This window comes from Pedobacter rhodius (assembly GCF_027213645.1).
GTDB classification, from domain to species: Bacteria; Bacteroidota; Bacteroidia; order Sphingobacteriales; family Sphingobacteriaceae; genus Pedobacter; species Pedobacter rhodius.
In genome coordinates this window covers 1-113,625 of the sequence record NZ_JAPWGL010000007.1, presented here as the reverse complement: position 1 = coordinate 113,625, position 113,625 = coordinate 1, and the positions used below count along the sequence as shown (strand labels likewise).

Annotated in this window: 127 protein-coding genes and 1 rRNA gene (1 of these 128 only partly in view); 39 read left to right on the top strand and 89 right to left on the bottom strand. The window is 37.2% G+C overall.

Features of this window, described 5'->3' with window-relative positions; translation table 11 throughout:
• The 3 genes from O0931_RS19940 to O0931_RS19930 all read left to right on the top strand — a co-directional run.
• On the top strand, positions 1-601 hold the 3' portion of the coding sequence (locus tag O0931_RS19940) for a TPM domain-containing protein (protein WP_269417232.1). 179 nt of this gene lie to the left of the window's left edge; 601 of the gene's 780 nt are visible here — the last part of the coding sequence; its start codon lies beyond the left edge, outside the window; its stop codon occupies positions 599-601.
• 318 nt (positions 602-919) lie between these two features.
• Entirely contained in the window at positions 920-1,306 is a 387-nt protein-coding gene (locus O0931_RS19935) for a hypothetical protein (protein WP_269417231.1), read from the top strand.
• A 36-nt stretch (positions 1,307-1,342) separates the two neighbouring features.
• Positions 1,343-1,888, top strand: coding sequence for an NUDIX hydrolase (locus O0931_RS19930; protein WP_269417230.1), 546 nt, complete (start codon positions 1,343-1,345; stop codon positions 1,886-1,888).
• Between the two features lie 122 nt (positions 1,889-2,010).
• Here the strand turns inward: O0931_RS19930 and dnaA are convergent, their stop codons facing one another.
• From dnaA to O0931_RS19915, 3 genes are all read right to left on the bottom strand, one after another.
• A complete protein-coding gene (gene dnaA, locus O0931_RS19925) occupies positions 2,011-3,441 on the bottom strand; it encodes a chromosomal replication initiator protein DnaA (protein ID WP_056088409.1) in 1,431 nt (476 codons plus the stop codon).
• 444 nt (positions 3,442-3,885) lie between these two features.
• Positions 3,886-5,433 carry an acyl-CoA mutase large subunit family protein gene (locus O0931_RS19920; RefSeq protein ID WP_269417229.1) on the bottom strand — a complete coding sequence of 516 codons (1,548 nt, stop codon included), beginning with the start codon at positions 5,431-5,433 and terminating at the stop codon, positions 3,886-3,888.
• Between the two features lie 153 nt (positions 5,434-5,586).
• On the bottom strand, positions 5,587-6,117 hold the full coding sequence (locus O0931_RS19915; RefSeq protein WP_269417228.1) for a DUF7935 family protein: 531 nt from the start codon (positions 6,115-6,117) through the stop codon (positions 5,587-5,589).
• A 91-nt stretch (positions 6,118-6,208) separates the two neighbouring features.
• Between O0931_RS19915 and O0931_RS19910 the strand changes: the two genes are divergently transcribed.
• Positions 6,209-6,562, top strand: coding sequence for a HesB/IscA family protein (locus O0931_RS19910; RefSeq protein WP_269417227.1), 354 nt, complete (start codon positions 6,209-6,211; stop codon positions 6,560-6,562).
• 152 nt (positions 6,563-6,714) lie between these two features.
• Positions 6,715-7,947, top strand: a complete 1,233-nt coding sequence (locus tag O0931_RS19905; RefSeq protein WP_269417226.1) for an ABC transporter permease — start codon at positions 6,715-6,717, stop codon at positions 7,945-7,947.
• 177 nt (positions 7,948-8,124) lie between these two features.
• On the opposite strand, the gene O0931_RS19900 is transcribed toward O0931_RS19905, so the two are convergent.
• From O0931_RS19900 to O0931_RS19880, 5 genes are all read right to left on the bottom strand, one after another.
• Positions 8,125-8,796, bottom strand: coding sequence for a tyrosine-protein phosphatase (locus O0931_RS19900; protein ID WP_269417225.1), 672 nt, complete (start codon positions 8,794-8,796; stop codon positions 8,125-8,127).
• An 86-nt stretch (positions 8,797-8,882) separates the two neighbouring features.
• A complete protein-coding gene (locus O0931_RS19895) occupies positions 8,883-9,437 on the bottom strand; it encodes a hypothetical protein (protein ID WP_269417224.1) in 555 nt (184 codons plus the stop codon).
• Positions 9,438-10,460: a UDP-glucose 4-epimerase GalE gene (galE, locus tag O0931_RS19890; protein WP_269417223.1), complete on the bottom strand. Its 1,023-nt coding sequence runs from the start codon at positions 10,458-10,460 to the stop codon at positions 9,438-9,440.
• Between the two features lie 3 nt (positions 10,461-10,463).
• A complete protein-coding gene (locus O0931_RS19885; protein WP_269417222.1) occupies positions 10,464-11,453 on the bottom strand; it encodes a UDP-glucuronic acid decarboxylase family protein in 990 nt (329 codons plus the stop codon).
• A 1-nt stretch (position 11,454) separates the two neighbouring features.
• The gene (locus tag O0931_RS19880; RefSeq protein ID WP_269417221.1) at positions 11,455-12,765 is read right to left on the bottom strand and encodes a UDP-glucose dehydrogenase family protein; all 1,311 of its coding nucleotides are present in this window, start codon (positions 12,763-12,765) and stop codon (positions 11,455-11,457) included.
• A gap of 65 nt (positions 12,766-12,830) precedes the next feature.
• On the opposite strand from O0931_RS19880, the gene O0931_RS19875 reads away from it, so the two are divergent.
• Positions 12,831-14,066 (top strand): 3-deoxy-D-manno-octulosonic acid transferase, encoded by a 1,236-nt coding sequence (locus tag O0931_RS19875; protein ID WP_269417220.1) that lies wholly within the window; start codon positions 12,831-12,833, stop codon positions 14,064-14,066.
• A 2-nt stretch (positions 14,067-14,068) separates the two neighbouring features.
• Here the strand turns inward: O0931_RS19875 and hemH are convergent, their stop codons facing one another.
• The 7 genes from hemH to O0931_RS19840 form a co-directional block, all read right to left on the bottom strand.
• Complete coding sequence (gene hemH, locus O0931_RS19870) at positions 14,069-15,079, bottom strand: ferrochelatase (RefSeq protein ID WP_269417219.1); 1,011 nt, start codon at positions 15,077-15,079, stop codon at positions 14,069-14,071.
• Positions 15,080-15,265: 186 nt separating this feature from the next.
• Positions 15,266-15,940, bottom strand: a complete 675-nt coding sequence (locus O0931_RS19865) for a fatty acid desaturase (protein ID WP_269417218.1) — start codon at positions 15,938-15,940, stop codon at positions 15,266-15,268.
• Positions 15,941-15,994: 54 nt separating this feature from the next.
• On the bottom strand, positions 15,995-16,843 hold the full coding sequence (locus O0931_RS19860; protein WP_269417217.1) for a 4-hydroxy-3-methylbut-2-enyl diphosphate reductase: 849 nt from the start codon (positions 16,841-16,843) through the stop codon (positions 15,995-15,997).
• Positions 16,844-16,873: 30 nt separating this feature from the next.
• Positions 16,874-17,530 (bottom strand): carotenoid biosynthesis protein, encoded by a 657-nt coding sequence (locus O0931_RS19855; protein ID WP_269417216.1) that lies wholly within the window; start codon positions 17,528-17,530, stop codon positions 16,874-16,876.
• The gene (locus tag O0931_RS19850; protein ID WP_269417215.1) at positions 17,500-18,597 is read right to left on the bottom strand and encodes a glycosyltransferase family 2 protein; all 1,098 of its coding nucleotides are present in this window, start codon (positions 18,595-18,597) and stop codon (positions 17,500-17,502) included. Before O0931_RS19850 ends, O0931_RS19855 begins: the two co-directional genes overlap by 31 nt.
• Positions 18,594-19,217 carry a 1-acyl-sn-glycerol-3-phosphate acyltransferase gene (locus O0931_RS19845; RefSeq protein ID WP_269417214.1) on the bottom strand — a complete coding sequence of 208 codons (624 nt, stop codon included), beginning with the start codon at positions 19,215-19,217 and terminating at the stop codon, positions 18,594-18,596. Before O0931_RS19845 ends, O0931_RS19850 begins: the two co-directional genes overlap by 4 nt.
• 175 nt (positions 19,218-19,392) lie before the next feature.
• Complete coding sequence (locus O0931_RS19840) at positions 19,393-19,902, bottom strand: phosphoribosyltransferase family protein (RefSeq protein WP_269417237.1); 510 nt, start codon at positions 19,900-19,902, stop codon at positions 19,393-19,395.
• A 175-nt stretch (positions 19,903-20,077) separates the two neighbouring features.
• Here O0931_RS19840 and O0931_RS19835 point away from each other — a divergent pair, with 175 nt between their 5' ends.
• Complete coding sequence (locus O0931_RS19835; protein ID WP_269417213.1) at positions 20,078-20,785, top strand: head GIN domain-containing protein; 708 nt, start codon at positions 20,078-20,080, stop codon at positions 20,783-20,785.
• Between the two features lie 128 nt (positions 20,786-20,913).
• On the opposite strand, the gene O0931_RS19830 is transcribed toward O0931_RS19835, so the two are convergent.
• From O0931_RS19830 to O0931_RS19820, 3 genes are all read right to left on the bottom strand, one after another.
• Positions 20,914-21,327: a hypothetical protein gene (locus O0931_RS19830; RefSeq protein WP_269417212.1), complete on the bottom strand. Its 414-nt coding sequence runs from the start codon at positions 21,325-21,327 to the stop codon at positions 20,914-20,916.
• 67 nt (positions 21,328-21,394) lie between these two features.
• Positions 21,395-22,807 (bottom strand): 23S rRNA (uracil(1939)-C(5))-methyltransferase RlmD, encoded by a 1,413-nt coding sequence (rlmD, locus tag O0931_RS19825; RefSeq protein WP_269417211.1) that lies wholly within the window; start codon positions 22,805-22,807, stop codon positions 21,395-21,397.
• Between the two features lie 146 nt (positions 22,808-22,953).
• Positions 22,954-23,064, bottom strand: coding sequence for a hypothetical protein (locus tag O0931_RS19820; RefSeq protein WP_025145553.1), 111 nt, complete (start codon positions 23,062-23,064; stop codon positions 22,954-22,956).
• Between the two features lie 200 nt (positions 23,065-23,264).
• On the opposite strand from O0931_RS19820, the gene O0931_RS19815 reads away from it, so the two are divergent.
• The 3 genes from O0931_RS19815 to crtD are packed head-to-tail and all read left to right on the top strand — an operon-like array spanning position 23,265 to position 26,977.
• A complete protein-coding gene (locus O0931_RS19815) occupies positions 23,265-23,723 on the top strand; it encodes a DoxX family protein (RefSeq protein ID WP_269417210.1) in 459 nt (152 codons plus the stop codon).
• Positions 23,724-23,781: 58 nt separating this feature from the next.
• On the top strand, positions 23,782-25,485 hold the full coding sequence (locus O0931_RS19810; RefSeq protein ID WP_269417209.1) for a M28 family peptidase: 1,704 nt from the start codon (positions 23,782-23,784) through the stop codon (positions 25,483-25,485).
• Positions 25,486-25,498: 13 nt separating this feature from the next.
• The gene (crtD, locus tag O0931_RS19805; protein ID WP_269417208.1) at positions 25,499-26,977 is read left to right on the top strand and encodes a 1-hydroxycarotenoid 3,4-desaturase CrtD; all 1,479 of its coding nucleotides are present in this window, start codon (positions 25,499-25,501) and stop codon (positions 26,975-26,977) included.
• Between the two features lie 115 nt (positions 26,978-27,092).
• On the opposite strand, the gene O0931_RS19800 is transcribed toward crtD, so the two are convergent.
• From O0931_RS19800 to O0931_RS19780, 5 genes are all read right to left on the bottom strand, one after another.
• Positions 27,093-27,599, bottom strand: a complete 507-nt coding sequence (locus O0931_RS19800; RefSeq protein ID WP_269417207.1) for a shikimate kinase — start codon at positions 27,597-27,599, stop codon at positions 27,093-27,095.
• 128 nt (positions 27,600-27,727) lie between these two features.
• Positions 27,728-28,171, bottom strand: coding sequence for a DinB family protein (locus tag O0931_RS19795; RefSeq protein WP_269417206.1), 444 nt, complete (start codon positions 28,169-28,171; stop codon positions 27,728-27,730).
• A gap of 1 nt (position 28,172) precedes the next feature.
• Positions 28,173-29,228 carry an ABC transporter permease gene (locus O0931_RS19790; RefSeq protein WP_269417205.1) on the bottom strand — a complete coding sequence of 352 codons (1,056 nt, stop codon included), beginning with the start codon at positions 29,226-29,228 and terminating at the stop codon, positions 28,173-28,175.
• A gap of 4 nt (positions 29,229-29,232) precedes the next feature.
• Entirely contained in the window at positions 29,233-30,384 is a 1,152-nt protein-coding gene (locus O0931_RS19785; RefSeq protein WP_269417204.1) for a BT_3928 family protein, read from the bottom strand.
• Positions 30,385-30,936, bottom strand: a complete 552-nt coding sequence (locus O0931_RS19780) for a DUF1599 domain-containing protein (RefSeq protein ID WP_269417203.1) — start codon at positions 30,934-30,936, stop codon at positions 30,385-30,387.
• Positions 30,937-31,028: 92 nt separating this feature from the next.
• On the opposite strand from O0931_RS19780, the gene folP reads away from it, so the two are divergent.
• Both folP and cdaA read left to right on the top strand, forming a co-directional pair.
• On the top strand, positions 31,029-31,883 hold the full coding sequence (folP, locus tag O0931_RS19775; protein WP_269417202.1) for a dihydropteroate synthase: 855 nt from the start codon (positions 31,029-31,031) through the stop codon (positions 31,881-31,883).
• Between the two features lie 488 nt (positions 31,884-32,371).
• The gene (gene cdaA / locus O0931_RS19770) at positions 32,372-33,163 is read left to right on the top strand and encodes a diadenylate cyclase CdaA (protein ID WP_269417201.1); all 792 of its coding nucleotides are present in this window, start codon (positions 32,372-32,374) and stop codon (positions 33,161-33,163) included.
• A 90-nt stretch (positions 33,164-33,253) separates the two neighbouring features.
• Here cdaA and O0931_RS19765 read toward each other — a convergent pair whose 3' ends face one another.
• The 7 genes from O0931_RS19765 to recJ all read right to left on the bottom strand — a co-directional run bounded on the left by O0931_RS19765 (position 33,254) and on the right by recJ (position 39,116).
• A complete protein-coding gene (locus O0931_RS19765; protein WP_269417200.1) occupies positions 33,254-33,664 on the bottom strand; it encodes a BrxA/BrxB family bacilliredoxin in 411 nt (136 codons plus the stop codon).
• 100 nt (positions 33,665-33,764) lie between these two features.
• Positions 33,765-34,229, bottom strand: coding sequence for a CCC motif membrane protein (locus tag O0931_RS19760; RefSeq protein ID WP_269417199.1), 465 nt, complete (start codon positions 34,227-34,229; stop codon positions 33,765-33,767).
• A 10-nt stretch (positions 34,230-34,239) separates the two neighbouring features.
• Positions 34,240-34,566, bottom strand: coding sequence for a DUF2752 domain-containing protein (locus tag O0931_RS19755; RefSeq protein WP_269417198.1), 327 nt, complete (start codon positions 34,564-34,566; stop codon positions 34,240-34,242).
• Positions 34,544-34,975 (bottom strand): YkvA family protein, encoded by a 432-nt coding sequence (locus tag O0931_RS19750; RefSeq protein WP_269417197.1) that lies wholly within the window; start codon positions 34,973-34,975, stop codon positions 34,544-34,546. The genes O0931_RS19755 and O0931_RS19750 overlap by 23 nt, the downstream gene beginning before the upstream one ends.
• A 37-nt stretch (positions 34,976-35,012) precedes the next feature.
• Entirely contained in the window at positions 35,013-36,533 is a 1,521-nt protein-coding gene (locus O0931_RS19745; protein WP_269417196.1) for a GH3 auxin-responsive promoter family protein, read from the bottom strand.
• 8 nt (positions 36,534-36,541) lie between these two features.
• The gene (gene lptB / locus O0931_RS19740) at positions 36,542-37,282 is read right to left on the bottom strand and encodes an LPS export ABC transporter ATP-binding protein (protein ID WP_269417195.1); all 741 of its coding nucleotides are present in this window, start codon (positions 37,280-37,282) and stop codon (positions 36,542-36,544) included.
• A gap of 133 nt (positions 37,283-37,415) precedes the next feature.
• Positions 37,416-39,116 (bottom strand): single-stranded-DNA-specific exonuclease RecJ, encoded by a 1,701-nt coding sequence (gene recJ, locus O0931_RS19735; RefSeq protein WP_269417194.1) that lies wholly within the window; start codon positions 39,114-39,116, stop codon positions 37,416-37,418.
• A gap of 124 nt (positions 39,117-39,240) precedes the next feature.
• On the opposite strand from recJ, the gene O0931_RS19730 reads away from it, so the two are divergent.
• Positions 39,241-40,005, top strand: a complete 765-nt coding sequence (locus O0931_RS19730; RefSeq protein WP_269417193.1) for an MBL fold metallo-hydrolase — start codon at positions 39,241-39,243, stop codon at positions 40,003-40,005.
• 238 nt (positions 40,006-40,243) lie between these two features.
• On the opposite strand, the gene O0931_RS19725 is transcribed toward O0931_RS19730, so the two are convergent.
• Together O0931_RS19725 and O0931_RS19720 are read right to left on the bottom strand one after the other, a co-directional pair.
• Positions 40,244-40,828, bottom strand: coding sequence for a YceI family protein (locus tag O0931_RS19725; protein WP_269417192.1), 585 nt, complete (start codon positions 40,826-40,828; stop codon positions 40,244-40,246).
• Positions 40,829-40,950: 122 nt separating this feature from the next.
• Positions 40,951-42,051 (bottom strand): serine hydrolase domain-containing protein, encoded by a 1,101-nt coding sequence (locus tag O0931_RS19720; RefSeq protein ID WP_269417191.1) that lies wholly within the window; start codon positions 42,049-42,051, stop codon positions 40,951-40,953.
• Positions 42,052-42,194: 143 nt separating this feature from the next.
• On the opposite strand from O0931_RS19720, the gene O0931_RS19715 reads away from it, so the two are divergent.
• Positions 42,195-42,557 carry a VOC family protein gene (locus O0931_RS19715; RefSeq protein ID WP_269417190.1) on the top strand — a complete coding sequence of 121 codons (363 nt, stop codon included), beginning with the start codon at positions 42,195-42,197 and terminating at the stop codon, positions 42,555-42,557.
• Positions 42,558-42,915: 358 nt separating this feature from the next.
• Here the strand turns inward: O0931_RS19715 and gcvP are convergent, their stop codons facing one another.
• The gene (gene gcvP, locus O0931_RS19710) at positions 42,916-45,792 is read right to left on the bottom strand and encodes an aminomethyl-transferring glycine dehydrogenase (protein WP_269417189.1); all 2,877 of its coding nucleotides are present in this window, start codon (positions 45,790-45,792) and stop codon (positions 42,916-42,918) included.
• Between the two features lie 307 nt (positions 45,793-46,099).
• Between gcvP and O0931_RS19705 the strand changes: the two genes are divergently transcribed.
• A complete protein-coding gene (locus O0931_RS19705) occupies positions 46,100-46,459 on the top strand; it encodes a DUF1304 domain-containing protein (protein ID WP_269417188.1) in 360 nt (119 codons plus the stop codon).
• Positions 46,460-46,781: 322 nt separating this feature from the next.
• Here O0931_RS19705 and O0931_RS19700 read toward each other — a convergent pair whose 3' ends face one another.
• Positions 46,782-47,969 (bottom strand): class I SAM-dependent methyltransferase, encoded by a 1,188-nt coding sequence (locus O0931_RS19700; protein WP_269417187.1) that lies wholly within the window; start codon positions 47,967-47,969, stop codon positions 46,782-46,784.
• A 287-nt stretch (positions 47,970-48,256) separates the two neighbouring features.
• On the opposite strand from O0931_RS19700, the gene O0931_RS19695 reads away from it, so the two are divergent.
• Both O0931_RS19695 and O0931_RS19690 read left to right on the top strand, forming a co-directional pair.
• On the top strand, positions 48,257-49,993 hold the full coding sequence (locus O0931_RS19695) for a GMC family oxidoreductase (protein ID WP_269417186.1): 1,737 nt from the start codon (positions 48,257-48,259) through the stop codon (positions 49,991-49,993).
• A 1-nt stretch (position 49,994) separates the two neighbouring features.
• Positions 49,995-50,627: a gluconate 2-dehydrogenase subunit 3 family protein gene (locus O0931_RS19690; protein ID WP_269417185.1), complete on the top strand. Its 633-nt coding sequence runs from the start codon at positions 49,995-49,997 to the stop codon at positions 50,625-50,627.
• A 104-nt stretch (positions 50,628-50,731) separates the two neighbouring features.
• On the opposite strand, the gene O0931_RS19685 is transcribed toward O0931_RS19690, so the two are convergent.
• The 33 genes from O0931_RS19685 to O0931_RS19525 form a co-directional block, all read right to left on the bottom strand.
• On the bottom strand, positions 50,732-53,692 hold the full coding sequence (locus O0931_RS19685; RefSeq protein ID WP_269417184.1) for a glycoside hydrolase domain-containing protein: 2,961 nt from the start codon (positions 53,690-53,692) through the stop codon (positions 50,732-50,734).
• A gap of 293 nt (positions 53,693-53,985) precedes the next feature.
• Positions 53,986-54,519, bottom strand: a complete 534-nt coding sequence (gene rplQ, locus O0931_RS19680; RefSeq protein WP_269417183.1) for a 50S ribosomal protein L17 — start codon at positions 54,517-54,519, stop codon at positions 53,986-53,988.
• Positions 54,520-54,625: 106 nt separating this feature from the next.
• On the bottom strand, positions 54,626-55,618 hold the full coding sequence (locus tag O0931_RS19675) for a DNA-directed RNA polymerase subunit alpha (protein ID WP_056097531.1): 993 nt from the start codon (positions 55,616-55,618) through the stop codon (positions 54,626-54,628).
• 85 nt (positions 55,619-55,703) lie between these two features.
• Positions 55,704-56,312: a 30S ribosomal protein S4 gene (rpsD, locus tag O0931_RS19670; protein WP_025145206.1), complete on the bottom strand. Its 609-nt coding sequence runs from the start codon at positions 56,310-56,312 to the stop codon at positions 55,704-55,706.
• Between the two features lie 61 nt (positions 56,313-56,373).
• Positions 56,374-56,763, bottom strand: coding sequence for a 30S ribosomal protein S11 (rpsK, locus tag O0931_RS19665; protein ID WP_025145207.1), 390 nt, complete (start codon positions 56,761-56,763; stop codon positions 56,374-56,376).
• An 87-nt stretch (positions 56,764-56,850) separates the two neighbouring features.
• Positions 56,851-57,228 carry a 30S ribosomal protein S13 gene (gene rpsM / locus O0931_RS19660; RefSeq protein WP_269417182.1) on the bottom strand — a complete coding sequence of 126 codons (378 nt, stop codon included), beginning with the start codon at positions 57,226-57,228 and terminating at the stop codon, positions 56,851-56,853.
• A 69-nt stretch (positions 57,229-57,297) separates the two neighbouring features.
• Positions 57,298-57,414, bottom strand: a complete 117-nt coding sequence (gene rpmJ / locus O0931_RS19655; RefSeq protein WP_010599887.1) for a 50S ribosomal protein L36 — start codon at positions 57,412-57,414, stop codon at positions 57,298-57,300.
• A gap of 1 nt (position 57,415) precedes the next feature.
• Complete coding sequence (gene infA, locus O0931_RS19650; RefSeq protein ID WP_010599888.1) at positions 57,416-57,634, bottom strand: translation initiation factor IF-1; 219 nt, start codon at positions 57,632-57,634, stop codon at positions 57,416-57,418.
• Between the two features lie 63 nt (positions 57,635-57,697).
• Positions 57,698-58,492: a type I methionyl aminopeptidase gene (gene map, locus O0931_RS19645; protein ID WP_269417181.1), complete on the bottom strand. Its 795-nt coding sequence runs from the start codon at positions 58,490-58,492 to the stop codon at positions 57,698-57,700.
• 95 nt (positions 58,493-58,587) lie between these two features.
• A complete protein-coding gene (gene secY, locus O0931_RS19640) occupies positions 58,588-59,934 on the bottom strand; it encodes a preprotein translocase subunit SecY (RefSeq protein ID WP_269417180.1) in 1,347 nt (448 codons plus the stop codon).
• 7 nt (positions 59,935-59,941) lie between these two features.
• On the bottom strand, positions 59,942-60,388 hold the full coding sequence (gene rplO, locus O0931_RS19635) for a 50S ribosomal protein L15 (RefSeq protein ID WP_056097665.1): 447 nt from the start codon (positions 60,386-60,388) through the stop codon (positions 59,942-59,944).
• 104 nt (positions 60,389-60,492) lie between these two features.
• Positions 60,493-60,672 (bottom strand): 50S ribosomal protein L30, encoded by a 180-nt coding sequence (gene rpmD / locus O0931_RS19630; RefSeq protein WP_010599892.1) that lies wholly within the window; start codon positions 60,670-60,672, stop codon positions 60,493-60,495.
• A gap of 4 nt (positions 60,673-60,676) precedes the next feature.
• Positions 60,677-61,195, bottom strand: a complete 519-nt coding sequence (gene rpsE, locus O0931_RS19625; RefSeq protein WP_010599893.1) for a 30S ribosomal protein S5 — start codon at positions 61,193-61,195, stop codon at positions 60,677-60,679.
• A 17-nt stretch (positions 61,196-61,212) separates the two neighbouring features.
• Positions 61,213-61,566, bottom strand: coding sequence for a 50S ribosomal protein L18 (gene rplR / locus O0931_RS19620; RefSeq protein ID WP_269417179.1), 354 nt, complete (start codon positions 61,564-61,566; stop codon positions 61,213-61,215).
• A 5-nt stretch (positions 61,567-61,571) separates the two neighbouring features.
• Positions 61,572-62,129, bottom strand: coding sequence for a 50S ribosomal protein L6 (gene rplF / locus O0931_RS19615; protein WP_269417178.1), 558 nt, complete (start codon positions 62,127-62,129; stop codon positions 61,572-61,574).
• A 19-nt stretch (positions 62,130-62,148) separates the two neighbouring features.
• Positions 62,149-62,547 (bottom strand): 30S ribosomal protein S8, encoded by a 399-nt coding sequence (gene rpsH, locus O0931_RS19610; RefSeq protein WP_056869756.1) that lies wholly within the window; start codon positions 62,545-62,547, stop codon positions 62,149-62,151.
• 151 nt (positions 62,548-62,698) lie between these two features.
• Positions 62,699-62,968 carry a 30S ribosomal protein S14 gene (gene rpsN / locus O0931_RS19605; RefSeq protein ID WP_025145214.1) on the bottom strand — a complete coding sequence of 90 codons (270 nt, stop codon included), beginning with the start codon at positions 62,966-62,968 and terminating at the stop codon, positions 62,699-62,701.
• The gene (gene rplE, locus O0931_RS19600; RefSeq protein ID WP_056097523.1) at positions 62,968-63,534 is read right to left on the bottom strand and encodes a 50S ribosomal protein L5; all 567 of its coding nucleotides are present in this window, start codon (positions 63,532-63,534) and stop codon (positions 62,968-62,970) included. Before rplE ends, rpsN begins: the two co-directional genes overlap by 1 nt.
• The gene (gene rplX, locus O0931_RS19595; protein WP_056097522.1) at positions 63,534-63,878 is read right to left on the bottom strand and encodes a 50S ribosomal protein L24; all 345 of its coding nucleotides are present in this window, start codon (positions 63,876-63,878) and stop codon (positions 63,534-63,536) included. The genes rplE and rplX overlap by 1 nt, the downstream gene beginning before the upstream one ends.
• 1 nt (position 63,879) lies before the next feature.
• Positions 63,880-64,248 (bottom strand): 50S ribosomal protein L14, encoded by a 369-nt coding sequence (rplN, locus tag O0931_RS19590; RefSeq protein ID WP_010599900.1) that lies wholly within the window; start codon positions 64,246-64,248, stop codon positions 63,880-63,882.
• Between the two features lies 1 nt (position 64,249).
• A complete protein-coding gene (rpsQ, locus tag O0931_RS19585; RefSeq protein WP_010599901.1) occupies positions 64,250-64,504 on the bottom strand; it encodes a 30S ribosomal protein S17 in 255 nt (84 codons plus the stop codon).
• A 13-nt stretch (positions 64,505-64,517) separates the two neighbouring features.
• Entirely contained in the window at positions 64,518-64,730 is a 213-nt protein-coding gene (gene rpmC, locus O0931_RS19580; RefSeq protein WP_056097521.1) for a 50S ribosomal protein L29, read from the bottom strand.
• Positions 64,731-64,804: 74 nt separating this feature from the next.
• A complete protein-coding gene (rplP, locus tag O0931_RS19575) occupies positions 64,805-65,227 on the bottom strand; it encodes a 50S ribosomal protein L16 (RefSeq protein ID WP_010599903.1) in 423 nt (140 codons plus the stop codon).
• Between the two features lie 40 nt (positions 65,228-65,267).
• On the bottom strand, positions 65,268-66,113 hold the full coding sequence (gene rpsC / locus O0931_RS19570) for a 30S ribosomal protein S3 (RefSeq protein WP_269417177.1): 846 nt from the start codon (positions 66,111-66,113) through the stop codon (positions 65,268-65,270).
• Positions 66,114-66,122: 9 nt separating this feature from the next.
• A complete protein-coding gene (gene rplV / locus O0931_RS19565; RefSeq protein ID WP_029282697.1) occupies positions 66,123-66,485 on the bottom strand; it encodes a 50S ribosomal protein L22 in 363 nt (120 codons plus the stop codon).
• Between the two features lie 7 nt (positions 66,486-66,492).
• Positions 66,493-66,759: a 30S ribosomal protein S19 gene (gene rpsS, locus O0931_RS19560; RefSeq protein ID WP_010599906.1), complete on the bottom strand. Its 267-nt coding sequence runs from the start codon at positions 66,757-66,759 to the stop codon at positions 66,493-66,495.
• The gene (rplB, locus tag O0931_RS19555; RefSeq protein WP_269417176.1) at positions 66,759-67,583 is read right to left on the bottom strand and encodes a 50S ribosomal protein L2; all 825 of its coding nucleotides are present in this window, start codon (positions 67,581-67,583) and stop codon (positions 66,759-66,761) included. The genes rpsS and rplB overlap by 1 nt, the downstream gene beginning before the upstream one ends.
• Positions 67,584-67,603: 20 nt before the next feature.
• Complete coding sequence (gene rplW / locus O0931_RS19550; protein WP_056097517.1) at positions 67,604-67,894, bottom strand: 50S ribosomal protein L23; 291 nt, start codon at positions 67,892-67,894, stop codon at positions 67,604-67,606.
• 1 nt (position 67,895) lies between these two features.
• A complete protein-coding gene (gene rplD, locus O0931_RS19545; protein ID WP_056097516.1) occupies positions 67,896-68,525 on the bottom strand; it encodes a 50S ribosomal protein L4 in 630 nt (209 codons plus the stop codon).
• 4 nt (positions 68,526-68,529) lie between these two features.
• Positions 68,530-69,147, bottom strand: coding sequence for a 50S ribosomal protein L3 (gene rplC, locus O0931_RS19540; protein ID WP_123206957.1), 618 nt, complete (start codon positions 69,145-69,147; stop codon positions 68,530-68,532).
• Positions 69,148-69,407: 260 nt separating this feature from the next.
• On the bottom strand, positions 69,408-69,803 hold the full coding sequence (locus tag O0931_RS19535; RefSeq protein WP_269417175.1) for a DUF1634 domain-containing protein: 396 nt from the start codon (positions 69,801-69,803) through the stop codon (positions 69,408-69,410).
• A complete protein-coding gene (locus O0931_RS19530) occupies positions 69,803-70,636 on the bottom strand; it encodes a sulfite exporter TauE/SafE family protein (RefSeq protein ID WP_269417174.1) in 834 nt (277 codons plus the stop codon). Before O0931_RS19530 ends, O0931_RS19535 begins: the two co-directional genes overlap by 1 nt.
• Before the next feature lie 195 nt (positions 70,637-70,831).
• Positions 70,832-72,088, bottom strand: a complete 1,257-nt coding sequence (locus O0931_RS19525; RefSeq protein ID WP_269417173.1) for a prephenate dehydrogenase — start codon at positions 72,086-72,088, stop codon at positions 70,832-70,834.
• A gap of 84 nt (positions 72,089-72,172) precedes the next feature.
• Here O0931_RS19525 and O0931_RS19520 point away from each other — a divergent pair, with 84 nt between their 5' ends.
• The gene (locus O0931_RS19520; RefSeq protein ID WP_269417172.1) at positions 72,173-72,784 is read left to right on the top strand and encodes a hypothetical protein; all 612 of its coding nucleotides are present in this window, start codon (positions 72,173-72,175) and stop codon (positions 72,782-72,784) included.
• Between the two features lie 79 nt (positions 72,785-72,863).
• Here O0931_RS19520 and O0931_RS19515 read toward each other — a convergent pair whose 3' ends face one another.
• Complete coding sequence (locus tag O0931_RS19515; protein WP_269417171.1) at positions 72,864-74,207, bottom strand: deoxyguanosinetriphosphate triphosphohydrolase; 1,344 nt, start codon at positions 74,205-74,207, stop codon at positions 72,864-72,866.
• A 112-nt stretch (positions 74,208-74,319) separates the two neighbouring features.
• On the opposite strand from O0931_RS19515, the gene O0931_RS19510 reads away from it, so the two are divergent.
• On the top strand, positions 74,320-74,688 hold the full coding sequence (locus tag O0931_RS19510; RefSeq protein ID WP_269417170.1) for a hypothetical protein: 369 nt from the start codon (positions 74,320-74,322) through the stop codon (positions 74,686-74,688).
• Positions 74,689-74,761: 73 nt separating this feature from the next.
• Here O0931_RS19510 and O0931_RS19505 read toward each other — a convergent pair whose 3' ends face one another.
• Positions 74,762-75,022 (bottom strand): hypothetical protein, encoded by a 261-nt coding sequence (locus tag O0931_RS19505; RefSeq protein WP_269417169.1) that lies wholly within the window; start codon positions 75,020-75,022, stop codon positions 74,762-74,764.
• Between the two features lie 255 nt (positions 75,023-75,277).
• Between O0931_RS19505 and O0931_RS19500 the strand changes: the two genes are divergently transcribed.
• Together O0931_RS19500 and O0931_RS19495 are read left to right on the top strand one after the other, a co-directional pair.
• Entirely contained in the window at positions 75,278-75,937 is a 660-nt protein-coding gene (locus O0931_RS19500) for a response regulator transcription factor (RefSeq protein WP_269417168.1), read from the top strand.
• Positions 75,938-76,113: 176 nt separating this feature from the next.
• The gene (locus O0931_RS19495; protein WP_269417167.1) at positions 76,114-76,284 is read left to right on the top strand and encodes a hypothetical protein; all 171 of its coding nucleotides are present in this window, start codon (positions 76,114-76,116) and stop codon (positions 76,282-76,284) included.
• Positions 76,285-76,299: 15 nt separating this feature from the next.
• Here the strand turns inward: O0931_RS19495 and O0931_RS19490 are convergent, their stop codons facing one another.
• From O0931_RS19490 to O0931_RS19420, 15 genes are all read right to left on the bottom strand, one after another.
• Positions 76,300-76,536, bottom strand: a complete 237-nt coding sequence (locus O0931_RS19490; RefSeq protein WP_269417166.1) for a hypothetical protein — start codon at positions 76,534-76,536, stop codon at positions 76,300-76,302.
• Between the two features lie 111 nt (positions 76,537-76,647).
• Positions 76,648-78,024 (bottom strand): DUF418 domain-containing protein, encoded by a 1,377-nt coding sequence (locus O0931_RS19485; protein WP_269417165.1) that lies wholly within the window; start codon positions 78,022-78,024, stop codon positions 76,648-76,650.
• Positions 78,025-78,158: 134 nt separating this feature from the next.
• Entirely contained in the window at positions 78,159-78,464 is a 306-nt protein-coding gene (gene rpsJ, locus O0931_RS19480) for a 30S ribosomal protein S10 (RefSeq protein ID WP_008244591.1), read from the bottom strand.
• Between the two features lie 133 nt (positions 78,465-78,597).
• Positions 78,598-80,712 (bottom strand): elongation factor G, encoded by a 2,115-nt coding sequence (gene fusA, locus O0931_RS19475; RefSeq protein ID WP_269417164.1) that lies wholly within the window; start codon positions 80,710-80,712, stop codon positions 78,598-78,600.
• Between the two features lie 108 nt (positions 80,713-80,820).
• Positions 80,821-81,288 carry a 30S ribosomal protein S7 gene (gene rpsG / locus O0931_RS19470; RefSeq protein ID WP_269417163.1) on the bottom strand — a complete coding sequence of 156 codons (468 nt, stop codon included), beginning with the start codon at positions 81,286-81,288 and terminating at the stop codon, positions 80,821-80,823.
• Positions 81,289-81,305: 17 nt separating this feature from the next.
• Positions 81,306-81,719, bottom strand: coding sequence for a 30S ribosomal protein S12 (gene rpsL, locus O0931_RS19465; RefSeq protein WP_008244597.1), 414 nt, complete (start codon positions 81,717-81,719; stop codon positions 81,306-81,308).
• Positions 81,720-82,154: 435 nt separating this feature from the next.
• Positions 82,155-82,514: a helix-turn-helix domain-containing protein gene (locus O0931_RS19460; RefSeq protein WP_269417162.1), complete on the bottom strand. Its 360-nt coding sequence runs from the start codon at positions 82,512-82,514 to the stop codon at positions 82,155-82,157.
• On the bottom strand, positions 82,498-82,659 hold the full coding sequence (locus tag O0931_RS19455) for a type II toxin-antitoxin system HigB family toxin (protein ID WP_269417161.1): 162 nt from the start codon (positions 82,657-82,659) through the stop codon (positions 82,498-82,500). The genes O0931_RS19460 and O0931_RS19455 overlap by 17 nt, the downstream gene beginning before the upstream one ends.
• Positions 82,660-82,668: 9 nt before the next feature.
• Entirely contained in the window at positions 82,669-83,121 is a 453-nt protein-coding gene (locus O0931_RS19450; protein WP_269417160.1) for a hypothetical protein, read from the bottom strand.
• A gap of 97 nt (positions 83,122-83,218) precedes the next feature.
• Entirely contained in the window at positions 83,219-83,611 is a 393-nt protein-coding gene (locus tag O0931_RS19445; RefSeq protein WP_269417159.1) for a hypothetical protein, read from the bottom strand.
• Between the two features lie 64 nt (positions 83,612-83,675).
• Positions 83,676-83,897: a VF530 family protein gene (locus O0931_RS19440; protein WP_269417158.1), complete on the bottom strand. Its 222-nt coding sequence runs from the start codon at positions 83,895-83,897 to the stop codon at positions 83,676-83,678.
• 26 nt (positions 83,898-83,923) lie between these two features.
• A complete protein-coding gene (locus O0931_RS19435) occupies positions 83,924-84,532 on the bottom strand; it encodes a class I SAM-dependent DNA methyltransferase (RefSeq protein WP_269417157.1) in 609 nt (202 codons plus the stop codon).
• Positions 84,533-84,613: 81 nt separating this feature from the next.
• On the bottom strand, positions 84,614-86,611 hold the full coding sequence (locus O0931_RS19430) for a M1 family metallopeptidase (protein WP_269417156.1): 1,998 nt from the start codon (positions 86,609-86,611) through the stop codon (positions 84,614-84,616).
• 112 nt (positions 86,612-86,723) lie between these two features.
• A complete protein-coding gene (locus O0931_RS19425; protein ID WP_269417155.1) occupies positions 86,724-87,467 on the bottom strand; it encodes a hypothetical protein in 744 nt (247 codons plus the stop codon).
• A gap of 68 nt (positions 87,468-87,535) precedes the next feature.
• Positions 87,536-87,883 (bottom strand): Spx/MgsR family RNA polymerase-binding regulatory protein, encoded by a 348-nt coding sequence (locus tag O0931_RS19420; RefSeq protein WP_269417154.1) that lies wholly within the window; start codon positions 87,881-87,883, stop codon positions 87,536-87,538.
• A gap of 212 nt (positions 87,884-88,095) precedes the next feature.
• Here O0931_RS19420 and O0931_RS19415 point away from each other — a divergent pair, with 212 nt between their 5' ends.
• From O0931_RS19415 to ytxJ, 5 genes are all read left to right on the top strand, one after another.
• Entirely contained in the window at positions 88,096-89,601 is a 1,506-nt protein-coding gene (locus tag O0931_RS19415; protein ID WP_269417153.1) for a sensor histidine kinase, read from the top strand.
• A gap of 218 nt (positions 89,602-89,819) precedes the next feature.
• Positions 89,820-90,494, top strand: a complete 675-nt coding sequence (locus O0931_RS19410; protein WP_269417152.1) for a LytR/AlgR family response regulator transcription factor — start codon at positions 89,820-89,822, stop codon at positions 90,492-90,494.
• Positions 90,495-90,558: 64 nt separating this feature from the next.
• Positions 90,559-91,050 carry a 6,7-dimethyl-8-ribityllumazine synthase gene (gene ribH, locus O0931_RS19405; protein ID WP_269417151.1) on the top strand — a complete coding sequence of 164 codons (492 nt, stop codon included), beginning with the start codon at positions 90,559-90,561 and terminating at the stop codon, positions 91,048-91,050.
• 50 nt (positions 91,051-91,100) lie between these two features.
• Positions 91,101-91,223: a hypothetical protein gene (locus O0931_RS19400; protein ID WP_262708864.1), complete on the top strand. Its 123-nt coding sequence runs from the start codon at positions 91,101-91,103 to the stop codon at positions 91,221-91,223.
• A 78-nt stretch (positions 91,224-91,301) separates the two neighbouring features.
• Entirely contained in the window at positions 91,302-91,634 is a 333-nt protein-coding gene (gene ytxJ / locus O0931_RS19395; RefSeq protein ID WP_269417150.1) for a bacillithiol system redox-active protein YtxJ, read from the top strand.
• A gap of 177 nt (positions 91,635-91,811) precedes the next feature.
• Here ytxJ and O0931_RS19390 read toward each other — a convergent pair whose 3' ends face one another.
• Complete coding sequence (locus tag O0931_RS19390) at positions 91,812-93,320, bottom strand: malate:quinone oxidoreductase (RefSeq protein WP_269417149.1); 1,509 nt, start codon at positions 93,318-93,320, stop codon at positions 91,812-91,814.
• A gap of 222 nt (positions 93,321-93,542) precedes the next feature.
• Here O0931_RS19390 and O0931_RS19385 point away from each other — a divergent pair, with 222 nt between their 5' ends.
• From O0931_RS19385 to O0931_RS19365, 5 genes are all read left to right on the top strand, one after another.
• Positions 93,543-93,974, top strand: coding sequence for a GNAT family N-acetyltransferase (locus O0931_RS19385; RefSeq protein WP_269417148.1), 432 nt, complete (start codon positions 93,543-93,545; stop codon positions 93,972-93,974).
• A complete protein-coding gene (locus tag O0931_RS19380; protein WP_269417147.1) occupies positions 93,971-94,324 on the top strand; it encodes a nuclear transport factor 2 family protein in 354 nt (117 codons plus the stop codon). Before O0931_RS19385 ends, O0931_RS19380 begins: the two co-directional genes overlap by 4 nt.
• 142 nt (positions 94,325-94,466) lie before the next feature.
• Positions 94,467-95,360 (top strand): lipoyl synthase, encoded by an 894-nt coding sequence (gene lipA, locus O0931_RS19375; RefSeq protein WP_269417146.1) that lies wholly within the window; start codon positions 94,467-94,469, stop codon positions 95,358-95,360.
• 176 nt (positions 95,361-95,536) lie between these two features.
• Positions 95,537-96,088, top strand: a complete 552-nt coding sequence (locus tag O0931_RS19370; protein ID WP_269417145.1) for an RNA polymerase sigma factor — start codon at positions 95,537-95,539, stop codon at positions 96,086-96,088.
• Positions 96,089-96,090: 2 nt separating this feature from the next.
• Entirely contained in the window at positions 96,091-96,948 is an 858-nt protein-coding gene (locus O0931_RS19365; RefSeq protein ID WP_269417144.1) for an anti-sigma factor, read from the top strand.
• Between the two features lie 247 nt (positions 96,949-97,195).
• Here O0931_RS19365 and O0931_RS19360 read toward each other — a convergent pair whose 3' ends face one another.
• The gene (locus tag O0931_RS19360) at positions 97,196-98,686 is read right to left on the bottom strand and encodes an NAD(P)H-hydrate dehydratase (RefSeq protein WP_269417143.1); all 1,491 of its coding nucleotides are present in this window, start codon (positions 98,684-98,686) and stop codon (positions 97,196-97,198) included.
• Between the two features lie 565 nt (positions 98,687-99,251).
• Between O0931_RS19360 and yiaA the strand changes: the two genes are divergently transcribed.
• The 8 genes from yiaA (at position 99,252) to O0931_RS19320 (ending at position 108,822) form a co-directional block, all read left to right on the top strand.
• A complete protein-coding gene (yiaA, locus tag O0931_RS19355; RefSeq protein ID WP_269417142.1) occupies positions 99,252-99,659 on the top strand; it encodes an inner membrane protein YiaA in 408 nt (135 codons plus the stop codon).
• A 278-nt stretch (positions 99,660-99,937) separates the two neighbouring features.
• Positions 99,938-101,254, top strand: a complete 1,317-nt coding sequence (eat, locus tag O0931_RS19350; RefSeq protein WP_269417141.1) for an ethanolamine permease — start codon at positions 99,938-99,940, stop codon at positions 101,252-101,254.
• Positions 101,251-102,612 (top strand): glutamine synthetase family protein, encoded by a 1,362-nt coding sequence (locus tag O0931_RS19345; RefSeq protein ID WP_269417140.1) that lies wholly within the window; start codon positions 101,251-101,253, stop codon positions 102,610-102,612. Before eat ends, O0931_RS19345 begins: the two co-directional genes overlap by 4 nt.
• A gap of 266 nt (positions 102,613-102,878) precedes the next feature.
• Positions 102,879-104,027 carry an iron-containing alcohol dehydrogenase gene (locus O0931_RS19340; protein WP_269417139.1) on the top strand — a complete coding sequence of 383 codons (1,149 nt, stop codon included), beginning with the start codon at positions 102,879-102,881 and terminating at the stop codon, positions 104,025-104,027.
• Between the two features lie 124 nt (positions 104,028-104,151).
• A complete protein-coding gene (locus O0931_RS19335; protein ID WP_269417138.1) occupies positions 104,152-104,880 on the top strand; it encodes a gamma-glutamyl-gamma-aminobutyrate hydrolase family protein in 729 nt (242 codons plus the stop codon).
• A gap of 66 nt (positions 104,881-104,946) precedes the next feature.
• Positions 104,947-106,311 carry an aldehyde dehydrogenase family protein gene (locus O0931_RS19330; protein WP_269417137.1) on the top strand — a complete coding sequence of 455 codons (1,365 nt, stop codon included), beginning with the start codon at positions 104,947-104,949 and terminating at the stop codon, positions 106,309-106,311.
• Positions 106,312-106,402: 91 nt separating this feature from the next.
• Positions 106,403-108,352: a beta-N-acetylhexosaminidase gene (locus O0931_RS19325; RefSeq protein ID WP_269417136.1), complete on the top strand. Its 1,950-nt coding sequence runs from the start codon at positions 106,403-106,405 to the stop codon at positions 108,350-108,352.
• The gene (locus tag O0931_RS19320; RefSeq protein ID WP_269417135.1) at positions 108,352-108,822 is read left to right on the top strand and encodes a CYTH domain-containing protein; all 471 of its coding nucleotides are present in this window, start codon (positions 108,352-108,354) and stop codon (positions 108,820-108,822) included. Before O0931_RS19325 ends, O0931_RS19320 begins: the two co-directional genes overlap by 1 nt.
• 208 nt (positions 108,823-109,030) lie before the next feature.
• Here O0931_RS19320 and uvrA read toward each other — a convergent pair whose 3' ends face one another.
• The 3 genes from uvrA to rrf all read right to left on the bottom strand — a co-directional run.
• Entirely contained in the window at positions 109,031-111,874 is a 2,844-nt protein-coding gene (gene uvrA / locus O0931_RS19315) for an excinuclease ABC subunit UvrA (protein WP_269417134.1), read from the bottom strand.
• Positions 111,875-111,984: 110 nt separating this feature from the next.
• A complete protein-coding gene (locus O0931_RS19310) occupies positions 111,985-112,959 on the bottom strand; it encodes a hypothetical protein (RefSeq protein WP_269417133.1) in 975 nt (324 codons plus the stop codon).
• 591 nt (positions 112,960-113,550) lie between these two features.
• Positions 113,551-113,625: ribosomal RNA gene (gene rrf, locus O0931_RS20195) — 5S ribosomal RNA — on the bottom strand; the annotation flags it as partial.

The following is a 113,625-nucleotide window of genomic DNA, read 5'->3' as shown; positions in this document are numbered from 1 at the left end:
AGCAATTGCGATTGTAAAATCTGTAGGCGATTATGATGTTAATGAATATGCAGTTGAGCTGGGCAGAAAATGGGGTGTAGGCCAAAGTGGAAAAAACAACGGGATAATGATTGTGGTAGCCGTTGGTGATAGAAAAATTTCCATTCAAACCGGATATGGTGTTGAAGGGGCATTACCAGATATTTACGCAAAACGAATTATCGATAATGATATCAAACCTAATTTTAAAGCGGGTGATTATTATGCAGGCTTAGATGCCGGCACAACTTCCATTATAAAATATACTAAAGGCGAATATAAAAATGATAATCCTCGTGTTTCGGCAAAAAAAGGTGGTTCTGTGAGTGTCCTGGTAATTATTATAATCATCATCGTAGTTATCATAATTATGCGAAAAGGCGGTGGCGGTGGTAACGGCGAAATCATTGGAAGTCGTGGTGCATCGAATGCACTGTTTTGGGCCATGTTATTAGGCGGAAGTGGTCGCGGAGGAAGCGGTGGCAGTAGCTGGGGCGGCGGCGGTTCTTCAGGTGGCGGAGGTGGATTTGGTGGTTTCGGAGGCGGAAGCTTTGGCGGCGGCGGTTCGAGCGGTAGTTGGTAAACCAGGACCAGGATTTTAGGATAAGGCAGGGTTTTCGTTGCTAATAATAGTTGCTAAAATAGTTTTATTGATAATTGTTAAAGTGGTTAATTGTCAATGACCAATTGTTTAATTGCTTCATTGTTAAAATGGCTAACTGTTTAATTGATTGTTAATTGGCTAAGTTATAATTGCCAAAATAGCTTATTTTAATTGATTACCAATTTGTTGGCCAATGGGTCTTTGCTCTTTACCTTACCCCCTTTACTCTTTAATATTGCCCTTGTTCATTATGCCTCAATTTTATAACATTTCAACTTTTAAACATTACAAACCATAATGTACAGAAGAGATTTAATAACTGCAGAAATAGAAAAACTTGCGCAGGTTTTAGCCAGAATAATGGGCTTAAAATTAGAAGGTAAATTAAAAGACGCACAGCAGCTTTTCCAGGAAACCATGGAGGTAAGCTTTGCGCTTCCTTTAGAAATTCTGGAAAACGAAGATGCCGATGCATTTGAGTGCTGGTTAAATGAAAATGATTTACCTTCCGAAAAACTGGATTCACTCAGCGAGTTTTTGTATTATGAGTTGGGTGTAAGCACCGAACGCAATAAAATAATTGCACCCAAACTTAACCTGATTTATAATGCACTTGCTGATAAACATAAAATTGTTCATCTGGTTAATATGCACCGCCAGAAATTAATACAACAATATCTCTAATTTTCAATTATCAGTTCATAATTAACAATATTTAGCATGATTATAGAAAAGTGGCGAAGACTCGCCTCTAAATACCTGGTGCGGGAGAAATGGGCAACTTTACGTGTAGATGAGGTAGAATTACCTGGCGGAATAATTAAAGATGACTATTATGTTTTAGAATATCCAAACTGGGTTAATGCGATTGCCTTAACGGAAGAAGGCAAAATTATAATGGTTCGTCAGTATCGGCATGCTGCAGATATCGTTTCTTTAGAAGTTCCCGGTGGTGTAATCGACGGTTATGAAGAACCTGAATTTGCGATTAAGCGCGAACTCTTGGAGGAAACCGGCTACAGTTTTAAGACCTGTAAACTTGTCGCGGAGCTTTACCCTAACCCGGCAACAGCTAATAATGTTACATATACTTATGTATTAACAGGGGGAACAAAAACTCACGAACAACATTTAGATGATCACGAAATTCTGAATGTAGAAGAATATACCATCGATGAAGTGAAACAATTTATAAAGGATAATAAAATAGCCCAGGCTTTACACGTTGCGGCTTTGCATTATGGATTGGCAGATTTAGAAAAGTAATAAGACGCAGAAACAGGTGTAATAATTAACAAAAGAGAAAGCCTCAGATATTTTATCTGAGGCTTTCTCTTTATATATAAACTAAGCGGGAGATCTAAGGATTAAATTTCTGCTAAAATCTCTTAACTCATTTTTAATTTTTTCTGAATATCGTGAACGTAGGCTTTAAACTTCTTATCTGTATCAATTAAATCTTCTACCGTTTGACAAGCATAAATTACTGTACTGTGATCGCGGCCACCAAAGAAAGCACCAATTGTTTTCAAAGATGATTTTGTATGGCTTTTTGATAAGTACATCGAAATCTGACGGGCTTGTACTATTTCACGTTTACGCGTTTGTGATTTAACCATATCAACAGGGACTTCGAAATACTCGCAAACCAATTTCTGAATGTATTCCATCGAAATCTCCTTTGAAGTATTTTTGATGAAATTTTTAAGCATTTGCTTAGCCAGATTTAAATCGATTTCCTTTTTGTTCAATGTAGCCTGAGCCAATAAAGAAACCATTGCACCTTCAAGTTCACGAACATTATTATCGATATTATGCGCAACGTATTCTACAACTTCACCTGGTAATTCAATACCATCGGCATACATTTTCTTTCTTAAAATGGCAATACGTGTTTCTAAATCAGGAATCTGCAAATCGGCAGAAAGGCCCCATTTAAAACGGCTTAATAAACGTTCTTCCAAGCCTGCTAAATCTTTCGGTGCTTTATCAGATGTTAAAATAACCTGTTTGCCTGATTGATGTAAGTGGTTAAAAATATGGAAGAAGATATCCTGCGTTTTTTCTTTACCGGCAAAGTTGTGCACATCATCCATAATGATAACATCCATTGCCTGATAAAAATTAACAAAATCATTAATTGTATTATTCTTTAATGAGTCAACAAATTGCTGACAGAATTTTTCACAACTTACATAGATAACCAGTTTATCAGGCATACTACGCTTAATCTCGTTACCAATTGCCTGTGCAAGGTGGGTTTTACCCAAACCTACGCCACCGTAAATCATCAATGGATTAAATGATGTACCGCCCGGTTTTGCCGCCACAGCATAACCTGCAGAACGGGCCAAACGATTGCAATCTCCTTCAATATAATTTTCGAAAGTATAATTAGAGTTTAGTTGCGGATCTACGTTTAATTTTTTTAGTCCCGGGATAATGAATGGATTTTTAATATCCTTATTTATGGAAACCGGAATTGGCATAGATTGAACTTTAGCTTCAGCGCCATTTCCGTTTGAAGGCATATTCGTGGTATAAGGACTTCCGCTGTTAGATGATTTATCCACAACGATGTTGTATTCCAACCGGCCATCCTCTCCCAGTTGTTTTTTAACCGTTTTACGTAATAAGCCTACATAGTGTTCTTCAAGCCATTCGTAAAAGAACAAACTTGGTACCTGTATGGTTAAAACCTTACCTTCCAATTTAAGGGCTGTTATTGGCTCGAACCAAGTTTTAAAACTTTGATTCGGGATATTATCCTTAATAATTTGAAGACAGTTCTTCCACACTTCTGTACAAGTTTTTTCCATTGCGATTTCTATAATTTATTGGTTTACAGTGCCGATTCGAGTTTAGAGGATGGTTCGTTTCGGGACTACGAATATTGACAAAATTATCAACATTTGAAACAAAAATTTTAATTATTTTGTAACGTATTCATAAGCAGACCCCTACCATATTTAACCTGAATTTTTAATGTGGATAACTATTTATTAACATTGGTTTTTCACAACAATATTGATTTATGGCCTGTTTAGCCCCCTATTTCAAATCTGACACGCAAAATAAAATTTAAACCAGGCTTCTTTTTGATGAGGTAATTTGCGCTAATTTATTCGCCTACAGGTGAACCGCCTGACGTTAAAGCCTTTAGAAAAAACAAGCAGGCAGCATTGCCTCATTTTTAATTTAACGAACAATAATCATTAGAATATTTACACTTTTAAGGTTTATTATTTATAAACTTAATACGACTAATACTCACCGAAAATATGCCTTAATTCATCTGCAATTTCACCAAGTGTTGCATATTTTTCTACCGCGTTAATAATTAATGGCATTAAATTCGCATCCGTTTTCGCAGCGGATGCAATAGCATCTAAAGCTTGTTTTACTGCAATATTATTTCTTTCTGCTTTTAATTTAGTTAGCTTTTCTGTTTGAAGCTTTCTTATTGAATCATCAATATTAAAAACCTCAGTTATACCTTCTTCTGTTTGCGTAAATTTATTCACCCCGACTGAAATCCTGCTTCCATCTTCTATTTCATTTTGATATTGATAAGCCGAAGATGCGATTTCCTGCTGCATATAATCACTTTCTATTGCATTAACAGAACCACCCATTGCATCTATCTTATCAATATAAGCCCAGGCTGCAAGCTCTATTTCATCTGTAAGGTTTTCTACAAAAAAAGACCCAGCCAAAGGATCAACGGTATCCGTAACGCCACTTTCAAAACCAATAATCTGCTGGGTACGTAAGGCGATTTTTGCCGCAGCTTCTGTTGGCAGGGAAAGTGCTTCATCATAACCGTTTGTATGTAAAGATTGTGTTCCACCTAAAACCGCAGCCATTGCCTGGTTGGTAACCCTGATTACATTGTTTAAAGGTTGCTGGGCAGTTAATGTCGAACCACCGGTCTGGGTATGGAAACGGAGCATCTGGGCTTTTTCATCCGTAGCGCCAAGTTCCTTCGTAATTTTTGCCCACATTCTCCTCGCCGCCCTGAACTTCGCAATCTCTTCGAAAAAATTATTATGGCAATTGAAAAAAAAGGATAATCGTTTAGCGAAAATATTAATGTCTAAACCCTTATCTATCGCTGCTTTCAGATACGTTTTTCCATTAGCCAGTGTAAAGGCTAATTCCTGCACAGCGGTCGAACCTGCTTCGCGAATGTGATATCCTGAAATAGATATTGTATTCCACTTCGGCACTTCTTTACTGCAAAATTCGAAGATATCGGTAATTAACCGCATGGATTGTTTTGGTGGATAAATATAGGTCCCCCTTGCAGCATACTCTTTTAATATGTCATTTTGTATAGTCCCTGAAATCTGCTTTAAATCAGCTCCCTGCTTTTTAGCTAATGCAATGTACATCGCCAATAAAATAGATGCAGTCGCGTTAATTGTCATGGATGTGGTAATATTTTTCAACTCAATTCCATCGAAAAGAATTTCAATATCCCTTAGGGAATCAATTGCAACCCCAACCTTTCCAACTTCCCCATCTGCCATTTCATGGTCTGAATCGTAACCAATTTGTGTAGGCAAATCAAAAGCAACAGATAAACCCGTTGTTCCCTGACTTAATAAGTAGTGATAACGCTTGTTTGATTCTTCCGCGGTCGAAAAACCAGCATATTGCCTCATTGTCCACAGGCGACCGCGATACATATCTTTTTGAATCCCCCTGGTAAATGGAAATTCCCCTGGCTTTTCTTCCATCGGCTTTGCAGCGGTATAAACTTCTTTTATCTCAATGCCCGATGTGGTGGTATATTTTTTTTCGCTCATAATTGTTAGTTCAATGGTTCATTAGTCAATAGTTTATTGGTTCGCCAGTCATTGGCTTTCTATTGATTAACCGTTGAAATTGGTTATTTGATTAACTGCACCACACCTCAACTTTCCAGCAACCAATTCAAATAGTTAACTGATTAACCTAAATCAAAAAAGCTGCTGTATATCCTGTTTAATCAACTCTATCGTTAAATCATAGGGATTTTCATCAATACTTGCCATATGCTGCAAAATTGCCTTACTTAATTCAATTCCATTTGCATCAGCGGGTATGCCTTGTACCGCATTATTAATCATTGCAATGGTATCATCTTTTAATTTTCTTACAACATTCCATGTTCTGCTATCCACATAAAGCTGCTGTGTAATGTTATGTTGATATTCTGAACGTACTTCATTTAAAATGCCGGCCTGTAATGTCCCGATGCCTATTCCTTGCTGATGAAGACGGACCAAAAGGTTTGCCGGATTAATTCTGTCAACAAAAATGATCAACCGTTCGTGCGCCTGTAACCTTAATGGTAAGATATGCGCTTTGGTTTCTTTATTTATTTCGATGGTTTTTAAATTAAAAAATCGTTGAATATCATGCTTTAAAACGTAATAAATTGCAATTAACGCGATAAAAACACCTGAGCTTAATATTACTATATCAGTAATTATTTGTTGTACATTCATATATATTGTTTAACTACGGTAATATTAGAACCTGATAAAAGCAAAAATGTGCATTATTATTTATATTTGTAACAGATAAAATTTAAATAACATGAGCACAACAGTTGATACAGCATTTGCACCGGTTACTTTTTCTGAAGGTGCAGCAAAAGAGTTATATAAATTAAAAGATCAACAGGAAATTGGCGATGATTACGGCTTACGTGTTGGTGTTGAAGGTGGTGGTTGCGCCGGTATGAATTATATTTTAGGTTTCGATCAAAGAAAAGAGGGCGACCAGGAATTCCTTATTGATGGAATTAAAGTTTTCATGAACAAAGCGCATCAAATGTATTTAATGGGTATGATGATAGATTGGCAGGATGGGCTAAATTCACGTGGTTTCACCTTTATTAATCCAAATGCAACCAGTACCTGCGGTTGCGGAACAAGTTTTTCGGCATAAAGAAAATAATATTGTAACATATTGTACAGTCCCTTTGTCTAAACATCGGGACTTTTTTATTTTTACACCTAAAGGTTTGGGGCAAAAGGTATATAGCTTAGGCTTTCATGCCAATCTTGATACTAGATACTTAATACTCGATACTATACTAAATGAATTACAGGGAAAATATCAGGCTGGCATTACAATCTATTAAAAGCAATCGCTTGCGCACCATGTTAACGGCATTAATTATCGCCATTGGCTTAAGTGCTTTGGTTGGTATTTTAACCACACTCGATGCGGTAAAAACAAGCATGACCGAAGCATTTAGCAGCATGGGTGCAAATTCATTTACCATTCGTAATCGCGGCACCGGAATCAGAATTGGCGGACAAGGAAAAAGGCCTAAACCTTTTAAAGCCATCAGATATGAAGATGCGGTTCGATTTAAAGACAGTTTAAACACACCTGCAACCGTAGCCGTCAGTGTTTTTGCCAGCGGTGGTTCTACCATAAAAAATGGCAGTTTAAAAACTAATCCAAATATAAACGTTCAGGGAATCGATGAAAACGGACTTGCATCTCAAGGCTTAAGCTTATCTGAAGGCAGAAATTTCAGTATTTCTGAGGTAGAAATGGGCAGCAATGTTTGTATTGTCGGGAGTGAAGTTGTAGATAAACTTTTTAAAAATGAAGACCCGATTGATAAGCTTATCAACGTAGGTAATAACCGGTTTAAAATTGTCGGTATTTTAGTATCGAAAGGTTCCAGTATGGGATTTAGTGGCGACAGAGCGGTTTATGTTCCTTTATTAAAAGCGAAACAAATCAATGCCAATGCAAATCCATCTTATACAATAACCGTAATGGTTCCGACAAATGACATGCAGGAAAATGTTATCGGCGAATCGACAGCTTTATTCAGAAACATAAGAAAAGTTAAAATTAGTGAACCGAATAACTTTGAGATTACAAAAAGTGACGCCGTAGCGCAAACGCTTTTCGAAAATTTAGCTTTTGTTGCCATTGGTGGTGTTGCAATCGGCATTATTACATTGATTGGTGCCTCTATAGGCCTTATGAATATCATGCTGGTATCTGTTACGGAAAGAACCAGAGAAATCGGAATCAGAAAGGCAATCGGTGCAAATCCGAAAGTTATCCGCCGTCAGTTTTTAATCGAGGCCGTGGTAATTTGTTTAATGGGTGGCAGCTTAGGTATATTTCTTGGAATTGTTATTGGCAATTTAATATCGCTCGCTATGGGCGGTTCATTTATCATTCCATGGCTATTTATATTTGGAGGCTTTGTAATATGCGTAGGTGTCGGGATTTTATCAGGCTACTACCCTGCTAAAAAGGCATCTAAATTAGATCCTGTTGAGGCATTGAGGTACGAATAATGTTTAATTGCTCAATTGTTGTTTAATTGCTCAATTGTTTAAACTGGTTAACTGCTGCTCCGCGGTTAGCGCCCCGCCAATCTCAAATTTCAGAAAATCATCAGTATATTGTTTGGTCAGGCTGTTGGGTCATCAAAACCCAGGCGTATTGTCAATTTTCTTTTAAGGATCATGAGTTTATAGCAAAGCATTGTTTAACTGATGCATGCTTAAAAGTGTTTGCATAGCGGTCGTGTTCAAACTTTCTTCCAGGGCTGCTGCATGTTTTAAATGATGCATATCACTGCCAATAAAATCAATCAAATGATTTTCGACCATTTCTTCAGCAATTTTGCCGGCACCTTTGCCGTAGTAACCTGTTAGTGCAATGGAATTAAGTTGAAGCAAACAACCTGTTTCCCTTATTTGATGGTAGTTTTCTATCGAACCATAATAATAAGGATATCTTTCAGGGTGTGCCAAAACAGGTTTATAACCGGCATCCTGAATCAGTTTAATAAAATCGGTCAGGTTTTGAGGTGCATTTATATAAGAAAGTTCAAATAACAGGTAATTATGACCAAAAGTTAAAACTTCCTTTTGCCTGATTTTTCGTTCCAATGTTTCATCCAGATAATATTCTGCTGCTGCCTCCACCGTTAAATCCAATTGATTTTCCTGTAGGCCTTTTCTTAAAACATCAAGCCCGCGATTAATTGTATCGGGTGTATTCTGGAAATAATCGGCCATGATGTGGGGCGTTGCAATCAATTTTTTAAAACCTAATGCTTTAAATTTTTTGGCAAGGAGCAAGGAATCATCAAGCGTTTGCGCACCATCGTCAATTCCCGGAATAATATGTGAATGCATATCTGTCCCGACGTTTGAAAAATTAAATTCTGGCTTTATTTTTTTCTTTTTAAAAAATCCGAACATATAAAACAGCCCTGAATAGGTTAGATTTCTTTAGGCAAATCTGACGACTCAGCTACATTAGCTAATTTAGAAGAATATATTTTAGAAAGCAATTGATTTGTAGCATCTGACAAGTCGAACTGTAAATCTTCGTGCAACTTAGCCAACTTATTAAGTGTTACCTGGACGGTCTTGATGTAAAAAGTTGCAAATAAAAAACCAAAATCTTTATATCCAAAAAGGGATCTTTTATAATCTAGCGGAATGGAACTTAAAATGAAAATCTTTAGCTCTATCTCTCCAAATGCATCTTTAGTTACTTTATAAAAATGGTTTACACCTGAAATCATTTTCCGAACTTTGGCAAGTGCTTCCTTAACGCTGAGTTTTTTTAGCTCGGGAATCTGCGCTTCAATATCAGATTTTATTTTTTCTTTCCGGGATTCCAAATCACTTTCATCTTCTAACAGCTTATAATGAAGATGTTCTGTTAAAACTTTATCCTTAGCAATTAAGCGAAGCAATAACTTATCTTTTTCTTTAACAGGTAAATCTGTAATGGCGTTTTTTAAGTCTTTATGCTCCGCAAGCTTCATTTAAAACGGATTAGCTTTGATGTATTTCTCCCATTCCCAGGCCGAACGCATCATTTCATTAACATCAAGTTCGGTTTGCCAACCAAGCAATGCTTTAGATTTGGTTACGTCACCATAAATTTTCTCAATATCGCCTTCTCTTCTCGGGCCAATCTGGTAATTTAATTTTTCACCGGTAGAACTTTCAAAAGCTTTGATGATTTCTAAAACTGAAGAGCCTTTTCCCGTTCCGATATTAAAAACTTCGTAGTTTGTTTCAGCTTTAGCACCTTCCATTCTTTTAACAGCAGCAACGTGTGCTTTAGCCAAATCTACGACATGAATATAATCGCGGATTGCACTGCCGTCGGGTGTATCGTAATTATCGCCATAAACGGTAATCGGGCCCCGTTTACCAATTGCCGATTGCGTAATAAAAGGGACTAAATTAGCCGGGACACCATTAGGCAATTCACCGATTAATGCCGTTTTATGTGCGCCAACCGGATTGAAATAACGCAAGGCGATAACGTTTAAATCAGGCGTGACTGCAGCTGTTTCTACTAAAATTTCTTCAGCAATTTGCTTTGTATTTCCATAAGGAGATTCTGCCTGCTTAACTTTTTCAGATTCGGTTACCGGTAAATTATCTGGCTGACCGTAAACCGTACAAGAAGAAGAGAACACAAAATTGATTTTCCTGTTAAAGGCAGTTAAAAGATTAATTAAGCTAAAGAAATTATTCTTATAATATTTCAGAGGCTTCTGAACAGATTCGCCAACAGCTTTAAAAGCTGCAAAATGAATGATACCAGTGATATCATTGTATTTTGCAGCAAATTCATTAACCTTTCCGGTATCGCATAAATCGAACTGATGAAATTCGGGCTTGATGCCGATGATGGCTTCAATCTGATCTAAAATTTTAATACTTGAGTTGGATAAATCATCAACAATTACAACTTCATAACCTGCATTGTGTAGTTCAACAACAGTATGAGAACCAATGTATCCGGTTCCTCCGGTTACTAAAATTTTAGACATTTTTTAACGATTGTATTTATGGAAATCTTTGTGTTCTATTTTTGCCAGGGCTTCTTCAGGCAGCGATTTAAAGTAATCGTACGTAATTTTTAAACCTTCAGCACGACCAACTTTTGGCTCCCATTGTAACAAAGCTTTCGCTTTGGTAATATCCGGCCTGCGCTGTTTCGGGTCATCCTGCGGAAGTTCTTTGTAAACTATCTTTTGTGATGTTCCGGTTAGCTTAATAATCTCCTCGCAGAATTGTTTAATGGTGATTTCATCAGGATTACCAATGTTTACAGGTTGAGCATAATCGCTCATCAGTAAACGATAAATACCTTCGATTAAATCGTCAACATAACAAAACGAGCGGGTTTGACTACCATCACCAAAAACAGTTAAGTCTTCACCACGTAATGCCTGACCGATGAATGCTGGCAAAACGCGTCCGTCGTTCAGTCGCATTCTTGGTCCGTAAGTATTGAAAATACGTACAATTCTGGTTTCTACACCATGAAAAGTATGGTAAGCCATGGTTATGGCTTCCTGAAAACGTTTTGCTTCGTCATAAACGCCTCTAGGTCCAACCGGGTTTACATTACCCCAATATTCTTCAGGTTGAGGATTTACACTTGGGTCGCCATAAACTTCGGAAGTAGATGCGATTAACATCCTTGCGCCTTTTGCCCTTGCTAATCCTAACAAATTATGTGTACCTAATGAACCAACCTTTAAAGTCTGGATAGGAATTTTTAAATAATCTATCGGACTCGCAGGTGATGCAAAGTGCAGAATATAATCAAGTTGCCCGGGAATATGAACAAATTTAGAAACATCATGGTTATAAAATTCGAAGTTCTCTAAATGAAACAAGTGTTCAATGTTGGTTAAATCGCCTGTTATCAGGTTATCCATACCAATTACATGGTAACCTTCCTTTATGAAACGATCGCATAGGTGCGAGCCTAAAAAGCCGGCTGCCCCGGTTATTAAAATTCTCTTACTGCTCATGTTAATCTACCAGTTTACGGCCAATACTGTTATAATAATACCCTAAATCAATCATTTTATCAAGGTCGTATAAGTTTCTACCGTCAAAAATAACTTTGTTTTTAAGGGTTGATTCTATCTTATCGAAATCAGGATTTCTAAATACCGACCATTCTGTTGCAATTAATAAGGCGTCTGCATTTTCTAAAGCATCGTATTGGTTTTCAGCGTACTTAACCTTATCACCGATTACACCTTTTACATTTGGCATTCCTTCCGGATCGAAAACAGTTACCGTTGCACCGGCCTTAACCAAAGCATCGATAATGTATAATGCAGGTGCCTCACGAATATCATCTGTTTCCGGTTTAAAAGCCAATCCCCAAAGCGCAAAATGTTTACCGGCGATATCGTTTTTGTAATATTTTAAAACCTTATCAACCAAAATGGTTTTCTGGCGTTCGTTCACTTCCATTACCGATTTAAGGATTTGGAAATCATAGGTATTTTCATCTGCCGCCTTAACCAAAGCCTGAACATCTTTAGGGAAACAAGAACCACCATAACCGATTCCGGGAAATAAGAACCGTTTGCCGATACGGTCATCTGAACCAATTCCTCTTCTTACTGCATCTACGTCAGCCCCTACCAATTCGCAAAGATTCGCAACTTCGTTCATAAAGGTAATTTTGGTTGCTAAAAATGAATTGGCGGCGTATTTTGTTAATTCAGATGAACGTTCATCCATAAACAAAATCGGGTTTCCCTGGCGAACATAAGGACCATAAAGCTCGGTCATTAATTTTTTAGCCCGCTCGCTTTTTGTACCTAATACAACACGGTCGGGTTTCATGAAATCTTCTACAGCAACGCCTTCGCGTAAAAATTCAGGGTTAGAAACCACATCAACCTCAATGGCTGTATTTTCTGTAAATACTGCTCTAACTTTATCAGCTGTACCAACCGGAACAGTAGATTTGTTAACAATAATTTTATATTCTTTGATGATTTTAGAAATATCTTTTGCTGCCCCTAATATATAAGAAAGATCAGCCGCACCATCTCCTCCCGGAGGCGTTGGTAATGCCATGAAGATGATCTGGGCCTCTTCAATTGCTTCTGCTAGATTAGTCGTAAAATGCAACCTGCCCTGCTCAATGTTTCTATGGAAAAGCAAATCTAAACCTGGCTCATAAATAGGAACCTGGCCTTCCTGCATTTTTTTAACTTTGGCTTCATTAATGTCTACACAGATTACATTATTTCCGGTCTCTGCTAAACACGTTCCGGTAACTAAACCTACGTATCCGGTACCAACTACGGCTATTTTCATATATTTAATAAGGGATTTTAAATATTTTCGTTTTATCTTGCCACGAAGATAATAAAATCCAGTCAATGCTTTTACTATATACAACAGGAATTAAAATTTATAGCTCAATTATTTGGATTTTCTCCTTTTTTAATCAAAAAGCCGCACTGTTTATTTCTGGCAGGAAACAGATTTTCAAACAGATAGCGGAAAAAGTTAATCCAAATAACGAAAATATATGGTTTCATTTCGCCTCATTAGGTGAATTTGAACAAGGCAGACCGGTTATCGAAAAATTAAAGGAATTACGTCCCAAAAAAAAAATTATTATAACATTTTTCTCTCCTTCGGGATATGAAATAAGGAAAAATTACGCTTTAGCTGACGGCGTTTTTTATTTGCCGATCGATAGCAGGAAAAATGCAAAACGATTTATTGAAATTGTGAAACCTGAGCTGACAATTTTTACGAAATACGAATTTTGGTATTATTATTTTAAGGAACTCGACAGAAATAAAATTCCATTATTTGTGATTTCAGGAATTTTCAGGAAAGAACAGGTCTTCTTTAAAAGCTATGGCGGTTTTTACCGGAATATTTTAAAATGTGTTACACATTTTTTTGTTCAAAATCCGGAAAGCAGATCGTTACTTCAATCTATTGGCTTAAATAATGTAACTATTAGTGGCGATACCAGATTCGACAGGGTTTTCGAAAATGCTGAAAGCCCCAAACGATTACCAGAAATAGAACTTTTTTGTGGTGATTCACCAATTTTAATCTGCGGCAGTACCTGGCCAGATGATGAGAAATTACTCGCTGAATTGCCGGTTAAATATCCAGACTGGAAATTTATTATTGCACCCCATGAAGTTCATGAAAGTCATATACAAAGCATTGAGAACCGGTTTTCAGTTAATAGTTTACGGTTTTCAATTTGGAGTACTCAATTAAAAGCCAGCGGTTCTGAAATATTGAATCTAAAATCTAAAATCTTAATTATTGACAACATCGGTATGCTTTCTTCATTATATCAATATGGAAAAATAGCCTACATCGGTGGGGGCTTTGGTGCCGGAATTCATAATACGCTGGAAGCAGCAGCATTTGGGTTAGCGGTAATTTTCGGTCCGAAGTTTAACAAATTCCAGGAAGCAAAAGATTTGATTGAGATTGGAGCGGCTAAAAGCATATCAAATGCCACTGAATTAATCAATGCTTTTGAATATTTCAAAGACAATGAGCAATCGTCAGCTGCTGCAAAAAAATACGTAGAAGATAAAAAAGGTGCGACGGATGTGATTTTGAAAGATATAAAATAAATCTACTCAATCATCCCCGCCAAAGCCTCAATAAATACGGGGCTATCATTTAAACTTTCTACCAATTGAACATGTTCGCCTCCTAAAGCTCTGAATTCTTCATGATATTCTACGGTAATCTCATAAAGAGTTTCGAGACAATCGGCAACAAAAGCCGGACTAAAAACCAATAGTCTTTTTTTACCTTCGGCAGCTAGCTTCTTCAAAATATCAGTCGTGTAGGGCTGAACCCAAGGTTCTTTCCCGAGGCGGGATTGAAAACAAACGGTATAATTTTCTTTAGAAATATTCAGCTCTTTGGCAATTAATCTTGCCGTATCATGCCCTTGTGCAGAATAGCAGAATTTGTTGGTATCATTCAGCGTTTGGCAGCAATCAGAACTTTTTAAACAATAGCTTCCCGTATGGTCGCATTTTAAAAGTTGTCGTTCCGGTAAACCATGAAAACTGAATAAAATATGATCATAAGTTTCCGGATTATGCTTTCTTGCATTTTCGGCAAAAACCTTTATCATTAATTCGTTATCATGAAAAGAGTTTACAAATGAAATTGGTGGAACAGTTGGCCATTTACTCACCAATTCCATAACCAATTGCATAACGGAACCTGTACTCGCCGATGCATATTGCGGAAACATAGGCATCACCTGGATACTTTCTACCAAACCTGCCTTTAGGTTAGCCAAAGCAGATGCAATAGACGGACTTTGATAACGCATTGCCAGTTCGACATGGTAATCATCCCCCAACCTTTCCTGAAGCATTCCCGCCTGTAATTTACTGTAATATAAGAGTGGTGAACCATTTTCACCCCATATTTCTTTATATAATTTCGCTGTTTTAGGGCTTCTGAATGGTACGATAATACCTTTAACCAGTAAAGTTCTGTTAAAAGCAGGAATATCAATTACCCGCTCATCCATTAAAAACTGATCTAAATATTTCTTAACATCAGATACGGCAGGACTGTCAGGTGTTCCCAAATTAACCAGTAAAATTCCCTTTTTGCTCATTTAAATAAAGAATATGTCTTGTGTCGCAAATATCGCTTTTTTAGTATTAAGTAGCTAATATCGAGTATCAAGATTTGGTAAAAAGTACGTCTTTTTTAAGGAATAGTTACACGTAAAAAATCGATCGTATTTTTTAAGTATCCGTTACTAAAACCAATCTGTTAATCTGTGGCTAAAATCATGCAGCTATTCTTTTATTTTATACAATTGCCACCAGGGCATGCCCGGTTTTTGATGATGCTCTAAATGATAACCAAAAAAATAGCAGGTAATAAAAGCGAAGAAATGATTTTTTCGTAAAGTAGACGCATGATATTCGTTATCATGTTCACCTTTATGAGGCTGGTAAGTGCCAAAATAAAACAGTTGAAACGTGCTAAGCAATGATGGTAAAACCCAAAATATTAATAAGTTTTTTTCGTCAATCCAGATTTTCAAAATGTTAAAGGCAAGGGCCATAATTATCAGCTGAATAAACGTTACATAATTCATCATAAAACTAAAATACCATTTCCAGAAGCCGTGTGGTGCAAAATCAGGGTCTTCTTCCGTATGCACATGATTGTGATGTTTGTGATGTTTATTGTAAAGTTTATTATAGAAAAAGCCCGCGTACAAAAACACAGACAGGTATCCGAAAAAATCATTCAATTTTTTATCAGATGAAATCGTTCCATGCATAGCATCGTGAGCAGTTATAAATAAACCGGTATACAAATGCATCTGGATAAAAACCATCAGGTAAACAAAAGGATTTGTCCATTCAAAATTCCAGCGGAGCAAGAAAAAGATAGACGTAAACCAACAGATAATTACGGTTGAGGCAACAAGTACTCCAATATGTGATTGGTTGATTTTCAATTGGCTTTTTCTTATTAACAGTTTTAACAGAAAATTGATTTGCCGATGGAAGGATTAATATTGTTCTAAGGCTGATTTTACTTTTTCCATCAACCACATTGGTGTAGAGGTTGCACCGCAAATACCAACTTTATCATTTTCGTTAAACCAGCTTTTATCTAATTCATCCACATTCGAAATGAAGTAGGAATTATCATTATATTTCTTACATACGTCATAAAGCACTTTTCCGTTTGACGATTTTTTGCCCGAAACAAAAATGATTTTATTGTAGTGGCTTACAAAATTTTCAAGTTCTTCGTAACGGTTAGATACTTGTCTGCAAATCGTGTCGTTTGCTTTAACTTCATAGCCGCGAGATAATAATTCATCTTTAATGCCATAAAATTTATCGACGCTTTTTGTTGTCTGGCTGTATAAGGTAAATTTAGACGGCAATTCTACATTATCAAGCTCCGCTAAATCCTGAAAAACAATTGCCTCACCGTTAGTCTGACCCTGTAACCCAATCACTTCAGCATGACCGTGTTTTCCAAAAATCAGGATTTGCTCATCATCGTCATGTGAGTTTTTAATCCGGTTTTGAAGTTTTAAAACCACCGGACATGAAGCATCGATGAGTGTTAAGTTGTTTTCTAAGGCAAGTTGGTAGGTTGATGGCGCTTCACCATGTGCACGGATTAAAACCTTCTCATTTTTTAGTGTTTTAAGCACTTCATGATCTATGATTTTAAGCCCCATGTTGGTCAGACGCTCAACTTCCTCATCATTATGAACAATATCGCCAAGACAGTATAAATAACCTTCGCTATCTAAAATATCTTCGGCCATTTCAATTGCGTAAACTACGCCGAAGCAAAATCCCGATGATTTATCTATGGTGACTTGTAAATTATAACTCATTGCAATACAAAATTAAGCAAAAATTTCCTATCATCTTGTCATGTACAAGACAACAAAAAATATAAGTTGCGAAACAAACATTGTTGTGCCGATATACTTTTGTTGTTTCAGCCCAAGAGCATAATAAAATTTTAATAAAATTACCGAAACGATAAACCAGGCTACGTAATTTTGAAGGGGAATTTCGTGCCAGTCCCAGTGCCAGTAATCGAATTTCATGGCCACAGGCTCCAAGAAGAAATCGAATGTAATTAAACACACACCACCGATTAATGATGCTAAAATACCGTTCCGGATTTTCAGGCTTTTAATCATCTGGCCAGTACTGAAAATCAGGATAACCCAATTCACACCCATTAATATCGGAACGGCAGCAATTTTAAATCCGAGTGTTGTGCCATAATAATAACTGCCGAATATTTTACCGGTTTTAACGCCCAGAACTTCAACCAGAAAACCGCATAGAAAAACGCCGCAAACGAAAAGCAATAGCCTTTTAATATCAGCATTATAAGAAAATAAAATAACAGCAAACATTAAAAGCAGGTGAAAAGGAACCAACCGGATAAAATATGGCTGAGCGGCAGGAATCAGAAATCCGAGTAAGCCAACCAAATGAAAAACAATAATAATGGCTACCGCCAGTTTTTTAATTCTTAAATCGGCTTGATCAATCTGCCCTTCCATGAACCTCTTTTTAATAAATGATTAGAAATTGATTTAACTGAAATTAACAAAAACAATAACATTTGTAAAGGATGCAAAATTAAATTTAAAACCACATTTTGTCCTGATAAAAAGGCTATCATTATCCTGCTTAACACAATTAAAGTAATCGGTAAAGCTAGCAGATGTAAATCGTAATTTATGAATAATAAAATCGGCCAGCTCATTACCAAAAGCTGGTAAATTAATAATATTAAGATGTTATTACCAAAACCTGCAAGTAAATTTTTACTAAACCCATTTATACCCTCACCAAGATTTTTATACATCCTGCAGTGAATTAAACCGTTAGCCAATAATGCTTCAACTTTAAATCCTGTCTGCTTAACCAGTTTCATTATCTCAATATCTTCTACAACCCGGTTTTTAACACATTTATGCCATTGATTTTCACGATAATTTGTCGCATCGAAAAACATACACTGCCCGCTGGCCGCAGAAAAAGCAGGGTTTTTAGAAAATCTAACCAACCGCAAAGGCAGTAAATTCAATAAAATGAAATGCATTAATGGCACCGTTATCTTCTCTCCAAAGCTTAACATTACCTGGTTAGTAAAAATGCTGAGCAAGCTTAATCCATTATTTTCTACACGAAATATAAGACTGTTAATCAGGCCTCTTTTTATTAACTCATCCGCATCAACAAACAGGAAATACTTACCTGTTGCAACTTCAGCCAGCTGATGACAGGCATAATTTTTACCTAACCACCCTTTGGGCAGTTCTTTTCCTTTAACAATTTTAAATTGCTTATTTTCTTCAGAAAAACGGGATACAAGCCCGAAAGTATTGTCGTTACTATCATCATCTAAAACAATAACTTCATAATTAGCATAATCTTGTTCCTTTATCGATTGAAGTAATTGAAGTATATTTTCGGCTTCATTTCTTGCGGGGATAAGGATTGAAACTTTATCTTGAAAATGCTTAATCGTTCTGGGCAGCTTTGGGTTGGATAAAAAGTTAAAAACCGTAACCGAAAACCTGATGATAAGAAAGATTAATGCTGCGTAAATAAAAATCGTCATTCGGTAATTTGTGTTTGTTTAACAACAGAATTATCGTAATGTTTATTGTACGCACTTTTTAATAATTGAAGACTAATGTATTCTTCATTTTCCCAGTTTTGGAGATAAGTATAAGCTGACGCCTTTCGCTTTGAAAAAAAATCGATAAAAGTAGCAGCAAAAACAACGTTTATCTTTTTCTGACTTGAATTGATCATTTGCATTACACCCTTTTCAAAAGTTACACTCTTCAGGTGATTAGAGTATAACTTGCCTTGAGGAAAAACCAAAATCAGGTTATCAGGATTATCCAACAGTTTTCCGGCATAGTTCAAGGTGTCTAAAACATCTTTTCCCGAGTGTTCGGCAGCGAAAGCACCAAGATATTTTAGAAAACTTACTTTACTATAGTTCTCTGCATTTACCAAAACATGAAACTGCTTTTTAAAAACTTTTTTATTGATGTAGAAAATCAAAAAGCCATCCCACCAGCTGAAGTGGTTCGCCAATACCAAAACTGATGAATCTTTTTTGAGTTCTATATTATCATAATTAAACGCAGCGAAATCTTTATTAATGATAAATTGAATGTACCAGGAGAAAAATTTATGAATAATTGTATTTTTTCGTGGATAGTACATGCAGGAAAGTTGCAAAAAAATAGGATTAATTGCAAATGTGTATGCATACTTTTAACATCCGGCGATAAAATTGCTTTCCCATACATACTTATTACGAACGAGAAAAATTACCAAGTATAAATTATCCTCGTTTGTAAACAAGATTAATGACACGCAAATTCGTAATGTGCTGAAATCAACTCAGGTAAACCCTGTCTTCTTCGCCTTCTACATCCATCACCACATCAACATGTTCTTTTAAAATAGTGGCGAGTTCCAATCCGACAAAATCGGTCGCTATCGGGAAAATTTTATGACTTCTATCGACCAGTACAACCGTACGGATTTTTTTATGCGGTGTATTTAAGAAAACCCCCAGGCCATAAGCCAGTGTCTTGCCACTGTTTAAAACATCATCAACCAGAATTATCACTTTATTCTTCCACTGGCTTTCATTTAAATCAGTTGTGGCAATCAGTTTACTACTCTGTTTTTCCAGGTCGATACGCAACAGCGTTAGTTTAAATTCTGATATTTTTTTCAAAACCTTTTCCAAACGAACAGCCAACTTGTAACCTCTATCCCAAATTCCGGCAAGCACAATTTCTTTCTCGTTTAGGTTATCTTCTAAAATCTGATAAGCTATACGATCTATCTTTTGTTGTATTTGTTTTTTATTGAGGATAAGTAATTGTGGTGTCGCCATTTTGAAAAAAGGTTTGAATACAAAAAGAACGATTTTAAGCATAAGATTCAAACGATTTGAAAAATAATTTGAATTCACTGCAACGTTTTTGCCGGTTCTGCGTCTAATATTTAACCGAATAATGAAAATCTAAATCAAACATTCATTTCAAAAACAAAGTCCTAAATAAAATCAGATGAAAAACTTCTTAAAAACAACGGCAACATTATTATTTATGGTTGCGGGCAGTTATATCGCGAAAGCGCAGGAATCAAAAAATGTATCTGTAAAAAACTTTAACAGCATCACTGTCAGCAGCGGTATCGATCTGTATTTAACTCAGGGTGGTAGCGAAAGTTTAACGCTGAAAGCAAGTTCAGATTTATTAGAGAATGTTGTTGTAGAGCAAAAAGGCAGTAATTTAACCATAAAAATGAAAGAGGGTATACACTGGGGCTCGATGTTTAAAAACCAATCGATTAAAGCTTATGTAAATTTTAAAACATTGGCCGCACTAACCGCTTCGGGCGGCAGCGATGTTTTCGCGCAGGGGCAAATTAAAGCCGGTAAGTTTGCCTTACGTTCTTCCGGCGGTTCTGATGTAAAATTAAACCTGGTTTGTACAGATCTTGAATTGCAAACAAGTGGCGGCAGCGATGTCACATTAACCGGAAAAGCAGAAAATATGATTTTACAAACAAGCGGTGGCAGTGATGTCGATGCTTATGATTTTATTGTTGAATATGCAAAGGTAAGTGCTTCTGGCGGTTCTGATGCAAATATAAATGTTACTAAAGGCTTGGAGGCGGGTGCTTCAGGCGGAAGCGACGTTCACTACAAAGGCAACGCTTCCTTAAAGAAAACATCGTCATCTAAAAGTGGCGATGTCACCAAAGTGAATTAGTTAGTTTTAGGTTTAGTTAATTTCACTATCGCTTGTTTTACGGATGTAAAGCAAGCGATTTTTTTAAAATGATTTCACAGATTATAAGATTACACAGATAATGGGTTTTCGCTTTAGTCTTTATCCTTTCAGCTTTTACCTTTCTTGTAAGGATAGTAAATAAAATTTGCACCCTCGGGAACAATAACGAAAACGCACATAAAATTTTCCGGCTTCTTGTAAACTTTTAAAAATTGTTCTTTTTTCTCATTATTAATAATTCCTTTTTCTACAAATTCTTCTAGAGTTGAAGCTTGAATGGTCCAATCGGTATTCAACTCTTCTTTATTTAAAATGATTTCGCCTAATTTAACCTCGTGCTGGTGCGCAACAAAAATAGGGTAAGAAGAAATGCCTTCTACCATAATTTCGATGGCTACTTCTTTTATTGCATCTGCATAAAATTCTAAGTCCTTTTCTAAACTCACCAGCGGACTTTCTTTTTTCTTTTGTGGTGCTCCACTATCTTCAGGCGTTGTGCCTAATAACTCTTCTCTATCCATATTATTTCATCGAAAGGTTGAATGTTGAAACAGTATAAATTTCCATCACACATCTTCCACGTACGTTCTATGCTTTTAATCTTAACAAAACGACGTTTTCTACATGTTGCGTATGCGGAAACATGTCTACAGGCCTAATGCGAACAACATCATATTTATCTTTTAACAATTCCAAATCTCTGGCCTGCGTTGCAGCATTACAGCTCACGTAAACGATTTTTTCGGCTTCCATTTCAAGTAATCGCTGCACGACATCTGCGTGCATACCTGCTCTGGGGGGGTCGGTAATTACAACATCAGGTTTACCATGATTACTGATAAATTCTGCAGTCAGTATATCTTTCATATCACCTGCATAAAAGATGGTATTTTCTATTCCATTTAATTCTGAATTAAATTTGGCATCTTCAATCGCTGTCGGCACATACTCTACCCCAACAACCTGCTTTACCTCTTTGGCAATGAAATTTGCAATGGTTCCGGCGCCGGTGTATAAATCGTAAACCAGCTCATTACCCTTAAAACCAGCGAATTCTTTTGTTATTTTATATAATTCAAATGCCTGTTCTGAGTTGGTTTGATAAAAAGATTTTACACCAATTTTAAAGCGGATACCATCCATTTCTTCGAAAATGTGATCGCGACCGGCAAAAGTATTAACGTCCTGGTCGAATATGGTATCGTTTTTCTTCTGATTGACGATATAGAGCAACGATGTAATTTGAGGAAACTCCGACTTAAGAAAGTTCATTAACCCATCAATTTGATCTTGCTCAGGATAGGCGAAAACAACTGCAACCATAATTTCACCCGTACTGGAAGTTCTGATGATTAGATTACGTAAAACACCTTCATGATTCCTTAAATCGTAAAATGAGATTTCATTTTCCAAAGCATATTTGCGAACAGCATTTCTGATTTGGTTTGATGGGTCATCCTGTAAATAACAGTGTTCGATATCTAAAATTTTATCAAAGCGCAATGGAACATGAAATCCAAGGGCATTCATATCAAAATCTTCATCGCGTTCTACATCGGTTTTTTCTAACCAGCGTTTATTCGAAAAAGTAAATTCAAGCTTGTTGCGGTAATATTTATTTTTTGCCGAGCCGAGGATTGGTTTGGTGAAAGAAGTATCTATTTTGCCAAGACGCTGCAATGCAGCTTCGACATTTTTTTGTTTAAACTTCAACTGAGATTCGTAACCCATGTGCTGCCATTTACAGCCGCCGCAAGTACCAAAATGCTGGCAAAATGGTTCAGTTCGCAAAGCAGATTTTTCATGCAATTGCTCTATTATTGCTTCAGCAAAGTTTTTTTTCTTTTTTGTCAGACGAACATCCACAACATCGCCAGGAACGGCTTTGTCAATAAAAATAACCAGCTCATCTGCTTTGCCCACACCTTTTCCTTCTTCTGCAATATCAATTACATGTACATTCGGAATTATAGTTACCGTACCCGGTTTTCTTCTACTCATTATGCCGCAAAGATAGAAAAAAGAGGTTAAAGGTTGAGGATGGAAAGATGGAAGGTAAAAAATTCGAGATGCTTACGGAAAAAATTATGTAATAGGATTTAATTCGAACTTAAAATTGTTCGTCAGGAAATATTCAATTCCAAAAATTATTTTCCGAAAAATTTAAATGCTGCGCCCCAAAAGCCATCTAACCAATTAAATTTAAGGTCAAATTTTTCATCTACTTGTACAGAAAACTCTAATATTTCTTTGCTCATGATAAAAAACCAATCTATTTAAGCAATAATACAAAATTCAGACCAAAAACCCAAACGGTTTAAGTTATATTTAAGTTAAGTTTAAATAAATTTACAAAAACCGGCAGCTGCTTATAAAGCAAATATTTTAAATCACTATTTGATATGTGTATCTAATTGATTAACTTAATACATCATTTCACATAAAAAGGAGGTTCATCATGAACGTTATCCGTAGAATTGAACATTGGGGAGATGTTCATCAAACAAAATGGCTTGACTTTTTGCGCATTATTTTAGGCCTGGTTATTTTTGGTAAAGGTGTTTCATTTATCAGTGACACCACTACCCTTCAAAATTTAATCACGGACAATAATGTTTTTGGCTTTTCAGGTGTACTGATTAGTGTGGCAATTCACCTGGTTGCCTTTGCGCACCTGGTTGGCGGAATATTAATAACGCTGGGTTTGGTAACTCGTTTTGCCGTGGTTATTCAAATACCGATACTGATGTTTGCTGTATTTTTTGTAAACCTGACCAAAGGGTTTTCAATGCCAAATTCTGAACTCTGGCTTTCTGTTTTAGTATTGTTATTGCTCATTTTATTTTGGGTAATCGGCTCCGGACCGCTATCTGTTGATGAAGGTTTGAAAAACAAGAAAGGCAGGCGTTACGATTAAGGTGAAATCATAACAATAAAAAGTATTCTTAGTATCTTTCAGCTTTTATAGCTGATTAATGAAAACGAAGATATTATTAGGCCTGCTTCTAGCGGGATTTTCAAGTTACGCCCAAAATACAACAGCACAATATTTCAACCTTACAAGAGCCGGTTTCAAAGAAAACAATGCTTATGAAACCACTGCTTTTGTAGAAAAATATTTCCGCGTACCAGGGAACACAGGGTTCAATGCAAGCATTCGCCGTGTGGAAAGTATTTTAAAGAAAGCAGGCTTTGTAGAACAGAAACAAAATGAGTTTGAAGCACCGCTAACCTACCGCATTGAAAAACGGGCAATGAAAAATAAAACCTGGGAACCCGTTAATGCAAATATAGATATTGTAGGAGAAGCTCAGCCCTTAATTTCTTTCAAAACAAATCGCAACATGATTCCGATAAACTGCGCCTCTACCCCTGCTGAAGGTGTAACGGCAGAGGTTGTGTATGTCGAAAAAGTTATACCTGCTGAACTGGAAAAAATGGATTTGAAAGGCAAAATCTTATTTTCAGAAAATAATCCTTCAAGATTACTTGCTTCTGCAGTTAAGGTCGGTGCAGTAGGCGTTCTGGGCTATTCCATGCCAAAATATAGTCAACCGGAAGTACATCAAACTTCTATTCAATTTGGCAGTATGCGTGCCAATAGTGATGTATGGACGCTACTTCTTTCTTACGCCGCAAAAGAAAAACTTAAAGCTGCCTGTAAAAAAGGACCAATTAAATTAAAGGTTAATATCGAAACCAAAATTTATCAATCTGAAGAACTAACGGTTGTTGCTAATGTTAAAGGAAGTGAAAAAGCAGACGAAAGGTTTGTTTTCAGTGCACACGTGCAGGAACCCGGTGCAAATGATAATGCCAGTGGTGTTGGAACTCTAGCAGAAATGGCTCGATTAACTGCTGAACTTTACCAGGCTAAAAAAATTAACCCAAAACGTACACTGACATTTTTATGGGGTGATGAAATCGTATCGACCAGACGATACATAACCGAGGATACGACCCGTGCAAAAGGAATTTTATGGGGAATGAGTTTGGACATGGTTGGCGAGGATACCAGGAAAACCGGCGGTTCATTTTTAATCGAAAAAATGCCTGACCCTTCTGCCATCTGGACCCGTGGAACGGATAAACACACAGAATGGGGTGCCGGCGATGTCAAGGAAAAAGACCTTTTCCCTCATTATTTCAACGATTTTATCTTCGATATCTGTAAAACCCAGGGTAAATTTGCCAACTGGACGGTGAATTACAATCCATTTGAAGGCGGAAGCGACCACACACCTTTTCTTCAGGCAAAAATTCCAGGACTATTGATGTGGCATTTCACAGATGTTTTTTACCATACAGATAACGACAGGATTGATAAGGTTTCGCCAACGGAAATGAAAAATGTTGGCATTAGCGCTTTAACAGCCGCCTACTCCTTAGTTTCCGCTGATGAAAACATGGCGAGTGCAACTGTTGCCCAGGTTAAAACTGATGCGCTAACCAGATTAAAAACAGAGTTCGATTTAAGTAAAAAGGCCATTGCCGAAGGAAAATCTGCGGCTGATGAAAAACATATTATCGAAACCTGGAGTAAATGGTATATTGATGCTTTGGCTACTATAAATAAAATGCCGGTGAAAGCGGAAACTACAAGAGTTGGTTCATCAATTAAAGTTGCAACGCTGGAAATTGAGAAACAAACCAAGGCTTACCTGGCAGCATTAAAGTAATTCAAATATTTATATGCCTAAAGCGATAATTATCGGAGCCGGAATTGCGGGAATTGCCTCGGCAATACGAATGGCAATAAAAGGCCATGAAGTTGATGTGTTTGAAGCCAGTTCGAAACCAGGCGGTAAACTGGCAGAAATAACAATGAATGGCTTTCGTTTTGATGCCGGCCCGAGTCTCTTTACCATGCCACAATATGTAGACGAACTTTTCAAGCTTGCCGGTAAAGACCCCAAGAATTACTTTGATTACATCAAACTGAAAGAAGTTTGCCGCTATTTCTATGAAGATGGCTTAAGGTTAACTGCCAGCTCCGATCTTGATAAATTTGCAATGGAAATAGCAAAAAAAACGGCGTCGACTACTAACGAGGTTGAGCGTTATCTAAAAAAAAGTAAAACCATTTACGAGGTTACGCACCGTGTATTTTTAGAGCGGAGTTTACATAAGCTTAAAAGTTACCTGCACTGGGATACGCTAAAATCAATATTTCGTTTTGGCCAGATAGATGCATTCAGGACACAAGCCAGCGCAAATAAATCTTTTTTTAAGGATGAGCGGGTCGCGCAGCTTTTTAATCGATATGCGACTTATAATGGCTCTGACCCTTACCAGGCGCCCGCAACATTGAATGTTATTCCACATTTTGAGTACCATTACGGAGCTTTCCTACCAAAAAATGGAATGTATGGCATTATAAAAGCTTTAATTAAGTTAGCTGAAGAGTTAGGTGTTAAATTTCATTACAATCAAAAAGTTGAAGAAATATTATATTCTGACGAGCATAAACCTAAAATAAGGGGGATAAAGGTTAATGAAAAAATTTATAAATCGGATGCGGTTATTTCCAACCTCGACATTTGGTTTACCTATAAAAGGCTACTTAAAAATATACCACCACCTAAAAAACTCTTAAACCAGGAACGCAGCAGTTCAGCACTAATTTTTTATTGGGGCATGGATGGAAACTATAGTGATTTGGGCCTGCATAATATTTTTTTCACGGAAGATTACCAAAAGGAATTTAATGCCATCTGGAAAGACAAAACCATTAGTAATGATCCAACGGTTTACATCAACATCAGTGCAAAACACGTCAGAGGTGATGCACCTTCAGATAGTGAAAACTGGTTTGTTATGATTAACGTACCGGCAAATAATGGTCAAAACTGGGATTTATTAATCAAAGAGGCTAAAGCAAATATTGTTGAGAAGATAAGCCGGATTTTAAACAGAAATATTGAAAAAGACATTATCTGCGAACAAATTTTAGATCCGAGAAGCATTGAAAGCAGAACAGGCTCTTATCAGGGTTCGCTTTATGGAAACAGTTCTAACAATCAGTTTGCCGCTTTTTTGAGGCATTCTAACTTTAGCTCAAAAATAGCAGGATTATATTTCTGCGGTGGAAGTGTACATCCTGGAGGCGGTATTCCATTAGCATTACTATCCGCAAAAATTATTGACCAGGATTTTAAGTTTAATACCTAGATAATGTGTAATAGCCTGTGCTTTCGCTTTTTTCCCTTCGGGATGATTACAGATTATTCGATTACACTGATTTTTATTTTTGTCTCTTGCGCTATCGTTCTTAACCTTTGGTTTTTCAGCTTTGAGCTTTTTTTATTGCTTCTTCCAATTTTTCGGCATCTAAATCGAAAGCATTGATAATAATTTTCGATTTTCTGTAAAATGGATTTCTTTCTTCAAGTTTCATACTGATAAACTCCAGCAATTGGTTATCATCTAAATCTTTAATAAGTGGCCGTTTCTGTCGATTATGCAACCTTGAAACCAATTGGGCAGGTTCCATTTCCAGGTAAATGGTTTCACCGTGTTCATTCATCCACTCCATATTATCAAAAAAACATGGCAAGCCACCACCGGTTGCGACAACACAATTTTCGGGATAATTATAGGTTTTAAGCATTTCGCTCTCGTAATCTCTGAAACCTTTTTCACCAAAAGCTTCAAAAAATTCGGCAATGGTTTTGCCCGATTTGTTTACAATCTCTACATCTAAATCTATCACAGGGTAATCTAACCGATGGGCTAATTGCTTTGCCTTTGTGCTTTTACCGCAGCCCATATATCCGACCAGGAAAATTTTCATTTGTATATATTTTTTTAAAGGTAATGAAGCGATTATGATTTTTCAAAGGCGTCTATTTGCAGCTTGCGGAAATTAACAAACTGCGTTTTATAAATGCATTGTACGATATCTGAAAAGCCGTAACGGTTTCATAAGAGATTTGTACGTTTAAAAATAATGTAATCCGTTACGGGAGGTTCAATCCCACTATTTTTAAGCAAGGTAATTATTTGCCCCCGATGATAAGTAGAATGATTAAGCATATGTAAAAACATTTCGCCAACGGTATTTTTAAATTCCTCACCTTTTGAGTTTTTGTACACAAGAACTTCGTCAAAGTTTTTTGTTGCCAGGCAAGCATGGATAAGTTTGAAATTATTTAAGGAGATACGGTTAAAATTTTCCTTTTTATGTTCCTGCCAAACATCATAAATGACCGCCTCACCTGAGATACGTTTTGCCCAAATATGCTGCGCATTTAATACATGACTAAATAATCGTTCTGCTTCTGGCATATGTAAATCAGAACTGACGAATGCTTCCATCACCTTTTTATCGGCGAGTTCTGTATAGGTAATAAATTCATCTACCATATTAAGCTAATTTCACCCTCGGGTCAACGTATGCATAAAGAATATCGACCAGAATATTAATTACAACGAATACAAAGGCAATAAATAAAATAGAGCCCATTACGACGGGAAAATCCGACATTTCGAGGGCGGTAACCGTTGTCCTGCCCAAACCATTATAGCCAAATATATATTCAACAAAAAATGACCCGGCCAATAAAGAAGCAAACCAACCAGAAATAGCAGTTATTACCGGATTCATTGCATTTTTCAGAGCATGTTTATAAATAATCGCGTTTCTACCCAGTCCTTTTGCCCGGGCAGTACGGATATAATCCTGTGCTAAAACATCAAGCATCGCACTTCGGGTTAACTGAACAATAATGGCCAACGGCCTTAATCCCAAAGTTATCATGGGCAGCCACAAATTTCTAAGCGTCAATATTTCGCCCTTGAAAGGGTCGTAGCTGTATAAACTTCCACTCATTCTTAATCCGGTGTAATTGCTCAAAACAAAGCCGAACAGCCATGCAATAATAATTCCTGCAAAGAAAGATGGTGCTGAGATACCCAGAATTGCAAATGCATTTGCAGATTTATCAATCCATGAATCTTTGTAAACCGCAGAGAGTACACCTAAAAATACACCGATGATGGTTGCAAAAATCATAGCCGTTAGCGCCAGGATAAATGTATTCGGAACGGTTTCAGAAAGTATGGCAGTTACATCTCTTTTGGTTTGATACGAACTTCGAAGATATGGCCATTTTAGTACTAGTGCTTTTTTATCGAAGTTAATCAGCTTCGCAAAATGATATTTCTTTTGAGCGATGCTATCATTATCGACCAGGCTAACTGGCGATAAATCATTTACATATAAAATGAATTGAACCGGCTTCGATTTGTCTAAACCAAATTCTTTTCTAACCGCTTCCAGCGATTGAACATCAGCACGCTGCCCCATCGTCATTCTGGCCGGGTCGCCGGGTAAAATATTAAACAATACAAAAACAACAAGTACCACACCGGCCATAACCAGTAATCCGTACAAGAGTTTTTTTATGGTATAGGCTAACATTTATTTATTTATTGAAATATTTACTGCTTAACTGCTCGAAAGTGGGCACATTGTGAAAATGCCATTTATTAATAACAACGCCGTTTTTTAAAAGTAAAATGCCCGGGTTAGCACGAACCATACTTTTTAGAGGTACAGCATCGGCATAAAAAACCTCTGAAAACAAATTGTTTTTCTTAATAAATCGCGCTGCATCAGCTGCAGAATTCGAAGTAAGTAAAACCGTGCGGATATTAAATTGCTGTGTTGCGTTCATTGCCAGCGCATTTAAATCGCCAATGGCTTTTGCGTTTGTATCGTTTAAACTATAGGCAACAAAAACCAAACTGTAATAAGGATTTTCGATTAGCTCTTTTGTATAATCCGTTCCCGAAGCATCGGTTATGATGAGATCTTTAATTTTCGGATCATAGCCTTTTTTAACCAATGTTTTGGTTGGTTCGCCAACAATTTCCCAATTATTATCTTTCCAGATTTCTGTTTTGAGGTAATCCTTATCACTCATATCTTTTTCGGCTTTCGTCGCTTTATTTTTAAGGTGATACATGATTTGAAATTCATCTGGTTTTTCGCCCGGTGGGATAACCATTAAGGAAGGGATATGCGCACCAACTTTATATGGGAGAAAATCAATAACAGGTAAAAAATTATACGTGTATAAACCGAATAATAGAGAAATTATCACCACAACTACAGTCAAATTTCTTTGTGTAGAAGCCTTTTTAAAGGCAGGCTGAATTAAATCTTTTTTCAGAAAAATATAGACGATTAGCACCAATAGAATCAAGTCTTTACTAAACGATTGCCAAGGCGTTAATGGAATTGCATCACCAAAACAACCGCAACTGGTTACCACTTTAAAAAATGCAGAAACGAATGTTAACAGGGTAAAGAAGATAATCAACAAAAGTAATCCCCAAGCGACTTTTTTTCCCAAAAAACCAAATAAGAGTAAAGCCCCTAAAACAATTTCCAGTGTACAAAGCAAAATGGCAATTCCTGTTGCTATCGGACTTAAAAAATCCATATGAAAAACTTCAAAATACTCCTGAAGTTTGTAGCCAAAACCTAATGGATCATTTGCTTTTATTAATCCTGAAAAGATAAATAATACACCTACAAAAATTCTCGAAAAGGTTAAAGCTATGTTTTTCATCTATTTTACGCCAAGTTTAATCAATGCAAATACAGAATAGTTTAACATATCCTGGTAATTTGCGTGTACACCTTCTGAAGCTAATGTTTGTCCTTCATTATCTTCAATCTGTTTAACACGGAAAATTTTCATCAAAATTAGATCTGTTAACGAACTGATGCGCATATCTCTCCAGGCTTCGCCGTAATCGTGATTTTTCGCAAACATTAGGTCTTTAGTTTCCTGAACTTTTGCTTCAAACAAATCCTGAACAATTTCAAAAGGCATTTCTGTCGGGTCATTTTCTGTCAACTCCAACTGCATCATGGCAATAACGCAATAATTAATAATGCCGATATATTCAGAAGTTATGCCCTCGCCCACTAAACTAACTTTTTTCTCTTCTAGAGTACGGATGCGCTGGGCTTTAATAAAAATCTGGTCGGTAATAGAACTTGGCCTCAAAATGCGCCATGCGGTGCCGTAATCTTTAGTTTTTTTAAGGAATAAGGATCTGCAAACTGCAATCACATCATCAAATTCGGTAGTGGTATTTGTTTGTGCCAAAGCCAATAATTATTTAGTTTTAATGTATTTTTGTTTAGAAAAAACGAAAGCTAAAGATACATTTTTAAAGCGAAACCCAAATCCCGAAAGGGTTTAATATGGCAGAAAAAAACTTTTTTGAAGCAAAACAAAGCCTGAATATAAAAGGAAAAGTCTTTGATTTGAGTACTCCAAAAGTGATGGGAATATTAAACATTACACCGGATTCTTTTTACAGTAACAGCCGAACAAGTTCTGTTGATGAAGCACTACGCAAAACAGAGCAGTTTTTAAATGAGGGTGCATCTTTTATCGATATCGGCGGCTATTCTTCAAGACCCGGTGCAAAAGACATTTCGGAAGATGAAGAGCTTTTTAGGTTAGTACCTATAATTCAGGCTTTGAATAAAAACCTTCCAGAGGCAATAATTTCCATAGACACATTCAGGGCAAAAGTTGCTGAAGAAACAATCCGAGCCGGAGCGCATCTAATTAATGATATCGCTGCGGGCGACATGGACGATAAAATGTTTGAAACCGTTGCCAGGTTACAGGTACCCTACATTTTCATGCACATGCAGGGCACACCGCAAAACATGCAGCAAAACCCCGTTTATAACAATGTTTTGCTCGATGTTATTGATTACCTCGCAAAGAAAATTTCAATTTTAAAGGCACTAAAAGTTCATGATTTAATACTTGATCCGGGTTTTGGGTTCGGAAAAGCAATTGAACACAATTACGAATTATTGGGTCAGTTACAGGATTTTAAAATTTTCAATCTTCCTGTCTTGGTTGGCTTTTCCAGGAAGGGGATGATTCATAAAGTTTTAAAGAACACGGCCGCCGAAGCCCTAAACGGTACAACCGTGCTTAACACAATTGCGTTGCAAAAAGGTGCAAAAATTTTGAGGGTTCATGATGTTAAGGAAGCGGTTGAGTGTTTGAAGCTGGTTGAAAGGCTAATTGGTTAATTACCGAATTGTTTAATCAATTAATATGTTAGCTAAGAATTAATTTGTTAAATTCATATTAAATATTCCTATGTCTAATTACATCCAATGATTAAAACTTAAATTTAATTATGATGCATGTTTATTCATTTGATCGGCGCTTTAGATCTCGAATACGTCACCAACGAAGAATATGTTTTTAGACAGAGGCTTGATGAACGAACAAATAAGCTTTGCGTAATTCAATGCTCAAAAACAAATAGATATTTCAATGCCGCTCACATGCACGATTAACCTATTTTACAATTTGAACGATTAGCCTGTTTGCAACTTCGTACAATTATTAGCCCTTGAAAACAGTTAACCATTTTTTCAATTTAAACGATTAACCTGTTTGCTACTTCGTGCAATTATTGTCCCTTTAAAACAGTTAACCAATTTTACAATTTAAACGATTAACCATTTCAGACAATTTAAACAATTAACCATTATTTGCTATCTTGTCCCTAATGAAAGGATTAGACTTCGATTTTGTAAAATTCACGGTAACCGATGTTGTAGATATTGTGCTGGTTGCACTTCTGATTTATTACGTTTATACACTCATTCGCAATACATTAGCCGTAAATCTTTTGGTTGGTATGCTGATTATTGCGGTGTTTTACAAAGTTGTAGACATTCTGCACATGAAGCTGCTGACGACAATCATAGAAAAATTTATGAGTGTTGGCATCATTGCACTAATCGTTATTTTTCATCCCGAAATCAGGCGATTTCTTTTACTTATCGGAAAAAACGCTTTTTTACAGAAAAACAAAGCGTGGTGGGGTTATTTATTCGGCCGTAAAGAAATCGAGCGCAATAACTTAACCCGTATAAAACCAATTATTGATGCCTGCAAAACCATGAAGAAAACCCGAACCGGGGCATTAATGGTTTTTGTAAAGTTTTATGATGAACAATTCTTCGCCAATAGTTGCGAAGTTGTTGATGCCAAAATATCTAAGCGATTACTCGAAAGCATATTTCAAAAGAATAGCCCGCTGCATGATGGCGCAGTTGTTATTTCAGAAAATAAGATTAAAAGTGCCAGCTGCATTTTACCGTTAACCGATAATGACCAGCTGCCATCGCAATTTGGTTTGAGGCATAGGGCCGGTATTGGCGTTTCGGAAACAACTGATGCCGTTGCGGTAATCATTTCAGAAGAAACAGGTGAAATATCTTATGCAAAACAAGGCAGGGTAAGGATGAATGTTTCGTTCGGAGAACTTGAAAAGTTACTTAATAAAGATTTTTAGTTAGCACAGATTAAAAAGATCTTTAAATGATTACACCGATTCACAAAGTAAATATCAGTGCAATCATTTAAATCTGTGGAATCTTTTTTCTTAACAGTATTGCTCAAAAGCGCCGATTAAGTTATCAGCAATCATTTGTGCCGGACGGCCTTCAATCTGATGGCGTTCAATCATGTGAACCAATTTACCATCTTTAAATAAAGCCATTGCTGGTGATGATGGCGGAAAAGGCATCATATAGTTTCTGGCCTGGTCTACAGCTTCTTTTTCCATTCCGGCAAAAACGGTAACCAATTTATCAGGGTGTTTTTCGTGTGCTGCTGCTGCTCTCGCTGCAGGGCGGGCATTTGCAGCCGCACAACCACATACTGAGTTTACCACAACCAAAACTGTTCCTTCGCCTTTAATCGCTTGGTCAACATCTTGTGCATTTTTTAATTCTTCAAAACCTACGTTGGTTAATTCCTTACGCATTGGTTCTACTAAATATTCTGGATACATTATCGTTAGTTTTTTATTTACAATTTCAGAGTACAAAAATAAGAAAATCGAACAGCATGAACCCCTCGGTTTATATTTTTAAGGTAAAATTAGCAGCGTCCTATTTCATTCCTTTAAGGAAGTTATCATACATTTCAGGATTCGTGATTGCACCAACGATAACAAGCACAAAAAATACGATTGTTAAAATACTCAGAATTGTAGCAACCATCCCACAAATCTTCCCTGCTTTAGCATTTTTATAGGATGACTCAGTATAAAATGCTGGATTTAATTTGTATTTATTTACATCACCTGCACCAAGTACCCAAGCTATAATACCAAATATCAAACCGAATATTCCATAAAAACAACATGCAGGAATAGCGATAATGCCTAAAACCAATGCAGCAGTTGCATTTGGTAAATTTTGTTGCCCCATTCCGTTTCCAAACTGGCCAAATGGCGGTGGCTGCTGAAATGGTGGAGGTGTTACAGGGGGCGTTTGTAGAGGTTCGACTGCCGGAATATCATTTTTTATCGGTTCAATCGGATTTTCTTGGGGCGTTCCTTGTTCGTCAGACATAAATTATGTTTTAGTTTATAAGTAGATGGTTGTATATTTTGTAAATGTAATTGATTAAGATAATTACTGCAATACCTGTAAACACCAATTTAATTACCTGAGCTCCAAACTTAAAATCTACTTTAAGATGAATAACTGTGAAAATAATTAAAATAATAAGTGGAATTGTGGCTGGATAAAATCTAAAGGATTCGGGTAAATTACCTTTTAATAATGCTAAAACGGAACGCTGCAAACCGCAGCCCGGGCAATCAATGCCAAAATGAGCCTTGAAAGGGCAGCTTAAAAAATGTCGATTTAACCAATCGAAAACACTAGATTTCTGTTGCGTCAGCATCTTCTATATAATTGATTTGAGCATCCTTCCAGATTTTATATTTCTCCAAATCTTTCAATACTTGTTTATAGACCAGATTCAGCACAAAAACATCATCGATAAAACCCAGTACAGGTACAAAATCAGGAACAACATCAATGGGAGACAGAAAATAAATTAAGCCACCAAGAATGGCAATAATGGAGCGTTTCGGAATTTCGGTATAATCGCCGTTAACGTAATCTTTGGCAATGGCAAAAAGCAAAACCATTTTGGCCCAAACGCCTTCCAGCTGACCTTTATTTGTAACTGCTTTACCTAAAGCTTCCTTAATGGTATCGCTTGCTTTAGTTTTATCATTAAGTATAACGGATGCCTTGCTTTCTGATTTTTTAAAGAAATCTAATATCTTTTGCCTGTTCAACTTCATTTTTCTCAGCGATTTTATTATTTAAACAACAAAATACCTACGCTCTGGATTTTAATAAATCCAAAATATCATCCAGGTATTTTCTTTCATTGGCCAAACGAGGAACTTTGTGTTGCCCACCCAGCTTATCTTTAGCTTTTAACCAGTCGTAAAATGTATTTTCCGGCACATTATGAACTTTCGGGCGACATAAGGCCATATCCTTAAAGCGCTTTGCATCATAATCAGAATTTATTTCCCGTAAAGTATTGTCCATTACATCGATAAATCTTTCAAAATCATCAGGCTGCTTGTCAAACTCGATAATCCATTCGTGCCCTCCGGCCTTTTCGCCCTTAAAGTATATTGGCCCGGCCGTATAATCTTTAATCTCGGCACCCGTTGCGCAGCATGCTTTTGTTAACGCCTGTTCTGCGTTATCGATAATAACTTCTTCGCCGAAGGCGTTTATGAAGTGTTTTGTACGTCCGGTAATTTTAATCCGGTAAGGCGATAAAGAGGTAAACTGAATGGTATCGCCAATCATATACCGCCATAAACCACCATTGGTGGAAATGACGATAGCGTAATTTTTATTTAATTCTACTTCGCCAAGCAATAACGCTTTCGGATTTTCTTCCCCAATGTTTTCCATTGGAATAAACTCATAAAAAATACCATAATCGAGCATTAAAAGCATTTCTTCTGAATTATCCTGATCCTGAATACCAAAAAACCCTTCGGATGCATTATATGTTTCCAAATAATACATATCTGCTGATGGGATGAGCTGTTTAAACTGCTCGCGATAAGGGGTGAAATTTACAGCGCCGTGAACATAAAGCTCCAGATTTGGCCAAACTTCAAGTAAGTTTTTCTTGCCTGTTAATTCAAGAACTTTTTTAGCCAGAACAATTGTCCAGGTTGGCACACCAGAAATACTGGTTACATTTTCCTGAATAGTTGCTTCGGCCATCCTATCCATTTTAATTTCATAATTATCCATCAGGGCAATGGACATATCAGGCGTTCGGTAATATTCGGCCCAGATGGGTAAATTTTTAATCAGTACGGCCGATAAATCGCCGTAAAAACAATCTTCGTTCAGTTGATTAACCTGATGACTTCCACCTAAAACCAACCCTTTTCCGGTAAACATCTGATTATCGGGCCGGTTATTACAATAAATGGAAAGCATATCTTTCCCGCCTTTAAAATGGCACTCTTCTAAAGATTCTTCAGAAACCGGGATGAATTTACTTCTATCGCTGGTGGTTCCCGATGATTTTGCAAACCACTTTATATCAGATGGCCAGAGAATATTTTGCTCGCCATTGAGCATGCGCTCGATGTATGGCTTAAGCGTATCATAGTTTTGAATCGGAACCCGTTCCTGATACTGCTGGGTTGTTAAAATAGTTTTGTAATCATATTTCTTTCCCCACTCTGTATTTTCAGCACTACCTATCAGGTTGTGAAACCATTCTTCCTGAACATCGTATGGATATTTCATAAAAAGCTCAATCTGATGGATTCGCTTTTTCATTAACCAGGTGAAAATTGAATTTACAATTGCCATATCCTGATTTAAACTTCAAAGGTTTTACGCTTCAACACAAAATTGGCTCCCAAATATACTTTTCGAACCATTTCATTTTCTGCTAAAACTTCCGGCACACCTTGTTCTAATATTTTCCCTTCAAATAATAAATAGGCTCTATCCGTGATCGACAGGGTTTCCTGAACATTATGGTCGGTAATCAGAATGCCGATGTTTTTATGCTTTAATTTTGCCACAATACTTTGAATTTCTTCAACTGCGATCGGATCTACTCCGGCAAAAGGTTCATCGAGCAAAATAAAATTGGGGTTTGCGGCCAAAGCACGGGCAATTTCGGTTCTACGACGTTCGCCACCAGATAATAAATCGCCACGGTTTTTACGAACCTTATGTAAACTGAACTCATTGATTAACTCTTCGAGCTTTTCTTTTTGTTCTTCCTTACTCATTTTGCTCATTTCCAAAATGGCAAGAATATTTTCTTCAACGGTTAGTTTTCTGAATACCGATGCCTCTTGTGCCAGGTAGCCGATTCCTTTTTGTGCCCTACGATACATCGGGTCTTCGGTAATGTCTTCTTCTTCCAGAAATATTCTGCCTTCGTTTGGTTTAATCAAACCAACAATCATGTAAAAGGATGTTGTTTTACCCGCACCGTTTGGACCAAGCAAGCCGACGATTTCCCCTTGACTTACATTGAAAGAAACATCATTAACAACAGTGCGTTGCTTATATTTTTTAACCAGATTTTCGGCCCTTAATATCATTCGTATTTACCATTTTTAATTTACGATTTACGATTACTGCAAACCTAAACTCATATTTCTCACATTACGTCATTCTGAATTTATTTCAGCATCTTTTTTACAGACGCTGAATCGGTTCAGCATGACGAGCTGTTTAATTAACTTTTATTCCTTTAATATTTAACTGCAAACGCTTCTTATCCCTCCAAACGTTTTCTTCTATCGTATAACAAACAGAAAAAGGCACTTTTGGTTGTAAAAGATTTTGATATTCGGCCAGGCCAAAACCAATGCCTTCAAAAATAGCTGAATTTTGTTGCTTTATATTAATTTTTAAATGATTGCCACCCACTGCCATTGCATGTTGAGCCAGATAAACATTATGAGTAACAAATATCGGGGCCATATTTTCAGGTCCGAAGGGACCCATCTGCGCTAATACCCGATAGAATTTACCGTCAATCTGGGCAAGTTCAACCTCGGCATCGATCTTTATCATTGGTGTTAACAACTCTTCTGTAATTGTTGCGGAAACAATTTCTTCGAATTTATCGGCAAAAGCATCAATATTATCTTGTTGCATGGTTAATCCCGCAGCAAATTTATGTCCGCCATATTGATCTAACAAATGTGCACAGCCGCTTAAAGCTTCATATAAATCGAAACCGGCAACCGAACGACAAGAGCCGGCCACATGCCCGTTAGATTTTGTTAAAACAATTGTAGGACGATAGTATTTTTCTGTTAAACGGGAAGCGACAATTCCGATAACACCCTTATGCCAGTTTTCGTTAAAAACCACAGTTGTTTTTCTGTTGATTAAAATTTCGCTGTCGCCGATTAATGCCAACGCTTCGCGGGTAATATCCTGGTCATAAGTTTTACGTTCGGTATTTTTTAAGTTAATGAGCTCACTTTGCTCTAAAGAATTACCATCAGCTTGGCAAAGCAACATCGCTACTGCATGTTTTGCATGGTCGATTCTGCCTGCGGCATTAATTCGGGGACCTAAAGTAAACACCACATCGGTAATGGTATAATTTTCAGTTTTACCCGAAACTTCCATCAAAGCACGTAAGCCTTCGCAAGGATTTGTATTTAGCTTACGAATGCCATAATAAGCCAGAATTCTGTTTTCACCAACCACCGGAACAATGTCTGCTGCAATGCTTACCATCACTAAGTCGAGGTATTTCAGATAGCTTTCTTTTGGTAAATTATGCTTTTGAGCATAGGCCTGAGCCAGTTTAAAACCAATTCCGCAGCCCGCGAGTTCTTTGAAAGGATATTCGCAATCGGTACGTTTTGGATCCAGTACCGCAATGGCTTTTGGAAGCTCATCGCCCGGTAAATGGTGATCACAGATAATGAAATCGATGCCGAGCGCATTTGCATAATTTATTTTATCAACCGATTTTATGCCACAATCTAATGCAATAATTAACGAAAATCCGTTCTCACTGGCGTAGTCGATACCCGCAGTGGAAATGCCGTACCCTTCTAAATACCTGTCGGGAATATAGTATTCAATGTTTGGGGTATGCTGAGAAAAGAAACTATAAGCTAATGCAACTGAGGTAGTTCCATCGACATCATAATCACCATAAATAAGAATTTTTTCGTGTGTGGTAAGTGCTCTTTCGATTCTTTCGATGGCCACATCCATATCTTTCATGAGGAAAGGATTATGAAGATGTTCTAAATCGGGCCTGAAAAAATCTTTTGCCTCATCAAAGCTGCAGATATTTCTTTGCACCAAAATTTGTGCGAGCGAGCGATCTATATTTAGTTCTTCAGCAATTTTATTTATCGTATCATCATTACAATCTGATGCTTTTACCCATCTTTTTTCCATTTATTTCTATTTCCGAACAGTAAATATACATTTTAATTAAATACTCTAATACAATTGGCATACTTACAAAAACGTTTAAACAAATAGATTGTTAACTTTGCACAAACATTAAAACGCTGATATTTTGCAAATCCACACTCTATTTGAAGGCACTTATTCTGTTGATGCATCAAAAAAATTTGTTCCATTCGATGCTGCCGTTCATAATTTTAAAGACCGGCCAGCTTCTTTATTTATCAACGTTCAGCCTTTTTTGGTTGAACTGAAAAATGATTTGATTTTATTTGATACCGGCCTGGGTTTCAGTGATGACCATGGCGAACTGATTCTACATAAAAACATTAGAAATGCCGGTTTCGACCCTACTGATGTGACGAAGGTCTTAATGTCGCATTTGCATTATGACCATTCAGGCGGTATGGTTCATAAACTGGGCGACAAAACCGAATTAAGCTTCCCTGATGCTGAATATGTAATTAACCGTGGAGAATGGGAAACGGCTTTCAGCAGTACATCTTCCTCTTACCATACTGATATTTTTGAATACCTGCAGCGTAATGCACAATTAAAATTTGTGGAGGGAGACGGTAATTTAGATGAAACGATTGCCTTTGAATTTACTGGTGCACATTGCCCTAATCACCAGGTTTTTCTTTTAACCGAAGACAATCAAAAAGTATTTTTTGGTGGTGATGTTTTACCCGAGCCGGAAGAACTGGTTAAAAATTTTATTGCTAAATACGATTTCGACGGCCGCAAAGCAATGGAGTTGCGAAAGGTCTTTGGCAAACGTGCTGCTGATGAAAACTGGGAATGTTTATTTTATCATGGTAAAAGTGCCGCAACCGGTTTTGTAGATGTGATTGAAGGCGGGTTTAGGATTAGGTAAAGGAAGGTTTAGGGGTTAAAGGCAGAAGGCTTAGGGTTAACGCCAAAATGAAAATTATTACCACCTAAGACACTTAGGAAAAAGATTTCAAATAATAAAATTTCGAATGAGCTTTAATTCGATCCGAATCTTAGGTGTCTAAGGTGGTGAAGAAAATTATTGCTATGACCCAAAAAAAGGCCTCGACAAATTGCCGAGACCTTTAAAATGATTTAACCTTTTCTTTTAAAGAAAGGTTTTATTTTTTAGCTACTAATTTCACAGCTAATTCAAAGTTATCATCAATTGCTTTGTCGCCAATGCTATCGAAGAAAGATTTTGAACCGTAACGGATATCATATTTAGTTCTGTCTACAGTGATTTTACCCGCTAATGCAGAAACAGTACCATCTGCATTTACAGCTACAGTTGCAGGAAAACTTAATGGTTTAGAAATACCTTTGATGGTTAAATTACCTGTTACGGTTACATTAGCGCCTGAACCTGTAACTTTCGTAATTACGAAAGTTGAAGTAGGGAATTTAGCCACACCAAAAAAATCATCTGCTTTTAAATGTCCTTCTAATTTAGCGCTACCATCAGCATCTTTAATAGAATTCATATCGATTGTGAAAGTACCACCGGTTACTTTTTTACCATCAACATTTAAAGTTCCTGACTGTAAAGCGATTGTTCCGTTATGAGAACCTGTTACTTTTTTGCCAATCCAGGTAATAGTCGATTTTGCTGCATCTACAGTGTAAGTTACTGGTTTAATAGTTGTAAAAGCTGACAATGCAACCACTGCAACTAGTAAAAAGATTGAAGAGATTTTTAATTTCATTTTCTGGTTTTTTAATTTTATGATACAAAGATATGATTAAGGCCGAACCTTTGTTGTTGACCTATGTTAAGATTTTCAAAAATAGCAGATTTATTTAAAATCATTCTATTGACTAACAAACATCAGATAGGTTTAATTAAGCTTATTGATTTTTTCCCAGAAACTTCAAGTGTTAGTGCAGCAATATCCATGGTTATTTGCGTCGGAGAATTACAATCACAATTCGTCAATCCAATAACATAAATGTCTTCATCCGGAATATAAACACCCATTGTCTTAAACCCAAATATGCTTCCTCCATGCGCTCTTACCGGCGTACCATTAATTTCTTTAATATGCCATCCATAACCATAATTAAAAACCTCATCATTATTTAATTTATATTTGGTGAATGCCTTTTTTAAAGTTTTAGAACCAACAATTAAATTTTTGTTTAATGCATTTTGCCATTTAAGCATATTATCGGCTGTAGACATTAATGAACCCGATGAGAAAGGAATACTAAAACTAATCGACGTTTTATTTACATATTTCTCCATTTTCTTCTGATATCCGTAGGCCCTGTTCTTTACCAAAGTTACATCAGAAGCATAATGGGAATCTTTCATTCCGGCTTTTTCGAAAATATTTTGGTTAATATATTCTTCATATGTTTTTCCTGAAACCAGTTCGATGATATGACCTAAAATGACATAGCCGGAATTATTGTATTCAAATTTATCACCAGGTGGAAAATCAACAGGTTCATTTTTAAAAAAATCGATCATTTGTTTAGGTGATAAATTTTGTTGCGAAATCTGTTGCAATGATTTCATTTTAGTAAAATCCTTAATACCCGAAGTATGTGTTAATAAATGGTGGATTGTAATTTTATCTCCGGAAGGATAATCAGGTATGTATTTATAAATAGGAGCATTCAAATTTACCATATTCTTTTCTGCTAATTGCAGGATAGCTATAGCAGTAAATTGCTTTGTCATAGAACCTAACTGGAAGATATTATCGGTCTTCATGTTTACATCCAGTTCCAGATTTGCTTTGCCAAAAGCTTTACAATAAATTGGCTTTCCGTGTTTCGCCACCATAAAAACCCCGCCGGGTTCATCCTTATCTTTAAATAAATTGGTAAGTATGCTATCAATTCGGGCATCGAGATTTTGTGCATGGGTGAAACCAGATGTACCAATAACTATCAGAAATATTGCAAGAATTTTTTTTATCATATATTTCTTTTATTTAAAACATTTGACGTAGACATTTTATTTTAGGTTACATAAGATTAAGTTTTAGCGAATCTTTTTTAATGACAAGAAATCATTAAAACTGAATCAGCTTTAATGATTATCTTAGTAAAGAATTTTATAATATGAAACATAACGCAAAATCAATTCGTCCTTTTATAGGAGCTAAAGACTTTGAAACATCCAGGAATTTCTATAATGATTTAGGCTTTGAGGAAGTAAATCTGGGCGATAACATGTCGGTTTTTAAAACCGGAAATATGGCTTTTTATTTGCAAAAAGCTTATGTTAGAGACTGGATTGATAACACCATGATTTTTATGGAGGTTGATGATGTTAGTCGTTTTTACAACGAACTTTTGGAATTAGATTTACCAGGCAAATATAAAAACGTTAAGTTAACACCCATTCGAAATGAAGATTGGGGCAGAGAATGTTTTCTTCATGATCCATCAGGAATATTGTGGCATTTTGGTGAGTTTAAATAGAAAAACTTCCGCCTTTGTTTAAGCAACTAAATACTTTAAAAATGCAGCAACTTTGAATATACTGTCATGCTGAGGAACGAAGCATCTGTTTCATTGATTGCAGATGGTTCGTTCCTCAGCATGACAGAGTTTTAAAAAAATGAATGAATGGTGGGACTGCTATTTCGATGAAATACTAAATACTCATTTCAAAAAAACTGTAAGCTTTATGAAAATGAATTCATAAAACTTACAGATGATTGGTTTGTGAGGACACAAACCAAGGCGTTGTATAGTTAAAAAGCCACTTCGCAATGACGATCGGGCTTAACTTAGGCGATGGAAAGGAAAAACCATCATCCCGATCCCATTTTACATCTTAAGGCACTATTTCTTCCAGGTAACTTTCAACCGGCGGACAAGCACATATTAATGAGCGGTCACCGTGACTGTCGTTAACACGTCCAACTGATGGCCAGAACTTGCGTTCTAAAACATAAGGAAGCGGAAATGCAGCGGTTTGACGGCTGTAAGCATGTTCCCATTCATTAGCCGTAATTACGGCAACAGTATGTGGTGCATTTTTAAGTGGATTATCAACTTTATCTAAAGTACCATTTTCAACTTCACTAATTTCTTCTTTAATCGCGATTAGCGCCTCACAGAACCGGTCTAACTCATGTTTAGGCTCCGATTCGGTAGGCTCAACCATTAAAGTTCCGGCAACCGGGAATGAAACCGTTGGTGCATGGAAACCATAATCCATTAAACGTTTTGCGATATCAGTTACCTCAATTCCGAAGGCTTTGAACGAACGGCAATCTAAAATCATTTCGTGTGCACAACGACCTTGAGCGCCTGAATAAAGTACAGGATAATGTTGCTCCAATCGAGCTTTCATGTAGTTCGCGTTTAAAATTGCATATTTTGTCGCATTGGTTAATCCATCAGCACCCATCATGGCGATGTAAGCGTGAGAGATAATCAGAATTGATGCTGAACCCCAAGGTGCAGATGACACCGCAGAAATTGATTTCCCTTTATCAATATCAACCACAGCATGCCCAGGAAGGTAAGGAACCAGGTGTTTTGCTACACCGATTGGACCCATACCAGGACCGCCACCACCGTGAGGGATGCAGAAAGTTTTATGCAAATTTAAATGACAAACGTCGGCACCAATATTAGCCGGGCTTGTTAAACCAACCTGTGCATTCATGTTCGCACCATCCATATAAACCTGTCCGCCGTTAGCATGAATAGTTTCACAGATTTCAATAATGCTTTCTTCGAATACACCATGAGTTGATGGATAAGTGACCATCAAACACGATAAGTTTTCTTTATATAATTCTGCTTTCGCTTTTAAATCTTCAACATCGATGTTACCGTTTTCTAATGATTTTACCACAACGATTTTCATATCAGCCATTGCTGCAGATGCAGGGTTTGTACCATGGGCTGATGCAGGAATTAAGGCTACGTTACGGTGGAAATCACCCCTGTCGTGGTGATAAGCACGGATAACCATCAAACCGGCATATTCACCCTGAGCACCGGCATTTGGCTGTAAACTCATTGCTGCGAAACCGGTAATTTCGCTTAGCCACTTATCCAATTCGTTGAAAATCGAATAGTAACCCAATACCTGGTCGGCCGGAGCGAATGGATGAATACGACCGAAGTGAGACCAGGTAACCGGGATCATTTCTGCCGTAGCGTTTAATTTCATGGTACAGCTACCCAAAGCAATCATCGAGTGACAAAGTGATAAATCTTTTGCCTCTAAAGATTTGATGTAACGCAACATTTCATGTTCTGAATGGTGCGAGTTGAAAACCGGATGTTTCAAATATGCTGAAGTACGTTGCAATGCCGAAGGAATAACGGTTTCCACATCTTCGATAACTTCAACCTGATCAGCAGCAACAGCCTTTACCTTTGCAAAAATTCTGGCAATTAACCTAATATCTTCGAAAGTTGTGGTTTCATCAATCGAAATTGTGGCTACATTACCTACATAATTTAAATTGATTTCGTTATCTAAACAACCTGAATGAATACCACCTTTTAAATCGCCCAAATCGAAGCGAATGGTATCAAAATAAGCAGAATTTAACTGCTCGTAACCTAAGTTTTTTAAGGTTGAGGCCAAACTTACGGCCAAACCATGTGTACGTTCTGCGATTGCTTTTAAACCTTTCGGACCGTGATAAGCAGCATAGAAACCTGCCATAATCGCCAATAACGCCTGTGCAGTACAAATGTTTGAAGTTGCTTTATCTCTACGGATGTGCTGCTCGCGGGTTTGCAAAGCCATACGTAAAGCGTAATCGCCATGGCTATCGATGGTTACACCGATTATACGACCCGGGATTGAACGTTTATACTCGTCTTTAGTTGCGAAAAAAGCGGCATGTGGCCCACCGAAACCCATCGGAATACCGAAACGTTGCGTGGTACCTAAAACGATATCAGCGCCCCATTCGCCCGGAGGCGTTAACAAGGTTAAGCTTAAAATATCTGCCGCAACGGTTAATTTAATATTTTGATTATGCAGTTCTGCCGCAAAATCTTTATAATCGAAAACCTCTCCGTTTCCTGCCGGGTACTGAACAATTGCACCGAAAAAATCTTCGGTTGCAACGAAATCCAAATGGCTTCCAATAACCAATTCAATACCGTAAGGATTGGCACGGGTTTTTAAAATATCTATTGTTTGGGCAAAAACCAATTCAGATACAAAGAATTTTTTTGCTGCCTGACTTTTACGCGTACTGTATTGCATAAACATTGCTTCAGCAGCTGCCGTACCCTCATCTAAAAGTGATGCATTGGCAATTTCCATTCCGGTCAAATCGATAACCATGGTTTGGAAATTTAACAAAGCCTGTAAACGACCCTGCGCAATTTCTGCCTGATAAGGTGTATATTGCGTATACCACCCCGGGTTTTCGAATACGTTACGTAAAATTACACCCGGTGTAATGGTATCGTAATAGCCCTGACCGATAAAGCTTTTGAAAACTTTATTTAACAACGAAGTTTGTTTTAAAGCACCAAGATATTCAGTTTCTGATTTCGCTGCAGGCAAATTTAAAGGTTGTTTTAACCTGATCGCCGTTGGAACAGTTTGTTCAATCAGCTCATCAATAGAATTTACGCCAACAGTTTGCAACATTTCGGCTGTATCTGCCTCATTTGGCGCAATATGACGATTTTGAAAATCTTCCTTGTAATGGATATTTAAGCTCATGCGGTATGAATAATAAATTTCGTGCAAAGGTAGGAAAAACGATGTTGTATTTCGCTATGTATTCGTGTAAAAAAGGTGTCTTATTTACGTTTAAAAGCGACAAAAAAGGTAGATTTTAAGGCTGAGCCGAGGTCAAACGTTTGAGTGTTTTTTAATAAAATTTTATAATCTGTAAGCTGACGGCATAAATTGGTGAAAACTTCGACGGCCGTATTTACCTGGTAGCAGCCAGCCGCGTATATCCGGACCCGACAGTCATAAATATTCCCCAATTTATTGTATCTTCAATACAAAAAACATAAATAAAATGCAAATAACAGCGCAAATCATAATCGGCTTAATTGCCCTTATACACATCTATATTCTTTGGCTTGAAATGTTTGCATGGACAACCAAAGCCCCAAAAATTTTTAAAACCATCCCAAAAGAATTGTTCCCGCAGACCAAAATATTAGCAGCAAATCAAGGTTTATACAACGGTTTTTTGGCGGCAGGCTTAATCTGGTCATTATGCATCAGCGATCATCACTGGAAATTTTATGTCGCCATATTCTTTTTAACCTGTGTAATTATTGCTGGAATCTACGGAGCAGCAACAGCCAGTAAAAGAATTCTTTATGTGCAATCTATCCCGGCTTTGGTCGCCTTGATTTTATTGCACTTATAGGTCTGTTAAAACCATAATTTCACTTTAATTATATAAGACATTGAAGATTCATTTAAGCTTAGGTATTATAAAAAATTTACAAATAGCTCCCGACTACAAATGTTGACAGGTTTGTCATTCTGAACGTAGTGAAGAATCTTCAGGCGATGAAACACAATCGTAAATTAAACCACCGCCGGAAAAATGCAAGTGCAGTATTTTAGTACAAAACCAATAGAATAGGGATTCTTCGTGCCTCAGAATGACAGCAAAATTAAAGCTTGCCATGGCCTCAATTATGCATTTAAAAATTCTAACTTATCAGCATGAGGAATAATTCAAACTACAACTCTAACAACCGCTCTAAATGATGATACCCAATTCCAAAATAGGCTTTACTTGCTTTAATCTTTTCTAAAATCTCATCCTTGTTTTTTGCTCCTTTATCTTTGCTCTTAATTCCGACAACAAGCACATTCTTCGGTGTATGCGCATCAGAAATAAATTCAAATACTTTTGTTTTATAGCCAAAGTATTCTAAAATTAAAGCACGGATTCCATCCGTAACCATTTCCGCCTGACGCTCTAAAAAGATGCCATATTTGGTTAAAAATGAGACATCATTCCGCACTTTGTTTTGCTCAATTTCCCTGCGGATTTGTTTATGGCAACAGGGTGCAACCACAATCAATTCTGCATTAGCTTTAATGCCTTTGAAAATGGCATCATCCGTAGCCGTATCGCAAGCGTGAAGCGCAATTAATAAATTTACATCCCCGGCATTATAATCTTCAATCGTTCCCTGAACAAAATTCAACTTATCAAAAGCAGACTTATCGGCAACAGTATTACACAAATCCACCATATCCTGACGGTACTCAACTCCAACAACCTCAGAATTTAGATTTAAAACCGAATGCAAATAATCATATAAGGCAAAAGTTAAATAGCCTTTACCTGAACCCATATCAGTAACTTTTTTAATCGTACCTTCTGGTAACTCCTTTATTAAGGAACTTAAAATTTCGATATAATGATTAATCTGACGGAATTTATCTTGAGCATTTTTAAAAACCTTCCCTTCTGCATCTGTAATTTTTAATTCAGTTAAATAAGATTTAGATTCAGATTTTATAAGCCGGATTTTCTCTTTATCGTGATTGGCATCCGGAACTTGTTTGGTTGACGCTAATGTTTCTCTTAAAACAACTTTGCCATTATTCAATTCCTCAAAAATTAAATCTTTTTCAATTGTAAAAAGTGTTCCGATTTTGAAACCTGTGTTCAGGTATTCCGAAATTAAGTTTATGCCTTCAAACAAATCGAAGTTTTTCACAACATCACGTGTTTTGTAGCGGAATGTAAAAGCTAATTTATCTTCCCGCTTAATCACAACCTTACGAACAAGAATTTGCCTTAATTCCGCTTCCATTCCTTTATAATTCCCCAAAGAAATCTTAACAAATTTTCCTGCCGACAAGCTAAATTCTAAGGCTGAAATAAATTGTTCTATATGCGCTGAAAATACCATTGATAAATTTTAAACCGCAAAGATAACAAGTTATTTAGCCAAACCCGGCATTATCTATAATGTACCAGCCATGCAGCCGGCTAAGTCTAATAAACATCAGAATTTGAAAATTAAATGAACAATAGCCGTTACACTTTTATTAAGCTGTAATTCACTAATACGATTTAGCTAATACCTAAAGCTAATTTAATCTGTAATGATTCCAAATAACAATTGAGTGTTAAGTCTCTTTTTTTTAACAAAATTTAGCCCTAGATTAGATTTATTTAATTCTTCAAACCCTATTCATGAGTGACTTTCAGATAAAAAAATCGCCAACTGTTTACGATGCCATTGTTGTTGGTTCGGGTGCAGGTGGCGGGATGGCAGCATATGTACTTGCAAATGCCGGCCAAAAAGTTTTAATGCTCGAAGCTGGTCAATATTTCGACCCTAGATTAGATTCACATCAGTTAAAATGGCCATGGGAATCGCCTCGCCGCGGTGCAGGAACAACGCGTCCGTTCGGCGATTTTGATGCCTCTTATGGTGGTTGGGAATTAGAGGGTGAACCTTATACTCAAAAAAACAAAACAGAATTTGAATGGTTCCGATCGCGTATGCTTGGTGGACGTACCAATCACTGGGGAAGGATTTCACTAAGAATGGGTCCTGAAGATTTTAAACCAACAGATGGATTAACTGACGATTGGCCAATTACGTATGACGATGTAAAACCTTTCTACGATAAAGTTGACCGCATGATTGGCATATACGGAACTGTTGAAGGTATAGCGAGTGAACCTGACGGTATTTTCATGAAACCACCTAAGCCTCGTTTAAATGAATTATTTATAAAAAAAGGCGCAGAAAAAGCCGGTGTAAGGGTAATTACCGGTCGCGGCGCGGTGATGACAGAATCCATAAAAGGCAATAACGACCGTGCACCTTGTTTTTACTGCGGTCAGTGTGGCAGAAGCTGCAAAGTTTATGGCGATTTCTCAGCATCATCCTGTTTGGTTATTCCGGCAGTAAAAACCGGTAATTTAACCGTAATTACCGACGCGATGGTTCGTGAAGTGATTACAGATAAAGATGGCACGGCTAAAGGTGTTTCTTATGTAAACCGAAAAGATTTACAGGAATATCAGGTTAATGGCAAACTGGTTATACTGGGTGCCAGCGCATGCGAATCTGCCCGTATTCTGTTAAACTCCAAATCTTCAGCACATCCTGGCGGCCTGGCGAATAGCAGCGGTGTTGTCGGAAAATATTTACACGACTCTACCGGTGCCGGCGTATCCGGATTCCTTCCGCAATTAATGGATAGAAAACGTTATAATGAAGATGGTTTAGGAAGTGTACACATCTACTCCCCATGGTGGCTGGATAATAAAAAATTAAACTTCCCCCGTGGTTACCATATTGAATATGGCGGCGGAATGGGTATGCCATCATATGGTTTCGGAGGCGGCGTGCCGAAAATAAACGGGATGGTTCCGGATAGAAATGGTAACAAAAAGGAAGCAGGAGGTTATGGCAAATCATTGAAAGATGATTATCGCCGCTTTTATGGTACCGGCGTAAGTATGGCAGGCCGTGGAACTGCAATAGCCCGTGAGGATAATTATTGCGAAATCGACCCGAACATGGTTGATAAATATGGCATTCCTGTTTTGAGATTTAATTACAAATGGGCTAAGGAAGAAATTCTCCAGGCAAAACATATGCAGGAAACATTTTTATCCATTATGAAAGAAATGGGTGCTGTTGTTACCTCTGAAATTCATGGGCCAGATACGAACTATGGTTTATTAAATCCGGGAAAAATTATCCACGAAGTTGGAACGATTCGTATGGGCGATGATCCTAAAAAGTCAGCGTTGAACAAATATTGCCAGGCACACGATTGCAAAAATTTATTTGTGGTTGATGCAGGTCCTTTCGTACAACAGGGTGATAAAAATGCAACCTGGACTATCCTGGCTTTATCAATGAGAACTGCAGAATATATTTTGGCACAAAAGAAAAAACAAAACATTTAACATGAACAGACGAGATTCCATAAAGGCCCTAGGCTTAACGGCCTTAAGTACCTCGGTACTGGTTGAAGCCTGTAAACAACCCGAAACTAAAACCGAAGTTGCAGCGACTGAAGAAACGGCTAAAGAAGCAGGAAAAGAGCAATGGGAAGTAGATAGAGATAAAAAACTTAAAGCGGAAACATTTTTTACCAAACATGAAATGGCAACGATTACCGTTTTGGCTGATATTATTATCCCTAAAGATGCTGTTTCCGGAAGCGCATCTGATGCAAAGGTTCCTGAGTTTATCGAATTCATCGTAAAAGATATCCCTGAACATAAAGTGCCAATGCGTGGTGGCCTAAAATGGCTGGATATTTATTGCTTTAACAAATTCGAGAAACCATTTGTGGAAGCATCTGAAAGGGAGCAGCTATCAATTGTTGATGAAATTGCATACCCTAACAAAGCCCGCCCTGAAATGCAGGCTGGTGTCGCATTTTTTAATAAAATGAGAGATTTAACCGCCTCAGGTTTTTATACAAGTGAAATCGGGGTAAAAGATATTGGCTATGCTGGAAATGCGCCAAATCAATGGGCTGGTGTACCTGATGATGTATTGAAACAATATGGCATGCAGAACGTGAAGATATAATAAGAAAATCGTCATTTCGACCGAAGCGGAGAAATCTTTGTAATTGACAATTAAACAAATTCAAAGATTTCTCCATTCCGCTGCGCTCCAGTCGAAAAGATGACTTATTGCGCTATCAAAATTAAACCCTTTCCTTTTTCAACAGGAATCAGTTTTCCTGCCGGATAATTTCCGGCTGTCTGAAATTTGTCAATATTTGGTGCTGAAATTTTTACCTTATCAGCACTCAAACCTAATTTGCTCCAATCGATAGTTAAGTTAACTTTAGTATCACTTTCATCCCAACTGGCCAAAGCGACCATCATTTTACCTTTTTGCTTATAAACAGTAGCCAAAACTTTCGGGTTATCCGTTTTGACAGGACAGTTTTCACTCCAGTAACCAATCATTTCCGAACCTTTAATTCCGAAATTATCCCACGCTTTCCATAATGGTTTTGGATCACTTTTTTCGGACCAACCTAAGCGACTTGTCATTCCGTAAATCATTCCACGCCAAGGGTTGCCATCATCCTGAAGCATTTCGCCCATTAAACCAAAAGGAATACCACTTACTTCTGTTAAAAAGAAATCGGGATTGTTATTCTGGTAATCGAAATATTCGCCAAACCACAACCGATTCAGGTATGGGAAATGTTCCATATACAAGATGGCACTATTATTAAAACCGTCGCTTTTATTGTATTGATTTGCCGAGTGCAAGTCGATAATACCAGGATGATTATTTTGCGTTAAAACACGCTTAATTCGTTTCATCGTCACTCTGTCAAAAGCCACATCATCCAGGTAAACCCCATCGATACCAACGTTATTTACCAACCAGTTCATGCCCTCAACATAGTAATTGTGCCAACGGTTCATGCCACTGTTAATAATTGCAGCATCTTTAATTTCGGGAACAAACCAGGCCGCGATATAATTAGAATCCAGGTGTTCCTGCAACCAGCTAAAACCCCCACCTTTTCCGGGTGAATATACTTCGTTACCTAAACTCCTAAGAGCAGGCCATTCATAGGCATGATTAGAAAGTTCTCGAACGGTATTGTAAATTTTAACTTTTAAACCTCTTGAATGTGCTTCATTAACATAGTTTTTCATTTTTTCCCATTCGATAAAAGGATAATTTATCCATGGATTAATTGGCGTAGCGTGGTGAATATTTACGACGGTTGCGCCTACAGATTTAATAGAGTCCAAATCTCCATATTTATGATAGAAACGATTATCCCATTGAAAATCTGTATTCAATAAATGGAAAGGCGTTATCAGTAGATTGAAATTGTAGTAAAGCACATCACCTTTTTTCATGGTTTGGGCACCGGTAAAATTATCTGCCAGCATGGAACTGCCTTTTACATTAATCTGTATTCCGCCTTTATTATCATTCCCCCATGTTTTTGGTAATAATAAAGGCTTCTGCAAGTAAAAATTCGTATTTAGCGGACGAATATAGTTTTCATCCCTCAGGTTATAATATAAGCCGGCATTTACATTTCCAATCCAAACGGCATCCTGGTTTTTATGCGCAACATCCCAATTCCATTTTACAGTATCTGGTCTTACACCGCCTTTTTCACCTAATCCCATTAAGTATTTTGTTGAACCTTTGTCGAATGGGATATGAAAATCCACATTGCTAAAATCAACATCTTTCAGTGCGGTAACCCTAACAACATAGTGTACATAACCATCAAATTCTAAAGCACCCTCAACATCCATTTTCAAATTATCCGACGTATTGGTTGTCGTCCACTTTACCGTTCCGGCTTCCCTACTCGTGATTTGAAAATTGCTTGGAACAAATTTTTCCTGATTTTGAGGTGTATTATAAAAGTGAAAATGAATTGGTTCAGCTAAAATTTGATTTGGTATTTCCATATAGCCAGTCATTTCCGAATTAAAGAAAGTTTGAATTTGCTTCGGAAAACCATCTGTGTTAATCTCAAACTTTCTACCCAATAGTGAAATTACATTTCCATCAACCTTCAGCGGCGTGTAAGGTGCAACAACGGTATTTGCCTGTGCCATAGTTGAATTTAACCAGGTTAAACGGGTTTGTTTATTTGGCGTTCCTACGCCGGCATCAACCAAAACTTTGTCAAGAACGGTTAATTTTACATCGATAATTTTTGATTTCCCATTAGATTTCACGGTAAACTTTCCATTGTAAATCCCCGCTGATGTTGTTTTAGGAAGGTCTACTGTGATCCATATTGGTTGTACTTTTCCTGCTGCCACCTGTACGATTTGAGTTAATGGTTTGTTATCGTAACTTGTCCCATTGGTGTTTAAACAGTTGATGTATTTTGCTGAAATTATTTTTCCGCTAGGCGCTTTTAAATCGCTAAACGTAACTTTAACATCTTTTAAATCTTTCAAAGCATAAACGCCCAGTTGAAACGCGTAATTTTCGCCTCTACTTGCTGAACCAATAAATGAAGTTGAAACACCTTTTTGGACCCATCGATAAGGCAAGTCATTCTGCATTTTGATTGGAAATAGTCTATCCTCGGGAAATACAATAAATGCTTCTGATAAATATTTGCCTTTTATACTTGCGGTTTCTTTCGCTGTGGCGATAACTTCCATCGGATAAAAGGAGTTAAAGGCATCGATAGATTGAATTTCCAGCACGGTAGCATTGAGATTAACCTGATTTGATTGATTTAATTCATGTTTTTCTGCTTTCAAATAAACACCCTTTGGATAGTTGCTTCTACCCTCATTTTTATAGGGCATATAGTAAACAAAGTATTTTCCTTTTATAGTTGCTTCAAAATAAATATCTACGCTTTCCCTGCTTAAATTTTCCGCACCCAAAACATTGATATTTTTACCGTGAGCATCTTGAATAATTATTTTCTTCCGCTCCGGGTGTTCATCTCTTCTACGCCAATCTATTTTTACATGAGCAACCTTTCCTACTCCATTAAACTGAACAACTACCCGATGGTTACCTAACGAATCAGGATTCCATGCATTATTGCCATTAGTATATTTTAAGATTTGGGCGTTTGAGGCAAACGCAGAACAAATGAAAAGAATCAGGAAAAGCTTAAATTTCATTATGATTTATTTTAAGCTAATTTATAGATACATAGTCGAAAAACAGCTATGTAATAAAAAAATGAGGCAAACGTTTGCTCAGCTTATACGTCACTGTATTGGCTAACTCCTTGCCATCATAGTTCGGAAGAACGACAAAGCATTTTTAAAACAAGCGCCATAATTAAAGGACTAAGATAGCTTCGTACCTCGCAATAACGATAAAACAATGCATAAAAAAAGTCCTGTTCTTTCGAACAGGACTTTTTAAATTTTTGATAAGCCTTTCCCTTTGGGAAGAGTTTAATTGAGGCCTATTCTCCTTTTGGTTCTTCAGTAGCAGGTGCTTCTTCAGTAGTCGCTTCTGGTGCAGTTTCTTCAACAACTTCAGCTTTTGCCTCTGTAGCTTTAGGAGCAGCAGCTGATTTACTTCTACCACGACGAGTTGTTTTCTTCTCTTCTTTAGCCTCTGCATCTTTACCGTAAACTGTATTATAATCTACCAGTTCAATTAAAGCCATTTCAGCGTTATCACCTAAACGGTTATTTAATTTAATGATACGAGTATAACCACCCGGACGATTTGCAACTTTTTCAGCAACTTCGCGGAATAAGATTGTTACTACTTCTTTATCTTGTAAATAAGCAAATACGGTACGACGTGAGTGTGTTGTATCACTTTTAGATTTAGTGATAATTGGCTCAACATAAGTACGTAAAGCTTTTGCTTTAGCTAAAGTTGTTGTAATTCTTTTGTGCAAAATAAGTGATGAAGCCATGTTCGCTAACATCGCCTTTCTGTGGCTTGCGGTTCTACCTAAGTGGTTTACTTTTTTACCGTGTCTCATTGTTTTTTAATTGAGTGTATACCGTCTCGTTGCAATTAAGCTGAGGGAATTATACACTGTGAAATAATATTTAATTTCTTAAGTCCCCTTTTAGGGAATTTAGGGGTTATTCTTCGTCTAATTTAAATTTAGACAGGTTCATGCCAAATGATAAACCTTTTGATTTTACAAGTTCCTGAATCTCTGTTAAAGATTTTTTACCGAAGTTTCTGAATTTTAACATGTCAGCTACATCGTAAGATACTAAATCAGCTAAAGTACGGATATCAGCAGCTTTCAGGCAGTTTAATGCTCTAACGGAAAGATCCATATCCACTAATTCAGTTTTAAGGATTTTACGCATGTGTAAAATTTCCTCATCAACCTCTTTAGTTTCTTCTTTTGCCTGAGATTCTAATACCAAGTTCTCATCAGAGAATAACATAAAGTGTTGGATAAGAATTTTAGCCGCCTCTTTCAGTGCTTCTTCAGGGTGAATTGAACCATCTGTAGAAATATCTAATACCAATTTCTCATAATCCGTTTTTTGTTCAACACGGAAGTTTTCAATTGTGTATTTTACGTTTTTCATTGGTGTGTAGATCGAATCGATAGCGATAACACCTACAACAGCATCAGCAACTTTATTTTCTTCAGCAGGTACATAACCACGTCCTTTATTGATGGTTAATTCCACTTCTAAAGTTACAGATTTATCCATGTTACAAATAACATGCTCAGGATTTAATACTGTAAAATTGTTAGAGAATTTAGTAATATCACCAGCTTTGAATTGATCCTGACCATTAACAATGATGAATACTTTTTCAGCATCACCAGAATCACCGGTTTTCTTAAAACGAACTTGTTTTAAGTTTAAGATGATATCAGTTAAATCTTCTACAACACCTTTCATGGTAGAAAACTCATGCGAAACGCCTGAAAAACGAATAGTAGTAATAGCATAACCTTCTAACGAAGAAAGTAAAATTCTTCTCAAGGCATTACCAATTGTTACACCGAAACCGGGCTCTAAAGGACGAAATTCAAATATGCCATCGAAATCAGTTGATTTCTGCATGATCACTTTGTCTGGTTTCTGAAATGCTAAAATTGCCATTTATATTTTTTTAAATTCGTTATTGAATATATCGTAATATGAAAAAAGTTAATTACCCTTTTGAGGTAATTAACTGTATTATTTATTACTTTGAGTATAACTCGATGATTAAGTTTTCCTTAATGTTTTCAGGAATCTCGTCGCGTTGAGGATAAGTTAAGAACTTACCGGTTAACTCGCCAGCGTTCCACTCTAACCAGGCAAACTTATTAATTGTTCTGCCTGCAACTGAGTTACTGATTGATTCTAAAGATTTTGATTTCTCACGAACCGCAACAACATCACCAGCTTTTAACTGATATGAAGGGATATTTACAACTTCACCATTCACAGTTACGTGTTTATGGCTAACTAACTGGCGTGCACCAGAACGGGTTGTTGCAATACCTAAACGGTAAACCGTGTTGTCTAAACGTGCTTCTAATAATTGAAGTAAGTTATCACCTGTGATACCTGCACGTGAAGATGCTTTTTTAAATAAGTTACTGAACTGCTTTTCTAATACACCATAAGTATATTTTACTTTTTGTTTCTCCATTAACTGGATAGCATACTCAGATTGTTTTCCTCTTCTTTTTGATGAGCCATGTTGCCCAGGAGGATAATTTTTTCTGTCTAACACCTTATCAGGACCGAAGATTGGTTCTCTGAATTTACGGGCGATTTTTGATTTTGGGCCTGTATATCTTGCCATTTTTTTTCTGTTTTAAAGTATCATCCAACCTGTAGCTGGAGATTCTTAGCTTTAAAATTAATTAAACTCTTCTCTTTTTAGGAGGACGACATCCGTTGTGAGGAAGTGGTGTAATATCTTTAATAGATGTTACTTCGATACCTGCTACTTGCAAAGTTCTGATTGCAGATTCACGACCTGAACCCGGACCTTTTACAAATACTTCAACCTTACGTAAGCCTAAATCAAATGCTACTTTACCGCAATCTGAAGCGGCCTGACCAGCTGCATACGGTGTGTTCTTTTTAGAACCTTTAAAGCCCATTTTACCAGCAGAAGACCAGGAAATAGTCTGTCCGTTGTTGTTTGTTAAGGTAACGATAATGTTGTTGAAAGTAGCATTGATATGCGCCTGACCAACAGACTCAATTACAACGATACGTTTTTTTGTTACTTTTTTACTCTTAGCCATTTTCTTATTTATCGATTTTTGATTTACGATTTTAGATTTGGGAACTAACAATCGTAATTCGTAAATCTAACATCTGAAATCTACTTTCTATTTAGTAGCTTTTTTCTTGTTAGCAACTGTTTTTCTCTTACCCTTACGAGTACGTGAGTTATTTTTAGTACGCTGACCACGAGAAGGCAAACCTTTTCTGTGACGTAAACCGCGGTAACAACCGATATCCATTAAACGTTTAATGTTTAACTGAACCTCAGAGCGTAAAGCACCTTCTACTTTAATCTCATCGTTAATCATCGTACGGATTGCCGATAACTCATCATCAGACCAATCTTGCACTTTTTTGTTGAAATCGATACCTGCAGTAGTTAAAATACGTTGTGCAGTTGTTTTACCAATACCGTAGATATAGGTTAAACCAATCTCTCCTCTTTTGTTTCTTGGTAAATCAATACCTGAAATCCTTGCCATATTTATTAATTTTTTGTAGTAATTCCGAACGGCGGGCCACCGTTGTACGGTTGATTACAATATTTTAAATTACCCCTGACGTTGCTTGTATTTAGGATTTTTCTTGTTAATCACGTAAAGTTTACCTTTACGGCGAATAATCTTACAATCAGCGCTACGTTTTTTAATTGATGATCTAACTTTCATTTTATTTGTATCTATAAGTGATGCGGCCTTTTGTTAAATCATACGGCGACATCTCTAGTTTTACTTTATCACCAGGAAGAATTTTGATGTAGTGCATCCGCATCTTTCCCGAAATGTGCGCAATAATCTCATGCCCGTTCTCGAGTTCTACTCTGAACATCGCATTGGATAATGCTTCTCTTATTACTCCGTCTTGTTCAATTGAGGCTTGTTTAGCCATATTTTATTGATTGTTACTTAATTAGCTGCTTCTAAACAGGGTTGCAAAATTAAATAAAAAATTTTAATTATTTATTTTTTTTTGTTGTAAAACTTCTTCTATTATAGAAAAGGTCGATAAAACATCTGCCTGGCCCTTTTTAATCGCTACTGTATGTTCAAAATGTGCTGAAGGTTTATTATCCTTGCTGGTAACTGTCCAGCCGTCACTATGAAATTTAACGCCTGCAACGCCTGCGTTAATCATCGGCTCAATTGCGATAACCATTCCTTCTTCAAGTTTTGGTCCGCTACCGCGTTTTCCATAATTCGGAACTTCCGGTTTTTCATGAAGTTTTACACCTACACCATGACCTACAAGCTCTCTTACCACACCAAATCCGTTTGCTTCTGCATGCTGTTGCACGGCAAACCCGACATCACCAACTCGCATCCCGGAAACTGCTTTTTCAATAGCCAATTCAAGGCATTTTTTTGTAACCTCTACCAGCTTCTGCTTTTCAGCATCTATCTCACCTATTGAAAAGGTATATGCTGAATCGCCGAAATAATTGTTTTTGATTACACCACAGTCAACTGAAATTAAATCGCCTTCTTTAATTACGTAATCGCTCGGGAAACCATGAACAACCTGTTCATTTGGCGATATGCATAAAGAATAAGGAAAACCATTATAGTTTAAGAATGCCGGAATTGCGCCGTTATCACTCATAAACTCGTAAGCAAGTTTATCCAATTGATTTGTTGTAACTCCGGGTCCGATAATTTTAGCTACTTCCGCCAATGTTTTCGAAACCAAAAGAGAACTTTCCCTTATTAACTCTATCTCTTCGAGAGATTTGTAATAAATTTTAGACATTCATCTTTAGTTTTGAATGTATGAATTTTAAATGAGTGAACCACCAGTTGCTGACGTTCACTCATTCTATTATTCAAAATTCAATAATTCTTAAATTACAACGCTGCGTTGCTGCTCGCTGCCGGAACACCTGTTCTGCCTGTAACACGACCCGTTTTCATCAAACCGTCGTAATGACGCATTAACAGATAACTTTCAATTTGTTGTAAAGTATCCAAAACAACACCCACTAAGATTAGTAACGATGTACCACCAAAGAAATGAGCAAACTCTTGTTTAATACCAAATTTAACGGCTATCGAAGGCAATACAGCAATAATTGCTAAAAATACAGCACCTGGAAAAGTAATTTTAGAAATTACATCATCAATAAAAGTTGATGTTGCAAAGCCAGGTTTAACACCTGGTATAAAACCACCGTTTTTCTTCATATCATCACTCATTTGAGTTGGATTTACAGTAATTGCTGTATAGAAGAAAGTAAATGCGATAATTAAGAAAGCAAAAGTTAAGCTATATGCTAGCGATGTTGTGTTACTGAATTGGATTAACCACGAACCCTGTAATGACGGGACAAATTGGATTAAAGCACCCGGAATAAACATTAATGCCTGAGCGAAAATGATTGGCATTACACCTGCTGCATTAACCTTTAACGGAATGTACTGACGTACACCACCAAATTGACGATTGCCAACTATCTTCTTTGCGTATTGCACAGGCACCTTACGAACCCCTTGCACGATTAAAATAGTAAACATCACAATCGCAAATAAGGCAACAACTTCCAATACTAACGCAACCGGACCACCACCTGTACTTGCCGCACCAACTTTATCAGAAAATTCCTGACTAATTGCCTGAGGTAAACGAGCAATGATACCAGTCATGATAATCAAAGATGTACCGTTGCCAATACCTTTATCTGTAATTTTTTCACCAAGCCACATTACGAATAATGTACCTGCTGTTAATACAAATGTAGATACGACATAAAACATCGTTTGACTCATTACAGGCAAAATTGCTTCTGCCGGCACTTGTGTTTTAACATAGCCAACCGATTGAACAATCGTGATGGCTACCGTTAAATAACGTGTAATCTGGTTCAGTTTTTTTCTACCACTTTCACCTTCTTTCTGCATTTTTTGGAAAGTCGGAACAGCAATACCTAATAGTTGCACCACAATCGATGCAGAGATATAAGGCATTACCCCTAAAGCCAAAATAGAAACACGAGAGAAAGAACCTCCGGCAAACATATCTAGTAAGCCTAAGATACCTGACTTTTCGTTAGCGCCTAAAGCTGATGGATCTACACCTGGTAAAACCACGTGAGATACGAAACGGTATACCAAAAGAATCATGACCGTAAATAATATACGCTCTTTTAATTCCTGAATTTTCCAGATATTACTTAAAGTAGTAAATAGCTTCTTCATTTAATAATTACAATTTTACAATTGAACCACCTGCTGCTTCAATAGCTTTTTGTGCGGTTGCAGAAAACGCATGTGCTGTAACTTCTAATTTTGCTTTTACTTCGCCACGACCTAAAACTTTTACCAAGTCATTTTTAGAAGCTAAACCATGCTCTTGTAAAGCAGCGAAATCAATTGTAGTTAAATTGAATTTTTCTGCCAAACCTTGTAAAACATCTAAGTTTACGCCAACATATTCTGTACGGTTAATTGGCTTGAAACCAACCTTAGGTACACGACGTTGTAAAGGCATTTGACCACCTTCGAAACCGATTTTAGTAGAGTGACCAGAACGTGAACCGGCACCTTTGTGACCACGGGTTGAAGTACCACCACGGCCTGAACCTGTACCACGACCAATTCTCTTACTGTTTTTTGTAGAACCTTTTGCAGGTTTTAATGTATTTAAATTCATTTTTTTGAATTTGTGTTGCCCTTCGCTTTCACTAAACAGGTACAACGATTAAACATGTATAAAGCTGGTTCAGATTTTTGTCTGTACCAGCTTTAATTTTTTTATTAAATTGCTTCGATAGCCACTAAGTGGTTCACTTTGCGAACCATACCAATAATTTGTGGTGTAGCTTCTACTTCAACACTTTGGTTCATTTTAGATAAACCTAAAGCCTGAACGGTTCTTTTTTGGCGCTCGCTTCTGTCGATAACGCTTTTTACCTGTGTTATTTTGATCTTAGCCATGATATTATCCGTTAAAAACTTTGTTTAAATCGATACCACGGGTTTGGGCTACTGTATAAGCATCACGCATTTTAGTTAATGCATCAACAGTTGCTTTTACCACGTTGTGAGGATTTGATGAACCTTTAGATTTCGCCAATACGTTATGAACGCCAGCACTCTCTAATACCGCACGCATTGCACCACCTGCAATTACACCGGTACCTACTGCAGCTGGTTTGATTAAAACAAAACCACCTGAGAATTTACCGATTTGCTCGTGAGGAACAGTACCATTTAAAATTGGAACTTTTACCAAGTTCTTTTTAGCATCATCCACACCTTTAGCAATTGCTTCAGTTACTTCTTTCGCTTTACCTAAACCGAAACCAACAACACCGTTCTCATCTCCGACAACAACAATTGCTGAGAAGCTGAAAGTACGACCACCTTTGGTTACTTTGGCAACACGTTGTATACTAACCAAACGATCCTTTAATTCGATATCGGTGGTTTTTACTCTTTTTATATTAATAGTTGACATCTTACTTTTTCTTCAGATTAAAATACTAAACCAGCTTCGCGAGCACCTTCTGCTAACGATTTCACACGACCGTGGTATAAATAGCCGTTTCTATCGAAAACAACTTGTTTAACACCAGCAGCAATTGCTTTTTCAGCAACTAATTTGCCTACTGCTACGGATTGGTCACTTTTGTTACCTGTTCCAGAAAAATCTTTTGATAAAGATGATGCTGAAGCTATTGTTGTACCGGTTACATCATTAATTACCTGCGCATAAATCCCTTTATTGCTTCTATATACAGATAACCTTGGACGTTCTTCTGAACCGGTAAGTCTTTTTCTGATCCCTTTTTTAATACGATCTCTTCTTGATAATTTTTTACCTGCCATGATTACTATTTTTTAGATGCTGATTTACCTGCTTTTCTTCTTAATACTTCACCTACAAACTTGATACCTTTACCTTTATATGGTTCTGGTGCACGTAACGAACGGATTTTCGCTGCTACTTGTCCAATCAGTTGTTTGTCAATACTTTCTAAAATAATTTTAGGTGTCTGACCTTTTTCTGATGAAGTGGTTACTTTAATCTCTTCCGGTAATTGAAATACATAATGGTGAGAATAACCTAAAACCAAGTCTAATGTATTACCTGTGTTTGTAGCACGGTAACCAACACCTACTAATTCCTGAGTTAATTTGTAACCTTCTGTAACACCAATAACCATATTGTTAAGCAATGAACGGTATAAACCATGTAATGCTTTGTGTTTCTTTTGTTCTGAAGGACGGTTTACTGATAAAATTCCATCTTCCTGACTTACAGTGATATCTGAATCTACTGTTTGTGTTAATTCACCTTTTGGGCCTTTTACAGTTACTACGTTATCTTTAGATATGGTAATTGTAACACCTGAAGGGATTGTAATTGGGGCTTTTCCTATTCTTGACATTGTGCTGTTCTCCTAATAATTAATAAACGTGACACAATACCTCACCACCAATATTTAATTTGGCTGCTTCTTTATCGGTCATTACACCTTTAGAAGTAGATAAGATTGCGATACCTAAACCGTTTAATACTCTTGGCATATTTTCAACACCAGCATAGTTTCTCAAACCTGGTTTACTAATTCGCATCAAAGTACGAATAGCAGGAACTTTAGTAATCGGATTGTATTTCAAAGCAATTTTAATAGTGCCCTGAACTGTAGTATCTTCAAACTTATAGTTCGCGATGTAACCTTTATCGAAAAGAACTTTTGTAATTTCTTTTTTAAGGTTTGATGCAGGAATTTCGACAACACGGTGGTTGGCCTTAATGGCATTCCTTACTCTTGTTAAATAATCTGCTATTGGATCTGTATTCATTTTTTATTGTTTTTGATAGTGGTTTCCTTCTGCTACCCTGCTGTGGGACCTGCTATCGGTTAAATTCATTTTTTAGTATCAAGACATAAGCATCAAGTATCAAGAAACCATTCGGTCTTGATACTTGATACTCAGTACTAGCTACTTTATATTACCAAGATGCTTTTTTAACACCTGGTATTTTACCGTCTAGTGCCATTTGGCGGAACGTAACCCTTGAAATACCAAAGGTACGCATGTAACCACGTGGACGACCAGTTAACTTACAACGGTTGTGTAAACGTACCGGAGATGAATTTTTAGGTAATTTATCTAAACCTTCGAAATCTCCCGCAGCTTTTAAAACTGCACGTTTTTCAGCGTATCTAGCTACCAATTTTTGGCGCTTAACTTCGCGTGCTTTTACACCTTCTTTTGCCATTATTCTGCTGTTTTTTGATTTTTAAATGGTAATCCGAATTGCTTCAATAACTCTAAAGCTTCAACGTCAGATTTTGCCGAAGTTACGAAAGTTATATCCATACCTAAAATTTTATTGATTTTATCGATATTAATCTCCGGGAAGATGATTTGCTCTGTTACACCTAAAGTATAATTTCCTTTACCATCAAAACCTTTATCATTGATACCTTTGAAATCACGAATACGTGGTAACGCAACAGAAATCAAACGATCCAGGAACTCATACATATTATTATCGCGTAAAGTAACACGTACACCTACCGGCATACCTTTACGTAACTTAAAGTTTGAAATATCCTTTTTAGATTGTGCCGGAACCGCTTGCTGACCAGTAATGGTAGTCAACTCAACGATTGTGGTATCCATAATCTTTTTATCCGTTACAGAAAAACGACCAACTCCCTGATTAATACAGATTTTTTCCAATTTAGGAACCTGCATTACAGTTTTGTACTGAAATTTTTCTTTTAATGCACTTACAACTTCTTCTTTGTATTTGCTTTTTAATCTTGGTGTAGTAGCCATTATTTAATCTCCTCTCCTGATATTTTAGCAACTCTAACCAATTTACCATCTGCGTTAAGTTTACGACCTACGCGGGTAGCTTTACCAGATTTTGGATCAACCAACATCAGGTTAGAAATGTGAAGAGCAGCTTCTTTTTTAATAATACCACCGTTAGGATTTGCAGCATTTGGTTTAGTATGTTTAGATACTAAGTTAATGCCTTCTACAATGGCTCTGTTTTTATCTATTTGTACTGAAAGTACTTTTCCTTGCTGACCTTTTGAATCGCCTGCAATTACTTTAACTAAATCTCCAGTGCGGATTTTAAGTTTTGATGGTGTATTTATTACTTTGTTTCCCATTTTACAATACCTCCGGTGCTAATGATACAATTTTCATGAATTGTTTTTCACGTAGTTCTCTCGCAACCGGGCCAAAGATACGTGTACCTCTTGGCTCATCCTGTGCGTTCAATAATACAGCAGCATTGTCGTCAAAACGGATATAAGAACCATCTTTACGACGGATTTCTTTTTTAGTTCTTACAACAACTGCCTTAGAAACTGTACCTTTTTTAATATTACCTGACGGTAAAGCGCTTTTTACAGTAACAACCACTTTATCACCAATTGAAGCATAACGTTTGCCGGTTCCACCTAGCACGCGAATTACTAATACTTCTTTAGCGCCGCTGTTATCAGCAACGTTTAATCTCGATTCCTGTTGTACCATCTTATTTAGCTCTTTCTAAAATTTGTACCAATCTCCAGTTCTTGTTTTTACTCAAAGGACGAGTTTCCATAATCAATACAGTATCACCGATACCACATTCGTTTTTCTCGTCGTGAGCCATAAATTTGGTAGTTTTCTTTACGAACTTACCATAAATCGGGTGTTTTACTTTACGTTCCACGCTCACTACAACAGATTTATCCATCTTGTTGCTTACCACCAACCCGGTTCTTGTTTTTCTTAATTGTCTTTCCATTTCGACTCTCAAATTAATTAGTTTCAGTAGCTGACTCAGCGTTTTTCACTTTAGTCAGTTCAGTGTTTAAACGGGCTATGTCTTTCCTTACTTTTGCAATGCGTGAAGGATTTTCGATAGCTGAAATAGTGTGAGCGAACTTTAATTTTGACAAGTTCTCTTTTTCTTCCGCAATCTTAGCTACTAATTCTTCTTTTGAAAGCCCTGTGATTTCTGAATTTTTCATTTTTATTTTTCTTTACGGTTGAGTGTAGCGGTTATAATAAACAAGTATTTACAACATTCATCTCAACAACTTTACTATGCTTCTACGTAATCTCTACGTACTACAAATTTTGTTTGGATTGGTAATTTCTGAGCAGCTAAGCGTAATGCTTCTTTAGCAACTTCTAAAGGCACACCTTCAGCTTCGAAAATTACACGTCCTGGTCTTACTACTGCAACCCAGTACTCAGGAGCACCCTTACCTTTACCCATACGTACTTCAGCAGGTTTTTTAGTTACCGGTTTATCCGGGAAAATCCTGATCCATACCTGGCCTTCACGTTTCATGAAACGAGTTACGGCAATACGGGCAGCCTCTATCTGGCGACTTGTGATCCAAGTTGCTTCTAAAGATTTGATACCGAAAGATCCGAATGCTAATTCAGCTCCACGTGAAGCTAAACCCTTCATTCTGCCTTTTTGCATCTTCCTGAACTTCGTTCTTTTTGGCTGTAACATTTTATTTTGTTCTAATCGTTAAACGATGTTAATAAATCAATTATTTACGAGGACCTCTGTTAGCGCCTGCGCCACCACCTCTGTTTGCACCCGGACCGCCTTGACCTGGGCCACGACCACCACCTTGGTTTCCACCACGTCTGTCGTTACCACCACGTCTGTCGTTTCCGCCACGGTTATCTCTTCCACCGAAAGCTGGTTTATCTGACTGGCCTTTTGGACCGTTGTTTGTTGCACCAATGTTTGGAGACAAATCACGTTTTCCATAAACCTCACCTTTACAGATCCAAACTTTAACACCTATTTTACCGTAAGTGGTTAAAGCTTCTGCTAAAGCGTAATCAATATCAGCACGGAATGTATGCAAAGGCACTCTTCCTTCTTTATATTGCTCAGTACGTGCCATCTCAGCACCACCTAAACGACCAGAAGTCATGATTTTAATACCTTCAGCACCCATACGCATTGTTGATGCGATAGAAGATTTCATTGCTCTACGGAATGAGATCCTTGCTTCTAATTGTTTTGCAACACCTTCTGCAACTAATTGTGCATCAAGCTCAGGGCGTTTAATTTCGAAGATGTTAATTTGAATTTCCTTTTTAGTTAATTTCTTTAACTCTTCTTTAATTTTATCAACCTCAGCACCTGCTTTACCGATTACGATACCCGGGCGAGCTGTGTGGATAGTTACAGTGATACGTTTTAACGTACGCTCAATAACTACTTTTGCAACACCACCTTTAGCAATACGGGCAGAAAGGTATTTTCTTATTTTCTCATCTTCAACTAATTTATCGGAGTAGTTGTTGCCACCGAACCAGTTAGAATCCCATCCTTTGATGATACCTAACCTGTTACCTATTGGATTTGCTTTTTGTCCCATTTCCTAAAATTAGTTTTGAGTTGTTTCTGTACTTTTACTATCTACAATCAGCGTTACGTGGTTAGAACGTTTACGAATTCTATATCCACGGCCTTGAGGAGCCGGACGTAAGCGTTTAAGCTGACGGCCGCCATCTACCATAATTGTTTTTACAAACAGTTGGTTTTCTTCAGGGCGAGCACCTTCATTTTTAGATTCCCAGTTTTTGATAGCAGATAATAATAATTTCTCAACTCTTATTGCTGCTTCTTTATTGGTAAACTTTAAAATGCTTAATGCTTTTTCTACACGTTCACCTCTGATAAGATCTACAACCAAACGCATCTTACGCGGTGAGGTTGGACAATTGTTTAATTTTGCTATTGCTTCCATTGTCTAATTATTTTTTCTTTTCAGCGTGTCCTCTGAATGTTCTGGTTGGAGCAAATTCTCCCAACTTGTGACCAACCATGTTTTCTGTAACGTACACAGGAATAAATTTATTACCGTTGTGTACTGCAAATGTATGATTAACGAAATCTGGTGAAATCATTGATCTACGAGACCAAGTTTTGATTACAGACTTTTTGCCTGAATCATTCATAGAGTTTACTTTTTTCTCTACGTTATGGTCAATATAAGGTCCTTTTTTTATCGAACGAGCCATTATTTCTTCCTTCTCTCTATGATGTAACGATTAGAATATTTTTTAAGTTCTCTGGTTTTGTAGCCTTTAGCTAAAACACCATTTCTTGAACGAGGGTGACCACCTGATGATCTACCTTCACCACCACCCATTGGGTGATCGACAGGGTTCATCGCTACCGGTCTGGTTCTCGGACGACGGCCCAACCAACGTTTACGACCAGCTTTACCTAATACTTCGTTTGCGTGATCTGAATTAGATACAGCACCAATAGTAGCAAGACAAGTAGTCAGGATTAAACGGGTTTCGCCAGAAGGCATTTTTAAAGTCGCATATTTACCATCGCGGGCAGCTAATTGTGCGTAAGCACCTGCACTACGGGCTAATTGTGCGCCTTTTCCAGGGTGAATCTCCACGTTGTGGATGATAGAACCTAATGGAATGTTCGATAATTTTAAAGTGTTACCTACTTCCGGAGCTGCAGTATCGCCCGATAATAATACCGAACCAACTTGCAATCCTTCAGGAGCAATAATGTAACGCTTCTCGCCATCTGCATAATGTAATAATGCAATGCGGGCAGTACGGTTTGGATCGTATTCCACAGTAGCCACTGTAGCAGGAATATCAAATTTATCGCGTTTGAAGTCGATTAAACGATATGATTTTTTATGACCACCACCCATGTAGCGCATAGTCATTTTTCCTGTGTTGTTACGTCCACCAGACTTGTTTGATGATACAACCAATGATTTTTCGGGCTTGGTTGCTGTAATCTCCGTAAAGCTGGCACCAACTCTAAAGCGGGTTCCCGGAGTAACTGGTTTAAATTTTCTTAAGCCCATAGTTATAATTAATAATTAAATTAAAGATTTGCGTAATAATCTATTGTTTCACCATCTTTTAACGTTACGATAGCTTTTTTGTATTTCGGACTACGGCCTGAAACAAAACCTGCTTTTGTGTAACGAGATTTAGCTTTACCGTCTACAACCATCGTGTTGATTGAAGTGATGGTAACACCATAAAGTTTTTCGATTGCAGATTTGATTTGCAATTTGTTTGCTTTATGGTTTACGCTAAACGTGAAAACGTTTAATTTTTCAGTTAAAGCTGAAGCTTTTTCGGTTAATATTGGTTTTTTTAAAATTTCCATATTACTTGGCAAATGCCTCCTCCAAAGTTTTAACAGAATCTGCAGTTAACACAAGTACACCAGCGTTTAATACATCATAAGTATTTAAATCTGCCGCAGTGATTACTTTAGTTTTCTCAACGTTTCTGCTTGATAAATAGATATTATTATTTTGTGAAGGTAAAACCAACAAAGTTTTTTGTGTACCTACGTTTAACGCAGCTAATAAACTTGTGTAGTTTTTAGTTTTAATTGTATCGAAGCTGAAATCTTCTAAAATTACCACGTTGTTATCTTTTGCTTTATAAGCTAAAGCAGATTTACGTGCTAATGATTTTAATTTCTTATTCAATTTAAAACTGTAATCACGTGGCTGAGGACCGAAAACACGACCACCACCGTTAAATAACGGAGATTTAATGCTACCAGCACGGGCACCACCTGTACCTTTTTGTTTGTATAGTTTACGGGTTGAACCAGCAATCTCGTTACGTTGTTTAGATTTGTGCGTACCCTGACGTTGATTAGCCAAATACTGTTTAACATCTAAATAAATCGCGTGGTCGTTAGGCTCGATACCGAATACCGATTCAGGAAGCTGCACCTTGGCACCTGTTTCTTTACCTGAAATGTTTAATACTTTAACTTCCATCTGATTACTTGTCTAAGATTACGTAAGAACCTTTAGCTCCTGGAATGGAACCACTAACTACTAATAAGTTTTGCTCAGCATAAACTTTCAAAACCTGTAAGTTTTGAACTTTTACCCTGTCTCCACCTGTTCTTCCAGCCATGCGCATTCCTTTGAATACACGTGAAGGGAATGACGATGCTCCCAATGAACCCGGGGCACGTAAACGGTTATGCTGACCGTGAGTCTGCATACCTACACCGGCAAATCCGTGGCGTTTTACAACACCTTGAAAACCTTTACCTTTTGAGGTACCTACAACATCAACAAAATCGCCTTCTGCGAAAGAATCAACTGTTACTACATCACCTAAATTAAGTGCTGTTGTAAACGAATCGAATTCTACCAGCTTGCGTTTTGGAGTTGTGTTTGCTTTCGCGAAATGGCCTTTTAACGGTTGAGTTGTGTTTTTCTCTTTTTTCTCATCGTAACCCAATTGGATTGATGAATACCCGTCTACTTCTTCGGTCTTCACTTGTGTAACTACACAAGGCCCAGCCTCGATTACAGTACATGGAATGTTTTTTCCATCTGCATCGAAGATACTGGTCATTCCTACTTTTTTTCCAATAATTCCTGACATTTTATCTTTTAATTTAACACCCATCGAAGCAGTAGGGCTTCGTTCAAGGTGGTTGTTCATCCCCCGAAAGGGACGGCAAAGATAGGCAAGAATTATTAATTTTCAAATAGTTAGCTAAATATTTTTCAACTATTTTTGATTTTTCTTTATGGGCGTTGAAGCGATCATAATTTATTTATCTTAGATGTACATTTAAGGCAAAATTATGATGGTTTTCAAATAATTTGCTGATAGATGGGGAGTTAGCTAAAAAAGATAAACTAATTCGCCAAACCACCATTTAAACTGATGGTTATGATGGTTAATATGATAAATCCAATAAGAACATACAGGTAATCACCTTCAATTAAAAAGCTAAAAATAGCGAAAACGATACGGGCTATGGGCGTAAAGATTAACATTAAGATGCCAAACTGTACAATTGCATCGCCCTGGAAAGTTAAAACACCTTTAAAAATTGCGGCAATTGATGAAAATTTGGAAAGTTCAGGCTTAAAAACCTTATAGTCGGTAATGGCACCTTTGTTATGAATAAGAAATATTATACCGCCGATTAAAACGATACTCATAGAGATAATTACACCTGCACGCAGAAGCGTTCCAAGAATTACTTGGATATCTTTATCATTTAAATTTTCCTTTTTACCAGTACTCATTATAATCCGCTTATACCTTTATAAATCATTTGCAAAGCCAAAAACGTTACTACAACAGCAAATACAATTTTAAGCTTATCGGTTTTGGTTTTTAATAAAACTTTTGAGCCTAAGGATGCCCCTGTCAGAACACCAATGCATACCGGCATCGCAATTCCCGGGTCTATTTGCCCTCTGTGTAAATAAACAACTGCACTGGCCGCTGCTGTAACGCCCATCATAAAGTTACTCGTTGTTGTAGAAACCTTAAAGGGCAGGCGCATGATGTTGTCCATTGCAATTACTTTTAAGGCACCGCTGCCTATGCCTAGCAAACCCGAAAGTGTGCCTGCAAAAAGCATCATTAAGAAACCGCCGGGAACATGTTTAACCGCATATTTGTGCTCCACAGCCTTATCAGGATAGGAACCGTTCAACTTAAAAAAGTTTGCCCATTTATCAGAGTCATCCAAAGTAGAATGGTCGACCTTTTTCTTCAAAGTCATGATGGCCGAAAAAATAAGGATGCAGCCAAAAATAATAGCGATGTAGTTGGCATTAAGATAAACGGCAACGATTGCCCCGCAAACCGCTCCTATTGTGGTTGCGATCTCGAGAAACATGCCAATTCGGATATTCGTAATCCCTTCTTTTACATACGCTGCCGCCGATCCGGATGAAGTTGCAATTACAGAAATGATCGACGCACCGATTGCATAGTGAATATCAACACCTAAGGCAAGCGTTAATAACGGAATGATAATTACACCGCCGCCCAAACCTGTTAAGGAGCCTAGTAAACCGGCGAAAAAAGCACCCAATAAAACAATAATGGTAAACAATAATACCGACATGCGGGCAAATATAAGTGACAGTTTTTGGCTAAACGACAGATTTAGGGAATAAAATAAAGTCTATATGGTATATGGGAGATGTAAGATGGATGATGGACAGTTAAATTTACTAGTGAAAGAGCTTACTTGTATCTGGGAAATGGAAAACGTGTTGATTCCATCATCCATTTTCCATTATACATCTATCATATTCCCCTACTTACCTAATCTCTTAATCATCTCCGCACTTAAATCTCGTCCGTCATTCAAACGATTGGCGAAAAATGACTTGGCGGCCTCGAAATGTTCCTTATATCCTTTTAAATCTCCGTAGCCTATGATGGATGCCCATTCATGCACTGCGGTATGAAATTCCAAATCATCTCCACGGATTGATTTATCATATAAAGCCGTTTGAATAGACTCTTCAAGCATGGCTTCATTTTTAAAAAGATATTCGGCAATACCCAAACGTAACTTAAACGGAGGCGTTTGGCAGATTAAATTATCATAAGGATTTACACCCATTTTGTACCAGGCATAAACCATGCTCAGTAAACTTAAATGCGAATTTGGTTTTTGTTTATGTGTGGCATCTGATAAACTAAATTCTTTCATTATGTTATCATCCAATAACAATAACTTTCTGCTTTCATGAAATACAAAATCGCGGGCTGCGTAAATTTTAGCCCGGAATTCAGTTTCGTTTTCACAAATCATAAGCTTGTATAATTCAGATTCTGCCTGTGCATAATATTTAACCTGTTTTTGAGCATATGGATTTAGAATAGCCAAACCAGCATAAATGTGCGATTTGTAGCTAAAAATCCGAAGGGTAGTTAAAATTTTTACATTATCGATTCCACCGGCATAAGCCGGATTATCCCAGGGAAAAAAACCGGCATTTTTCCAGGCAGAACCCATGCTTTCAAACCCCATATGCGTTACGGCTTGTGTATCCGCAACAATTCTATCGTGTTCTTTATAGTCATCCAATTCGATAATATTTGATTTGAGTGACTTATAAATTTCTAATGCCTGTTGATAAACCTCATCACTGGCACGGTGCCTTACCACAACTAAAGTTTGTCCTTCGGGGCTGAAAGCCGGTCCGTGCAAAGAATGACAGGTTACGATTTGTGTTTCTTTGGGAAGGTATTTTTCGAAAGCCGCAATTTCAGGATGTTTTACGGATGTTTGTCCGGAAACGATGGCACCATACTTAGTTGACAATGCAAAAGCAGAAACCACATCATCAATCTTTTCGGCTTCAACACAATAAATAATGAAATCTGACTTACGGGAAACTTCATGACCATCATTTAAAACTTCAATACCCTGAGGTTCGAGTTCTTTTTTTAAATCATCAAAACGTAAAGGCATATCTGCTCCGCATACCTTATAACCTGCATTTGCAAATGACAGGGCATACAATTTCCCCATATCACCCAAACCAATAATTCCTATTTGCATGAAACAAATGTAATCTATCAGAAATTAATTTATAATAAATTGTATAAAAATGTAGTTTTACATTTTAACATTTACATTTAAACTATGCAGAAATTTAAGCACATCCTTTATTGTTTAGGGGCGTTAATATTTTTAAACGTCGCATTTGCTCATGCACAGCAAGACACTTCGAAAAATACCGACCCTTCTTTAAACGGGCAGTATCAATTCATGTTAAAAAAATCGAAAAGCTTGTACGGCGCTCGTTTAATCAATCCTTCCAGACTTTCTGCGGTTTGGAAAAGTGTAAACGATACCCTGCGTAAAGAACGTAAGCAATTACAGGAGGCAAAGGAGCAAATTAAATCTCAGGCAGATAATATTGCCAGTTTAAAAGGTGAAGTAACCGGAAAAGAAAGTTCTTTGGCAAGCGCTACTGCATCTGTAAATGAAATTAATTTTCTTGGTATTTCATTTAACAAGGGAACCTATAATACAATTGTTTGGGCAATCATTATTATTCTTGCTGTGGTTTTAGCAATTGTAATTTTGCAAACCGGTAAATTCAGAAAAGAAGCTACCTACCGAACGCAACTTTACCAGGAAGTTGCGGATGAGTTTCAGGCGCATAAAGTAAAAGCAAAAGATAAAGAAATGAAACTTGCCAGAGAACTTCAGGATGAAAGAAATAAATGGGATGATGCCGGCAGGCGCTAATTGAAAACTAAAGGCAATTTTTTATGTAAAATAGCCTTTAGTTTTAACGATGAGCATCTTCACTTCCGATGCCGTAAACTCAGGTTTCGGAGGGGAAGGATATTCCTTTTATATTTCTGTATAAATCAACAGCATATAAATCTGTCATCCCCGAAACAAAATCTAATACGCTTTGTGTTCTGGAATAAATATCGGTTAAATCTGTATGATATTGTTTTGGGATTAATTTAACCAGCTTTTTATAGTAATGTGTATTGTTATGAATTAAAGCAGGTACAAATTCTTCAAGTAAACCTGCCATAATTTTATACCCTGCAACTTCCTTTTGAATTACTGAGGAAAAATTATAGATTCTTTCTACCGATACCCTTTCAACAGCTTTCCAGGCAGAAAAGTAAGGTTCAGGAATTAACTCTGTTAAACTTTTATTTAACTCGCCTTTTAGCAAGGCTTCCTGTGTGTTGTAAAAAATCCCGGCACAAACTACTGTCAATGTATTTATTGCCTTAGCCCTTAACAAGCCAATTTTTGCATCATCATCTTCATAATCGTTTTTTAGCCTGTCTTCAATCGTTTTCGAATTGGCAAAAGGCAGCAAATAGCCTTTAACTTCTTCATAAGATAGAATTTTTAACCGGTGTGCATCTTCCAAATCAATTATACTATAACAAATATCATCAGCAGCTTCTACCAGATAAACTAACGGATGCCTTTTATAAATCAGGTATTCATTATCTTCTTTCTCTAAACCCAACTCCGATGCAATTCTCTTGAAGCTTTCTTCTTCTGACTGAAAGAAACCATATTTTTTTCTATGAAGTATACCTTTTTGTTTCCCTGCGATTGAAGCACACGGGTATTTAGCAATGGAAGCTAAGGTTGAATAAGTTAATGCGTATGCATCGTTTCCTTTACCTTTTAAAGGATGTGTCAAAATTCTTATGGCATTCGCATTTCCCTCAAAGTTTATCAAATCATGCCACTGTGCATCATTCATATCCTTCTTATACACTTTACCATCTCCATCAGTAAAATACCTTGAAATAGCAGCTTCACCAGAATGGCCGAATGCAGGGTTTCCCAAATCATGCGCAAGAGCAGCCGCTGCAACTATATTTCCAACTTCACTTATTAACGGAACTTCTTTTATTAATTGTGGGTTTTTCTCTTCAATGGTGTTTAAAAAAATGTTTGCCATAGAGCGGGCAACACTGGCGACTTCTAAACTGTGTGTTAATCTGTTGTGTACAAAAATACTTCCGGGTAAAGGAAAAACCTGCGTTTTGTTTTGCAATCTTCTAAATGGTGATGAAAAAATTAACCTGTCATAATCCCGTTGGAAATCTGAACGTGCCTTATCTGAATTTGCACCATATTGTTCCTGACCAAAACGTTTATTCGAAATTAATTTTTTCCAATCCATTAAATTCAGTTTTTAAATTGGTTGCGAAGTTAAGCAAAACACAAAAATGGCAGCGAACTATTTAAAATAAAAGCAAAAAACCATTTTTGTATTGATGTGTTCTATTTATACTATGAAAACAAACGCATATAATAAAGAAGAGCATATTGAAGGTTATATCGGATCTGACAAAGAAATTGTCGATAAATCAGATGTTCAAAAAGCATATGAAAAGGGAAACGAGGGGAATAAGGTAAATAGCTTCGGCAAAGAGCCTGATTTGATGATTAAAGGCGATTCAACTGCAAGGGATGGTTTAGACAATTCGGGAACACAGGGAAAAGATTCTCTTAGCGATGATACGTATAATGCAGTCGACAAAAACCCTACCATAGAGCGTGCTGAAAGTCGTACAGGAAGTTCATCTAAAGATTTTCAAACAGATACGTCAAAAGAAATGAAACAGCGTGATGAAGATGATGTTTTAAATACCGGGATTTAAATATCTATAATTATTGTAAATACTTATTTAAGTAAGCGTATATAATTATCGAAAATGTTAAGCTGATTTAATATTATTGCATTTGCCCGCCAACACCTTTATCTTCATTTTTATTTCTGGCTGCAACATCATCATCAGCTATAATATTTTCATTTTTTAGCTTTTCAGAAGCATCAATATTTTCGTTACCCTCGTGCTGTGGTTCATTTTTCTTTTTAATTGCATCAGGATCTGTGATATGTCCATAAGTATCGTTATCCCAATTATCATCATTTTCACCTGCTTTTAAATTGCCTGAATTTTCAGGATGCTGCGTATCTGGATTAGTGTTCATATTATATTCTTGAATAGTTAGATACACTATTAACAATTTGTTATTTAAAAGGTTTAATTTTTTAAACACGTTTTGCCCTCTAACTTCTATATAAGCTATAATTCAAACAAATTGATAACATCTTCGTTAAATAGTAGTGCAGAAACAAAGTAATATCAGTATTAATACTCATAATTTGAAGTACAAACACGCACATTAAGGTTTTAAAATATTTCGATATTTGAAATCTAACTAATTAGTTTTTCCAAACTGAAATTGAAAAATCCAATAAAAGTATTAATTGCTGAAGATCATACCATTGTTAGAAATGGAATAGTTGCACTCCTCGAAAAGGAACAGGATATTGAAATTATTGCCGATGCCAAAAACGGGCAGGAAGTTCTGGAGTATTTAAAAAAAGGAACCGAACCAGATGTAATTCTGACAGACATTAACATGCCTGACATGAACGGCATGGAATTAATAGCAACGGTGTCTTCAAATTATCCAAAAATTAAAACACTTGTTTTAACAATGCTTGAAGATGAAAAACATGTAATTCAAGCACTGGATTCAGGCGCCCAGGGTTACCTGCTTAAAAACGTAAATATTCCCGAAATCATTTTTGCCATCAAGCAAATTACCAGTGGCTATAAATATGTTTGTACAAGCGTAACGTTAAAACTTCTTTCGCAAATTAACGGCAGATATACCGGAGCCTCAACCCAACTAAAGACCGATGTAGAAATTTCAAAAAGAGAGGTTGAAATTTTAAGTCTAATTGCCCAGGGTTTTACCAATAGTGAAATTGCTGACAAGCTTTTTACCAGTAAACGAACCATTGAGGGAAACAGGCAAAATTTGCTGGAGAAAACCGGAACGAAAAACACAGCGGCATTAATAAGTTTTGTGGTTCGTAATCGGATTATAGACTAAGGAAATTGTCCGCAAATGCAAAAGAAAATTCTTGTTATCGATGAGCATAGAAGCACACTTGATGTGCTTTTAATATTATCTTTAAAGAAGATTACTTAATAGAAATTGCAAATAACCCAATTGATTTTAACAGGTTGCTCATTAACTATAAACCGGATTTAGTAATTACTGACGATATGCTTCATGAAGATTTAACTGGTGAAGACATTTGTTTTTTTCTTAAAGAGAATCCTAAAACAGCACATATTCCTGTAGTAGTACCATCCGTGCTGGATAATCCCGTTTTAAGCGATAAACTTAAAAATTTTCACTTTATGCCAAAGCCTTTTGACTTACTGCTAAAGTAAAAGAATTTATCACGGCTATCTAATGCCTTTTTCCTGATTTACGTTACCTGTGTAAGCGTCTGTGTCAGACTTATCCGACCCATTAGCATCTCTTTTCTCCGGTGGATTATCCATTCTGCTTTCTTCTAAATCTGAAAAATCACCGCCCGTTTGATTTGCAACCTCGCCATGCGATGGTGTTTTTTTATTTTCTTCTTCAGGTTTAGCAAAATCCTGTCCTTTTACAGCTTGCTTATTCTTATATCTTTCCATAACTAATCCTATATGATATTAAACTATCAGTACAGAGATTTGTTTTGGATATAAACTGAAAGCCAACAATAAGTATCAGGTTAGAACCCATCTTATTTTAGTATAGTTAAATCAAGTACTTACAACAATTTTAGGCTGAACGCCTATTGTATCGTCTACTTTTTGTCTTTTTATCGGTTGTGATTTTAAATAAGTTAAACTTCTCCAAAGCCATTCGAAAGGACCAAACAAAAAATACCTTAGCCAGATTGTACTGAAGGTGATTTGAAACAGCCATATTGCAAGAACGAATTCATAAATTTCATATCGTTGCAATTTGCCATGCCAGCCAAAAGCTAAAAAGAATATTCCGCCAATAATGGATTGCATTAAATAATTTGAAAAAGCCATTTGGCCAACGGGAACAAAAATATTTAAACACTTTCTAAAAGGGATTATTTTATATAAAAGTATTAGTAAACATAAATAGCCTAATGTTTGAAGCAAACGCCTTATTTGATACAATTCTGCAGGTGCTGATTCGGTTAATTTAATCACGTCAAACTTAGCGGCATACATTTCTTTAATACCCATAAAATTGAACGCTACACTTATTCCGATACCCAAAACAGCACCAATAATATAAATCCAATTTGATTTTTCACCTGTTATAAAACCAGATTTTATCAGCGCCATACCTGCAAAGAAAAACATTAAGATATCCCACCAACCGTTATAAAAACCAATGCTTTGCAATTCCATGTTTACATCTCTGTAGAAAGCAAAAAGTTTGGGATAGCTTGACTTTTGAATCTTATCATCTTCTTCTTTTGCATCTTTTATCATGCCATTAACGTCATTTTTCTCCCTGAATTTCACCCACTTTTCTAAGTCTCCCTGTTGCGTTTCGGTTAACTTCTTATTTTGTTTCTTAAGCAATTCAACCTGTTTTCCTTTGACTATAATTTCTTTTCGATTATATAATGAAGAATTTTCTCTATATGTTCCAATCACCAGCAAAATAAAAACACCTACCCATAATATTTGTGGCGATAGCTTTCTAAACGGAAACAAAACCAGGCCACAAAGTGCATAGGAATATAAAATATCACCCGGCCAGAAAAATATATATGCATTAATTAGTCCGAAAACCAATAACCAAAGTATGCGACGATAGTAAATATCAGCCGCGTCGGTATTTCCGCGATTTTTTTCTAAACGATTAATCAATAAAACAGTTCCTGCACCGAATAAAATAGAAAACAGTCCCCGCATGGTTCCTTCAAAAAAGCCCATCTCCAAAACCCATGCATAATAATTTAAACCCGTCATCGGTTGGTTAGGATTTAAAAAAGCATAAAAAATATGAGATTGGCCCATGGCCATACTATTCATGAGTAATATACCGAGTACGGCAATTCCTCTAACCGCATCGAGAAATAGAATTCGATCATTTTTCCCGAGTGGAGATGCAGCAGTTAATGCATCCGTAGTTTGTAATTCAGACATATAGCGCTGGTTTGGTTAAACCAAATATACTATAATACTGAATATCAAGCAATAAGATTGAATCAGGGTTTTCCGGCAAAACAAAAAAGGGTTCCGATTTGCATCGGAACCCTTTAAATTCGCTTTAAAATCTATCACACTTTGATTTCAACTTCAACACCGCTAGGTAATTCAAGTTTCATTAAAGCATCAACTGTTTTAGAGTTAGAGCTATAAATATCTAATAAGCGTTTGTAAGCGCACAATTGGAACTGCTCTCTGGCTTTTTTGTTTACGTGTGGAGAACGTAAAACAGTAAAGATTTTTTTCTCTGTAGGAAGTGGAATTGGTCCACTTACAACTGCACCCGTAGGTTTAACAGTTTTAACGATTTTCTCAGCAGATTTATCTACTAAATTGTAATCGTAAGATTTTAATTTAATTCTGATTCTTTGGCTCATTTTCTGTTTTAATTATGATCCTTGTTAGAGCTATTAATAACAAAGACCGGATTTATCTTTTAAGTAGCAAGTATTTAGTATCGAGTATCAAGACTCAATGCAGGTCTTGATACTTGATACTTTTATCTTAATACTAATCTTCAGACTTAACTCTGCCTTTAGATTTAGCAATTACTTCATCCTGAACGTTTTTAGGCGCTGGTTCGTAGTGGTCAAATTCCATAGTAGAAGTTGCACGACCTGAAGTGATGGTACGTAACTGGGTTACATAACCAAACATTTCTGAAAGTGGAACCAATGCTTTGATAACCTGAGATCCATTACGGGTATCCATACCTTGTAACTGACCACGACGACGGTTCATATCACCGATAACATCACCCATGTTTTCTTCAGGGGTTAAGATTTCGATTTTCATGATTGGCTCCATCAAAGTAGGTTTACATTTAGGTAAAGCCTCACGATATGCCATACGGGCAGCAAGCTCGAATGATAAAGCATCTGAATCGACTGCGTGGAATGAACCATCAATCAAACGTACTTTCATATCAGGAAGCGGATAACCTGCTAATACACCATTAACCATCGCCGAAGCAAAACCTTTTTCTACTGAAGGGATAAACTCACGTGGAATTGAACCACCTGTAATTTCGTTTACGAATTGTAAACCACCTTTTTCGAAATCAGCATCAATTGGAGAAATGATAACCTGGATATCTGCGAATTTACCACGACCACCCGATTGTTTTTTATATGTTTCGCGATGTTGAGTAGAACCGAAGATTGCCTCTTTGTAAGCTACTTGTGGCGCGCCTTGGTTAACTTCTACTTTAAACTCACGTTTTAAACGGTCAATCAAGATATCTAAGTGAAGCTCACCCATACCAGAAATTACAGTCTGACCAGTTTCCTGATCTGTTTGAACTCTGAATGTAGGATCTTCTTCCGCTAATTTAGATAAGCCCATACCTAATTTATCAACATCAGCCTGAGTTTTTGGCTCAATAGCTAAACCGATAACCGGCTCAGGGAATACCATTGACTCAAGAACGATAGGGTGTTTCTCATCGCAAAGCGTATCACCAGTTTTGATATCTTTAAATCCAACTACCGCAGCAATATCACCAGCACCTACGTTAGGGATTGGGTTTTGCTTGTTTGCGTGCATTTGGAAGATACGGGAAATGCGTTCTTTGTTGTTTGAACGGGTATTGTAAACGTATGAACCAGCTTCTAGATTACCTGAATAAACACGGATGAAACACAAACGACCTACGAACGGGTCGGTTGCAATTTTAAACGCTAAAGCTGCAAACGGCTCGCTTTCTGATGGTTTCAATAAAACTTCAGCATCCGTGTTAGGGTTAGTACCAACAACACCTTCAGAATCTAAAGGCGAAGGCAATAATTCCATCACGTAATCAAGCATCGTTTGTACACCTTTGTTTTTGAAAGATGAACCACAAACCATGGGAACGATTTTAGCATCTAATACAGCTGCACGTAAAGCATCTAAGATTTCACGCTCCGTGATTGAGTTTGGATCTTCGAAGAATTTCTCCATCAAAGACTCATCGTAATCAGCTACAGATTCTAATAATTTCTCTCTCCACTCCGCTACCTCATCTAACATATCAGCAGGAATCGGCACTTCAGTAAAGGTCATACCTTTATCATGCTCATTCCATACGATACCACGGTTGTTGATCAAATCAACCACACCTGTAAAGTTATCTTCAGCACCGATAGGCAATTGCAATGGAACTGCATTACTACCTAACATGTCTTTAACCTGTTTAACAACTTTTAAGAAGTCAGCTCCGGAACGGTCCATTTTGTTAACGAAACCGATACGTGCAACATTATAGTTGTTAGCTAAACGCCAGTTAGTTTCTGACTGAGGCTCAACACCATCAACAGCAGAGAATAAAAACACTAAACCATCTAATACACGTAACGAACGGTTTACCTCTACGGTAAAATCCACGTGTCCGGGTGTATCGATAATGTTAATGTGATAGTTCTGCCCTCTGTATTTCCAACCAACAGTTGTAGCCGCAGAAGTAATGGTGATACCACGCTCTTGCTCTTGTGCCATCCAGTCCATTGTTGCAGCACCTTCGTGCACTTCACCAATTTTGTGACTAACACCAGCATAATAAAGGATACGCTCAGTTGTTGTCGTTTTACCTGCATCAATGTGAGCTGCGATTCCGATATTTCTTGTAAATTTTAAATCTCTTGCCATTGTTTTAAAATATGATTACACAGATTTAAAAGATTTCAATGATTATAATAACATCAATGAAAATTCCTTTATCTGTGTAATCTTTTAATAATCTATTTAAATCTGTGATTAGAATCTAAAGTGAGAGAACGCTTTGTTAGCTTCAGCCATTTTATGCGTATCTTCTTTCTTTTTAACAGCAGCACCTTCACCTTTAGCAGCAGCTACAATTTCACCAGCTAATTTCTCTTTCATGGTTTTTTCACCACGTTTACGAGCATATAAAATTAACCATTTCATACCTAAAGCTGTTTTACGCTCTGGTCTAACCTCAGTTGGAACCTGGAAGTTAGCACCACCAACACGGCGAGATTTAACCTCTACAGCTGGCATAATGTTAGTTAAAGCACGTTTGAATATCTCTAAACCGTTTTCACCAGCTTTTTTTTCTGCTAATTCAACAGCATCATAAAAAATAGAGTAAGCGATAGATTTTTTCCCATCGTACATCATATTGTTTACAAAACGAGTTACCTGAACATCATTAAATTTTGGATCAGGAAGAATAATTCTCTTTTTTGGTTTTGACTTTCTCATTTCTTATTTCCTCCCGATTATTTCTTTTTACCTTTTGTTGGCGCCGCAGCTACTTGTCCTGGTTTAGGACGTTTAGTACCATATTTAGAACGACGTTGGTTACGACCAGCTACACCTGATGTATCTAATGCACCACGGATGATGTGGTAACGTACACCTGGTAAATCTTTAACACGACCACCACGGATCAATACGATTGAGTGCTCCTGTAAGTTGTGACCTTCTCCAGGAATGTATGCATTCACCTCTTTACCGTTCGTTAAACGAACACGGGCTACTTTACGCATTGCTGAGTTTGGTTTTTTAGGGGTAGTGGTGTACACACGTGTACATACACCTCTTCGCTGTGGACAGCTGTCCAACGCTGGAGACTTACTCTTGAACTCCAGTGCTACTCTACCTTTTCTAACTAATTGTTGAATGGTTGGCATTGTGCTTTTTTATGTTTTTTTATTAAAAAAATTACCGCTCCCCCGGCATCCTTTCAGATAGCCCATAAAACGGACTGCAAAAGTAGAACAATTCTTTTTAAAAATCAAGGGGTTAGCACAAAAAGTTTTCAGTTCACAATTATCAGTTTATAGTTGATGATTAAGGGGTTGCAAATTCTTTTGCAGATCGAATAATACAATCGTCATGCTAAACTTGTTTCAGCATCTTAATAGTAGAATTATTATTATTTCTGGAAAGCAATTGTAGTAATTCTTAGGTTAGGTTCTGCCCCGCTAATGCTTCAAGCAACAATGAAAAATTGTTGGCTTTACGCGTATATCGGGTTTAGACAGCAGAGGAAATCGAAATTTTATCGGCTGAACCTCCATTTCGATTGGCAAGACACCAACCAATAGATTGGATAAATAATTAAACTAATAAGCTCCAATCAAGCTTTCAGCAGGTATATTCAACACTTCATGTAATTTACGAATCATACTCAAACTTAACTTACGTTTCCCATTAAGGATTTCAGATTGACGACTTCTTGCGCCGAAAATTTTTGATAATTCTGTTGGTGTTTTACCTAACTGCTCTAATCTAAATTTAATGGCTTCAATTGGCGAGGGTGGTAAAATGGGATAATGACTTTCTTCGTAGTGTTCTATTAAAAGTGTAATAAGTTCTAATTCATCGGATTCTTCAGAGCCAACAACAATATCTTTTTGTATTAGCATATATGCCTTTTCTAAAGCCAATTCATATTCTTGTTCTGTCTTAATGATTTTTAACATAATTAATTTCCTCAACTTTGATTTTATCATATTCAGCATGTGTACCAACCCACACAACAAAAATAATCTTTAACTTAAATTCAACATCAACTATTAATCGGTAATGGTTGCCCTTTATATTAAAAACAAATCGGTAACAATCCAATTTTATACACTAATTACAATCCTTAAAACCATCCTTCAATACCCTTAATTTAGCCACAGCAGCTTCCAATTCTTTTGGTGCTTTGCCATAATCGAAAGTAATTTTATATTGTTTACCGCCGGCATTTACAGAAACCCATTCTGCGCCGCCATCCGCACAATCCGGGCAGCCAATAACCTCGGGTAATGCCGCGATTTTATCGTTATTTAACAAATCTCTTATTGCATTTACCTCTTCCTGAGAAATTGTTTTAGTACAAGTTTTAGTATCAGGCGTTTGGCCATTTTTACTTTTGGAAAAGGTAAGCTTTAAATTACTGATTAAAAGATTTTGGACACAGTAACCTGCACACATACCAAAGGAAGTTCCGTAGCCAATGCTGTTCACATTGTTAAGATTATCTTTATCACACGAAGAAAAATTAAGTAATAAGACTAAGATAGCAAATATCAGTTTATTCATAGTTTTTAGTTGATGGAATTAAACATAAAGATAAAATTTAACTTATTAAAGCATTTCAGATTAATAAAACACTGCAGATAAATCGAGAATTAATGAACTACGGTAATTCTACAGTATATCCATAATTTACTCTTTTACCATTAAACTCATATGATGAAACTGATTTGCCATCAACCGAAACATCAAAACTCGCTTTTGCTTTATAAGAAGATGAAGCAATGGTATTAATTTTAACTTTTGTGCCAGAATTAGCCATTACCCTTTTTTCCCAAGCACCTGTAACGCCTCTTAAATCTACTGATTTGCCTTGTGCATCCGTATACGAAATATTAGCGGTCAATCCTTCAGAAAAATTGGCTTTGTAAATAACATTGTAACTGTCCTTTTTTGGAACATCCAGTTTTCCTCCATTTAATACCGAAAGAGAAGTAATTGAAGAGCAACTTGAGAAAGCAACGAGTGTGATAAGTAAGGTAATAATGTTTTTCATAATATTTTAAATAATTGTAAATGGTAGATGAAAAGATGAGACCAATGGTTGCAAGTAACTGCAACTATTTACAAAATGTATCTACATATAATTCTTCTACTTTTTTTCGCGCCCAATCCATTCTACGCAGAAATTTTAAACTCGACTTTATGCTTTGATTGTTATTAAAACAATCTATTTTGATTAGCGAACCTAATTTTTCCCAACCATAGTGCAACTGAAGCTCGGTTACGATTTTTTCAAGGGTAATGCCATGAAGCGGATTGTTTTTTTGCTGTTCAGCCATATGCAAAGTTAAATCAAATATTAAAACTACAACGGATTATATTGAGCCATCCAGACTGTTGCGTTTCCACATTCAGCATCATCAACTACATGTACCAATATTTTAAAATGATGTTCTTCCAAAAGCTGCTTATATTCATCAGTATTTAATGATGCGTGGAATAAATTTTCGCCGCCATTCATGCCCCATACTTCACCACTTGTAGTACCTGATGTAAAAAGCAAGATCCCCTCTGGGTTTAGGTGATTTTGGAAAACCGTAAACATATCTGGTTGGTCGGTGGCTGGTAAATGGAAGAAACTATGCCATGCAATTATTGCATCATGTTTTTTAAGGAGCGGCAGCTTCCGCATGTCGGCTAAAATAAATGCTGTTGAAGGGAAATTTCTCTGTGCCAGACTAAGCATTTTCTCACTCGCATCAACGCCGGTAACTTTAAAGCCTTTATTCTGAAAGTAGTTCAAAATCGGGACACCCGTTCCGCAGCCGACATCTAAAATGCTTCCATTTGACGGAATGAGCGAGATAAGTTTATCAAGATAACTTTTCTCTATTAGATTTTGGGGCCTGTTTTCGGCAAACCAGTCCCCAATTTTATTGTAGACCTCAAAAACGCTTTGTCGATTCCCTTCCATAATCGCAACCTAGTAATTTGCTGCCAAAAAACAAAAGCCATTCTGAAAAATCAGAATGGCTATAAATTATCTCTTTAAATGCTAGTTTGCAGGTGCATTCCAGGTATTATTATCCGGGTTTGAATCCGGTAATACTTTATTCGGATCTAAAGCAACAGCGATAACTTCTTCAGTTGTTGGATAGCGAACCAGCCAGCTCGTGTTTTTCATCCACACATCAACAGGTAGTTTAATGATATCCGTTTTACCGCTTTTGGTTTTCACCTGAAGAATAATCGGCATCGGCATTTTTTCCAGGTTATTTACTCTGATGGTATAACCAGTAATGGTTCCATCAGTTTTTACTGCCTGAACATCGCCGATTGCCTGGTCCATTTTCCAGTTGTTTAACCACCAGCTTCTCCAGAACCAGGCTAAATCTTCACCGGCACCGTTTTCCATCGATCGGAAGAAATCGAAAGGTGTTGGATGTTTGAATGCCCAGTTTTTAATATACTGACGGAAAGCATAATCAAATCTGTCTTCACCTAAAATCTGTTCTCTCAAAATATCTAAACCCCATCCCGGTTTGCTGTACAGGTTAATACCAATGTTTCTTTCTGCCATACCATCGGGCATTAACATGATATTTTCCATCGCAGGATTGCCGATTACAGCTTTACCAATACGGTTCATGTCTGCAGGGCGGGGTTTGTACTCGCCATTATTGAAACTATTAGCCGAAATCCCGTTGATAAACGTATTAAAACCTTCATCCATCCAGCCATATTTGCGTTCGTTCGAACCAACAATCATTGGAAACCAGGAGTGGCCGAATTCGTGATCGATTACACCCCAGGCCGACCCTTTCTTTGCTTTCCAACCACAAAAAACGATACCCGGGTATTCCATACCGCCAATGTTTGTAGCCACGTTAACAGCCATAGGATAAGGATACTCGAACCATTTTGTGGAATAATGTTCGATGGTAGTTTTTACATATTCAACACCACGACCATAAGCGTCGACACCATTACTTTCGATAGGTTGTGCAGAAACAGCAAGTCCTTTTCTTCCGCTCGGGAAATTAATACGAGCCGCATCTAAAACAAAAGATTTTGATGAGGCCCATGCAGCATCCCTGGCGTTCATAATTTTAAATTTCCAGGTTAATTTATCTTTCGCCGGGCGGGATTTTGGGTCAGTAACTTCTTCAGCCGAACGGATATGAACTGTGGCATCGCTGGCTTTTGCAGCGTTCCATCTTTTAAACTGTTCGGCAGTAAAAACCTCCTGGGGATTTAACAATTCACCCGAACCCATAACAATATGCGTTGCAGGTGCTGTAATTGCATAGGTTATATCACCATATTCACAATAAAATTCACCGCCGCCCCAGTAAGGTAAAGTGTTCCATCCTAAAACATCATCATATACGCACATGCGTGGAAACCATTGTGCAATTGCAAAAATTTCACCGTTTTGCGTCGTCAAATGTCCTGTCCTGTCTGATCCTTCTTTCGGCAAGACATAAGAATAATCCATTTTAATGGTAACCACGTCACCATTAGCCGCCAGTGGTTGTGCCAAACGAATCTGCATTCGTGTGTCTTCAATTATAGATGTAAACTTTACGGCAGCTGTCTTTTGGGAAACACTAACGTTATTGATTTTATAACCGCCGTCAAATTTTTCGCCTTGTGCGCCGTACCGACTGCGAGCCGGCGTTACCTTCTGCCCACGGGAACCTTCTTTGAACGTATTCTGATCTAACTGTAACCATAAATAAGGTAATTTATCAGGACTGTTATTTTTATAGGTAATGGTAACCGTTCCACTGACCATGTTTTTGGTTTCATCGAGACTTGCTGTAATGTTGTAGTCAACTCTGTTTTGCCAGTATTTTGCGCCGGGCGCACCGTTTGCTGAACGAAATTCATTACCATTCTGTGTGTAAAATAATGGTCCGAATGCTTCTGCGGGACTATAATTGGTTGTCGGAGCAGTTGAAGTTGTGGTCGCTTGCTGAGCAGATGCAGAAGATGCAACAGCCAAGCAAACTAAACACATAATAAGTAATTGGTTTAGTCTGATAGTCATGATATGTATTATTTGGCGGCAAATATAAAAAATAAGCACTAAGAGAATTCTTTGTGCTTATAATGTTACCTTACAAAGGCTTATGTGTTAAAAAGAAAGTAAACTTCCTCTTTTAATTTATTTTCTTCAAATCGGGTAATTCCTGCATTTTTCGTTCAGCCGGAGAAAGTTTCAGCCAGGCGTGGTAAGCCTGAACGATATAATAAGGATATTTGAAAGGTCGCTCCGATTGGACTTTTTGAACCGAAGGACGATACATTATGATAAAATTTTTCAAATCCTGTCCTTCGAGTTTTAAAAGATTACCTATAATTTTTTCATTGAAATTCTGATCTATTTCCATTAAATACTGGTCGCGTTCTTCCAGTTCAGCTTCTTTCCTTTGCTGACGCTTATATTTACCATAACCGAGGTTCAGACTTAAACCACCAACTTTATCGGTCATTTTTTTCCGGTTTAAGTTACCACCTGTACCTAATAAGGCATATTTTTCTGCTTGAGGATCTGGATTTAGAATTTCTTTATTAATTTTCACACCCGTGATATCTACATCACTTAAATTATTGTTTCTTTCCACCATATAAATGGTTTTAGGCAGTAGGCTGGTTAAATAAAGCGTATCGGTAACGTAACCAACCAAAGAAAATTCTAATAAATCGCCTGTATTTGCGGCAATCGTAAATTTACCAGAGGCACTTGCCGATGTGACTTTCTTATTATTTAAATTTCTGATGGTCACACCCGGAAGTGAGGCCGATTTTTTTGAAAAATCGTAAATGGTACCGGTTGTAACGCTCGATTGAGCTAATGCTCCGAAAGGAACGGCAAAAAGCAAAAAAAAGATCAGCTTATACATATGCGAAAATAAATTAGTTTTAATGTTAAAGTTTTAGTTTAACAAACTTTAACATTAAAACAAAGGTATTAGCCAAGTGTTTCAGCGTAATGCTTTTCATCAAAAGAAATTAAAATGGCATGACCATCTTTTTCTATAACAGGTCTTTTAATAGCACTGGTATTTTCAATCAGATACGCAATCGCGCGTTCTTGATTATTAATAACATTCTGCTCGTCTTTCGAAAGTTTCTTCCAGGTTAAGCCTTTTCTGTTTAGGATGGTTTCCCAGCCGAAAACTTTACACCAATCGCTTAATTTTTCAGCAGTGATTCCTTTCTTCTTGAAATCATGAAATTCGAAATCAACTTTATGGGCTTTTAACCAATCCAGGGATTTCTTTACCGTATTGCAATTTGGTATTCCGTATACTGTCATTTGAATAATATTTATTGTGAGTTGCGTGTTGAAGGTTATAGGTCAACGTGCAAACCTAAGTTTTTGCGATACAAATTCAAAGCATACAAACCCGCAACGTTTAACTTTCAACCTTCATCCATGCATATTTGTCACATTTTTTACCCTTTCCGTCACATTTTAAAAATATATTGGTGCCACATAACTAAAATTGCAGCATCAAAAGAGATAAAATGGATTTTAAAGATTTACGCAAAGTTGAGTTCTGGATTTCTACAGCACTTTATATTTTAGTTGTTATTTTACTTATTTCGGGTGCCGACGGAAGGGTAAGAAATGAGAATTACTACTACTTTTTAAATGAAAAGGTAAGTTATTCTTACTTCTCCAATTATTTAGTACCAGAACTTTTTCGTTTCTCCATTATATATCTGAGTTTCCTAGCGATAAATTTTTGCATTATGCCGGCATTTCTGAAGAAGCAAAATGTGGTTGCAAATAGTTTTCTGCTAGCTGGCCTGTTCATCATCGGCGGACTTATTTTCAGCATCTGCAAAACCTATACTGAGGCCTATACATTATTTGATTATGACGATTTGCAACATGCCTACAATCGCATTTTCTTTAAGGGATATGTTTACAGTATGTGGTCTATTGTCATCATTTCTGCTTATGCGCTTATCAAAGCTTTTGTAAGTTATCTTTCAGAAAATAAAGGCAAAAATACAGATGAAGAAACCCAAATGAAAGTAGATATTGGCTTCGGTCTGGGGTTTTGGTTTGTTGGTCTTTTACTTTGGATATCGAGTAATTCAGGGATAGAGCTTAGTGTGTGCTGGACGCTTGTAATTTTCTCGGCAATTGGTATCGTTATCTATTCCGTTTACACACTTTTACCTCAAAATTTTGCCAAAGAAAAACCATTTAAAGTTTATTTCTGGCAGGTATTTTTCATCTCGGTTTTATTAGCTGTTCCGCTGGGATTAATTTCCACATTGTTTATCTGGCGTATAGAAATGTTCTTCATTGTATTTTTGTTCCACATGCCAACGCAATTAATTATCAGTGCACCTTTATCCTGGTACATTTATAAAAGAAGGCTGGCCAATCGTACAGAAATCAGAACGTTAAAAACTGAATTAGGTAAATCTGATGCGAACCTGAGTTTTCTTCAATCGCAGATTAACCCGCACTTTTTATTTAACGCATTAAATACCTTATTCGGAACAGCTTTGCAGGAAAATGCCGAACGTACCGGCGAAGGCATCCAGAAACTTGGCGATATGATGCGCTTTATGTTACATGAAAACATGCAGGATAAGATTTCTTTAACCCGAGAAGTAGAATACCTGAATAATTATATCGATTTGCAAAAACTAAGAACATCCCGCTCTGCGGATATAAAAATTGAAACACAAATTGATGAACAACTAAACAACCTGCAAATTACGCCAATGTTGCTTATTCCTTTTGTTGAAAATGCTTTTAAACATGGTATTAGCTTGCAACAACCCTCGCACATTAAGATTACGCTTCAAACAAAAGAAAAAACACTATATTTCGATGTTCACAACAGCATCCATTTAAAGGCTGATAACGATCCTGAAAAACTGAAAAGCGGTATAGGGCTGGAAAATGTTAAGCAACGTTTAACACTGCTTTATTACGGAAAGCATGAATTGATTATTCGTGAAAGCGCAAAAGAGTTCTTTATTCACTTAACTTTACAGTTAGATTAGCAATAAGTATCTTTCAGAAATCAAATAAACAGGTAAATAATTTAAAATGATAAATTTGGGTAATTCGTCATTTCGACTGGAGCGCAGCGCAATGGAGAAATCTTTGAACTCAGTTTAAAAGATTCCTCCGCTACGGTCGAAATGACGATCATCTTTGAGCTACTAGATACTCCCTTCTCCAGCATGACAGAATAGAAAAACACAAAGACAAACCAAAAATGACCGCTATTGCAATAGACGACGAACCCATAGCACTTGAAATCATCAGATCTCACGCATCAAAGGTACCCTTTGTTGAACTAACAGCAGTGTATACAAATGCATTTGAAGCAATAAGCTATTTGCAGGCCAATAAAATTGATTTAATTTTTCTCGACATCAAAATGCCTGATATCAGCGGAATAGATTTTTTGAAAAGTCTGACCAGTCCGCCAATGGTGATATTCACAACCGCATATACCGAACATGCGGTACAAAGTTTTGAACTAGATGCTGTTGATTATTTGTTAAAACCTTTTTCACTTTCTCGTTTTTTGAAGGCCTGCAATAAGGCACAGGAACTATTTAATCTTAGAAATCAACGTACGGAAACCAAATCTGAATACATTTTTGTGAAGGATGGTTATGAACAAATCAAGGTGGAATTAAATGAAATCTTGTATGTTGAAGCATCAGGAAATTATACACAGATACAGCTTGAAAATAAACTGTTAAGCTCCAGGATTACCATAAATGATTTGGCAGAGCTGCTTCCAAAAACAGATTTTATTCGTTGCCACAGGGCTTTTATCGTTGCAAAAAGTAAAATATCCAAATTCGACCGCAACCAGATCTGGATTGGCACGAAGATAATTCCAATTGGTACAACTTATGGTGGTATTCAATTGATTTGATAAACTTACAACATTTAAACATTAGCCTCTTTTAACATTCCATGCTTAGCGTTATCTTTGCTGCATGTCAAGTCAATTAAAAAATCTATCAGATTTTTCTCATACAACAGTTCCAAATGGTGCAAATTATAAATTCGGAATTATTGTGGCCGAATGGAATGCTGAAATTACAGGTGCCTTATACAACGGTGCTCTAAAAACATTACTGGAAAATGGCGTTGCAGCAGAGCATATAATTTCATTATCCGTTCCGGGCAGTTTTGAATTAACCGGGGGTGCCGAAATTTTATTAAGCAAAAAAGCTGATTTGGATGGCGTAATCTGCCTCGGCTGTGTAATTCAGGGCGATACAAAACACTTCGATTTTATTTGCGATGCAGTTGCACAGGGATTAACAAATGTGGGTATTAAATACAGCAAACCGGTTATTTTTGGTGTTTTAACAACAAATAATTTGGAACAAGCACAAGACCGTGCAGGTGGCAAACATGGCAATAAAGGTGATGAGGCAGCAATTACGGCAATTAAAATGGCAGATTTTTCTGCAAATATTTAACATTGTCTTTTAATAATTATTTGTAACTTAGAAAATTAAAATCATATCTGATGAGAAAAGTTGCCATCTTATTATTGGCGGTGTTTTGCACCATTACTATTTTAGAATCCTGCTCTTCTAAACTTTGTCCTGCATATAGTTCTTATCCTGAAGGAAAACGCAGAAGAAACTAATTTACTTTTTTCATTTTTGGAACATTTACAGAACTTTGTGTTTTTGTAATTGTTTACCTATAAATACCTTATAAAATCATGACCTGGGTTAACTTAACTTCAATGGAACAGCTTGATGAAATAAAAAACGCAAGTGGTTTCAGCCTTATTTTCAAGCACAGCACGCGTTGCTCCATCAGTATGATGGCCAGAAAAAATTTCGAAATGGATTGGGATGTAATTCCCGAAGATACTAAACTTTACTTTCTGGATTTGATTGCATTCCGCGACATTTCAAATAAAATTGCTGAAGTTTTTCAGGTGGCGCATCAATCACCTCAGATTTTATTAATTAAAGATGGCGATTGTGTTTTAGAATCTTCACATAGCGACATCTCGGCAGAAGAAGTTGCCGAAGTTATTGCGGCTTAATTCAAAAGCCAAAATCAACGTTAATTAAAATACTTTAGCCACAGATTAACAGATTAAAAACCAAAATCTGTTGATCTGTAGTCATCAATTTTAAATCGTTGCTATTTTCAACGTAATATATTTTAGCCACAGATTAACAGATTAAATGCAAAATCTGTTAATCTGTGGTCATCAAATTTAAATCGTTTCTATTTTTAATATTTTTGACGTCCTGCTTCTGGTTGCTTTACAAAGCTCGGCATCATCTGCCAATGCCTTACCATAGGTGGGAATCATTTCTTTAATTTTCGATTGCCATTCCGGCGTTGCCAAATCTGCTGTAAAACAACGATCCAATAAATCAAGCATAATGGAAACGGCAGTTGAAGCACCTGGAGAAGCACCCAATAAAGCAGCTATAGAACCATCGCCTGCACTTACTACTTCCGTGCCGAATTCTAAAATCCCACCTTTCTTTTCATCTTTCTTAATAACCTGAACACGCTGACCGGCATATTCCAATTCCCAGTCTTTTAATTCGGCAGTAGGCAGGTATTCTTTCAAAGCTTCCAGCCTGTCTTCGGGCGATTGCCTAACCTGTTCAATTAAATATTTTGTTAAATCGAGATTGTGTAAACCTGCCGACAGCATCGGACGAATATTGTTAAATTTAATTGATTTCGGTAAGTCAAGAAAAGAACCATTCTTTAAAAATTTCGTCGAAAAGCCGGCATAAGGCCCGAATAACAAGGCCTGTTTTCCATTAATCATCCTGGTATCTAAATGCGGGACCGACATTGGCGGGGCACCAACAGCGGCTTTCCCATAAACCTTTGCATGGTGTTTAGCAATAATTTCTTCATTGGTGCATTTTAACCACTGTCCGCTAACCGGGAAACCACCAAAACCTTTTCCTTCAGGAATATCCGATTTTTCTAACAATGGCAATGAACCGCCACCGGCACCTATGAAAACAAACTTTGCAACGCGTTTACGTTTATCGCCGCTCTCTAAATCTTTTACTTTAATAATCCAGTTGCCATCTTTATTTTTCTTCAAATCCCGAATTTCGTGGTTGAAATAAAGGCTAACATTTGACTGTTCTTTAAGGTAATTGAACATATCTCGGGTTAAAGAACCAAAATTTACGTCAGTACCTAAATCCATACGGGTTGCCGCAATTTTCTCATTCTTTTTACGGCCGTCCATAATTAAAGGTGCCCAATCTTTCACAACATCAGCATCTTCTGTATATTGCATATCGCTAAACAAATCACATTTCTGCAATTCATCGTAACGCTTTTTAAGATAATCGACATTCTTTTTACCCCATACAAAACTCATGTGCGGAATTTTACGAATGAAATTTTCCGGATTTGATATCAGGCCTTTTTCTATAAGATAAGCCCAAAACTGCTTTGAAACTTCAAAATGTTCGGCAATTTGAACGGCTTTTTTTGTTTCTACTGTGCCGTCCTTTTTTTCAGGCGTGTAATTTAATTCACAAAAAGCAGAGTGACCGGTACCGGCATTGTTCCAGGCATCGGAACTTTCTGCTGCAGCAATATCAAGTCGCTCGTAAATTTCTATACTTAAATTGGGTTCTAATTCTTTTAACAAAACACCAAGGGTTGCACTCATTATGCCTGCCCCTATTAAAATTACATCTGCGTCAGTTTTACCAACTGTCTTTTTCTTTTTTGTCATCTTATATTAAAGGAGTTACAAATTTAGAATCATTTTAAATATGTCACGAATTTTTGAGCAACTAATCCATAAAAAATTGCTAAAAAATTAGAAATGAAAATACAATTCCCCCAATAACAGCAAAGTTTAAACCAAATCTTAAAAATCACCTCTTAATAAGTAGCGTTTTACTAAATAACCGCAATGAATTAGCGATTTAATAATTATTTCTATATTTAAAACATGATCGAAATCAGAAAAATTCTTGCAGCAGATGCTGAAAAAGTTTCCGGATTATCCGTTCAGTTAGGGTATCAAACTACTGCAGAGGAAACGCTGGCCAGAATTCACAACCTGAAAAAGATAGAAAGTAATTGTGCGTTTGTCGCATTAGTTAATGATGAAATTGTTGGATGGATTCATGGCTTTTATGCCGTTCGGATTGAGTCTGAAGCATTTGTAGAAATAGGTGGTTTGATTGTAGACCTCAATAACAGGAAAAAGAATATCGGGCGTATGCTTATAAATGCGGTTTTATCCTGGGCTAAAATTTACCAGGTACAAAAAGTGAAAGTAAGGTGCAATACGATAAGAAGGGAAAGCCATCTGTTCTATGAAAAATCGGGCTTCAAATTAATTAAGGAACAAAAAATTTTTGAACTTGATATTGAATGATGAGTGCTAAAGAAATATTAAAATTATGGGTTGAGGCATTTAATCGTGCTGACATTGAAGTTTTGATAAATTTATATGCCGAAAACGCAATTAACCACCAGGTCGCAAATGCGCCCGTTGAAGGAAGAAATGTAATCAAAAAAATGTTTGAAGCAGAATTTGCAAATGCTGAAATGGTTTGTAAACCAATAAACATTTTCGAGGATGGCGATTGGGCAATTATGGAATGGCAAGATCCAAAAGGCTTTAGCGGCTGTGGCTTTTTCCAGGTGAAAGAGGGCAAAATTATTTTACAAAGAGGGTATTGGGATAAACTGTCATTCCATAAACTTTATGAAATTCCGTTGTAAATCTAATGCCTTAGATTTAATTTATAATTGAACCCAAATAAACCAATGAACAACTGAACTGGTGAGCCAATGAACTATATTATTACAACATCCAAACATTTCATCGTTACAAGATTTCAATCCTAATCCTTAACTTTGTATCATGATTGATTTACCGGTAGTACCTGCTGTAACTGAAATTAAACGTAAACCGGATTGGTTGCGCGTGAAATTGCCCGTTGGAAAAGAATATGCACAAGTTCGCAGCTTGGTAGATACTCATAAGCTACACACCATTTGTGAAAGCGGTAATTGCCCGAATATGGGCGAATGCTGGGGTGCAGGCACGGCAACTTTCATGATTTTAGGAAACATTTGTACCCGCAGTTGCTCTTTCTGTGCGGTTGCGACAGGCCGCCCTTTAGCTGTAGATGTTGATGAGCCCAACCGCGTTGCAAATTCAGTAAAATTAATGGGCGTTAAACATTGCGTAATTACCTCGGTAGATCGCGATGATTTAAAAGATGGCGGCTCAATAATTTGGGCAGAAACCCTACAAGCCATTCGTAAGGAAAGCCCGGTTACAACTTTAGAAACATTAATCCCGGATTTTAAAGGCCAGTGGGATAATTTATACCGGGTTTTGGAAGAACGTCCGGAAGTGGTTTCACACAATATGGAAACCGTTAAGCGTTTAACCAGACAAGTGCGCATTCAGGCTAAATACGATAGAAGTTTAGAAGCTTTGAAAAGAATTTCTGAATTTGGATTGAGGACGAAAACCGGTATCATGCTGGGCTTAGGCGAAACTGAAGACGATATTTTTGAAGCCATGGATGATTTGGTTTCAAATGGTGTTCATATTTTAACTTTAGGTCAGTATCTACAGCCTACCCGTAACCATCATCCTGTTGTAGATTGGATCCATCCTGATACCTTTGCCATGTATAAAGAAGTTGGCCTGGCAAAAGGGCTAAAATATGTAGAAAGCGGACCGCTGGTTCGTTCCTCTTACCACGCGGAAAAGCATCTTTTCCCGATAGAAGGAATTGCGTAACGATGAGTTTGTTGCTTCAATAGTCATTGACTCATCCTAATCAATAACGGGTAATGAACAGCGAATAGTTAACCAAAAAAATTCAAAATATTTTAAAAATCGCATTCCTGAATGGAATAGGTTTCTAAAACATTTTTTTGCTTTATGTGTTGAAGATTGTATCTTAGTAACCAATAGTGACTGCATTAAAAAAATTAACCCTAACCGAGCCTGAACTTGTTTTGGCATTGCAATCGAAAGATCCTGCAGTACTGAAGACATTATACAGCATGTATTCGTCAGCTCTGTATGGCGTTATATCCAGAATTATTACGCATACTGAACTCGCCGAAGATGTTTTACAAGAAACCTTTGTTAAAATCTGGCAATCCGCAACGCACTATGATAATACGAAGGGCAGGTTATTTACATGGATGATGAATATTGCCCGCAATCTTTCTATCGATAAGCTTCGATCTAAAGATTTTAAGAATTCACTCAAAAACCAAGATATAGAAAATAACGTAAGTTTTGTTGATGAACAAAATAAGGTAACTTTTAACCCTGATGTTATGGGCGTAAAGCAACTTGTTGAGAATCTGAAACCTGATTTGCAGTCTGTTCTCAATTTAGTTTATTACAAAGGTTATACACATGTAGAAGCCGCAGAGAAGTTAGATTTGCCATTGGGAACGGTTAAAACCCGAATACGATTGGCTATTATAGAATTGAGAAGAAGTTTTAATTGAGCGTGGAAAATTTAAAAGCATATATAGAATCTGGAGTACTTGAATTGTACGTTCTAGGTGATTTATCACCGGAGGAAGCGTTGCATGTAGAGGAAATGGCAGCTCAGTACCCTGAGGTAGTAGCTGAAATAGCTGCAATCGAGCAGGCTATGGAGCAATATGCGATGCAAAATGCTGTAGAGCCATCTGCAGATGTAGAAACCAGATTATTTGAAAAACTGGGTATTCGTGACGAGTATGAAATCGAAACTGTTTCTATGCCACCCGTTTATACAGAAGAACCAAAAATCGTAAGGTTAGATGGTAGCGATGGTAAAGTGAGAACTTTAAGATATGCTTTAGTTGCTTGTGTTGCCTTATTAATTTTAAGTACTGCAGCATTATTTATCACTTATAATAAATTAAATGATGCACATGATCAAATTGCAAGTTTAAATTTAGATAAGCAAAAATTTGCCGGAGTTGTCAGACAATTAGAGTTTGATAATAAGGGCTTAGATAATATGGTTGCTATGAACGATAGCAAAGAATGGGCAACCATTCGCATGGCAGGTCAGGCTTTTAGTCCCAAATCCAAAATGAATGTATATTGGAATAAAAAAGACAAAACCGTTCTGATTAACTATGTGGCCATGAATCTGCCAAAAACAGATGCTGAGCATGAATATCAGCTTTGGGCCTTGGTTAACGGAAAACCGGTAAGTTTGGGTGTTTTTGGCAAACTGGATTCAACTTCAAATGAAGCTTTACAGAAAATGCAAACCATACAAGAGGCACAGGCTTTTGCAGTAACATTGGAACCAATGGGCGGAAGTGTTAATCCGACCATGGAAAAGTTAACGGTAATGGGTGGTGTTTAATTGAAGCATTTACAAAATATATAAATCCCGGCAACTATCATTGCCGGGATTTTTTATTTGTATTGAAATTTGCCGGATACTATTTTCGAAAAGCGGGTATTGCTATTCATTAATTCATTTTGCCAGTTGGCTTTTCAGCCAGCGAAGCCTGCCTGCCACAGGCACAATATGATCAAATTAAGGACATTGATCGCAGGCAGTCAATCTTTCATGCTAAAGGCTATTTTTTTATCCAATAAATAAAAAATTACATCAGGTGCTTAATTTCGACTGGAATTTGTTTCGCAACCTGCGACGCGCTGACGACAATTTTATCCATTGCCAAATTATCACCAGCTTTGCCATGAATATAACAGGCTAAAATTGCAGCATCGGTTGAGGCGTATTTTTGAGCGAGAAAAGCGGCAATTATGCCGGTTAAAACATCGCCCATCCCACCCTGAGCCATTGCCGGATTACCAGTAGGATTGATGTAAATTCGACCTTTTGGAACGCAGATAAAAGTAAATTGATTTTTAAGCATAATAACAATTTTTAGCTGTTGCGCTTTTACTTTAGCCGTCTGAAGCCTGTCCCACCAATTCTGATGTTCTCCAAATAACCTGTCAAACTCTTTCATGTGGGGTGTAAGAATAGAATTTTCTGGCAATTTATCAATTAAATCGGGTCTTTCGCTGAGCATATTTAATGCGTCTGCATCAATAACCAAAGGTTGATTATCAAATATTAAATTTTCCAATAATTTTTCATGCGCCGCAGAAAGCCCTAAACCCGGACCAATCGCAATGGCCTGATATTTAGCCGGATTATCTACTTTCCTATACTCATCTCGAGGTAGGGCAATTACTTCGGGCAATGTAGTATTCAGCGCTATCAACCCACTTTGAGGAATACAAGCTGTGGTTAATCCCGCGCCGGTATATAAACAGGACATCGAGGAAAGCAAAGCCGCACCCATTGTATTGGTATTTCCCGCAATAATTAAGGCATGTCCGTAGGTCCCTTTATGACTAAATAATTTTCTTGGTTTAAGCATATGCCGGATATCACTTTCTTCTATCAAAAAAAAGTCTGAATCCTGGTTTTGAATAAAATTTTCATCCAGGCCAATAGCGACAACTTCGTGTTTTTCAGTCGCCAGAGCAGATTCCGGAAAGAAAAAATTAATTTTTGGCCGTTGAAAACAGATGGTTTTATAGGCTTTTATTCCATTATAATCTGAAGGAATTTCACCTTCAGCCGGGAAACCTGTCGGCACATCAACGGCATAAACTTTCTTATTTAACTTATTAATGTATTTTACCAAATCAGCGTAATCGCTAGTTAGAGGTTTATTCAAACCGGAACCTAAAATCGCATCTATTATAATATCGGTTTTTATGTTTTTTAAATCCGCAGCCTTATTGATTATTGTTTTTCTATAACGCGATTCATCCAGTCGTTGCCTATTGATGGCAAAATCATCACTTTGCTTATCACTGAAATTGACAATATAAATCTTAATATTTTCGTAGCCATTATGTAGGAGCAAATAAGCAATTGCCAGACCATCACCGCCATTGTTTCCCTTACCACAAAAAATTGCAATGTTTTTTGTTGAATCAAATTCGTCTCTCAAAAAGCTTTGAACAAATGCACGGGCGGCTTTTTCCATCAAGTCAATTGAAGCAATAGGTTTATTTGCGATGGTAAATTCATCCGTCCTGCGCATTTGAGCAGAAGTAAGCAGTGTTTGCATATTACGAAGATAGCGTTATACATTACAAATGCGAAAGATAGATTTTTGTTTGAATTAAGGTTATAAGACATAGTAAAAATTACGCCATCCGTTATTTGGAAACATCTGAAATTAATCTTTACATATCCTGAAACGTATTTATTTAAAAGGCATTTAATACAATAAATTGGGCTAAATTAATGTGAAAATGAACGTTTTGCGCTTTTGGCGGCTTGCTTGCCCTGCTGTGCGCTAAAGCCTCGCTGAAAAAGCTTCGGGCTATCGCTGCCATCAGGTTTATAAACAAAGTTTCTGCACCATGCAAATCGTTAAAATAGAAAGCAGTTCTGCACAATTAGCCCCGTCTGCCTGCGGTAGACAGCGTTGCGGCACGGAGCAACAGCCATTTCGGCTGTTTAGCGGAGTAAAGCGTAAAACGGGAACAAATTTAGTTTTTGCACAGCGCTGCTAAAAAGTTTGAATATTGGCATTCAGTTATGTGCCTGATAAATAAATAATTTAATCGGATTATACCTTTTCAGATGCTGCAGCGTTTTGTATTGAAATTAAATTAAACTCTAATCAAATGAATCAAAAACCATCAAATGCATTCGTGGCAGCAGCCTGGATTGCATTAGGCATCGGAATGATAGGCTTTATTGTAGGCCTTTGGCGTTCTGATATGCTTTTAAATGAAAAAGGATATTATTTTACGGTATTGATGTTTGGTCTTTTCGCTGTAATATCATTACAAAAAGCTGTTCGTGATAAATTAGAAGGAATTCCTGTAACCGAAATTTATTATGGTATTAGCTGGTTTTCAACTTTGTTAACCATTACCTTATTAGTTATTGGTTTGTGGAATGCCACACTTTTACCGAGCGAGAAAGGTTTTTATGCCTTTGCCTTTTTACTATCCCTTTTTGGTGCCATTACGGTACAGAAAAACACGAGAGACAGTCAGATTTTTAACAAAAATCAGGATTTAAGTTAAATCCTTTACAAACCCGGGAGCTAAAAACTACCGGGTTTTTTATTGATTAAGCCGTTTAATCATCAATCTGAGCGCGTCGAAAATCCACAACTAAAACATTTCGGCAAGCTCAATGTGACATTACCTTAAGAACAGCTCTATTTTTAGCATCATTTTTAAATCGAACTTATACGTATTAAAAAGAATAAAAATTGTTACATTAAACAACCAAACCGAATAATAGATAATCATTCCGGGCAGATTAATTATTTTATTTATTTTTAAGTTTAACCTTTAAGATGGCACAAACAGATGGCTTGAAAAAGACACTTACGCCCTTTATGCTATGGGGTTTAGGCGTTGGCTATGTAATTTCTGGTATGTATTTCGGCTGGAACCTCGGCCTTGAAAAAGGCGGGACACTAGGCATGGCCATTGCAACGGTTGTAATCATGGTGATGTATGTTACCTTCAGTTTCAGCTATGCAGAATTGGCCTGCGCCATTCCGAAAGCCGGGGGTGTTTTTGATTATGCGAACAAAGCTTTGGGTAAAAACATAGGTTTTATAGCCGGCATTGCACAAATGGTGGAGTTTATTTTTGCGCCACCAGCGATTGCCTTTGCAATTGGTGCTTACTTCAACGCTTTTTTCCCACAAGTACCGATTCTTACCAGTGCGATAGCGGTTTATTTTATATTTACGACCTTGAATATTTATGGTATAAAAGCAGCTGCCTCCTTTGAAGTTATCATTACTGTTTTAGCTGTTGGCGAGTTACTTTTATTCTCAGGCATTACCTTACCTAAATTTCGCGCTGAAAACCTGGTTCGCCATAATTTCCCCAATGGCTGGAGTGGCGTTTTTGCGGCTATTCCTTTTGCCATCTGGTTTTTTCTGGGAATTGAAGGCGTAGCCAATGTTGCCGAAGAGACAAAAAATCCGCAGAAAGACCTTAGCAAAGGTTTTGGATGGGCAATTTTTACATTAGTTATGCTTTGTGTTTTAGTGTTCATTTCTACAATTGGAATTAGCGGTTGGGAAGCAATCGTTTTTAAAAATGGTAAATCGGGCGAAACCTCGGATTCGCCTTTGCCATTAGCGCTTTCGATGATAACCGGCGATAACCATTTAATGTATCATTTACTAATTACTGTCGGTTTGTTTGGCTTAATTGCCTCTTTCCATGGTTTAGTTTTAGCGGCCGGCCGTTCTACTTATGAAATGGGTCGGACAAAAAGTATTCCTGCCATTTTAGGAAAAATATCTCCTAAATTTCAAACACCCGCAAACGCTCTGATGGGAAATATGGTAATTGGTGTTATTGCTTTATTATCAGGCAAAACAGCCGAAATAATTATCATTTCCGTATTCGGCGCATTAACTTTATACATCATCTCCATGATTTCGGTAATCGTTTTACGCAAGCGTGAACCCGAAATGAGCAGGCCTTTTAAAGTTCGTTTTTACCCGCTTTTTCCAATAGTTGCTTTGATAATTGCATGCGTTTCTTTCATCGCAATGCTGATTTATAATCTTAAATTAGGCTTAATATTTTCGGGCATTGTTTTAGGCATATTTCTTCTATACAAAATTTTTAAAAAGGCAGCTAAATGAATACAACCAAAGAAATTCTGGATTATGTTAAAAACCATTCCTCGGGAAAAGTTAAAGTTGCCGTTGCCGATATTGATGGTGTTTTAAGAGGGAAATACATCGCCGCCGAAAAATTCGCTTCATTATTGGAAGGAAGATTAGGCTTTTGTGACGTTACTTTCGGTTGGGATGCCGGCGATGTGGCGTACGAAAATGGAAAATATACCGGTTGGCATACAGGTTATCCTGATGCGCAGGTTAAAATTGACATTTCAACATTCCGTAAAATTCCATGGGAAAATGACGTTCCTTTTTTCTTAGGCGATTTTATTGATGATAAGGATGTTGCCAATTATGTTTGTCCCAGGCAATTACTCAAAAAATTAATTACCGAATCTGAAGGCCTGGGGTTTTCTCCATTTTTCGCTCAGGAATTTGAATGGTTTAATTTTTCTGAAACCCCCGAATCAGTTCAGGAAAAAGGTTTCAGCAACTTAAAACCCTTAACACCGGGCATGTTTGGTTATTCTATTTTGAGGAGTACTTTGAAAAATGAGTTCATGAATGATTTATTCGGGTTACTTAACAAATTCAACATTCCGATTGAGGGCTTGCATACTGAAACCGGACCGGGTGTTTATGAGGCTGCAATAATGTACGCACCCATTTTAGAAGCAGCCGACCGGGCCATTTTATTTAAAACGTCCGTTAAGGAAATTGCTTACAAACACGGCATATTAGCCACGTTTATGGCTAAGTTTAACGAAAATTTACCGGGATGCAGCGGACATGTTCACCAGAGCTTGTGGGATAAAAATAATAAGACCAATCTTTTTTATGACGAAAGAGACAATAATAAAATGAGTAAAACGATGAAAAGTTACATCGCTGGTCAGCTGCATTGTTTGCCACACATTTTACCAATGATTGCTCCAACAATCAACAGTTACAAGCGTTTGGTGGAGGGTGCATGGGCACCTACAACGGTTACCTGGGCTATAGACAATCGAACGACAGCTTTACGCGCACTTCCGGGAAGTAAAAAAGCAACACGCTTAGAAACCCGGATTGTAGGCTCTGACACCAATCCTTATCTCGCAATTTCAGCGTGTTTGGCGGCAGGAATGTATGGTGTAAAAAATAAATTGAAGCTGGAACAACCCGCCACAAAAGGCAATGGTTATACCGATTTATCAAACGGTGTGCTATCCCGAAATTTGTTCGAGGCCACGCAAAAAATGAAAAATTCAGATTTAGCCAAAGAACTTTTAGGGGCAGATTTTGTAAATCATTTTACGATGACCCGCGAATGGGAATGTAAGCAGTATGCAAAGGTGGTAACGGATTGGGAATTAAAAAGGTATTTGGAAATAATATAATTTAATTAATCGCCTGAAAACCTTAGAAAACCTTAGTTGGGTTTTTATTTCAAGGTTATCGTCATCCGATAGCTATCAAATCAGCAAGACGATACCGTTAAAATAAAAAATAAAACCTTAGGTGTTTAAGGTGGTTAGAAAATAGATAAACCTGATACTTTGAAACTGCCTGAAGGGTAGTTCTTCGACAGGTTAGAATGACAATTGTAAAAACACCTCCCTTTAGATGTTCTTAAATGTCTAAGGAGGTACAAATAAAAATTTGTATGCTATTCGACAAAATCCATCAGTTTAATTTCCCGACAACCATTCGTTTTGGTGCAGGTGCGGTAAAAGAATTACCCGCTTATCTTCAAAAAAATAATTTAAAAGCACCATTAATTGTAACCGACCCAACCATTGCGCAATTACCATTTTTTAAACGAATTGTTGAAGATTTAAAGGCGAAAAACATTTTAGTAGAGGTTTTCAGCAACATTCATAAAAATCCGGTAAAAAGCGATGTTTATAAAGGTGGCGATGCCTGGGATGCAAAAAATCGAGATAGTATTATTGGCATTGGCGGCGGTGCAGCTTTGGATGTTGCCCGTGCCATTGTGCTTCGGGTAAATCATCGCGAAGATTTATTTAAATATGATGACTTAATTGGGGGTGATGTCTACGTAACAAATGATGTTCCTCATTTTATCACCATTCCAACCACTTCAGGAACGGGTAGCGAAGTTGGTCGTAGTGCAATAATTGCCGATGACGAGACCCATCAGAAAAAGATTCTTTTCTCACCGAAACTGATGGCAAAAATCGTGTTTGCCGACCCGGAACTAACCATGGATTTACCGCCGTTCATCACTGCGGCAACTGGAATGGATGCATTAACACATAACATGGAAGCTTACCTGGCAAAAAACTTCCACCCGATGTGCGATGGAATTGCTTTGGAAGGTATTTCATTAATTAAAGATTCTTTGGAACGGGCAACCAACAATCCTGATTTGGAAAGTCGCAGTAAAATGCTGATGGCTTCGATGATGGGTGCAATCGCTTTCCAAAAAGGTTTAGGTGTGGTACATTCATTGGCCCACCCGCTGTCTTCACTTTTAGATACACACCATGGCCTGGCCAATGCAGTAAATATCCCCTATGGCATGCAGTTTAACATCGCAGGTTTCGAAGACCGTTTCCGTAAAATTGCCCGAACTTTAGAATTGAAAGATGAAACCGGCGATGCTGTTGTAAAATACCTTTTTGATTTAAACACCAAAGTTCATATTCCGCATAAATTGACTGCTATTGGTGTTAAAAAAGAACATATAGAAACACTTGCTGATTTGGCTTTCGCGGATTTTGCGCACCCGAATAATCCAAAACCGGTAAGCAGGGCAGATTTTAAACAATTGTATTTAAGTGCCCTTTAATCAGGGTTAAATTGATTATGGGATTTTAGGATTATCCTTCTATGATTTCAGCGTTTCCGTGACAAAAAATAGAATCAGTGTAGTCAAATAATCCCGAAGGAAAAAGTAGTGTAATTAATTAAATATGTCTGATAGAATAATCATAGGCGTTACCGATTGCAGCAAATTCGACATTTACAGCAACTGGGTTTTATCCTGCAATGAAAATGTAGAAGTTATTCAGCTGGGCTATAAATTGAATAATTTTGAAGCGATTAAAAAATGTCATGGCATCGTATTAACTGGTGGCGAAGATGTTCATCCGAAATTTTATAAGCTGCCCGAATATTATCCTTATTGTTATGATGATGATGTAGATGAGCAACGCGATGAATTTGAATTTAAGGTTTTAGAATATACTGAGAAAAATGAAATTCCGGTATTAGGCATTTGCCGCGGCATGCAGGTTGGCAACGTATTTTTCGGTGGAACTTTAATTCCAGATATCCCAACCTGGGGAAAATTCGATCACTCGAAAATGCCTGATAAAATCGACCGCTATCATGAAATTATTGTCAATCCATCTTCGTGGCTGAACAGAATCGTAAACACAGATAAAGGTCTGGTTAACAGCAATCACCATCAAAGTACAGATAGAACAGGTAAAGGATTGGTTGTTAGCGCAGTTTCGCCAGATGGCATTACTGAGGCAATGGAAAGGCTTAATCCAACAGGAAAATCGTTCCTTTTATTTATACAGTGGCACCCGGAAAGACTAAAAGATCAGCAAAGTCCGTTCAGCAAAAATTTACATGAGGCGTTTATTAATGCAATCAAAACCAGGATTGACGGATTACAGGATTTTAAGCGTTAAAAATGAGTGTAATCAAATAATCTGTGTAATCATTCCGAAGGTAATCTATTATAATTAATTGACAATATGCAAATCATCAATCCGGCAACCGAAGAAATTATTTCCACTTTAGAAGAAGATAATCGGGCTTCGCTTCAAACCAAATTTGAAAAATTAAAACAGGCTCAGCCGGCGTGGGCTGGAAAATCTCTTCGGGATAGAGCAAGCATTCTTTCCACTTTCAACGAATTGTTAGAAACTGAAATCGAGAATTTAGCACAGGTTTTAACGAGCGAAGTTGGCAAGCCTCTGCAACAATCCCGTAACGAAATTAACGGAGCGAGCGCGAGAATTAAATGGATGTTGGGCAATGCGGAAAAGTATCTCACAGATGAGGTAATGGTTGATGAACCCGGCTTAAAAGAAATTATTAAATACGAGCCTTTGGGTGTAGTCTGCAATATTTCAGCCTGGAATTATCCTTATCTGGTTGGTGTAAATGTGTTTATTCCGGCCTTGTTAAGTGGTAATGCAGTGGTGTACAAACCTTCAGAATATGCAAGTTTAACAGGTTTGCAAATTGAGAAGTTACTGAAAAAAGCTGGTATTCCAGATGAAATTTTTCAGGTAGCCATCGGTGCAAAAGAAACAGGTGCTGCATTATTAGAAATGAATTTCGATGGATATTTTTTCACAGGCTCATACAAAACCGGAAAATATATTTACGAAAAAGTGGCCTCTAAAATGGTTCCTTGTCAGCTGGAACTGGGTGGAAAAGACCCTTTATATATTGCAGAAGATGTTGCCGATGTTGCTAATGCAGCAATCGGAACAGCCGATGGTGCTTTCTATAACAACGGGCAAAGCTGTTGTTCGGTCGAACGGATTTATGTTCACGAAAAGAATTATGATGATTACCTGAAAGCCTTTGTTAGCGAAGTTCAGAGTTGGAAAAGTGGCTTACCGACAACAGATGGGGTTTACCTCGGTTCCTTAACCAGAAAAGACCAGCTAATTGTTTTAGAAAATCAAGTTAAGGATGCACTGAATAAAGGCGCAAAACTTTTATGTGGCGGTAAAGCGGTTGAGGGCAAAGGTTACTTTTTTGAACCTACCATTTTAACTGATGTAACCAACGATATGTTGGTCATGCAGGAAGAAAGCTTTGGCCCGATTATCGGTATCATGAAAGTTAAAGATGATGAAGAGGCATTGAAAATGATGCAGGACACGGATTATGGTTTAACGGCATCGGTTTATACGTCGGAGCAAAGCCGGGCAGAGAAAATTTTAAGTCAGCTGGATTCGGGCTCAGGCTATTGGAATTGTTGCGACCGCGTCAGCGCAGCTTTGCCATGGAGCGGACGCAAGTATTCGGGCATAGGCGCCACACTTTCCCACCAGGGTATGAGGGCTTTTACTAAACCAAAAGGTTATCATTTGAGGGGATAAACCATAATTGTACTTAATAATATCCTTTGTAAAATCTTTTTTAATAAATTGCGGATGAATACGTATTCGGTTCATTCGCAATTTATATTTAATGAAGAAATTAGTCCTGATTATCTCTGCCTGCATTTTTGCAGCCAATTCATACGCTCAAACCTTAGTAAACGAAACTGAAATCGGCGATGCCGAAAGTGCAGTTTCATCGGCACAAATCGCCATCATTCCTGAGCCTGTTTCCTTAATGAAAAAGGCCGGAATATTTACTTTGCCCGAAAATATCAGTATTCAAACCTCAAAAAATGAAGGTTTAAAACAATCGGTAGCTTTATTATCTGAGCGAATTGAACGAGCGACCGGTAAATTTGTAAGTTCAGTTACCACTGCAAATCACCCGACAATAAAATTTATCTTAAATAACCAAGATGATGCCCAATTAGGCGCAGAGGGATATAAATTAAATGTAAATCCGACTCAAATTGTAATTACTGCTAATAAACCTGCTGGTATTTTTTGGGGCGTTCAATCGTTGATTCAACTTTTCCCTGCTGAAATTGAAAGTAAGGAAGTGGTTGCTAATGTAAAATGGAAAATTCCTTGCGTTGATGTTGTTGATTTTCCAAAATTAGGCTGGCGAGGCTTAATGTTCGATGTTGCACGCCACTTTTTTACCAAAGATGAAGTGAAACAGTTTATTGATAACATGGTTCGTTATAAATTCAATCTTTTACACTTCCATTTAACTGATGACGAGGGCTGGAGACTTGAAATTAAAGGCTTACCAAAACTAACTGAAGTTGGCGCCTGGAATGTTAAAAAAACAGGAACATTTGGCGATTTTATTCCGCCAGCAGCTGATGAACCTCGCACTTACGGCGGTTTTTATACACAAGAAGATATTAAAGAACTGGTACAATATGCACAAGAACGCTTTGTAAATATTTTGCCCGAAATTGATGTTCCCGGCCATAGTTTAGCGGCCATTGCATCTTATCCGGAGTTATCCTGTACACCCGATGCCGTGAATTATAAGGTACGTTCCGGTGAAAAAATTATGGACTGGAGTCGTGGGGCACCGCCAACGGCCCTAGTTGATAATACGCTTTGCCCGGCTAATGAAAAGGTTTACGTTTTTCTGGATTCGGTGATTACCCAGGTAGCCAAACTTTTCCCTTTCGAGTATATTCACATGGGTGGCGATGAGGCTCCACATAACTTCTGGGAAAAGAACGAGCAGGTTAAAGCATTAATGCAACGTGAGGGTTTGAAAACCATTCCCCAGGTTCAGGCCTATTTTGAAAAACGCGTTGAACAAATTGTAATTGCAAAAGGCAAAAAATTTATGGGTTGGGATGAAATTTTAGAAGGCGGTGTTTCGCCAACTGCCTCGGTTATGAGCTGGAGGGGTATAAAATATGGTATCGATGCCTCAAAGGAAAAGCATAATGTGGTCATGAGTCCGACAGATTTTGCTTACCTGGATTATATGCAGGCCGATGCCATTACCGAACCAAGGGTTTATGCATCGTTGAGGTTGAACAAAGCTTACCAGTTTAACCCGATTCCGACAGGTGCTGATCCAAAATTTATTATCGGCGGACAAGCAAACCTATGGACGGAGCAGATTTTCACTTTCCGCCAGGTACAATATATGCTTTGGCCACGTGCTTTTGCCATTTCAGAATCTGTTTGGAGCCCGATAGAAAAGAAAAACTGGACTAATTTTGTCGACAGAACCGAACAGCATTTCAAGCGTTTGGATTTAGCTGAAATAAAATATGCTCCGGCAATATACGACCCCATTATTAATGTAAAACGTTCACCAGACAGACAATTAATGATTGAGCTAACACCTGAAATTGACGGCTTAGACATTTACTACAGTTTCGACAATTCAACGCCAGACCGTTTCTACCCAAAATACAGCACAACTTTAGTTCCGCCAAAAGATGCCAGCATGTTACGCATTATTACTTATCGTGGTAAGCAGCCAATCGGCAGGTTAATTAGCATTCCGGTTGCAGATTTGCAGAAAAGAGCAAGGTAATGGGTAAAGAAATTGAACGAAAATTTCTCATAAACTACCCGGAATGGGAAAGGCTAGTCAAACCTTTTGGCAAACAGTTAAGACAAGGTTACATCTTAACCAACCCAGATAAAACCATTCGCATAAGAGTTGCTGATGCTAAAGGCTGGTTAACCATAAAAGGTATTTCAACTGGTGCAACAAGATTGGAATATGAATATGAAATCCCGTTAGAAGAAGCGATTGAATTACTCGATAATTTTTCGGAAAATGAACTCGAAAAAACCAGGTATGAAATCAACTTCGAAGGAAAACTTTGGGAAGTAGATGTATTTTCAGGGGATAATGATGGTTTAATTGTTGCTGAAATCGAATTAGCATCTGAAGATGAACAATTCGAATTGCCAGATTGGATTGCCGAAGAAGTTACGCATGAAAAGAAATACTACAATTCTAATTTAACAAAGCATCCTTTTAAAGATTGGGATTGATATATGGCGGAAAGCTTTTTTAAACAATTAGTTTGCGCTCGTTTGTAACGAGTTCCAGCTTGCGCATAAATAAATCTGCGATTACATCGCTTATAAATTAATGACCCAGCTTGCGCTCGTTTGTAACGAACGCATAAATAGATTTGCGATTATATCGCTTATAATTTAATAAATAACGACTATGACACGAAACTACTCGACAGACCAATTACAAGCCCATTTCCTTCTTCAAGAACTTCCCGGTCAAACTAATCGGGTTTTGAACCAACCCTTCAGGTGTTCCTTCAAATAAAATTCTGCCACCACCTGCACCACCTTCTTCACCCAAATCAATAACCCAATCGGCCACTTTAACCACATCTAAATTGTGTTCGATTACCAAAATCGTATTGCCCTTATCTACCAGTTCCTGCAATACACCTAAAAGCACATTGATATCTTCAAAATGTAAACCAGTTGTAGGTTCATCCAAAATATAGAAGGTTTTACCCGTATCCTTTTTCGACAGTTCTGTTGCAAGTTTAACCCGTTGTGCTTCTCCGCCTGATAAAGTAACCGAAGATTGGCCCAAAGTGATATAACCTAAACCAACATCTTTTAAGGTTTTTATTTTACGGTAAATAATCGGAATATGCTCAAAGTATACACAGGCATCTTCAATACTCATATCCAGCACATCGCTGATTGATTTTCCGCGATAGCGAACTTCCAATGTTTCGCGGTTATATCTTTTGCCGCCACATTCTTCGCACGGCACCTGAACATCGGGCAGGAAATTCATTTCGATAACCTTCATACCGCCACCCTGACAAGTTTCGCACCGACCACCTTTCACATTGAAAGAAAAGCGACCCGGTTTGTAACCACGGATTTTTGCTTCCGGCAATTGTACAAACAAATTTCTGATATCCGAAAATACGCCGGTATAAGTCGATGGATTTGAACGGGGTGTTCTTCCAATTGGTGCCTGGTCGATTTCGATAACCTTATCAATTTCTTTCAAACCGCTAATTTTCTCATAAGGAAGCGGTGTCTTTTTCGCCCTAAAAAAATGGTGATTTAAAATGGGATATAAGGTTTCGGTAATTAAACTCGATTTACCACTACCGGAAACACCGGTTACAGCAATAAATTTACCTAACGGAAAATCCACAGAAACATCTTTTAAATTATGCCCGCTCGCTTTAATAATCGATAATTTATGTCCATTTCCTTTTCTACGGTTTTTTGGTGTTTCGATACTTTTTTTGCCGTTCAAATAGGCCGCTGTTAACGTATTTGATTTTAAAATCTGTTTTGCTGTTCCTTCAGCAACGACTTGTCCGCCATGGATACCTGCACCTGGACCAACATCAATAACCCAGTCAGCTTCCAGAATCATGTCCTTATCATGCTCTACCACCAAAACAGTGTTACCTAAATCGCGTAGGTTTTTTAAAGCATTTATTAAGCGCTCATTATCGCGTTGATGTAAACCAATGCTCGGCTCATCCAGGATATACATCACATTCATCAGTTGGGAACCAATTTGAGTAGCCAAACGGATACGTTGTGCCTCTCCCCCTGAAAGTGTACGGGCAGTTCTATCTAAAGTTAAATACGTTAAACCAACATCGGTTAAAAAACCGATTCTGGCTTTAATCTCCTTTAAAATTTCTTTGGCGATAATATTCTGACGTTCAGATAATCTTTCATCAACGTTCTCGAACCATTTACGCAGGTTGTTGATGTCCATTGAAGAAAGGTCGAAAATATTCATACCATCAACCTTAAAATGCAGGCTTTCTTTCTTCAACCTTGCACCGTTACATTCAGGACAGGTTTTAAGTTTTCGGAAAGCCTCCATATCATCAACCGCTGCTTCCCCCCTTTTTTCGTTTTGCTCTTCAAGCATCTTAATTATACCATCGAAAGTGATGTTATAATTCTGAACGTTCCATTTATTATATTCTACTTCAACCCTAATTAAATCATGTGTACCATTTAATATGATATTAATTACTTCATCGCTAAGCTTTTCAATCGGTGTTGATAAAGAGAAGTTATATTTTTTTGCAAGCGATTTTAATACCTGAAACATCCAGGTATCACGATATTCACCAAGTGGGGCTAAACCACCATTCAAAATACTCAGCTTTGGATTCGGCATAACTGATTCCTTATCCACAACGAAAATATAGCCTAAACCATCGCAACGCTCGCAGGCACCATAAGGCGAATTAAAGGAAAAGCTGTTTGGCTGAGGTTCATCATAAGAAATCCCTGTTGTAGGGCACATTAAGAACTTACTGAAATGGGCAACATTATTAGCCGCATCGCTAATCTTAATTACACCTTTACCCATTTTCATCGCCGTTTGAAGCGAGTCTAAAAGGCGTTTTTTATCTTTTTCATCTATAATTAAGCGGTCGATAACCACTTCTATATCGTGTATTTTATATCGATCCACCTGCATTTTGGCGGTGATGTCTTTTATTTCGCCATCAACCCGAACTTTAACGTAACCCTGTTTACGTACCTGCTCAAACAATTCCCGATAATGTCCTTTTCTACCCTTTACAATTGGCGCCAAAATATTTACGGCAACACCATCAAACTTTTTAAAAATATTCTGCAAAATCTGGTCTTCGCTCATGCGTTCCATTTTCTCACCGGTATTATACGAATAGGCATCGGCAACACGGGCATAAAGCAAACGCATAAAATCATAAATCTCGGTGATCGTACCAACTGTAGAGCGAGGATTTTTGCTGGTGGTTTTTTGTTCAATAGCAATAACCGGACTTAAACCCGATACCTTATCAACGTCAGGACGTTCCATCCCCCCCATAAACTGGCGGCTGTAAGCGCTGAATGTTTCCATGTAACGGCGTTGGCCTTCCGCATAAATGGTATCAAAAGCCAATGACGATTTTCCGCTACCACTTAAACCGGTGATAACAACCAGCTGGTTACGGGGAAAACTAACATCAATATTCTTTAAATTATGTACCCTTGCTCCGTAAACTTCCACATCTTTTTGCTCACCAAGGTCGATAGATTTATTGCTCATATTTTATAAAAAATTGGGAAGGATTCTGAGCTGAAAAAACCCGAATTCCAATCTGCAAAAATGCTAAAAATTTTATCAAAAAGAAAGTGTAAGTAAATCTGTATTAAGGATTAATTGTCATAATGTCGACTTCTATTTCTAAGGAAACCAGAGGATAAACCGAAGCGCATATACTCATAATGATCCTGAAAATAAATATTATAATTGTCCTCTCCGTAATAGCCTACTGCAGCCATCAAAAACACATTATGCATAAACGGGAAGCTGTAATTAAAATTTATTTCGGCGTTTAATCGCTTGCCTGCATTCCAGCTATTTTTCTCCGGAATTTTATTTACGGCATAGCTTACTTCAGCATTCAGACGCCAGGTTTCTTTTTCTTCTTTATTTAAATTTTTGATTTTTGATTTCTTTTCGATTTCATCATACCGCCTTAACGAGAAATTATAAAGTATTCGTGTAAAACCAAATCCATAATCGAGCGCAGGTTCATAGCGAAACCATTTATACCACTGCAATCCAACCCTATAATTTATAGAAAAGTAACTTCCATCAGATCGAATGGGGTTGAAATGACCAAAACGGTAAGATAATGTAAGGTAATTGGCATTGAAATTACCGGTTAGCGTATTTACCGAACCATTTGCATTTATTGCATCCTGATCCTGACCGTTGGAATGATGGGTAAAAGCTAATTCCGCATATTTATAATTTTCGGGATTTGAATTTAACCTCGCATATAACGCACCGCCCAAACGATAGCTTGGGGTTCTTACACCGGCTGAAAATTCATTTCTAACCCGAACTGTAAAATCTGGTATTATAGCGAATGCTACAGGAGATTTATAACTGCCCAACAGCATATAGGTTGTTGTCAAGCGTCCGTTAATTACATATTTAGTAGGCGCACCAATTTCACCTGCAGGAGAAGTATAAGCTAAATCAGCATTTTCCTTATATAAATGAACATATGCTTTGTTAGCAATTTCTCTTTTAACTGTGAGCGAGTCTTTATCTATGCTTTGTGCAAAAATAAAGGTGCATAATACATTTAGAAATAAAAAAGAGAGAAGGAGTTTTTTCATTATCCAATAAACGCTGTTTGATGGCTATTGGTTTTGATTTTAGAGAAAAGAAATCTAATACATACTTTCCAGGAAGTTCATTAGCCATTGGTTCATTGGATGAGTGTTTTATCTGGGTTAGATGTTTAGTTTTTTAGTTGTTTAGTTTTTTAGTATCCAGAAATGACATCGTCGATAATAAACTCATTAACCACGCTCTCATCTTTTAACTCTGTTAGGTGTTTGGGTATCGTTGCTTGGTATATTACTAAGGTTACTGCAACAGGAGTGCATTTTTAATCGCAAGTTCCATCTAAACTTTACCTCAACGTTAACCGCTAAACCGTTCGGCTTGTGTTTTGGTTTCGTTTTTCGTTTTTTGTCTTCCGTTTTTCGCCTTTCGTTTTTAGTCTTTGGTCTTTAGGCTTTGGTCTTTAGTCTTTTAAACCAAGAACCCCCTGCAGTTGTTAGTGCAAGGGTTTTTGTTAAAGGCCTGTTTTGGTTTTTAAGATTTGGCACCAGCCTCCCTGATAGTTATCGGGAGGGAAGAAAGGGAAAAGCCTGTAAACCAAGAAAACCCTTCAACGTTTCCGTTAAAGGGTTTCTTTTAAGATTTGGCACCGACCTACTCTCCCACGTGTTACCGCAGTACCATCGGCTCTGGTGGGCTTAACTTCTCTGTTCGGA

What these genes read in the sequence shown, in the direction of transcription:
- O0931_RS19935 (WP_269417231.1), top strand. Translation starts at nt 920, where the DNA reads ATGTACAGAAGAGATTTAATAACTGCAGAAATAGAAAAACTTGCGCAG.
- O0931_RS19930 (WP_269417230.1), top strand. Translation starts at nt 1,343, where the DNA reads ATGATTATAGAAAAGTGGCGAAGACTCGCCTCTAAATACCTGGTGCGG.
- dnaA (WP_056088409.1), bottom strand. Translation starts at nt 3,441, where the DNA reads ATGGAAAAAACTTGTACAGAAGTGTGGAAGAACTGTCTTCAAATTATT.
- O0931_RS19920 (WP_269417229.1), bottom strand. Translation starts at nt 5,433, where the DNA reads ATGAGCGAAAAAAAATATACCACCACATCGGGCATTGAGATAAAAGAA.
- O0931_RS19915 (WP_269417228.1), bottom strand. Translation starts at nt 6,117, where the DNA reads ATGAATGTACAACAAATAATTACTGATATAGTAATATTAAGCTCAGGT.
- O0931_RS19910 (WP_269417227.1), top strand. Translation starts at nt 6,209, where the DNA reads ATGAGCACAACAGTTGATACAGCATTTGCACCGGTTACTTTTTCTGAA.
- O0931_RS19905 (WP_269417226.1), top strand. Translation starts at nt 6,715, where the DNA reads ATGAATTACAGGGAAAATATCAGGCTGGCATTACAATCTATTAAAAGC.
- O0931_RS19900 (WP_269417225.1), bottom strand. Translation starts at nt 8,796, where the DNA reads ATGCATTCACATATTATTCCGGGAATTGACGATGGTGCGCAAACGCTT.
- O0931_RS19895 (WP_269417224.1), bottom strand. Translation starts at nt 9,437, where the DNA reads ATGAAGCTTGCGGAGCATAAAGACTTAAAAAACGCCATTACAGATTTA.
- galE (WP_269417223.1), bottom strand. Translation starts at nt 10,460, where the DNA reads ATGTCTAAAATTTTAGTAACCGGAGGAACCGGATACATTGGTTCTCAT.
- O0931_RS19885 (WP_269417222.1), bottom strand. Translation starts at nt 11,453, where the DNA reads ATGAGCAGTAAGAGAATTTTAATAACCGGGGCAGCCGGCTTTTTAGGC.
- O0931_RS19880 (WP_269417221.1), bottom strand. Translation starts at nt 12,765, where the DNA reads ATGAAAATAGCCGTAGTTGGTACCGGATACGTAGGTTTAGTTACCGGA.
- O0931_RS19875 (WP_269417220.1), top strand. Translation starts at nt 12,831, where the DNA reads ATGCTTTTACTATATACAACAGGAATTAAAATTTATAGCTCAATTATT.
- hemH (WP_269417219.1), bottom strand. Translation starts at nt 15,079, where the DNA reads ATGAGCAAAAAGGGAATTTTACTGGTTAATTTGGGAACACCTGACAGT.
- O0931_RS19860 (WP_269417217.1), bottom strand. Translation starts at nt 16,843, where the DNA reads ATGAGTTATAATTTACAAGTCACCATAGATAAATCATCGGGATTTTGC.
- O0931_RS19855 (WP_269417216.1), bottom strand. Translation starts at nt 17,530, where the DNA reads ATGGAAGGGCAGATTGATCAAGCCGATTTAAGAATTAAAAAACTGGCG.
- O0931_RS19850 (WP_269417215.1), bottom strand. Translation starts at nt 18,597, where the DNA reads ATGACGATTTTTATTTACGCAGCATTAATCTTTCTTATCATCAGGTTT.
- O0931_RS19845 (WP_269417214.1), bottom strand. Translation starts at nt 19,217, where the DNA reads ATGTACTATCCACGAAAAAATACAATTATTCATAAATTTTTCTCCTGG.
- O0931_RS19840 (WP_269417237.1), bottom strand. Translation starts at nt 19,902, where the DNA reads ATGGCGACACCACAATTACTTATCCTCAATAAAAAACAAATACAACAA.
- O0931_RS19835 (WP_269417213.1), top strand. Translation starts at nt 20,078, where the DNA reads ATGAAAAACTTCTTAAAAACAACGGCAACATTATTATTTATGGTTGCG.
- O0931_RS19830 (WP_269417212.1), bottom strand. Translation starts at nt 21,327, where the DNA reads ATGGATAGAGAAGAGTTATTAGGCACAACGCCTGAAGATAGTGGAGCA.
- rlmD (WP_269417211.1), bottom strand. Translation starts at nt 22,807, where the DNA reads ATGAGTAGAAGAAAACCGGGTACGGTAACTATAATTCCGAATGTACAT.
- O0931_RS19820 (WP_025145553.1), bottom strand. Translation starts at nt 23,064, where the DNA reads ATGAGCAAAGAAATATTAGAGTTTTCTGTACAAGTAGATGAAAAATTT.
- O0931_RS19815 (WP_269417210.1), top strand. Translation starts at nt 23,265, where the DNA reads ATGAACGTTATCCGTAGAATTGAACATTGGGGAGATGTTCATCAAACA.
- O0931_RS19810 (WP_269417209.1), top strand. Translation starts at nt 23,782, where the DNA reads ATGAAAACGAAGATATTATTAGGCCTGCTTCTAGCGGGATTTTCAAGT.
- crtD (WP_269417208.1), top strand. Translation starts at nt 25,499, where the DNA reads ATGCCTAAAGCGATAATTATCGGAGCCGGAATTGCGGGAATTGCCTCG.
- O0931_RS19800 (WP_269417207.1), bottom strand. Translation starts at nt 27,599, where the DNA reads ATGAAAATTTTCCTGGTCGGATATATGGGCTGCGGTAAAAGCACAAAG.
- O0931_RS19795 (WP_269417206.1), bottom strand. Translation starts at nt 28,171, where the DNA reads ATGGTAGATGAATTTATTACCTATACAGAACTCGCCGATAAAAAGGTG.
- O0931_RS19790 (WP_269417205.1), bottom strand. Translation starts at nt 29,228, where the DNA reads ATGTTAGCCTATACCATAAAAAAACTCTTGTACGGATTACTGGTTATG.
- O0931_RS19785 (WP_269417204.1), bottom strand. Translation starts at nt 30,384, where the DNA reads ATGAAAAACATAGCTTTAACCTTTTCGAGAATTTTTGTAGGTGTATTA.
- folP (WP_269417202.1), top strand. Translation starts at nt 31,029, where the DNA reads ATGGCAGAAAAAAACTTTTTTGAAGCAAAACAAAGCCTGAATATAAAA.
- cdaA (WP_269417201.1), top strand. Translation starts at nt 32,372, where the DNA reads ATGAAAGGATTAGACTTCGATTTTGTAAAATTCACGGTAACCGATGTT.
- O0931_RS19765 (WP_269417200.1), bottom strand. Translation starts at nt 33,664, where the DNA reads ATGTATCCAGAATATTTAGTAGAACCAATGCGTAAGGAATTAACCAAC.
- O0931_RS19760 (WP_269417199.1), bottom strand. Translation starts at nt 34,229, where the DNA reads ATGTCTGACGAACAAGGAACGCCCCAAGAAAATCCGATTGAACCGATA.
- O0931_RS19755 (WP_269417198.1), bottom strand. Translation starts at nt 34,566, where the DNA reads ATGCTGACGCAACAGAAATCTAGTGTTTTCGATTGGTTAAATCGACAT.
- O0931_RS19750 (WP_269417197.1), bottom strand. Translation starts at nt 34,975, where the DNA reads ATGAAGTTGAACAGGCAAAAGATATTAGATTTCTTTAAAAAATCAGAA.
- O0931_RS19745 (WP_269417196.1), bottom strand. Translation starts at nt 36,533, where the DNA reads ATGGCAATTGTAAATTCAATTTTCACCTGGTTAATGAAAAAGCGAATC.
- lptB (WP_269417195.1), bottom strand. Translation starts at nt 37,282, where the DNA reads ATGATATTAAGGGCCGAAAATCTGGTTAAAAAATATAAGCAACGCACT.
- recJ (WP_269417194.1), bottom strand. Translation starts at nt 39,116, where the DNA reads ATGGAAAAAAGATGGGTAAAAGCATCAGATTGTAATGATGATACGATA.
- O0931_RS19725 (WP_269417192.1), bottom strand. Translation starts at nt 40,828, where the DNA reads ATGAAATTAAAAATCTCTTCAATCTTTTTACTAGTTGCAGTGGTTGCA.
- O0931_RS19720 (WP_269417191.1), bottom strand. Translation starts at nt 42,051, where the DNA reads ATGATAAAAAAAATTCTTGCAATATTTCTGATAGTTATTGGTACATCT.
- O0931_RS19715 (WP_269417190.1), top strand. Translation starts at nt 42,195, where the DNA reads ATGAAACATAACGCAAAATCAATTCGTCCTTTTATAGGAGCTAAAGAC.
- gcvP (WP_269417189.1), bottom strand. Translation starts at nt 45,792, where the DNA reads ATGAGCTTAAATATCCATTACAAGGAAGATTTTCAAAATCGTCATATT.
- O0931_RS19705 (WP_269417188.1), top strand. Translation starts at nt 46,100, where the DNA reads ATGCAAATAACAGCGCAAATCATAATCGGCTTAATTGCCCTTATACAC.
- O0931_RS19700 (WP_269417187.1), bottom strand. Translation starts at nt 47,969, where the DNA reads ATGGTATTTTCAGCGCATATAGAACAATTTATTTCAGCCTTAGAATTT.
- O0931_RS19695 (WP_269417186.1), top strand. Translation starts at nt 48,257, where the DNA reads ATGAGTGACTTTCAGATAAAAAAATCGCCAACTGTTTACGATGCCATT.
- O0931_RS19690 (WP_269417185.1), top strand. Translation starts at nt 49,995, where the DNA reads ATGAACAGACGAGATTCCATAAAGGCCCTAGGCTTAACGGCCTTAAGT.
- O0931_RS19685 (WP_269417184.1), bottom strand. Translation starts at nt 53,692, where the DNA reads ATGAAATTTAAGCTTTTCCTGATTCTTTTCATTTGTTCTGCGTTTGCC.
- rplQ (WP_269417183.1), bottom strand. Translation starts at nt 54,519, where the DNA reads ATGAGACACGGTAAAAAAGTAAACCACTTAGGTAGAACCGCAAGCCAC.
- O0931_RS19675 (WP_056097531.1), bottom strand. Translation starts at nt 55,618, where the DNA reads ATGGCAATTTTAGCATTTCAGAAACCAGACAAAGTGATCATGCAGAAA.
- rpsD (WP_025145206.1), bottom strand. Translation starts at nt 56,312, where the DNA reads ATGGCAAGATATACAGGCCCAAAATCAAAAATCGCCCGTAAATTCAGA.
- rpsK (WP_025145207.1), bottom strand. Translation starts at nt 56,763, where the DNA reads ATGGCTAAGAGTAAAAAAGTAACAAAAAAACGTATCGTTGTAATTGAG.
- rpsM (WP_269417182.1), bottom strand. Translation starts at nt 57,228, where the DNA reads ATGGCAAGGATTTCAGGTATTGATTTACCAAGAAACAAAAGAGGAGAG.
- rpmJ (WP_010599887.1), bottom strand. Translation starts at nt 57,414, where the DNA reads ATGAAAGTTAGATCATCAATTAAAAAACGTAGCGCTGATTGTAAGATT.
- infA (WP_010599888.1), bottom strand. Translation starts at nt 57,634, where the DNA reads ATGGCTAAACAAGCCTCAATTGAACAAGACGGAGTAATAAGAGAAGCA.
- map (WP_269417181.1), bottom strand. Translation starts at nt 58,492, where the DNA reads ATGTCTAAAATTTATTACAAATCTCTCGAAGAGATAGAGTTAATAAGG.
- secY (WP_269417180.1), bottom strand. Translation starts at nt 59,934, where the DNA reads ATGAAGAAGCTATTTACTACTTTAAGTAATATCTGGAAAATTCAGGAA.
- rplO (WP_056097665.1), bottom strand. Translation starts at nt 60,388, where the DNA reads ATGAATTTAAATACATTAAAACCTGCAAAAGGTTCTACAAAAAACAGT.
- rpmD (WP_010599892.1), bottom strand. Translation starts at nt 60,672, where the DNA reads ATGGCTAAGATCAAAATAACACAGGTAAAAAGCGTTATCGACAGAAGC.
- rpsE (WP_010599893.1), bottom strand. Translation starts at nt 61,195, where the DNA reads ATGTCAACTATTAATATAAAAAGAGTAAAAACCACCGATATCGAATTA.
- rplR (WP_269417179.1), bottom strand. Translation starts at nt 61,566, where the DNA reads ATGGCAGGTAAAAAATTATCAAGAAGAGATCGTATTAAAAAAGGGATC.
- rplF (WP_269417178.1), bottom strand. Translation starts at nt 62,129, where the DNA reads ATGTCAAGAATAGGAAAAGCCCCAATTACAATCCCTTCAGGTGTTACA.
- rpsH (WP_056869756.1), bottom strand. Translation starts at nt 62,547, where the DNA reads ATGAATACAGATCCAATAGCAGATTATTTAACAAGAGTAAGGAATGCC.
- rpsN (WP_025145214.1), bottom strand. Translation starts at nt 62,968, where the DNA reads ATGGCAAAAGAAGGTGTAAAAGCACGCGAAGTTAAGCGCCAAAAATTG.
- rplE (WP_056097523.1), bottom strand. Translation starts at nt 63,534, where the DNA reads ATGGCTACTACACCAAGATTAAAAAGCAAATACAAAGAAGAAGTTGTA.
- rplX (WP_056097522.1), bottom strand. Translation starts at nt 63,878, where the DNA reads ATGGGAAACAAAGTAATAAATACACCATCAAAACTTAAAATCCGCACT.
- rplN (WP_010599900.1), bottom strand. Translation starts at nt 64,248, where the DNA reads ATGGTACAACAGGAATCGAGATTAAACGTTGCTGATAACAGCGGCGCT.
- rpsQ (WP_010599901.1), bottom strand. Translation starts at nt 64,504, where the DNA reads ATGGAAAGACAATTAAGAAAAACAAGAACCGGGTTGGTGGTAAGCAAC.
- rpmC (WP_056097521.1), bottom strand. Translation starts at nt 64,730, where the DNA reads ATGAAAAATTCAGAAATCACAGGGCTTTCAAAAGAAGAATTAGTAGCT.
- rplP (WP_010599903.1), bottom strand. Translation starts at nt 65,227, where the DNA reads ATGTTACAGCCAAAAAGAACGAAGTTCAGGAAGATGCAAAAAGGCAGA.
- rpsC (WP_269417177.1), bottom strand. Translation starts at nt 66,113, where the DNA reads ATGGGACAAAAAGCAAATCCAATAGGTAACAGGTTAGGTATCATCAAA.
- rplV (WP_029282697.1), bottom strand. Translation starts at nt 66,485, where the DNA reads ATGGAAGCAATAGCAAAATTAAACAATTGTCCAACCTCACCGCGTAAG.
- rpsS (WP_010599906.1), bottom strand. Translation starts at nt 66,759, where the DNA reads ATGGCTCGTTCGATAAAAAAAGGACCTTATATTGACCATAACGTAGAG.
- rplB (WP_269417176.1), bottom strand. Translation starts at nt 67,583, where the DNA reads ATGGGCTTAAGAAAATTTAAACCAGTTACTCCGGGAACCCGCTTTAGA.
- rplW (WP_056097517.1), bottom strand. Translation starts at nt 67,894, where the DNA reads ATGGAAATTTTAAAAAAACCAATATTAACCGAAAAAGCTTCAGCTTTA.
- rplD (WP_056097516.1), bottom strand. Translation starts at nt 68,525, where the DNA reads ATGGAAGTTAAAGTATTAAACATTTCAGGTAAAGAAACAGGTGCCAAG.
- rplC (WP_123206957.1), bottom strand. Translation starts at nt 69,147, where the DNA reads ATGTCAGGAATTATTGGAAAAAAAGTAGGAATGACCAGTATCTTCGAT.
- O0931_RS19535 (WP_269417175.1), bottom strand. Translation starts at nt 69,803, where the DNA reads ATGAGTACTGGTAAAAAGGAAAATTTAAATGATAAAGATATCCAAGTA.
- O0931_RS19530 (WP_269417174.1), bottom strand. Translation starts at nt 70,636, where the DNA reads ATGTCGGTATTATTGTTTACCATTATTGTTTTATTGGGTGCTTTTTTC.
- O0931_RS19525 (WP_269417173.1), bottom strand. Translation starts at nt 72,088, where the DNA reads ATGCAAATAGGAATTATTGGTTTGGGTGATATGGGGAAATTGTATGCC.
- O0931_RS19520 (WP_269417172.1), top strand. Translation starts at nt 72,173, where the DNA reads ATGCAGAAATTTAAGCACATCCTTTATTGTTTAGGGGCGTTAATATTT.
- O0931_RS19515 (WP_269417171.1), bottom strand. Translation starts at nt 74,207, where the DNA reads ATGGATTGGAAAAAATTAATTTCGAATAAACGTTTTGGTCAGGAACAA.
- O0931_RS19510 (WP_269417170.1), top strand. Translation starts at nt 74,320, where the DNA reads ATGAAAACAAACGCATATAATAAAGAAGAGCATATTGAAGGTTATATC.
- O0931_RS19505 (WP_269417169.1), bottom strand. Translation starts at nt 75,022, where the DNA reads ATGAACACTAATCCAGATACGCAGCATCCTGAAAATTCAGGCAATTTA.
- O0931_RS19495 (WP_269417167.1), top strand. Translation starts at nt 76,114, where the DNA reads ATGCTTCATGAAGATTTAACTGGTGAAGACATTTGTTTTTTTCTTAAA.
- O0931_RS19490 (WP_269417166.1), bottom strand. Translation starts at nt 76,536, where the DNA reads ATGGAAAGATATAAGAATAAGCAAGCTGTAAAAGGACAGGATTTTGCT.
- O0931_RS19485 (WP_269417165.1), bottom strand. Translation starts at nt 78,024, where the DNA reads ATGTCTGAATTACAAACTACGGATGCATTAACTGCTGCATCTCCACTC.
- rpsJ (WP_008244591.1), bottom strand. Translation starts at nt 78,464, where the DNA reads ATGAGCCAAAGAATCAGAATTAAATTAAAATCTTACGATTACAATTTA.
- fusA (WP_269417164.1), bottom strand. Translation starts at nt 80,712, where the DNA reads ATGGCAAGAGATTTAAAATTTACAAGAAATATCGGAATCGCAGCTCAC.
- rpsG (WP_269417163.1), bottom strand. Translation starts at nt 81,288, where the DNA reads ATGAGAAAGTCAAAACCAAAAAAGAGAATTATTCTTCCTGATCCAAAA.
- rpsL (WP_008244597.1), bottom strand. Translation starts at nt 81,719, where the DNA reads ATGCCAACCATTCAACAATTAGTTAGAAAAGGTAGAGTAGCACTGGAG.
- O0931_RS19460 (WP_269417162.1), bottom strand. Translation starts at nt 82,514, where the DNA reads ATGTTAAAAATCATTAAGACAGAACAAGAATATGAATTGGCTTTAGAA.
- O0931_RS19450 (WP_269417160.1), bottom strand. Translation starts at nt 83,121, where the DNA reads ATGAATAAACTGATATTTGCTATCTTAGTCTTATTACTTAATTTTTCT.
- O0931_RS19445 (WP_269417159.1), bottom strand. Translation starts at nt 83,611, where the DNA reads ATGAAAAACATTATTACCTTACTTATCACACTCGTTGCTTTCTCAAGT.
- O0931_RS19440 (WP_269417158.1), bottom strand. Translation starts at nt 83,897, where the DNA reads ATGGCTGAACAGCAAAAAAACAATCCGCTTCATGGCATTACCCTTGAA.
- O0931_RS19435 (WP_269417157.1), bottom strand. Translation starts at nt 84,532, where the DNA reads ATGGAAGGGAATCGACAAAGCGTTTTTGAGGTCTACAATAAAATTGGG.
- O0931_RS19430 (WP_269417156.1), bottom strand. Translation starts at nt 86,611, where the DNA reads ATGACTATCAGACTAAACCAATTACTTATTATGTGTTTAGTTTGCTTG.
- O0931_RS19425 (WP_269417155.1), bottom strand. Translation starts at nt 87,467, where the DNA reads ATGTATAAGCTGATCTTTTTTTTGCTTTTTGCCGTTCCTTTCGGAGCA.
- O0931_RS19420 (WP_269417154.1), bottom strand. Translation starts at nt 87,883, where the DNA reads ATGACAGTATACGGAATACCAAATTGCAATACGGTAAAGAAATCCCTG.
- O0931_RS19415 (WP_269417153.1), top strand. Translation starts at nt 88,096, where the DNA reads ATGGATTTTAAAGATTTACGCAAAGTTGAGTTCTGGATTTCTACAGCA.
- O0931_RS19410 (WP_269417152.1), top strand. Translation starts at nt 89,820, where the DNA reads ATGACCGCTATTGCAATAGACGACGAACCCATAGCACTTGAAATCATC.
- ribH (WP_269417151.1), top strand. Translation starts at nt 90,559, where the DNA reads ATGTCAAGTCAATTAAAAAATCTATCAGATTTTTCTCATACAACAGTT.
- O0931_RS19400 (WP_262708864.1), top strand. Translation starts at nt 91,101, where the DNA reads ATGAGAAAAGTTGCCATCTTATTATTGGCGGTGTTTTGCACCATTACT.
- ytxJ (WP_269417150.1), top strand. Translation starts at nt 91,302, where the DNA reads ATGACCTGGGTTAACTTAACTTCAATGGAACAGCTTGATGAAATAAAA.
- O0931_RS19390 (WP_269417149.1), bottom strand. Translation starts at nt 93,320, where the DNA reads ATGACAAAAAAGAAAAAGACAGTTGGTAAAACTGACGCAGATGTAATT.
- O0931_RS19385 (WP_269417148.1), top strand. Translation starts at nt 93,543, where the DNA reads ATGATCGAAATCAGAAAAATTCTTGCAGCAGATGCTGAAAAAGTTTCC.
- O0931_RS19380 (WP_269417147.1), top strand. Translation starts at nt 93,971, where the DNA reads ATGATGAGTGCTAAAGAAATATTAAAATTATGGGTTGAGGCATTTAAT.
- lipA (WP_269417146.1), top strand. Translation starts at nt 94,467, where the DNA reads ATGATTGATTTACCGGTAGTACCTGCTGTAACTGAAATTAAACGTAAA.
- O0931_RS19360 (WP_269417143.1), bottom strand. Translation starts at nt 98,686, where the DNA reads ATGCAAACACTGCTTACTTCTGCTCAAATGCGCAGGACGGATGAATTT.
- yiaA (WP_269417142.1), top strand. Translation starts at nt 99,252, where the DNA reads ATGAATCAAAAACCATCAAATGCATTCGTGGCAGCAGCCTGGATTGCA.
- eat (WP_269417141.1), top strand. Translation starts at nt 99,938, where the DNA reads ATGGCACAAACAGATGGCTTGAAAAAGACACTTACGCCCTTTATGCTA.
- O0931_RS19345 (WP_269417140.1), top strand. Translation starts at nt 101,251, where the DNA reads ATGAATACAACCAAAGAAATTCTGGATTATGTTAAAAACCATTCCTCG.
- O0931_RS19340 (WP_269417139.1), top strand. Translation starts at nt 102,879, where the DNA reads ATGCTATTCGACAAAATCCATCAGTTTAATTTCCCGACAACCATTCGT.
- O0931_RS19335 (WP_269417138.1), top strand. Translation starts at nt 104,152, where the DNA reads ATGTCTGATAGAATAATCATAGGCGTTACCGATTGCAGCAAATTCGAC.
- O0931_RS19330 (WP_269417137.1), top strand. Translation starts at nt 104,947, where the DNA reads ATGCAAATCATCAATCCGGCAACCGAAGAAATTATTTCCACTTTAGAA.
- O0931_RS19325 (WP_269417136.1), top strand. Translation starts at nt 106,403, where the DNA reads ATGAAGAAATTAGTCCTGATTATCTCTGCCTGCATTTTTGCAGCCAAT.
- O0931_RS19320 (WP_269417135.1), top strand. Translation starts at nt 108,352, where the DNA reads ATGGGTAAAGAAATTGAACGAAAATTTCTCATAAACTACCCGGAATGG.
- uvrA (WP_269417134.1), bottom strand. Translation starts at nt 111,874, where the DNA reads ATGAGCAATAAATCTATCGACCTTGGTGAGCAAAAAGATGTGGAAGTT.
- O0931_RS19310 (WP_269417133.1), bottom strand. Translation starts at nt 112,959, where the DNA reads ATGAAAAAACTCCTTCTCTCTTTTTTATTTCTAAATGTATTATGCACC.